This is a genomic window from Microbacterium hominis NBRC 15708 (assembly GCF_001592125.1).
Taxonomy (GTDB): domain Bacteria; phylum Actinomycetota; class Actinomycetes; order Actinomycetales; family Microbacteriaceae; genus Microbacterium; species Microbacterium hominis.
Genome location: NZ_BCWI01000001.1, coordinates 510,388 through 622,390 on the forward strand (window position 1 = coordinate 510,388; position 112,003 = coordinate 622,390).

Genomic DNA, 112,003 nt, shown 5'->3' on the forward strand with positions numbered 1-112,003 from the left:
GGCCTTCTTGGCGGCCGGCTTGCGGGCCGGGGCCTTCTTGGCGGGCTTCGCCTCGGCGTCGGCGGCCTCGTCGGCGATCTCCTGCGCCTCGGCGACGACCTCTTCCTCGGCCTCCGCCTCGTCCTCGACGATGAAGCCGGTCAGGTTGACCGTCTTGCCGTTGGTGTCGACGACCGACACCTTGCCGAGCGCGATCGCGAGGGCCTTGTTACGGGCGACCTCGCCGACCATCGCCGGGAGCTGGTTGCCCTGCTGGAGCGCGTCGACGAACTCCTGGGGCGCCATGCCGTACTGTGCGGCGGACTGGATGAGGTACTGGGTCAGCTCCTCCTGCGAGACCTGCACGTCGTGCGCCTCGGCGAGCTTGTCGAGGATCATCTGGGTGCGGAACTGCTTCTCGCTGGCCTCGGTGACCTCGGCGCGGTGCTCGTCGTCCTCGAGGCGTCCCTCGCCCTCGAGGTGGGCGTGAACCTCGTCCTCGACGAGCTGCGCGGGAACGGGGATCTCGACCTTGGCGAGGAGGGCCTCGATGAGCTTGTCGCGCGCCGCGGCGCCCTGGACGTACACCGACTGCTCGGAGACGCGCTCGACGAGGCTGTCGCGCAGCTCGGCGATGGTGTCGAACTCGCTGGCCATCTGGGCGAAGTCGTCGTCGGCCTCGGGAAGCTCGCGCTCCTTCACGGCGGTGACGGTGACGGACACCTCGGCCTCGTCGCCGGCGTGGTCGCCGCCGACGAGCTTGCTGCGGAACGTCGTGTCCTCACCGGCGGTGAGCGACTCGACGGCCTCGTCGATGCCCTCGAGCAGCTCGCCCGAGCCGACCTCGTACGAGACGCCCTCGGCGCGGTCGATCTCGGCACCGTCGATGGTGGCGACTAGGTTGAGCTCGACGAAGTCGCCCTTCGCCGCGGGACGGTCGACGGTCACGAGGGTGCCGAAGCGGCCGCGGAGGCGGTCGAGCTCGGCGTCGACGGCGGCGTCGTCGGTCTCGACGGCATCCACCTCGACCGTGACGTCGTCGAGGGCGGGCAGGTCGAACTCGGGGCGGACGTCCACCTCGACCTCGACCTTGAGGTCACCCGAGAAGTCCTTGTCGCTGGGCCACTCGATGACCTCGGCGGACGGACGGCCGACGATGCGGATCTCGTTGGCGGTGACGGCTTCGCGGTAGAAGTTGTCGAGGCCTTCGCTCACGGCGTGCTCGATCACGGCGCCGCGCCCGACGCGCTGATCGATGATCGGCGCGGGGACCTTGCCCTTGCGGAAACCGGGGATCTGGATGTCCTGGGCGATGTGCTCGTACGCGTGCGAGATGCTCGGCTTGAGCTCGTCCGGGGTGACCGTGATGTGCAGCTTGACCCGCGTCGGGCTGAGCTTCTCGACGGTGCTGGTGACCATGCCTGTTGTTCTCCTCGTGTCCGGACGCGCACGTGCACGTCCGTGGTTTCTTAGGTCTTGGGGTCGTTCTGTCGGGGCGACAGGATTTGAACCTGCGGCCTCCCGCTCCCAAAGCGGGCGCTCTACCAAGCTGAGCTACGCCCCGGGCGCGCACTCACCGTTGCAGGTCGCGTGCGCCGTCTAACGGCCGTTGGTCAGTCTAGCCGACAAGACCTTGTAGACTCTTCGGGATGCCGCTTCCGCGCGGCCTCGGGGATGTAGCTCAATGGTAGAGCCTCAGTCTTCCAAACTGATGGTGCGGGTTCGATTCCCGTCATCCCCTCCACAGCTTCACTTCGCGACCTGCGCTCACCGCGCGTCCGACGCCGCGGCGTGGGATGCCGAATGCGCCCGGTAGATCTGGGCGTTGCGGAGGATCCCGGCCTTCTCCTCGTCGGTCAGCTCTCGGCGGACCTTGGCCGGGACGCCGGCGATGAGCGATCCGTCGGGGATGACGGCGCCTTCGAGGACGACCGCTCCCCCGGCGATCAGACACCCCGAGCCGATGACCGCGCCCGACAGGATCAGGCTGCCCATCCCGATGAGCGAGCCGTCGCCGATCCGGCAGCCGTGCACGACCGCGTTGTGACCCACCGAGACGTCGCGTCCGATGACCACGGGGTGGCCGGCATCCACGTGGACCGAGACGTTGTCCTGCAGGTTGCTTCCGGCTCCCACCGTGATGGCGGCGCTGTCGCCGCGGACGACGGCGTTGTACCAGACGCTCGCACCCTCTTCGAGGGTCACGGCGCCGACCAGGCGCGCGCCGGCCGCGACGAACGCGCTCTCGTGTACCCGCGGCGTACCGGCGGGAATCGACAGGATCGAGGCTTCTACGGCGATCGTCATGACGCCGACGATAGTCGCCCTACCAAATTCACGGCTCGTGCGTAAGCCCAGCCTTCTCTTCCTTGCGGAATGAACGGGGCTGAGTAGCGTTGACAGCAACGGGGGACAACCCCGACGAACGGAGACGAGAACATGACCAAGACGCAGAACATTTCCATGACCGCTGCCGGCCCCGAGGCGGCCGCCGGCACCGCCCAGTTCCTGACGCCCGTCGTGCTCGGCCTGCAGGCTCTCGCCGTCAACGGCAAACAGGCGCACTGGAACGTGCGCGGAGCGAACTTCATCGCGATCCACGAACTGCTCGACCAGGTCGTCAGCAACGCTCAGGGCTTCGCCGACCTCGCCGCCGAGCGGATCGTCGCCCTCGGCCTGCCGCTCGACGCCCGCGTGTCGACGGTGGCCGAGAAGACCGGCACCACCGCCGTCCCCGCCGGCTTCGCGCAGTGGCAGGACGAGATCGTCGCCGTCGTCGCCGACATGGATGCCGTCATCGCCGACGTCCAGGCCGCGATCGACGGGCTCGACGAGACCGACCTCACCAGCCAGGATGTCGCCATCGCGATCAAGGCCGGCCTCGAGAAGGACCGTTGGTTCCTCTCGGCTCACCTCGCCGCGTAACCGCGTCTTCGACGCAGAACGGAAGCCCCGGGCCTGTCGCCCGGGGCTTCCGTCGTTGCACGGCGCCTCACGCGACGTGGGTGAGCCGGCCTTCGATCATCGTGGCGCGCGCCGCCGTCGCCCTCAGCTCGGTCTCCGACGCGCCGAGGGGGTCGCGGTCGACGACCACGAGATCCGCCCGGTCGCCCGGGAAGAGCGCCGAGCCCGAGAGCGATCCGCCCCACGTCGATGCGGCCAGCGCGGTCGCGGCATCCACACCTTCCTCGGGGTGCCAGGCGGGCCGGCCATCGCGGGTCCGGAAGACCGCGGCGGCCATCGCGGCCCACGGATCGAGCGGCGCGACGGGCGCGTCCGAGCCGAACAGCAGGTTCGTGCCGGCGGCGGCGAGCGAGCGCAGCCCGTACGGCAGACCCGTCTGCGTCGCCCAGACCGTGTCGGTGATGTCGCGGTCGTCGATGGCATGCTCAGGCTGAACGCTCGCGCCCACCCCCAGGCGCGCGAAGCGCGGAACATCGGCGTGGGCCACGAGTTGCGCATGCTCGATCGTCCCGGTGGCGCCGCTGGCGGCGAACGCGTCGAGCGCGTGGGAGTTCGCGACGTCGCCGATCGCATGGACGGCGCATTCCAGACCGCCGCCGGTCGCGCGCACCATCAGCTCGACCAGGGCATCGGGCGGCACGGTGAGCACGCCGTGGTTGTGCGGGTCACCCGGGTACGCGTGCGAGCATGCGGCGGTGCGGGTGCCGAGTGAGCCGTCGGTGATGACCTTCAGCGGGCCGACGCACACGAGTCCGGCGGGGTCCAGCGCGTCGCCGGAGGCCAGGCCCTCGGCGAGCGCGCGCTCCAGCTGCCCGGGATAGATCCCGAAACGGATGCGGGTCGTGTCGAAACCGGCATCCAGCCGGCGGGCCCACGCCTCGGCGTTCCAGGCCATGTCGAGGTCGACGACGCCGACGATGCCGCGCGCCGCCGCCGTCTGCAGCGCCGACCGGACGAGGCGGTCGCCGATCGCGGGGTCGGCGGCGTTGAGGCGCCGCGAGATCTCGAAGGCGGGCTCCTCGCGGAGCACACCCGTGTCGTCGACGGGGAAGCCCTCACGCTGGAGGGCGGCGGTGTTGAGCCAGACGCTGTGCACGTCGGCGTTGATGAGGTAGGTGGGCACCGTCCCGGTCGCCGCGTCGAGGGCCGCGAGGGTCATCTCGTCGGCCCAGAGCGCGTCGCGGAAGCCGCTTCCGACCCGGCGACCATCGGCGAGCACGGCCGCCCGGCCCATCCGTGAGGCTGCGTCGGCGGCCGACGTCGCGTCGCCGAGAGGCTCGCGCTGCGCCACGAGCGCCCACTGGACGGTGTGGACGTGGTGGTCCCAGAGGCCGGGGATCACCCAGCCGCCGTCGGCGTCGAGGACTGTCCCCTGCCGCGGCAGGGCACGGGCGGGGGCGATGTCGACGATGCGGCCGTGGGACAGGTGGATGTCCACCGCATCCGCTCCGAACGGGTCGAGCCGGTCGCCGCCGGTGAGGCGCACGTCGGCGATGACGTCGACCGACTCGCCGCGCGAGGGCATCCCGCTCACAACTCCTCCTCACCGGCGCTGCGGGGTGTAGCCGCGGCGTCTGCCGCCGTGTTCTGGCGGAGTTGCGCCGCTCGGCCGGCGCGGATCGCCGCGTGGGCACGGCGCATCTCGCCCGCCAGTCGCTGATCGGCGTACGGGCTGTTGCCGGCCTCCAGCTGCACCACGATCTCGTCCACGGTCTCGTCCGGCCGGTTCTGACTGAGCTTGCGTTTGGCCACCACGCGCGTCGGCGTGAGACGGAAGCCGACGGTACCCCGCTCCAGCCGCCGCACGTACTCCTCGTCGTTGGGCGGCTGCCACATCAGTCGCGGCTGCGGGAGTCCGCTCTCGAACCGCGCGACGAGGCGGTCGAGCACGCGCAGGTTCTCGTCCGGCGTGAGGATTTCGGGGATGCCGGACAGGTGCACCGCCACGTAGTTCCAGGTCGGCACGTTGGGCCCCGGCGGGTACCAGCCGGGCGAGATGTAGCCGTGCGGGCCCTGGGCGACGATGAGCAGTTCGCGCTCCCCCAGCCCGTGCACCGCATCATCGGGCTTGCCGACGTGTCCGACGACCGTGAGGTCGTCGCGCTCCTCGTCCAGCAGGACGGCGTAGTGGGAGGCGACGAGCCCTCCGTCGGAGGCGCTGACCAGCGTCATCCAGGGATTCAGCTCGAGGATGCGGCGAAGCTCCCCGACATCCGTCATCGCGAAGCTGGGGTTCTGTCTCATCCGCTCTCCTCCACCCCGGCGGCCTGGGCCGCCGTCGTCACTTCTGGCAGCTCGGGCACCAGTACAGCTTGCGTGCGCCCATCTCCTCCAGCACGATCTCCGTGCCGCACACCCGGCAGGGCAGGCCGGCCCGGTGATACACCCAGTGCCGGTCGTCTCGGCTCGCCATGGCCCGGCGGTACGCCTCCGGGTCGAGGTCGTCCATCGTCATCATCTGGCCGGTCTCGACGCCGATCACGAGCAGGCGGGCCCAATCCCGCCACAGTTCCCGGACGACCTCCTCGGGCACGAGCTTGCCCGGCGTGTGCGGGTCGAGCAGCGCCCGGTAGAGGAGTTCGGCGCGGTAGACGTTGCCGATGCCGCTGACGACCGACTGATCCATCAGCAGCAGCCCGATGGGGGTGGGCTTGCGGCGCACGGTCGTCACGAAACGCTCTTCGCCCTCGCCGAGGTCGTCGACCAGCGGATCGGGTCCGAGCTTGGCGATCGTCGCCTGCACCTCGTCCGGCGTCTGCAGCTCGCACGCCGTCGGTCCGCGCAGATCGGCCGAGGTCACGGCGGTGAGCAGACGCAGCCGCACCTGCCCGACCACCGGCGGCGGCCACTGGTCGTCGTCGGCGCTCTCGAGCCCGCGCGTCTGCTCGCTCATCCGCACGTGCACACGGGTGCGACGCGGCGCTCCGATCGAGCTCAGCGAGTTCTCGCCGGCGTCGTCGAAGACGGCGTCGAGATCGGTGCCGCGCTGGTTGGTCTGACCCATCCGGCCGTTGGCGGACGCGATCGTCGGATCGACCTCGATCTCGCCGGCGAAGTCCCACGCGCCGTACATGCCGAGGTGCACCCGCAGCCAGACGTCGCCGTCGAAGGCGAGGAACATCTGCTTGCCGACGGCGCGCACCTCGACGGCTTCGCGTCCGTCGATGACGGCGGCCCCCTCGGCGAAGCGGCCCTGCGGGCTGGATGCCGCGACCTCGCGGCCGACGATGTTGCGCTCGAACTGCCGCGCGATGCGGTGGACGGAGTGACCCTCGGGCATCAGCCGGCTTCGGGGTCCAACGCGTCGGCCGACTCCCCACCGACCGGGACGCCGGCCGTCGCGCGGGGGTCGGGGAGCAGGGAGCCGTCGTTCTCGAACGCCGCGAGCTGGGCGATGCGGCGCGCGTGCCGTTCCTCCCCCGAGAACGGCGTGGCGATGAAGCGGTCGATGAACGCGATGGCCTCGGTGACCGTGTGCTGGCGCGCACCGATCGAGATCACGTTGGCGTCGTTGTGCTCGCGGGCGAGTTCGGCGGTCGCGAGGTTCCAGACGAGGGCGGCGCGGATGCCGCGCACCTTGTTCGCGGCGATCTGCTCGCCGTTGCCGGAGCCGCCGAAGACGACGCCGAGCGTCTCGATGCCCGCGGCCTGGTCGCGCACGACGGCTTCGGCCGCGCGGATGCAGAACGCCGGGTAGTCGTCGAGGGGGTCGTACTCGATGGGGCCGTGGTCCACGACGTCGTGGCCCTGTTCGGCGAGGTGGTGCTGCAGCTGCGTCGAGAACTCGAGCCCCGCGTGATCGGTGGCGATGTGGATGCGCATGGTCACCATCCTAGGGACGGCCGCGACCGCGCGGCGGCGGCGATATGATGAATCCATCATGCCATTCACCCAGACGCAACGACCGTTGTACGAGGTCAAGGCCAACCTGTTCAAAGGACTCGCCCACCCGTTCCGGATCCGGCTGCTCGAACTGCTCGCGGGGGCGCCGGAGGTCAGCGTCGCCGACCTGCAGCGCCAGACGGGCCTGGAGGCCTCGCATCTGTCGCAGCATCTCTCGGTGCTCCGCCGGCACCGGCTGGTCGAGTCGGAGCGCCGTGCGAGTCATGTGTATTACCGGCTGTCCGACCCCAAGGTCGCCGATCTGCTCTCGGCGGCGCGCGAACTGCTTCTCGGCATCCTGAGCGCCGACGGCGACCTCCTCCTCGACGCGCAGGCGCTGCCGGCGCTGCCCGTGCCGGGTGCCCGCTCATGAGCGCGGGCGTGCGCACGCTGCTGCCCTCCCGCGACGACTACGCACAGGTCGGGCGGACGTGGCGCGGCGACCTGCTCGCCGGGCTCACGGTCGGGATCGTCGCCCTCCCCCTCGCGCTCGGCTTCGGAGTCAGCTCCGGCCTCAGCGCCGAGGCGGGCCTGATCACCGCCGTGATCGCCGGAGTGATCGCGGCCGTCTTCGGCGGCTCGAACGTGCAGGTCTCCGGGCCCACGGGGGCCATGGTCGTCGTGCTCGTCCCCATCGTCGCCACCCACGGCGTCGGTGCGGTGGCCGTCGTCAGCCTCATGGCCGGCGTCCTCGTCATCGCGGCGGGAGCCCTGCGTCTCGGTCGCGCCGTCTCCTTCATCCCCTGGCCCGTCATCGAGGGATTCACGCTCGGCATCGGCGTCATCATCTTCGCCCAGCAGATCCCCTCCCTCGTCTCGGCCCACACGGCGGGCGCCGGTGAGCACAGCTCCAACGCCCTCGTGGCGGCCGTGCAGTCGTTCGCCCGGCTCGACCCCGGCTACGCGCTGTGGGCGCTGGGCGCGGTCGTCGTCGTCGCGGTCTGCATGCTCGGCGCACCGCGGCTGCACCGGGCGATTCCCGGCTCCCTCGTCGGCATCGTGGTCGTCTCCGTGGTGTGCCTGCTCGTGGGCAGCCCTCTGGCGCGCATCGGCGCCCTGCCCGCCTCGCTCCCGGTCCCGGCTCTGCCCGCGGTGGATGCCGCGACCCTCGGCTCGCTCGTCGTGCCCGCCGTGACGGTCGCCGCCCTCGCGGCGATCGAGTCGCTCCTGTCGGCCCGGGTCGCGGCGAGCCTCGCCGACACGGGGCCCTACGATCCCGACCGTGAGCTCGTGGGTCAGGGGCTCGCCTCCATCGGCTCGTCGCTGTTCGGCGGCATGCCGGCCACCGGCGCCATCGCGCGCACCGCGGTGAACGTCCGCTCCGGAGGGCGCAGTCGCCTGGCCGCCGTCACGCATGCCGCCGTGCTGCTCGTCGTCGTCCTCGTGGCCGCCGGCCCGGTCGGCCAGATCCCGATGGCGGCCCTGGCGGGCGTACTCATGGTCACCGCCGTGCGGATGGTGCACGCCGACACGGTGCGGGCGATCCTCCGGTCGACGCGCGCGGACGCGGTCGCGTTCCTCGCCACCGCGGTGATCACCGTCTCGTTCGACCTGATCGTGGCCGTGCTCATCGGGGTCGCCTTCGCGGGCTTCTTCGCGCTGCGCGGGATGTCGCGCGCGTCGCGGGTGCGCCGGGAGGACCTCCGCGGCGACGCGCAACCGGGCGACGAGCGCATCGCGATCCTGCGCTTCGACGGCCCGCTGTCGTTCACCTCGTCCGACCGCATCTTCGCCGAGGTCGACGCCGTGCGGGGCGTCTCCGTCGTCATCATGCGGATGAGCCAGCTCGAACTCGTGGATGCGACCGGCGCGCACATGCTGGGCGAGGTCGTGCAGTCGCTCGAACGCCGCGGCATAACCGTCCTCATCAAGGGGGTGCAGCCGCGTCATGAAGACCTGTTCCGCACGGTCGGCGTCCTGGCTGCGCTGCGTCATCACAATCACCTGTTCACCGAGCTGCCGGCCGCCATCACGCACGCCCGCAGCCACGTGCGCCGCGAAACCGCGAGCGCGTAGGCTGGGTGGGTTGCCGTCGGCGCCAGCAGTGCCGGACGGTTCAGACCACGCCCCTCACCCACGGGAGTACCGCAGTGCCTGGAGAGAACCTCACCCGCATCGAAGCGCAGGAGCGCCGCGCGATCGTCGAGACCCACTCGTACGACATCGCCCTCGATCTCACCCGGGGACCGGAGGTGTTCGGCTCGCGCACGGTGGTGCGTTTCGCCGCGACCGAGGGCGCCTCGACGTTCATGGATCTGATCGCGCGCGATGTCCGCGAGATCACGTTGAACGGCGTCGCGGTCGACGCGGCGGCGTTCGCCGACTCGCGGATCGCCCTGGACGGGCTCCGCGCGCAGAACGAGCTGATCGTCGACGCCGACTGCCTCTACACGAACACGGGCGAAGGCCTGCACCGGTTTGTCGACCCGGTCGACGGCGAGGTGTACCTGTACTCGCAGTTCGAGGTGCCCGACTCGCGTCGTGTGTTCGCGGTCTTCGAGCAGCCCGACCTCAAGGCCACCTTCCGCTTCACCGTGACGGCGCCGTCCGCATGGAAGGTCGTCTCCAACTCCCCCACTCCCGAGCCCGTGCCCGCCGACGAGGGGTCCGCGATCTGGGCCTTCGAGCCGACGCCGCGGATCTCGTCGTACATCACGGCGATCGTCGCCGGTCCCTACGAGGCCACCTTCAGCGAGCTCACCAGCGCCTCCGGCACCGTCATCCCGCTCGGCGTGTACGGACGCAAGAGCCTCTGGCAGCACCTCGACGCGGACTACATCTTCGACAAGACGCGCGAGGGCTTCGCCTACTACGAGCAGAAGTTCGGGGTCCCGTACCCGTTCGCCAAGTACGACCAGCTCTTCGTCCCGGAGTTCAACGCGGGCGCGATGGAGAACGCGGGCGCGGTGACCTTCACCGAGACCTACGTCTTCCGCAGCAAGGTGACGGATGCCGTGAAGGAGCGCCGGGTCGTCACGATCCTGCACGAGCTCGCGCACATGTGGTTCGGCGACCTGGTCACCATGAAGTGGTGGAACGACCTGTGGCTCAACGAGTCGTTCGCCGAGTGGGCGTCGACGATCGCGACGGCCGAGGCCACCGAGTGGACCGAGGCGTGGACGACGTTCAACGCCATGGAGAAGACCTGGGCCTACCGTCAGGACCAGCTGCCCTCGACCCACCCCGTCGTCGCGACCATCAACGACCTGGAGGACGTGCAGGTCAACTTCGACGGCATCACCTACGCGAAGGGCGGCTCCGTCCTCAAGCAGCTCGCGGCGTGGGTCGGTATCGACGCCTTCTTCGCGGGCGTCGGCCAGTACTTCCAGAAGCACGCCTTCGGCAACACTGAGCTGTCCGACCTGCTCGTCGAGCTGGAGGCCACCAGCGGTCGCGATCTGTCCGGGTGGTCGAAGAAGTGGCTCGAGACGGCGGGCGTCAACACGCTCGCACCCGAGCTGCGCGTCGGCGACGACGGCGTGATCGCGCGGTTCGCGATCGTGCAGACCGCTCCGGCGGACTACCCGACGATCCGTCCGCACCGCCTCGGCGTCGGCTTCTACGCGCTGGAGGGCGACGCGCTGGTGCGCACGCGCCACGTCGAGCTCGACGTCGACGGCGATCTCACCGAGGTGCCCGAGCTGGTGGGCGAGCGTCAGCCCGATCTGATCCTGCTCAACGACGAGGACCTCGCGTACGCGAAGATCCGTCTCGACCCGCGATCGCTCACCACGGCCATCGACCACCTGGCCCGCATCAGCGATCCGCTGGCGCGGTCGCTCGTCTGGGGTGCGGCCTGGGATCAGACGCGGGATGCCGAGGCCTCGGCATCCGACTACATCGATCTGGTGCTGCGCAACATCGGCTCCGAGACCGAGTCGACGACGGTGCGCACGACCCTCGCTCAGCTGCAGCTCGCCGCGAACGCCTACGTCGCGCCCGAGAAGCGCGAGGCCGCGCGCGTGCGGGTGGCCGAGGGTCTCTGGGAGCTCGCGCAGGGCGCCGAGGGCGGCAGTGACAGCCAGCTCCAGTTCGTGACCGCCTTCGCATCGGCGGCGGCGACCGACGCCCAGTGGGAGACCGTGCGCGCCCTGCGGGACGGTGACGTGACGCTTCGGGGTCTCGACATCGACGCCGACCTGTCCTGGGCGCTGCTGGTGTCGCTCGCGGCCGGCGGTGTGGTCACCGCGGAGCAGATCGACGCCGCGCTGGCCGCGGACAACACGGCGAAGGGCGGCGAGTTCGCCGCGCAGGCCAAGGCCGCGCTGCCGACGGTCGACGCCAAGCGTGCGGCCTGGGCCTCGCTCGTCGACAGCGCCGACCTGCCGAACACCGTCGTGCGCTCCGCCGCACTCGGGTTCGTGCACCCGGCCGGCGTCCAGGCGCTGGCATCGTTCGTGGACGCCTACTTCGACATGCTGTTGCCGGTCTGGGAATCGCGCACCTACCAGATCGCGAACTACCTGATCACGGGGCTCTACCCGGCTCCCCTGGCGTCCGTGGCGCTGCGGGACGCGACGCGGCGGTGGCTCGCGAACCACGCGGATGCGCCGGCGGCGCTGCGTCGCCTCGTGAACGAGAACCTCGCGGGAGTCGAGCGCGCCCTCGCGGTTCAGGAGCGCGACGCGGACAGCTGAGGTCGGCCACGCGGTCGGGTCGTGCGCGCGCGGCGGCGCGCGACCCGATGCGCGGGGACGACGCCGCCGGCGATCGCGCCCGGGCGCGATCGGGGTCGTTCCGGGGAACGACTTCCGGTCAGCGCGATCTCATCCTCTCGCAGGATGCGGCCCCGACCGCAGGCCCCGTAGCGTCGAAGCATGATCGTTGCTGAGAACCTCACGAAGAGATACGGAAGCACCACCGCCGTCGACGACGTCTCGTTCGCCGTGCAGCCCGGGCAGGTCACCGGGTTCCTCGGCCCCAACGGAGCCGGCAAGTCGACCACCATGCGCATGATCGTGGGCCTCGACGCGCCCTCCTCGGGGCGTGTGACGGTCGGCGGGCACCTCTACACCCACAGCCGCTCTCCGCTCACCGAGGTCGGGGTGCTGCTCGACGCGAAGGCCGTGCACACGGGTCGATCGGCGCGCGGGCACCTGCGGGCGATGGCGGCGACGCACGGCATCCCCACCTCCCGCGTCGACGAGGTCATCGCGCTGACAGGGCTCGAGGCCGTCGCGAACAAGCGCGCCGGCAAGTTCTCGCTCGGCATGGGGCAGCGCCTCGGCATCGCCGCCGCGCTGCTCGGAGACCCGCAGACGCTCATCCTCGACGAGCCCGTCAACGGCCTCGATCCCGAGGGCGTGCGCTGGGTGCGCCAGTTCGTGCGCCACCTCGCCGGTGAGGGACGGACGGTCCTGCTGTCCAGCCACCTCATGAGCGAGATGTCGCAGACCGCCGACCACGTGATCGTGCTCGGACGCGGACGCGTGCTCGCCGACGCGCCGCTGGCCGAGCTCGTCAGCGCGTGGACGCGCAACGAGGTGCTCGTGCGCACCCCGCGTGCCGCCGACCTCGCCGCCGCGCTCGGCTCGCCCGACGTCACCGTGACCGACACCGGCGAGGGCAGGCTCGTCGTCGCCGGCATCGCGGCGAGCGCCATCGGCGACATCGCCGCGCAGCGCGGCATCCCGCTGCACGAGCTGACCCCGCGCAGCGGCTCGCTGGAAGAGGCCTACATGGCGCTCACCGAAGGCGCCGTCCAGTACAAGACCAAGGAGATCGCATGACCACCGCGACCGTCCCCGCCGCTGCCGCGGGCTCCGTCTCGGCCCGCCCCGGGTCGCCCTACCACCTGTCGTTCGTCCGCGTCGTGCGCAGCGAGTGGATCAAGCTCCTGTCGCTGCGCTCGACGTGGTGGTCGCTCGCCATCACGGTCGTGCTGTCGGTGGGCATCTCCCTCATGATGGCCGCCGCCCTGCGCGACTTCGACTCGGGCTTTGCGCCCGTCATGGTGGTCGTCATGCCGATGCAGTTCACGATGCTCGTCGCGGGCATCCTCGGCGCGATCGCGATCACGGGCGAGTATTCGACGGGCATGATCCGCTCGACGCTGACGGCCGAGCCGCGTCGCGGCGCGGTCCTGCTGGCCAAGGCGCTCGTCGTGACGGTGCTCCTGGCCCTCGCCACCGCAGCCACCTATGCGATCTCCGTGCTGGCGACGGCGCCGATCCTCACGACGGCGATCGACTGGGCCGACCCGGCGCAGTCGTGGTCGCCGCTGCTGGCGGGCGTCTTCGCGATGGCGACGTTCGCGCTCATCGGACTCGGCTTCGGCTTCATCGTCCGCAACGGCGCCGGTGCGATCGCCGCGACCGTCGGTGTGCTGTTCGTGCTGCCCATCGTCCTGTCGATGTTCTCCTTCGCCGGGGAGGGCTGGAAGTGGATCGTCGATGCGAGTCAGTACCTGCCGATGTCCGGAGCCCAGTCCGCGACGACGGCCGGCGGAGACGAGGTCGTCCGTGGCCTGCTGACGCTCGCCGCCTGGCCTGCGGCACTGCTGCTCGGCGCGTGGGCGGCACTGCGCGGTCGCGACGCCTGACACCGCCATGGTGTCTGCCGGAAGCCGTGGCTCTCCCGACCCCGCGTCGAGCGAGCTGCGGCTTCCGCGTCCGCCGGGAGTCATCCGGCGCTTCTGGGCGCGGCACCGGCGCACCGCCGACGTTCTGATCGCGCTCGCGACGGCGATTCTCACCTTCTCCGCACCGGGACGCACGGAGGCGCGAGACGTGGGCGTGCTCTGGGAGAGCGCGCGACCGTTCGCGGTCGTCCTGCTGGCCGTCGCCTGCGTCGCCCTCCTCTGGCGGCGGCGGAGGCCGATGGTCACGTTCGCCTTCGCGACGGCGGGTGCCGTGCTCGCCGTCTCGTCCGGCGCCGGCGTGGGAGGCGCGGCGGTCGCCGTCGCAGTCTTCGCGGTCGCCGTGTACACGGGGTCGGCCGCGGCGTGGCGTGCCGGGGCCGTCGCCGTCGGAGCGGCGCTGGCGTGCGCGGGGGTGATGGTGCTGAGCGGCGTCACCGACCTCGTCGCCGCACTCAACGGCTGTGCGGCACTCATCGTGAGTCTTCTGCTCGGCACGCTCATCGGCGTCAACGTCGGCAACCGCGCCCGCTACCTCGCCGCGCTGATGGACACGTCGCGCCAGCTCTGGGCCGAGCGGGAACGGCACGCGCGGCTCGCGGCGAGCGCGGAGCGCACCCGCATCGCGCGAGAGATGCACGACGTGGTCTCCCACTCGCTGACGGTCGTCGTCGCGCTGGCCGAGGGGGCGAGCGCGACCTCCGACGCGGAGCGCGGTCGGGCCGCGACGGCGCAGATCGCCGTCACGGCGCGCAGTGCGCTCGACGAGATGCGCGCGATGCTGGGGCTGCTCCGCGACGGGGATGCCGAGGACGACGCACCGCTCGTCCCCCTCGACGGCGACACCGTGCGTGCCGCGGTCGAGGCGGCCCGCAGCGCCGGGCTTCCCGTCACCGTGGAGACCTCGGGTCCCCCCATCGATGACCGCCACCTCAGACTGGCCGTTGCGCGCGTCGTACAGGAGGGACTGACGAACGTGATGCGACACGCCCCGTCGGCGACCCGCGTGGCGGTGACCATCTCGACCGACCGCGGCGGAGTGGAGGTCGAGGTCGTCAACGACGGCGTGGTCGCAGGGGCTTCCCCCGCCACCGGTGGCTACGGCATCCGTGGACTGCACGAGCGCGCCGCACGCGTAGGCGGCGCAGCCGAGGCCGGACCCATCGGAGGCGGCCGGTGGCGCGTGCGCCTGACGGTGCCGCAGGACGCGGCGGTGGCGAGATGACGACCGCGGCGGAGCCGATCCGTGTCGTCGTCGCCGACGACCAGCAACTGATCCGACTGGGATTCGGACTCGTGCTGGGCGCCGAGGACGACATCGTCGTCGTGGGCGAGGCCTCCGACGGCGAGGAAGCGGTCGAGCTCTGCGTCGCGCTCGATCCCGACGTCGTGTTGATGGACGTGCGGATGCCGAGGCTCGACGGTGTCGCCGCCACCGCGCGGATCGTCGGCACCGTCCCGCGCACGCGCGTGCTGGTGCTGACCACCTTCGATCTCGACGAGTACGCCTTCGGTGCGCTGGATGCCGGAGCCAGCGGCTTCCTGCTCAAGGACGTCGATCGCGCGGCGTTGGTCGGCGCCGTCCGTGCCGTCGCCGCCGGCGACGCCGTGCTCTCTCCCCGCGTCACCCGTGAGGTTCTCCGGCGCCGCAATGCGGCGAACGCCCACGCGACGGATGCGGACGGCGCCGCATCGGAGCTCGCGGCGCGGCTCACCGAGCTCACGCCCCGCGAACGCGAGGTGTTCCATGCGATCGCGCGCGGCCTCACCAATGCCGAGGTCGCCGCCGAGCTCTACCTCGGCGAGACGACCGTGAAGACGCACGTCGGCCGCATCCTGGCGAAGCTCGGCGCGCGCGACCGCATCCAGGCGGTGATCCTCGCCCACCGGGGAGAGGCGCTCCTCGATCGTCTCCCGGCACCGCGCGACCCGGATGCGCACGCTCCTCACGATCACTCCCCAGGGCGTGCTCGTTAGGATCGGAACGATGCTGTACTTCCAAGACACCGGTGGGGATCCCGCCGCCCCCGTCATCGATCCGAAGCTGTGGGAGAACGTGCTGGTCTTCCTCGGCCAGGCGGGCATGAACGTGCTCGCGAGCATCGGCATCGCCGTCGGCGCCTTCTTCGCCTCCTGGATCCTTCGCCTCGTCATCCGCCGCATCGTCAACCGCATCGTGTCCGGGGCGAAGAGCAAGGCGAACGTCGACGACACGCAGGCCCTCGAGCGCTCGCCCCTCGCCGCGATGCGTCTGGTCCAACGCACCCGCACACTGGGTTCGATCCTCCAGAACATCGTCAACGTCGCCATCGTGATCATCGCGATCCTGTTGATCTTCGGAACGGTCGCCCCCGACGCGCTCGGCTCGTTCGCGCTGCTGTCCGCCGCGATCGGCGCCGGCCTCGGCTTCGGTGCCCAGAACATCGTCAAGGACGTGCTCAACGGCATCTTCATCGTCGCGGAGGACCAGGTGGGGATCGGCGACGTCGTCGACCTCGGCTTGGCGACGGGCATCGTCGAGTACGTCAGCGTGCGGATCACGCACGTCCGCGACGTCAACGGCACGCTCTGGTACGTGCGCAACGGGGAGATCACGCGCATCGGAAACATGTCGCAGGGCTGGTCGCGCGTCATCATCGACCTCGCGCTGCCGGTCGACGTCGACATAGATCAGGTCGAGAAGTCGATGCTCGCCACAGCGAAGTCTCTCGCGAAGGATCCGAAGTGGCGCACGCGCGTGATCGAGCAGCCCGAGGTGTGGGGACTCGAGTCGATCACCGGCGATGCCCTCGTGATCCGTCTCGTGATGAAGACGCGGGCCAATGCGAAGGACGACGTCGCGCGCGAGCTGCGCATGCGGCTCAAGCGCGCGATGGACGACCTCGGTGTGACGCTGCCGTCGATGAACACCGTCATGCTCGCCGGGCTCGAGGGAGCCCAGCGCGTGCGGGGCGCGAACCCGCCGCGCACCCGGCCGACCCCGGTGGCGACCGCCGACGGCAAGGGCATCTGGAAGCCCAAGCGCGGAGGCGCCGCCTCGAAGCGGACCGGCGCGGAGGAGAACTCGTCGGCGACGACGGACGGCGCTCCGGCTCCGCAGACGAAGGGCCAGGACTCATGAGCGCGCAGAGCGGGAGCTTCTACGACGAGATCGGCGGGCATGAGACGTTCGTCCGACTGGTCGACGCCTTCTACCGGGGCGTGGCCGACGACGAGGTGTTGCGGCCGATGTACCCCGAGGCCGACCTCGGCCCGGCGGCGGAGCGGCTGACGCTGTTCCTGGAGCAGTACTGGGGCGGGCCGACCACCTACAGCGAGCGCCGCGGGCACCCCCGGCTGCGCATGCGGCACATCCCCTTCCACGTCAATCCCGACGCCCGCGACCGCTGGCTCGCGCACATGCGCACCGCCGTCGACGAGCTCGACCTCTCACCGCTGCACGAAGCGACGCTTTGGGACTACCTGCAGCGGGCCGCGCATGCCATGGTGAACACGTTCGAGCCCAGCGGCATCGGTCCCGATCGTCCGTCCAGCGCCGCGCACCTGCCGGTGCACCCGCGCCCGACGGAGGATGTCGCGGCATCCCCCGAGCGCTGACGGTCCGAATCTCAGCGACGAGACGACGAAGGAGTCGACGATGAGCACCACCACGACACGCGAGGTCGACGTCCTCGTCATCGGATGGGGCCTCGCCGGTCTCGTCGCGGCGACGGAAGCGGCCGCCGCCGGAAAGACCGTCGCCCTCCTCGACCAGGAGCCGCGCCCCAATCTGGGTGGGCAGGCGTTCTGGTCGTTCGGCGGCCTGTTCTTCGTCGATTCCCCCGAACAGCGACGGATGGGGATCGCGGACTCCCTCGAGCTCGCTCGGCAGGACTGGTTCGCCACCGCCGGGTTCGACCGCGACGAGGATCTCTGGCCGCGCCGGTGGGCGGAGGCCTACCTGCAGTTCGCCAGCGGCGAGAAGCGCGCCTGGCTCCGCGAGAAGGGCGTGGGTTTCTTCCCCGTGGTCGGCTGGGCCGAGCGCGGAGGCTACAACGCCACCGGACCGGGAAACTCCGTCCCGCGCTTCCACATCACCTGGGGTACCGGCCCCGGGCTCGTCGCCCCTTTCCAGGCGGCCGTCGAGCAGGCGGAGGCGACGGGGCGCCTCACGGTGCTCCCCCGGCACCGCGTGACGGCCCTGAGCACCGGCGGGGCCGGCGTCACCGGCGCACGCGGTGACATCCTCGCCCCCTCCGGCGCACCACGGGGCGCCGTCAGCTCGCGCGAGATCGTGGGAGCCTTCGAGGTCACGGCGGGCGCCACGATCGTCGCGTCGGGCGGGATCGGCGGCAACCACGACCTCGTGCGCGCCCAGTGGCCCGCCCGCCTCGGGACCGCCCCCGACACGATGATCACCGGGGTTCCCGCCTACGTCGACGGATCGATGCAGCCGGTATCCGCCGCCGCCGGCGCCCACCTCATCAACGGCGACCGCATGTGGCACTACGTCGAGGGGATCCAGAACTGGAATCCGATCTGGCCGAACCACGGCATCCGGATCCTGCCCGGGCCGTCGTCGGTGTGGCTGGACGCCACCGGCGCGCGGCTTCCCGTTCCGCTCTACCCCGGCTTCGACACCCTGGGAACCCTCGCGCACCTGCGCGCCACCGGCCACGACCATTCGTGGTTCGTCCTCTCGCAGAAGATCATCGAGAAGGAGTTCACCCTCTCGGGAAGCGAGCAGAACCCGGACCTCACCGGCAAGGACGTGCCCCTGCTGGTGCGCTCGCGGCTCGGTGCGGGGGCCGCCGGGCCCGTGCAGGACTTCCTCGACCACGGTGCGGACTTCGTGGTGCGCCGGACGCTGGACGAGCTGATCGACGGCATGCGCGCGCTGCCGGGCGGTGAAGCACTGGACGCGTCCACCGTGCGACGTGAACTCGAAGCGCGCGACCGCGAGATCGAGAACGACTTCACGAAGGATGCGCAGATCGCGATGCTGCGCGCAGCCCGTGCCTACCGGGGCGACCGGCTCATCCGCACCGCGAAGCCGCATCGCATCCTCGATCCGCAGAACGGGCCCCTCATCGCCGTGAAGCTCCACGTGCTCACCCGCAAGTCGCTCGGCGGGATCGAGACCGACCTGTCGGGTCGTGCCCTCGGCACCGACGGGGCTCCGGTCGGCGGGCTGTACGCGGCCGGCGAGGCTGCAGGCTTCGGCGGCGGCGGCGTGCACGGCTACCGCGCGCTGGAGGGCACCTTCGTCGGTGGATGCCTGTTCTCGGGCAGGATCGCCGGACGGGCGGCCGCCGCCGCACTCTGAGCGCGACCACCGCGTCGACGGGGCCGACCTGGGTCAGGCGGCGCCCGTCGCCCGGACCTCGGTGAGCCCCGAGTGCACCCGGGTGCGCGTGAGGACGTGTCCCCGGCGCAGGCTCACGCGGGTCCACGGTCCGCTGCGATGGACGGTCGCCGTCTCCTCGCCCCCGATGAAGCCGAGGGCGAAGGCGGCGAACGCCACGCCGCGCGGCAGGTCCACGACCTCGCCGTCCGGCTCGCCCCACACCTGCGCCCGCACCAGTCGTACGACGTCTTCGCCCGCCGCGTCCGGGACGGCCTCCGCGACGGCGGCGATGCCCCACTGCGCACGAGCGGCGAGGGTCGCCGCATCGAGGGAGGCGGCGCGCTCCCACCCGGAGCGCGGCGGGGAGACCCCGGCCCAGGGCGCCGTCACCGCGGAGTCCGGCAGGGCGATCGCGTTCGGGGCGTCGCCGGGTGCCAGCGCGGCGGCATCCACGACGAGGTCGCACTCCAGCTCGGGATCCACGCGCACGAAACGCATGCCGAGGACGGTCGGCGTCGCCTCCAAGAGCGTCTGCGGAGCCAGCGGCGCCGAGGTCACGGCGAGGGTGCCTCCCGATGCGCGCAGACGCACCGTCCCATCGCCGAGGCGGGCGGCGCGCTGGGCGAAGACGAGCACGTCGGCGGCGCTCGGGGCGTCGGCGAACAGGAGGTGGGCGGACATCCCACCTAAACTATCAAGCGGCAGCGGAGACGGACGGAGAGCACGTGGAGACGGCAGGGTGAGCGGCGAGGATCCCGTCGCGGAGATGCTGGATGTGCTCGACCTCTCCTCGGGAGACGCGCGCACGACCGAGGACATCTTCACCGGAGCCTCGCATCCGATGCCGACCGGACGGATCTTCGGCGGGCAGGTGCTCGCGCAGGCGATCATCGCGGCCGACCGGACGACCGACGACGACCGCGTCCCGCACTCGATGCACGGGTATTTCCTCCGTCCCGGCGACGCGGGGCGCGGCGTGACGCTCTCGGTGGATCGCATCCACGACGGACGCTCGTTCTCGACGCGCCGCACGCAGGTCTTCCAGGACGGCGTGCCCATCTTCTCCATGATCGCCTCGTTCGAGCGCGAGGACCCGGGCCTGGATCATCAGAGCGGGATGCCGGAGGGGATCCTCACACCCGAAGAGGCGATCCGGCAGTGGCCGGCCGCCGGACGGCATCCGCTGTCGCAACGCCTCCTCGCCAGCAGCCCCATCGAGGTCGTCCACGCCGAGGGAGCGATCTACGACGCCGTGGCCCCGCAGCGCAGCGCGCAGCAGAACGTGTGGATGCGCGCGAAGCGGCCCATCGGCGACGATCCCGCCCTGCACCGCGCCGTCCTGGCCTATATGAGCGATCTGACCATCCAGGAGTCCGTGCTGCGCGCGCACGGCATCGCGTGGTCGCAACCGGGGCTCAAAGTCGCCAGCCTGGACCACGCGATGTGGTGGCACCGCCCGGCACGGGTCGACGAGTGGCTCCTGTACGCGCAGAACTCCCCCAGTGCGCGCGCCGGGAGAGGACTGTCCTCCGGACGCATCTTCACCCGCGATGGCGATCTGGTCGCGTCGGTCGGTCAGGAGATCATGGTGCGGGTACCGGATCGCACCTGACCGCGCCGCAGTCGTCGCGGTCAGTGCCGCCGGAACGCGACCGGCTCCCCCACGTAGGGGCTCCAGGCGTCGCGCATCGTGTCGCTCAGCCGCACGGGGCGGAAGGTCTGCGCGTCGACGAGGACGACCGACGAGGAGGCGCGCGCGTACAGCGTCTGGTCGCCGTCGCTGCGCGGGCTGTACACCTCGTAGCAGACCTCGATGCTCGAGCCGCCGAGCTTGCCGAACCACATCTGGATGTCGAGGGGCTCGCGGCGGTACGGGACCGGCGCGAGGTACTCGATCTCCTGACGCGCGATGAGCGTCAGCACCCCGGCATCCACACCCGCGTCGATGACGGCGGTGTCGGGCGCCGAGTCACCGAACACCGGTGTCCAGAACACCCGCACGCGCGCCTCTTCGAGCAGCTTCAACATCGTCGCGTTGTTCACGTGGTTGAACGCGTCGAGGTCACCCCATCTCAGATGGATGGGAACGTGGAGGCGCTCAGTCACGGGTGAGCTTGCGGTGCGTGGAGCGGTGCGGGTTCGCGGCGTCCGGGCCGAGGCGCTCGATCTTGTTCGCCTCGTACGCCTCGAAGTTGCCCTCGAACCAGTACCACTTGTCCGGCTGCTCGTCGGTGCCCTCGTAGGCGAGGATGTGCGTCGCGATGCGGTCGAGGAACCACCGGTCGTGCGTGATGACCACCGCGCAGCCGGGGAACTCGAGCAGGGCGTTCTCCAGCGAGCTCAGCGTCTCGACGTCGAGGTCGTTCGTGGGCTCGTCGAGGAGGAGCAGGTTGCCGCCCTCCTTCAGCGTGAGAGCGAGGTTCAGCCGGTTGCGCTCACCGCCCGAGAGCACACCCGCCTTCTTCTGCTGGTCGGGTCCCTTGAAGCCGAACTTGGAGACGTAGGCCCGCGAAGGGATCTCCGTCTTGCCGACGGTGATGATGTCGAGCCCGTCGGACACGACCTCCCACAGCGTCTTGTTCGGGTCGATGTTGGCGCGGCTCTGGTCGACGTAGCTGATCTTGACCGTCTCACCGATCTTCAGGTCGCCGCCGTCGAGCGGCTCGAGGCCGACGATCGTCTTGAACAGCGTCGTCTTTCCGACGCCGTTGGGTCCGATGACACCCACGATGCCGTTGGGCGGCAGGCTGAAGCTGAGACCGTCGATGAGCGAGCGGTCGCCGAACCCCTTCTGCAGCTTCTTCGCCTCGATCACGACGGTGCCGAGGCGCGGGCCGGCGGGGATCTGGATCTCCTCGAAGTCGAGCTTGCGGGTGCGCTCCGCCTCGGCCGCCATCTCTTCGTAGCGGGCCAGACGAGCCTTCGACTTCGTCTGACGGCCCTTGGCCGACGAACGGACCCAGTCGAGCTCGTCCTTCAGACGCTTGGCGAGCTTGGCGTCCTTCTTGCCCTGGATGTCGAGGCGCTCGGCCTTCTTCTCCAGGTAGGTGGAGTAGTTGCCCTCGTAGCCGATGAGCCGGCCGCGGTCGACCTCGGCGATCCACTCCGCGACGTTGTCGAGGAAGTACCGGTCGTGGGTGATGGCGATGACGGCACCCTTGTACGACTGGAGGTGCTGCTCGAGCCACAGCACGCTCTCCGCGTCGAGGTGGTTGGTGGGCTCGTCCAGCAGGAGCAGGTCAGGCTTCTGCAGCAGGAGCTTGGCGAGGGCGACGCGGCGCCGCTCACCACCGGAGAGCTTGGTGACCGGCTCGTCGGCGGGCGGGGTGCGGAGGGCGTCCATCGCCTGCTCGAGCTGCGAGTCGAGGTCCCAGCCGTCCGCGGCGTCGATCTCCTCCTGGAGCACGCCCATCTCGGCCAGCAGCGAATCGAAGTCCGCGTCGGGATCGGCCATGAGAGCGGAGATCTCGTTGAAGCGGTCGAGCTTCGCCTTGATCGCCACGCCGTCCTGGATGTTCTCGAGCACGGTCTTGGTGTCGTCGAGCTCGGGCTCCTGCATGAGGATGCCGACGCTGAAGCCGGGGGTGAGCTTGGCCTCGCCGTTGGACGGCGCGTCGAGTCCCGCCATGATCTTCAGGATCGTCGACTTACCGGCGCCGTTGGGGCCGACCATGCCGATCTTGGCGCCGGGGAGGAACGCCATCGTGACGTCATCGAGGATCAGCTTCTCGCCCACCGCTTTGCGGGCACGGACCATGGAGTAGATGTATTCGGCCATAACGGCCCAAGTCTACGCGGACGGGGTCGTGCGCTCGGCCCGCTCGCGCGGGGACGGCGACAGCCGAGGGACTGACGGCGGCGTGCGGCGTGGCCGCGGCCGGGTCACCAGTCGATCGGACGCGTCTGTCCCACGAGGCAGGTGCCGCCGGGCACCTCCGGAAGCACCCGGGTCTGCGGGCCGGAGACGGAGGGGCCGACCTGTCCCACGAGGCACTCCCCCTGCCATCGCACCGAGAACTGGATGGAGTCGGCCTGGTTGCCGACCGTCGTCAGATCCTGCGTGACCTCCATCGCCGACTTGTCGAAGCCGGCCGCGACGAGGGCATCGATGTAGGCCCGGCCCTGCAGGGCGGCGGGGCCGGCGGCGACGGCGTCGACGATCGAGCTGAAGAAGGGCAGGTTCTGCGTCGCCGTGCCACCCGGCTCGAGCACCGGTCCCGTGGGCGTGGGCGTGGCCGTGGCCGACGGTGTCGCGGTGACGGACGGGGACGGCGCGGGAGTCGGCGACGGCGCGCATCCGGCGAGAGCCAGCGTCACCGCGAGGCCGACGGCGAGCAGGCCGGGGGCCGCGCGATGGACGTCTCTTCTCACGCCTCGAGTCTAGGCGGCGTCGCTGGACGCCCACTCCACACCGGCCCCGGCACGACCGCGCCCTTGCCAGGCCCGGCGGATGCGGGTCGTGATCAGAACGGTGTCTCGTCGTCGCGCGCCGGCGACCACGCGCCCGCACCGACGAGTTGCGCAGACTCCCCCGACGCGTCGGCGGCCGCGACCGGCTGCTCCGCGCCGATCGCACGCGGGTCGTGCGCGACACCGCCGGGAACCGACCACCCGGTCGCGTCGGCGGCGGGTGCAGGTAGCTGCGCGGGCGACGCGGACGGCTTGTGGAAGGTCGTCGTGCCGAACAGCAGGTCGTGGCCGAGCCCGTCGGCGTCGATCTCGGCCGACGAGCCGCTCTTTCCTCCCGACTCCCACTGCTTGATGCGGAACCGCCCCGTCACGATGACGCGTTGCCCCTTCTCGAGCGAGGCGAGGGCGTGCTCAGCGAGCCGCCGGTAGGCCGAGACCCAGTACCAGTTCGTGTGCGCATCGACCCACTGCCCGTTCTCGTGTCGTCGCTCGCTGCTCGCGAGACGGAAGCTGATGGCGGGGATCCCCCCGGGCAGCTCCCGCCGTTCCGGGGTCGAGGCCACGTTTCCGACGACGGTGATGCGATCGCTCATGGTTCCCACTCCTCTCATCGCCCCGGACTCTCCGGGGCCGCTGCGGCACCCGGGTGCCCGCCGGGCGCCGCAGCACGAACAGCGTCCCTCCGCACACCGACGCGATCGCCGTCTCGCGCGCCATCCGTGGAGAGTTCCGCAGGGCCGCGACCTGTGCAGGAGGCTCGGACGACGCGCGTCGTTCGATGTCCGACGTCGAAGCTATGTTCGATCACGACAGAGTCAGGAGTTCCGATGACACGTACGCTCGCTCCCGTCCCCGCGGCCGTTCGCGGCTGCTCGTTCCACCCGGTCTCCCCGCAGCGCTGGCGCGTCCTCGATCGCTCCGGACGCGTCATCGGCCATGTGCGCTGGGAGGAGGGCGCCGACGGCGTGCGCTATCACGCCGAGCGGTTCGATCTGGCGCGTGCGCGACTGCGTCCGCTCGGCGCCTTCTGGACGGCGCGGGAGGCCGTCGACTGCCTGATCTACCTCCGCTGAGGCCCTGATCCCCCTCCGATGAGACTCAGACGACGGCGTCGACCAACTCGCCGCCGTGTACCGGAGCAGCAGCCCGCACCGTCGGCCACGCCCGCGCGAGCACGTCGACGGCGCGCCGGAGCTCTTCGGGAGGTGCGGTGAAGGGAATGCGCAGATGCCGATCGTGCGGGCCGTCCACGCCGAAGCGCGATCCGGCGGACAGATACACCCCGTGGGCACGAGCAGCCAGCACCAGACCGGTGCTGAGGGGCGCGTCGAGCTCCACCCAGAGCGCGACGCCACCGTCGACGACAGGCACGTGCCACGTCGGCAGTGCGGCGCCGAGCGCCTCGACGACGGTGTCACGACCCGCACGCAGAAGCTCGGCCCGCTGCGCGAGGATCTCGGGCATCCGTGCGATCAGTCGCGTCGTGACCACCTGCTCGAACTCGGGCGTTCCGAGCTCGCGCGGCGGACGCGCCGCCACGATGCGCTGCACGAGCTCCTCCTCGGCTCGGATCCACCCCACGCGCAGTCCGCCCCAGACCGACTTGCCCACCGATCCGACGCGGATGACGCGCTCCGAGGCGAAAGCGGGCGGCGTCGCCGGGCCGTCGATCACGAGCTCCGCCGTGGTCTCGTCGACGATCAGGGTGGTGCCGGCATCGCGTGCCGACCGGGAGAAGAGGGCTTCTTCCGACGCGCTCATCGAGCGACCGGTCGGGTTCTGGAAGCGCGGCATCAGGTACGCCAGCCGGGGCCGCGTGCGCGCGAACACCTGGGCGGCTCTGTCCAGGTCCCATCCGCCGGCCGTCGTCACGGGCACGGCGCTGAGCCGCGCTCCGGCCGAACGGAGGGCCTCCGCGGCATGCGGATAGGTGGGGGTCTCGATCACCGCGCGATCTCCGCGACCGATCAGCACGGTCGCCAGGAGGTGGATGGCCGACTGCGCTCCCGTCGTGACGACGATCTGCTCCGCCGACGTCGGGATGCCGAGGCGGCGGTATCGGCCCGCGATCGCCTCCCGCAGCGCGAGGGAGCCGCGCACGTCGTACCCGGCGCGCGACACGATGCTGGCCGCATCGGCCGCCGCCTCGCTGATGACGCCGGCCAGCCCGGGCCATGCCGCCGGACTGGCCTGTTGCAGGTCGATCGCCCCCTCGTCCGCGGCGACGCGACCCACGTCGCGTCGGGGGCGCGGGCGGGTCACGCTTCCGGAGCCGCGGAGGCTCTCGATGTGGCCGCTGTCGCGCAGGCTGCGGTACGCCGCGGCCACCGTCGTTCGACTCACCCGCAGGGTCGCCGCCAGATCGCGCTCCGCCGGCAACGCCGTGTGCGCGGCGATGCGGTTGTCGAGGCACAGGAGCCGGATACCGTCGGCGAGTGCCTCGTACGCGGGCTCACGCGTCCGCCATCCGCCGAGTGCGGAGGAGAGGGCGCGCGCCGTGATCCTGGAGTCCATGACGTCCACCGTATCGCGATTGGACTGGTCTGAGAGGTCCAATACTGCGATTGGATGTCGTCATGTCGATTCGCGTCATCCGTCTCCTCGTCGGCCTCGCCCTGTACGGCGCGGGGTGCGGCGTCATGGTTCGCGCCGGCATCGGGCTGGACCCGTGGACCGTGTTCGCCCAGGGACTGTCGGTGCAGACCGGGGTCGGCATCGGCTGGATCACGAACATCGTCGGACTGCTGGTCCTGCTGCTGTGGATCCCCCTGCGACAGAAGCCGGGTATCGGGACCGTCGCGAACATCCTGATCGTCGGGACGAGCATGCAGGTGACGGTCAGCACCGTTCCCGCGGTCTCGGGCTTCGGAGCGCAGCTGGCCGTGTTCGTCCTCGGCATGGTCCTGGTCGCGGTGGCATCCGGCATCTACATCGGCGCCCACTTCGGCGCCGGTCCACGCGACGGGCTGATGACGGGGATGCACACGCGCCTCGGCTGGCCGATCTGGGCCTGTCGCCTCCTCGTCGAGGCCTCCGTGCTGCTGGCGGGCTGGCTCCTCGGAGGCACGGTGGGACTGGGCACGCTGCTGTTCGCGGCGGGCATCGGACCGCTCGTCCACGTGGCGCTCCCGCTGCTGGACCCCGACGCGCGCAGCGCGCACGGCAGGGCGGCCGCGGGACGCCGGACGGGAGCGATCGTGGCCGAGCCGTCGCGGTGAGCGAGGCGTCGCGCGGGTGTCAGTGCTCGCGGAACCGCGGCCAGTCGGATCCGTGGGGAAGATGGCCGTGCAGCGCGTTCTTGGCGATGTCCATGGTGGGGTACGTGCCGATACTGGCGGAGGCCCCCGCGATCGTGGAGGTGTAGCCCTCCGGCGACTTGCGGACCGTGCCGACGACGTTGCCTTCGGCGCCGTACGCGACCCAGAGCGTGGACGATGTGGTGCTCATGCTGACTCCTCTCGTCGGATCCGACGCTACGCCCCCGGGCGCGTCCGCGCGAGAGGGCGGCGGCCGTCTCTCGCACGGCTCGCGCGCGAAGCGCGGCGCACCCGGTACGGTGGAGATGTCGTCCCACCCCTCCATAGCTCAGTGGATAGAGCGAGCGGTTTCTACCCGCCAGGTCGGGGGTTCGAATCCTCCTGGAGGGACGTCTTCGCAGCGTCGCGTCGCGCCTCTGCGCCGTGCGCGACGCGGCGCGACGTCGGCGGCGCTCAGTAGGATGAACGCATGGTGAATGCCGCGGAGAACGACCGCCTCGTCTGGATCGACTGCGAGATGACCGGGCTCGATCTGGAGGTCGACGAGCTGGTCGAGATCGCGATCATCGTCACCGACTTCGAGCTGAACGCGCTCGATCCCGGCTTCCAGATCGTCATTCGGCCCGACGCCTCCGCGCTCGAGAACATGAACGACTTCGTCACGCGGATGCACGAGACGTCCGGTCTGCTGGCGGAGATCCCCCACGGCGTGAGCCTGGCGGAGGCCGAGTTCGAGGCCCTGGAGTACATCCAGCGGTTCGCCCCCGAGGGCAAGGCCCCGCTGGCGGGGAACACCATCGGCACCGATCGGATGTTCCTGGCCAAGTACATGCCGCGCGTGGACCGGTGGCTGCACTATCGCAGCGTCGACGTGTCCAGCATCAAGGAGCTCTCTCGGCGCTGGTACCCGCGCGCGTACTTCAACGCGCCGGCGAAGGACGGCGGGCATCGGGCGCTGGCCGACATCCAGGAGTCGATCCGCGAGCTCGCCTACTACCGTCAGGCGGTCTTCGTGCCCGAGCCGGGACCGACGAGCGATCAGGCCAGAGAGGCTGCTGCGGCCGCCGTGTCGTCATTCGCGCCAGGTGTGTAATAGAATCGTCTGGTTGCCTGGAAGCAGGCACATGGTGGCTATAGCTCAGTTGGTAGAGCACCGCGTTGTGGTCGCGGGGGTCGCGGGTTCAAGCCCCGTTAGCCACCCCACTCACTTCCCTGTCGGGAGTCCCTCATGATCGATCTGGATGCCGACGGCTTCGAGGACCTCGTGTCCGACGAGATCGACCTGTTGCCGGATGACATGCTGGTCGGTCTCGACAACGTGGTCTTCGTCGTGGAGGATCGCCCGGAGGACGGCTCGCTGGACCTTCTCGGGCTCTATGACGGCCTCGCCCTGACCGAGCGCGACCGCTACGGCTCCGGCGAGCTCCCGGACCGCATCATCGTCTACCGGGAGCCCCATCTGCACGCCTGCGAGAGCATCGAAGAGTTGCGCGACGAGGTGCACACGACCCTCGTCCACGAGATCGCGCACTTCTACGGCATCGACGACGCCCGCCTGCACGAGCTGGGGTGGGCGTGACGATCCCTCTGGAGGACCTCCGCCTCGACATCCGCTCGGAGACCGCGGGGCCGTGGCAGGCGGTCGTGTGGAACGACCCGGTGAACTTGATGAGCTACGTCGTCCACGTCTTTCGAACCTACTTCGGCTACTCCCGGGAGCGTGCGGAGCAGCTGATGCTCCTCGTCCACCACGAGGGGCACGCCGTCGTGGCGGAAGGCGCCCGCGAGCAGATGGAGCTCCACGTGCAGGCCATGCACGACTTCGGCCTGTGGGCCACCGTCCGACAGGCCGACTCGTGACGACGGCGGTGCGGATGGAGCTCTCGGCGCTCGAGGCCGCCCACCTCACCGACCTGATCGCGCAGTTCGCCCAGCTCCTGGCCGATGCGCTCGACGACGCGGACGATCCGGCGATCGCGCGGCTCGTGCCGGATGCGTACCGCGACGACGCGCAGGCGGCCGCGGAGTTCCGTCGCTTCACGCAGGACGACCTGCTCGACCGCCGCCGCGACGACGCGCAGACGGTGCTGACCTCGCTGCAGCGCGAGGGAACCGTCCTGCGCGCCGCCGACCTCGATCGCGTCGAGGCGGAGACCTCGTTCGTCGTCGAGCTGGATGCCGCCGCCGTCACCGCCTGGCTGCGCACGCTCACCGCGGTGCGCCTGGTCATGGCGACGCGCCTGGGGATCGTCGCGGATGACGATCAGGACGACGACGACCCCCGTTTCGGGGTCTACAACTGGCTGGGTTTCCGTCTCGAAGGTCTGCTGCAGGCGCTGGAGGACTGACGGCGGCGCCGGCCGCTACGGCACGTCGACGCGGATGGTGGCCAGGTCGCGCGGATGGTGCGCGCTCAGATGGGCGTCCTCCTGGCGGGCCCACCGCTGCCAGTGCGGCCGATAGGTGTCGCCGTCGCGAGCGAGCGCGCGATCGCGGCGGCCCGGCTCCGCCGACTCCAGCCAGAGCCGGACCGGCGCGAGAGGTGCGGAGGCGGGGGTCAGCACGCCCGACCCCTCCAGGATCAGCGGCACGAAGGCCGGGGTCACGACGCCGTCTCCGGGGGCGTCTCGCACCCAGTCCCAGCGGTTCCAGTGCGCGGCGCGCCCGGAGGCGAGGGGTTCCAGGATGCGGGTGCGCGCGATCTCGGCGCCCTCCGCCAGCCCGTCCCACCCCGGGTAGAGCTCGTCGAGCCCGATCATCGTGACCGGGCCCGCCCAGCGGGCGCGCACGCGCGCGGCGACCGTCGACTTCCCCGCGCCGGAGCGCCCGTCGATCAGCACGATGGGAAGGACGCCCGGAGGCAGCGCGACCACGGCCCGTTCGACGAGAGTCACCGCGTCGTCGAGGGCGGCGTCGACCTCGTCGCTGTGCGCGTGCTCAGCGCTTGAGTGCACGGATGATGCGGCTGAGCGTCCGCCCCGCGACCCACACGAAGGGGATCGCCACGGCCACCAACGACACCAGGTTCGGCTCGAAACGGAGGTCGTCGCCCTTGCGGATATAGGCGCCGAGAGGAACGGCGAAACCTCCGCCTCCCCCGCCGTTGTTCCCGCTCTCGTCCTCGCCGGCGCCGAAGCCCGACCACGACAGAGCGACCGGGATGAGCCGGATGCCGTCGACGTCCTGCTGTTCGCCGTAGACGCTGTTCACGCCGAGCGCTGCGGACTGCTTGCCGAGTTCGAGTGCGAGATTGGGCATGGCTCCACCGTAGCCCGGAACGTCAGTCGGTGCGAGGCAGTCGCGGATTCGTCGGCAGCGCATTCACGTCGCGGCGCGGGCCGAGCACGCTGGCACGGGTGACGGCTCCCCCGCCGAAGCGCTGGCGCGCATCGTCGAGCGCTGCGTCGACGCGGCGCCACTCCGCGTCGTCGTCCCACAGGGGCAGCGCGCCGCCGTCGCCGCCGCGGAGCTTCTCGGCGCGCACGCCGATCAGCCGCACGGGCTGCGCCAGCTCGACCGCGTCGAAGAGGCCGATCGCGACGTCGCCGATGCGCTGGCCGACGTCCGACGGCTCCGTGAGCGTCTGTGAGCGCGAGAGCGTCGTGAAATCGGCGTAGCGCAGCTTCAGCGCGACGGTGCCCGCTCGCCATCCGCCGGCGCGAAGCCGGGAGGCGACGCGGTCGGACAGGCGCCGCAGTTCGCTGCGCAGGACGGCGGAGTCGGCCACGTCGTGCAGGAACGTCTCCTCGTGGCCGATGCTCTTCTCGACACGCTGGGTCTCGACGGCGCGGGGATCGATGCCGTGAGCCAGCTGCCAGATCCGCTCGCCGCCGGCAGCGCCCAGGGCGCGATCGAGCACGCCGCGCGGCGCCGCGAGGATGTCGGACACCGTGCGCAGGCCCCGGCTCTCCAGGGCTTCCGCGGCCTTCGGGCCGACGCCCCACAGCGCGGACACGGGGAGTCCGGCGAGGAAGGCGGCCGTGTCCGGCTCGCTGACGATCAGCAGGCCGTCGGGTTTGGAACGCGTGGAGGCGATCTTCGCGACATGCTTGGTGGCCGCGACCCCCACGCTGCACACGAGACCGGTCTCGCTGCGCACCCGCGCCCTCAGCATCCGTGCGATCTCGCCGGGCGAGCCCCAGAGCCGCCGGGCGCCCGACACGTCGAGGAACGCCTCGTCGATGGACAGCGGCTCGACCAGCGGCGTGATGTCGTGGAAGATCGACATCACCTGGCGCGACAGGGTGGCGTACCTCTCGAAGTGCGGCGGGACGACGACCGCCTGCGGACACAGACGCAATGCCTGGGCGACCCCCATCGCCGAGCGCACGCCGAACCGTCGTGCCTCGTAGGAGGCGCTGGACACCACGCCGCGCCCCTCCATTCCGCCGACGATCAGCGGCTTTCCCGCGAGCGACGGATCGTCGAGCACCTCGACGGAGGCGTAGAAGGCATCCATGTCGACGTGGAGGATGCGGGTGCCGGTGTCATCCGCGCCGTCGGCGGAGACGATCCGTCCCGATCCGTCGCCACGTCCCATGAGTCCATTGTCGGTGACACCGCCGACACGGCGGCGTCACCGACACGAGGACGGCCCGGCTACTTCGCGGCGCGCTCGAGTACGAGCTCGCGGACGCGGGCTGCGTCCGCCTGACCCTTCATCGCCTTCATGACGGCGCCGATGACGGCGCCGGCGGCCTGGACCTTGCCGTCGCGGATCTTCTCGAGCACATCGGGCTGCGCCGTGAGCGCCTCATCGATCGCGGCGATCAGCGCGCCGTCGTCGGAGACGACGGCGAGGCCGCGGGCGTCGACGACCTCCTGCGGGGTCCCCTCCCCGGCGATGACGCCCTCGAGCACCTGGCGGGCGAGCTTGTCGGTGAGGGTCCCGGCGTCCACGAGCTGCTGCAGCGCGGCGACCGAGGCCGGCTCGACGAGCGAGGACGGCTCGACGCCCGACGCGTTCGCGAGGCGCGAGATCTCGCTCATCCACCACTTCCGCGCCGCGGCGGGAGACGCACCGGCGGCGACGGTCGCGTCGACCTCGGTGAGGAGCCCCGCATTCACGATCCCCTGGAAGTCGATGTCGGCGAAGCCCCAGTCCGCCTTCAGCCGGCGGCGGCGTGCGGCGGGCGGCTCCGGGAGGTCGGCGCGCAGCGACTCGATGAGCTCCGTGGACGGCGCCACCGGCAGCAGGTCGGGCTCCGGGAAGTAGCGGTAGTCGTCGGCATCCGACTTCGGCCGCCCCGGGGAGGTGGTGCCGGTGTCCTCGTGCCAGTGACGCGTCTCCTGCGTGATGCTGCCACCCGCGGCCAGGATCGCGGCCTGGCGCTGGATCTCGTAGCGGACCGCGCGCTCGACGGAGCGCATGGAGTTGACGTTCTTCGTCTCCGTGCGGGTGCCGAGCTTCTCCTGGCCGCGCGGGCGCAGGGAGACGTTCGCGTCGCAGCGCAGGTTGCCGCGTTCCATGCGCGCTTCGGAGATGCCGAGCGACAGCACGATGTCGCGGATCGCCCGCACATAGGCGGCGGCGAGTTCCGGTGCGCGGTGCTCGGCGCCGAAGATCGGCTTGGTGACGATCTCCACGAGCGGCACGCCGGCGCGGTTGTAGTCCACGAGCGAGTACTCGGCTCCCTGGATGCGCCCGGTGGAGCCACCGACGTGCGTGAGCTTGCCGGCATCCTCCTCCATGTGGGCGCGCTCGATGGGCACCTCGAAGACGGTGCCGTCGGTGAGCTCGACCTCGACCTGCCCCTCGAAGGCGATCGGCTCGTCGTACTGCGAGATCTGATAGTTCTTGCCCAGGTCGGGGTAGAAGTAGTTCTTGCGCGCGAAGCGGCTCGACGGCGCGATCTGGCAGCCGAGCGCGAGACCCAGGCTGATCGAGAACCGCACGGCCGTCTCGTTGACGACCGGGAGCGATCCGGGCAGGCCCATGTCGACGGGTGCGACGAGCGTGTTCGGGGCGGCGTCGTGGTTCGACGCGTGAGCGGGGTTTCCCGCCGGCGAGAACATCTTGGTCTCGGTGTTGAGCTCGACGTGCACCTCGAAGCCGAGCACCGGCTCGTACAGCGTCAGGGCCTCGTCGAAGTCCATGAGTGCGGCCTTGGCCATCAGCGGTTCCCTCCCAGCAGCGGCGCGCGGTCCAGCAGCGGGCCGCCCCACGAATCGACGAGCAGCGCCTCGGCGGCAGCGCCCACACGGTACAGTCGGGCGTCCTCGCGTGCCGGCGCGATGAACTGGATGCCGACGGGAAGCCCGTCCTCCTCCGCCAGACCCGACGGGATGGAGATGCCCGGGACCCCGGCCAGGTTGACCGGGATCGTGGTGACGTCGTTGAGGTACATCTGCAACGGGTCGTCGATCTTCTCGCCGAGCTTGAACGCGGTCGTCGGAGCCGACGGCGTCGCGATCACGTCGACCTGCGCGAACGCCGCGTCGAAGTCGCGTTGGATCAGCGTGCGGACCTTCTGCGCACTGCCGTAGTAGGCGTCGTAGTAGCCCGCCGAGAGGGCGTAGGTGCCGAGGATGATGCGGCGCTTGACCTCGTCGCCGAATCCGGCGTCACGGGTCGCCGCCATGACGTCCTCGACGGTACCGCCGGGCACGTCCACGCGGAGGCCGAAGCGCACGGAGTCGAACTTCGCGAGGTTGCTCGACGCCTCCGCCGGCAGGATGAGGTAATACGCCGCCACGCCGTACTCGAAGTGGGGCGCGCTGATCTCCACGATCTCCGCACCCTGCCCCTCGAGGAGGGCGAGCGCGCTGCGGAACGACGCCGACACACCGGCCTGGAAGCCGCTGTCGGGCAGTTCGCGGATGACACCGATCTTGAGGCCCCGGAGCCCGGCGCCGGACGCGCCCTCGCGCGCCGCGGCGGCGAAGGACGGCCAGCTGTCGGTGAGCGACGTCGCGTCATGCGGGTCGTGGCCGCCGATGACGTCGTGCAGCAGTGCGGAGTCGAGCACCGTACGCGACACGGGGCCCACCTGGTCGAGGGACGAGGCGAGCGCGATCGCACCGAACCGGCTGACGCCGCCGTACGTCGGCTTCATCCCGACCGTTCCGGTGACGTGCGCGGGCTGGCGGATCGAGCCGCCGGTGTCGGACCCGAGCGCGATCGGCGCTTCGAACGCCGCCACGGCGGCGGCGGAGCCACCGCCCGATCCGCCCGGGATGCGCTCGAGGTCCCACGGGTTGTGGGTCGGGCCGTACGCCGAGTGCTCGGTGGAGGAGCCCATGGCGAACTCGTCCATGTTCGTCTTGCCGAGCGGAACCAGCCCGGCGGCACGCGAACGGGCGACCACGGTCGCGTCGTACGGCGACAGGAAGCCCTCGAGGATCTTGGACCCGCTGGTGGAGGGCATGTCCGTCGTGACGAGCACGTCCTTGATGGCCAACGGCACCCCGGCCAGCTCGCCGAGCGTCTCCCCCGCCGCCCGGCGACGGTCGATGTCGGCGGCGACGTCGAGCGCGTGGTCGCTCACGTGCAGGAACGCGTGCACGTCGCCGTCGACGGCGGCGATGCGGTCGAGGTGGGCGCGCGTGGCCTCCACGCTCGACACCTCGCCGGCGGCGAGCCGCGACGCGAGATCCGCGGCGGTCAGACGCGTCAGGTCGCTCACTGCTCCTCCCCCAGGATCGCCGTCACCCGGAAGCGCCCGTCGGCGGCATCCGGCGCGTTCTGCAAGACCTGGTCGACCGTGAGCATCTCTCCGACCACGTCGGCGCGGAACACGTTCTCGAGCGGGATCGGGTGGCTGGTCGCGGGCACATCGGGGGTGGCCACTTCGGAGACCTTGGCGATGTTGTCGACGATGACGGAGAGCTGGCCCGTCAGGCGCTCCACCTCATGCTCGTCGAGCTGAATCCGGGCCAGAACGCCGAGATGGCGAACGAGTTCAGGGGTGATTTCAGACACCCGTCGATTCTAGTCGGCCCCTCTTCACCCCCTTCGACCGGGTTCTCACGGCCGCTAGGCTGACCGGCGTGAGCAGTGCGACCTCCTTCGACCCGCCCCGCCCCTGGATCGCGAGCTACGCCGCGGGGGTGCCCGACGATCTCGAGCCGGTCTCGGGCACGCTGCTCGACATCGTCGAGGCCTCGGCGCGCGACTACCCCGACGCACCCGCACTGCAGTTCTTCGGACGCACCACCTCCTACCGCGAGCTCGTCGACGCCGTCGACCGCGTCGCCGCGGGGCTGCGCGAACGCGGCGTCGGCAAGGGTGACACCGTCGCCATCGTGCTGCCGAACTGCCCGCAGCACATCATCGCGTTCTACGCGATCCTGCGACTGGGCGCCATCGCCGTCGAGCACAACCCGCTGTACACCCCGCGTGAGCTGCGCAAGCAGTTCGAAGACCACGGGGCCACGACGGCGATCGTCTGGAGCAAGGTCGTCAAGACCGTGCAGGAGTTCCCCGCCGACCTCGCGGTGTCCACCCTCATCAGCGTCGACATCACGACCGCCATGCCCGTCTCGCTCCGCCTCGCCCTGCATCTTCCGGTGGCCAAGGCTCGCCAGTCGAGGGCCGCGCTCACGGTGCGCACCACGGGAGCCACGCCGTGGGAGCAGCTGACGCGCTCGGCGCCCGTGCCGGCATCCTTCCCGAAGCCCGCCACCGACGACGTCGCGATCATCCAGTACACGAGCGGTACGACCGGCACACCCAAGGGCGCGGTCCTCACGCACCGCAACCTGCTCTCCAACGCGCGCCAGGCCCAGGCCTGGGTGCCGCAGATCACGCGCGGCAACGGATGCGTCGTCTACGCCGTGCTGCCGATGTTCCACGCCTACGGCCTCACGCTCTGCCTCACCTTCGCGATGTCGATGGGGGCCCGCCTCGTGCTGTTCCCCCGCTTCGAGCCGGCGATGGTCCTGGCGGTCACCAAGAAGCACCCGGCGACCTTCCTCCCGCTGGTTCCCCCGATCGCTGACCGCCTGCTCACGGCGGCGCGGGCGGAGGGCATCTCCCTGGCGGGCACCGAGGTCGCGATCTCGGGCGCGATGGCGCTTCCCCATGACCTCGTCGTGCCCTTCGAGGAGGCGACCGGCGGCTACCTCGTCGAAGGCTACGGACTGTCGGAGTGCTCGCCGGTGCTGATGGCGAACCCCGTCGCGGCCAACCGCAAGGCGGGCACCGTCGGACTCCCGCTTCCGGGCACCGAGTGCCGCGTGGTCGATCCCGACGAGCCGACGCGGGACGTCCCCGCGGGTGAGCGCGGAGAGCTGCTCGTCCGCGGCCCCCAGGTCTTCCAGGGCTACTACGGCAAGCCGGAGGCGACGGAGGCCGTGTTCGTGGACGGCTGGTTCCGCACCGGCGACATCGTCCAGATCGACGAGGACGGCTTCGTGCGCATCGTCGACCGGATCAAGGAGCTGATCATCACGGGCGGCTTCAACGTCGCGCCGACCGAGGTCGAGAACGCCCTCCGCCAGCATCCGCAGGTGGTCGATGCCGCCGTGGTGGGGCTGCCCAGCGCGCACTCCGGCGAGGAGGTCGTCGCCGCGGTCGTCCTGGATCCCGCCGCGACGGATGCCGACACGGAGGCGATCCGCACGTTCGTGCGCGGCATCCTCACGCCCTACAAGGTCCCGCGTCGCCTCTTCGTCGTCGACGAGCTTCCCACCTCGCTGATCGGCAAGGTCCTGCGACGCCAGGTACGGGAGTCGCTGCTGGCCCTCACCCAGCCCGCGGAGGACTGAGCGTCGTCACCCGGCATCCGGGTCGAGGGCGTCCAGCGCGGCCGGGCCCTGTTCGACGAGGATGCGGAACTGCGCGGCGTCGATGATCCGCACGCCGAGCTCCTCGGCCTTGCCGAGCTTGGAGCCGGCGCCGGGGCCCGCCGCGACGAAGTCCGTTTTCTTCGACACGGATGACGCGGCCTTGCCGCCCGCCGCGATGATCGCCTCCTGAGCGCCCTCGCGCGTGTAGCCCTCGAGGGAGCCGGTGGCGACGACGGTGAGACCGTCGAGCACGCCGCCTGCGGCGGCCGCCGCACCCGGTCCGGGGTGCCCGGGGATCTCGAGCCGCGCTCCGGCGGCCTGCCAGCGGTCGACGATCTCGCGGTGCCAGTTGACCGCGAACCATTCGATGAGCGAGTCCGCGATGATGCCGCCGACGCCGTCGACCGCCGCGAGGTCATCGCGCGACGCCGCGCGGATGGCCGAGAGCGACCCGAACCACTGCGCCAGCGCGCGCGCCGCGACGGGGCCGACATGGCGGATGCTGAGGGCCACCAGGAAGCGCCACAGGTCCTTCGTCTTGGCCTTCTCCAGCTCTTCCAGCAACGTCAGCGCCTGGGCGGAGGGCTGCGGTCCGGTGAGGCCCTGCTTCTTCTCCGCCGCGGACGGCTGGCGTCGGAACGGGGACCGCGTCACGGGCGCGCCCGTCTCGTCGTCGAGCTTCGGCTCGCCGGTCTCGCTGTCGCGCACCACGACCTCGATCGGCACGAGCTGCGCGAGGGTCAGCTCGAACAGGCCGGCCTCGGTGGCGAGGGGCGGATCGGCCGGCACCGACGGCTGCGTGAGCGCGGCCGCGGTCACCTCGCCGAGCGCCTCGATGTCCAGCGCGCCGCGCGAGCCGATGTGCTCCACGCGCCCGCGCACCTGCGCGGGACAGGTGCGGGTGTTCGGGCAGCGCAGGTCGATGTCGCCCTCTTTCGCCGGGGCCAGCGTCGCTCCGCACTCGGGGCACTGCGTCGGCATCACGAAGGCGCGCTCACTGCCGTCGCGGAGCTCGACGACGGGGCCGAGCACCTCCGGGATGACGTCGCCGGCTTTGCGCAGGACGACGGTGTCGCCGATCAGGACGCCTTTCGCGACGACGACCTCCTGGTTGTGCAGGGTGGCCTGACGGACGACGGAGCCGGCGACGCGCGCGGGCGCCATGACGGCGAACGGTGTCGCGCGACCGGTGCGGCCCACCGACACCACGATGTCGAGGAGCTTCGTGTTGACCTGCTCGGGAGGGTACTTGTAGGCGATGGCCCAGCGCGGGGCCCGGCTGGTCGCTCCGAGCTCGTCGTGCAGCGCCAGTTCGTCGACCTTGACGACGACGCCGTCGATCTCGTGCTCGACGTCGTGGCGATGCTCGCCGTAGTGCGCGACGAAGTCCACGACGCCGTCGATGTCGTCGGCGGTCCGGAAGTACGGGCTGGTCGGCAGCCCCCAGGCCGACAGCAGCGCATAGACCTCGCTCTGGGATGCGACCGGCGGGGCGGGCCAGGCGCCGATGCCGTGGACGAAGAGCCGGAGCGAGCTCAGTCGCGCATGCCCCGCCTCCCGCTCCATGCCGTTCTTCTTGTCGAGCTGCTGACGCAGTCCGCCGCTGGCCGCGTTGCGGGGGTTCGCGAAGGCCGGGAAGCGACGGGCTGCGCTGCGGGTGAGCTTCTCCTCGTCGCCGCCGCGCTCGCGGCCCTCCTCGATGACCCGCTCACGCAGACGCGCCTGCAGGGCGTTGAGCTCGTCGAACGCCGCGACGGGGATGTACACCTCGCCGCGGACCTCGACGAGGGGCGGGTGGCCCGTCCCCTCCAAACGAGCCGGGATGCCCGCGACCTGGAGCGCATTGACGGTGACGTCTTCGCCGACCCGACCGTCGCCGCGGGTCGCCGCCGACACGAGCACGCCGTGCTCGTACCGCAGATTGATGGCGAGACCGTCGATCTTCAGCTCCAGCAGCCAGCGCACGGGGCGCCCGGCCGCGGCCTGCGTCTTGGCGCACCACTCGCGCAGCTCCTCGGTGCTGAAGACGTTGTCGAGGCTCAGCATCCGCTCGGCATGCTCCACGGGCGCGAACATGGTGCTCTCCGCCGCCCCGACCGACAGCGTCGGCGAGTCCTGACCCTGCACCTCGGGGAACGCGCGCTCGACGGCCTCCAGTCGCTGCATCCACCCGTCGTACGTCGCGTCGTCGACGATCTCCGCGTCGCGGCCGTAGTAGGCATCCCGCGCTCCGACGATCAGGTCGGTGAGGCGCTGCGCCTCGCGATGCGCATCATCGAGACTCGTCGGAAGGGGTGCTGCGGTGTCCGTCACCCCGCCAGTGTAGGCGGCACCTCCGACATCCCCCGGACCGCGAGGGCGCCGGCGCTCGAGGCGACTTTCGGACGCCTCGAGCGACCGAAACCCGCCCCGGCGCATGATCTGGCGCGCGAAGCGACCGAATCGCGACGGGATGCCGCGAGAGAGCGCTAGACGGGGACGGCGGAGACGGTGCGGTCGATCGTGAACTGCCCGATCACGCGGGTGCCGTCGTAGAGCACCGCGGTCTGGCCGGGCGCGACGCCGTCGAACGGCACCTCGGGCGTCACCGCCAGCATCCCGCCCTCGATCACGGCGCGGGCGGCCACGGGCTCGGCGTGGGCGCGGATCTGCACGTGGCACGCGAACGTCGTGGATGCCGGCGCGCGTCCCGTCCAGGTGACGCGCTCGCCCGAGATCTCCGCGGTCGCCAGCGCCTCCTTCGGGCCGACGACGACGGTGTTGCTGACCGGACGGACCTCCAGCACGAACCGCGGCTTGCCGTCCGCGGCGGGCGTGCCCAGCTGCAGACCGCGCCGCTGGCCGACGGTGTAGGCGTGGGCGCCCTCGTGGCTGCCGACGACGGCGCCGGTGCGATCGACGATGTCGCCCTGAGCGGTCCCCACCCGCTCGGCGAGCCACCCGCGGGTGTCGCCGTCGGGGATGAAGCAGATGTCGTGGCTGTCGGGCTTCTGCGCGACCGTCAGTCCGCGTGCCGCCGCCTCCGCCCGCACGACCGCCTTCGACGGCGTCGACCCGAGCGGGAAGTAGGTGTGCGCCAGCTGCTCGGCCGTCAGCACGCCGAGGACATAGGACTGGTCCTTGGCCTCGTCGCTCGCGCGGTGCAGCTCGCGTCCGCCGGGCCCGTCGACGAGCGTGGCGTAGTGCCCGGTGCAGACGGCGTCGAACCCGAGTTCCAGCGCCCGCTCGAGCAGCGCGGCGAACTTGATCTTCTCGTTGCAGCGCATGCAGGGGTTCGGGGTGCGGCCCGCGCGGTACTCGGCGACGAAGTCGTCGATCACGTCGTCGCGGAAGCGTTCGGAGAAGTCCCAGACGTAGAACGGGATGCCGAGGAGGTCGGCCGCGCGGCGGGCATCCATCGCGTCCTCGATCGTGCAGCACCCGCGGCTGCCCGTGCGCAGCGTGCCGCCGGCGCGCGACAGGGCCAGGTGCACGCCGACGACATCGTGTCCCGCATCGACCGCGCGCGCCGCCGCGACGGCGGAGTCGACGCCGCCGCTCATCGCCGCAAGGATCCGCATCGTTCCAGTCTACGAGCGCCCCGGGACGGCGGCACCGGCGGTGCGCAGGCGTCCCGCTCCCGTCGCCCGGGCATAGGCCCCGGGGAGGGCCGAGAGGAGGGCATCGACGTCCGCCTCCGTGGAGGTGCGCCCCAGGGTGAGCCGCAGCACGGAACGCGCGACCCGCTCGTCGCGACCGAGGGCGAGCACGACGTGCGACGGTTCTGCGACGCCGGCCTGGCAGGCCGAGCCGGTCGAGACCGAGATGCCGGCCTGATCGAGCAGGAATAGCATCGACTCCCCCGCCGCGCCCGGCAGGTGCACGTGCACGTTCCCCGCGATGCGGCGGTCGGCGTCGCCCAGGAGCTCCGCCTCCGGCACGGCCGCGCGGATGCCGGCGACCAGACGGTCGCCGAGCCGGCGCAGCCGGGCGGTCTCCTCGACGCGTTCCGACTCCGCCTCCTCCAGCGCGACCGCCAGCGCGGATGCTCCGGCGACGTCCGGCGTGCCGGAGCGCAGACCGCGCTGCTGGCCGCCGCCGTGCACGAGCGGCGAGAGCCGGGCGTGGCGGGAGACGACCAAGGCTCCCGTGCCGACGGGCGCGCCCACCTTGTGTCCAGAGATGCTGAGGGCGACCAGGCCGCCGGCACCGGACGCGTCGGCCCGCCACGCCGAGAACGACACCGGTACGTGGCCCAGGGCGCCGACCGCGTCGAGGTGCAGTGCGACGCCCGCGGCGGCGGCGGCACCGGCGAGGGCGGCGGCATCCTGGACGGTGCCGACCTCGTTGTTCGCGACGAGCGCGGTGGCGACGGCGGCGGGCTCGGGCGCCCTCAGAGCGTCGCGGAGGTCCTCCTGCCGGATGCGGCCGACGTCGTCGAGGCCGACGGGGCGCACCGCGGCCCCCTGCGATCGCAGCCAGCCGACCGCGTCCAGCGTCGCGTGGTGCTCGCCGTCGGGCAGGACGATCGCCCCCGTATCGGCCGGCCGCGCCCACCAGAGTCCCTTGAGCGCGAGGTTCACCGATTCGGTGCCGCCCGAGGTCAGCACGACCTCGATCGGGTCGCAGTCGAGCACCGCCGCGATCCTCTCGCGTGACCCCTCCAGCAGCCGACGGGCCGCCTGACCGGCACCGTGGACCGACGAGGCATTGCCGACGAGAGCGGATGCCGAGATCCACGCGTCGCGCGCCGAATCGCGCAGCGGCGCCGACGCCGCATGGTCGAAGTAGATCGACATGACGCTCCCGCACTCGTGACGACGCGGTCTCACCGCGTCACTACTCTAGAGCGCATGGCCAGCCCGAAGCCGTCCGAGACCGCACCCCCCGCCGCCTTCCTCGGTGCGCCGTACGACCGCCTGGGGGTGACGCTCGGCCCGGACGGCGGAACCCTCCGCGTCTGGGCGGAGGACGCGACCGCGATCGAGCTCGTCCTGTTCGACGGCGAGGACCTCGACTGGATCACCGCGAGCCTGCCCCTCGCGCCGACGGCCGGCGACGTGTGGGAGGTCACGACACCGGAACTGCGCGTCGGGGCCTGCTACGCGCTGCGCGTGAGCGGGCCCGCCGGCCCCGGCCAGACGTTCAACCCGGAGAGCCTGCTGATCGATCCGTACGCGCGGGGGCTCGTCCCGGTCCGCATCGGCCAGTGGCGTTCGGCCGTCGTCGACCGGGACTTCGACTGGCAGGGCGTCGGGCGACCCGCGGTCCCGCTGGATCGGACCGTGATCTACGAGGCCCACGTGAAGGGCCTCACCAAGCGGCATCCGGACATCCCGCCGGCGCTGCACGGCACGTACGCCGGTCTCGGTCACCCCGCGATGATCGCCCACCTGACCGCGCTCGGCGTGACCGCCGTCGAGCTGCTGCCGATCCACGCCTTCGAGACCGAGCCGCGCCTGCTCAACCAGGGGCTGACGAACTACTGGGGCTACAACACGCTCAATTTCTTCACCCCCCACGCCGCGTACGCGACGGCGGAGGCGATCGCCGCCGGCCCGGACGCCGTGCTCCGCGAGGTGAAGACGATGGTGCGCGATCTGCACGCCGCGGGCATCGAGGTGATCCTCGACGTCGTCTACAACCACACCTCCGAACTGGGGCTCGGCGGACCGCGCTCGAGCCTGCGCGGCATCGACAACCGCGGCTACTACCGCCAGCAGGAGGACGGCGCCTACATCGACGTCACCGGCTGCGGCAACGCGGTGAACACCGCGACGGATGCCGCCGCCCGCCTCGTCCTGGACTCGTTGCGGTACTGGGCGCAAGAAGTGCAGATCGACGGGTTCCGCTTCGACCTCGCGGTCACGCTGGGGCGCGACGCACAGAACACGTTCGATCCTCGGCATCCGCTGCTGCGCGCGATCGTGGAAGACCCCGCCCTGGCGGGCCTGAAGATGATCGCCGAGCCCTGGGACGTGGGCATGGGCGGCTGGCAGACCGGCAACTTCGGCGCCGGCTGGTCGGAGTGGAACGACCGCTACCGCGACCGGGTGCGCAACTTCTGGCTCAGCGACGTCGACTACGCGCGCCGGGCCGCGATCTCGCCGGTCGGCGTGGGAGGGTTCGCGACGCGGCTGGCGGGATCGTCCAACACCTTCAGCGCGGAGCGCGGGCCGCTGGCGAGCGTGAACTTCGTGACCGCCCACGACGGATTCACCCTCCGCGATCTCGTCTCGTACGACGTCAAGCACAATCTCGGCAACGGCGAGCAGAACCGCGACGGCGCCGACACCAACCGGTCCTTCAACCACGGTGCGGAGGGACCGACCGATGACGAGGCCATCCTCGCGACGCGCCGGAAGGCGATGCGCAACCTGATCGGGACGCTCCTGCTGTCGGCCGGCGTGCCCATGATCACCGCCGGCGACGAGTTCGGGCGCTCCCAGCGCGGCAACAACAACGCCTACTGCCACGACTCGCCCCTGACTTGGCTGAACTGGGAGCACGCCGCGTGGCAGGAGGATCTCCTCGCCCATGTACGACGACTGGTGCACCTGCGACGGGAGAACCCGGCCCTGCGTCCGCGCCGCTTCGCGCGCGACGCGCACGTGGTGCCCAGCGCATCGGTCATCGACTGGTACGACGAGAACGGCGAGACCATGTCGATCGAGCGGTGGACCGACCCGGCGCACCGCACCCTGCAGTACGACGCCGCCTCCACGCCGGAGGAGGAGGCGCCCAACCGCATCCTGCTCGTCGTGCACGGCACCGAACGCCCCATCGACGTCACCCTGCCCCGCATCGACGGGATCACGGGGTACGTGTCGCTGTGGTCGAGCGTGCCCGACCGTCCCGACACGACGGAGCCGGTGTTCGCGCCCGGCGACGTCGTGACGCTGCCCGGCACGGCACTGCACCTGTTCCGCGCACGATGAGGCGGACCCGCGGGCAGATGGTGTCCGCCGCTGCGCTTCGGCGGTAGGTTCGAGACGTGGCATCGACGACGCGCTCCGTTCCTTCCGACCTCCCCCGCGCGACGACGCCGCCCCCGCGCACGGCGCCCCTGCGCAGCGCGGCGCCCCTGCCGGTCCGCCCGGCCGTGCCGTGGCGCGCCGTCGCCGACACGCGCACCGGACGCATCCCGATGGCCGGCGCGCACCCGTCCGTCCCCGACGGTCTCTTCCGGCCGTCCGCCTTCGCGGGCGAGGCGGTGCCGTTCGTGGTCACCGCCTTCCGCGAGGGGCACGATCTCATCGGCGTCCACGTGCGGCTCTTCTCCCCCGCGGGCGACGAGTCGCTGCACCGGCTGGAGCCCGTGGGCGACGGCTTCGACCGCTGGAGCGTGCAGCTCGCGCCCGTCGAGGAGGGGGTGTGGCGGTTCCGGTTCGAAGCGTTCGCGGACGACTTCGCGACGTGGGAGCACGCCGCCGCCCTGAAGATCGCCGCGGGTGTCGATGCCCCGCTCATGCGCGAGGCGGGCGCGCGTCTGCTCACCTCCGCCGCCGCGGAGAAGGACCGTCCGGCGGCGGAGCGGCGCGCGCTGACGGCGGCGGCCGCGGCGCTGCGCGACGGGGACGTCACGGACGAGTCGGCTCTCGTCGTGGTGCGCGATCCGGCGCTCGCGTCCTTCTTCCGCGCACGACCCGTGCAGTCCCTCCTCACGGTGGGGGCCGAGCAGGAGCTCCTCGTGGAGCGGGAGCGCGCCGGTGTGGGCGCCTGGTACGAGTTCTTCCCGCGCTCGGAGGGCGCCAAGCGGCTCAAGGACGGCACGATCCGCAGCGGCACCTTCCGCACGGCCGCCAAGCGGCTCCCCGCGGTCTCCGCGATGGGCTTCGACGTGCTCTACCTCCCCCCGATCCACCCGATCGGCGAGAGGAACCGCAAGGGCCCCAACAACACGCTCACGGCCGGCCCGGGAGACCCCGGCTCGCCCTGGGCGATCGGATCCGCGGCGGGCGGGCACGACACCGTGCACCCCGATCTCGGCACCCTCGCCGATTTCCGCGCCTTCGTCCGTGCCGCGCGTGCGGAGGGCCTGGAGATCGCCCTCGACCTCGCGCTGCAGGCCGCTCCCGACCACCCGTGGGTGGCCGCTCACCCCGAGTGGTTCACGACCCTGCCCGACGGCTCGATCGCGTACGCCGAGAACCCGCCGAAGAAGTATCAGGACATCTACCCGATCAACTTCGACAACGACCCCGAGGGCATTCGCGCCGAGGTGCTGCGCATCGTCCGGCACTGGATCGCGCAGGGCGTGAAGATCTTCCGCGTCGACAACCCCCACACCAAGCCGTTGCAGTTCTGGGAATGGCTCATCGCGACGGTCAACGCGGAGCACCCCGACGTCGTCTTCCTCGCCGAGGCGTTCACCCGGCCGGCCCCGCTGCAGGCCCTCGCGCAGGCGGGTTTCCAGCAGAGCTACTCCTACTTCACGTGGCGCAACACCAAGGCCGAGCTCGAGGAGTTCTTCCGCTGGATCTCGCAGGACACGGCGGACTTCATGCGTCCCAACCTGTTCGTCAACACGCCCGACATCCTCACCGAGTACCTCCAGTACGGCGGCCGGCCGGCGTACAAGATCCGTGCGGCCCTGGCCGCCACCGCCGGCGCCTCGTACGGGGTGTACACCGGCTACGAGCTCATCGAGAACGTCGCGCGGCCGGGGTCCGAGGAGAACATCGACAACGAGAAGTACGAGTACAAGCTGCGCGACTGGGATGCCGCGGCATCCGCCGGGGTCTCGATCGCTCCCTACCTCACGCGGCTCAACGAGATCCGCAGGGCGCACCCGTCGCTTCGTCAGCTGCGCGACCTCAGCATCCACTGGAGCGACGACGACGCCATCCTGGTGTACGTCAAGCACCTGCCCGCCGCCCTGAGCGAGACCGGACGGGCCGACACGATCATCGTCGTGGCCAACGTCGATCCGCACTCCACGCGGCAGACGACCGTCCACATCGACAGTTCCGTTTTCGGGGTGACGCCCGGCAGCGACTACGTCGTGGAGGACCTCATCACGGGCGCCACCTGGACGTGGAACCGCGACAACTTCGTCCGACTGGACGCGTTCGACGAACCCGTCCACATCCTGCACGTGAAGGAGTCCCGATGAGCGACGTATCCGACGAGGTGCTCGACACCGTCGCCACCGGCTCCTACCACGCACCGCACGACGTCCTGGGCCCGCACCGGCGCGCCGACGGCACCTGGGTGATCCGTGCCCGACGCCCGATGGCGTCGTCGGTCACGGCGGTCACCGACGAGGGCGTCCGCATCCCCCTGGACCATGTGCGCTCCGGCATCTGGGAAGGCTCCGCCGCGGAGCAGCCGCGCGCCTACGAGATCGTCGCCGCGTACGACGGTGCGCCGGACTTCCGCGCCGACGACCCCTATCGCCACCTCCCCACCCTCGGCGACGTCGACCGCCACCTCATCGCGGAAGGCCGGCACGAACAGCTCTGGCACGCGCTCGGCGCCCACGTCCGCCACTACGACGGCGTCGCCGGCGTGTCCTTCGCCGTCTGGGCGCCCAACGCGCGCGCGGTCCGCGTCGTCGGAGACTTCAACGCGTGGGACGGTCAGGGCCACGCACTGCGCAGCCTGGGATCGAGCGGTGTCTGGGAGCTGTTCGTGCCGGGGCTCGGCGCCGGCACGGTGTACAAGTACGAGATCCTGACGCGGCACGGCGGCTGGATCCTGAAGGCCGACCCGATGGCCCAACGCGCGGAGGTCCCGCCGGCGACGGGGTCGATCGTCACCGAGAGCGCGCACACGTGGGGCGACGGCGCATGGATGAGCGCCCGCGCCGAGCGCGACGTCCTCGCGCAGCCGATGTCCACCTACGAGCTGCACCTCGGCTCGTGGCGGCCCGGTCTCGGCTACCGCGACGCGGCGGAGCCCCTGATCGACTACCTTACGGAGGTCGGCTACACGCACGTCGAGTTCCTGCCGCTGGCGGAGCACCCGTTCGGCGGGTCCTGGGGCTACCAGGTGAGCGGCTACTACGCGCCGACCAGCCGCTTCGGAAGCCCCGACGACCTCCGCTACCTGATCGACCGTCTGCACCAGGCCGGCTTCGGCGTGATCATGGACTGGGTGCCGGGACACTTCCCCAAGGACGCCTTCGCCCTCGCCCGCTTCGACGGCGACCCCCTCTACGAGCACCCGGACCCGCGGCGTGGCGAGCACAAAGACTGGGGCACGCTGATCTTCGACTACGGCCGCAACGAGGTGCGCAACTTCCTCGTCGCGAACGCGCTGTACTGGTTGGAGGAGTTCCACGTCGACGGTCTCCGCGTGGATGCCGTGGCCTCCATGCTCTACCTCGACTACTCGCGCGAGGAAGGCCAGTGGGAGCCGAACATCTACGGCGGCCGGGAGAACCTGGAGGCCATCCGGTTCCTGCAAGAGGTGAACGCGACGGCCTACAAGCGCTACCCGGGCATCGCGATGATCGCGGAGGAGTCGACGAGCTACCCGGGCGTGACGGCCCCGACCAGCGCCGGAGGGCTCGGTTTCGGCTTCAAGTGGAACATGGGCTGGATGAACGACTCCCTGGAGTACATCAAGCGCGACCCCATGTACCGCGCGCATCACGAGGGCGAGCTGTCGTTCTCGTTCGTCTACGCGTTCAGCGAGCACTTCATCCTCCCCATCAGCCACGACGAGGTCGTGCACGGCAAGGGCACGCTGTTCACCCGGATGCCGGGCGATCACTGGCAGAAGCTGGCGAACACCCGCGCCTTCCTCGCCTACATGTGGGGGCACCCGGGTAAGCAGCTGCTGTTCATGGGCCAGGATTTCGGCCAGCTCTCCGAGTGGTCGGAGGGACGCGGCCTCGACTGGTGGATGCTCGATCAGCCGCCGCACCGCCGGCTGCTCGACTTCGTCGGCGCGCTGAACCGCGTCTACCGGGAGAATCCCCCCCTGTGGGCCCGCGACAGCGACGGCTCGGCGTTCTCGCGCATCGGCGCCCCGACCTGGAACCCGAACGTGATCGCCTTCACGCGCTACGACCACGAGGGCAACGCCGTCGCCGTGGTGTGCAACTTCTCCGGCGTGCCGCTGCACGACTACGCGCTGGATCTTCCTGCCGGCGGCGAGTGGACCGAGCTGCTCAACTCGGATGCAGAGGCGTACGGCGGCTCCGGCGTCGGCAACCTCGGAACGGTGCACGCCGACGGCAACGGGCGCGCGACCCTCGTGCTGCCGCCGCTGGGCGTGCTCTGGCTCGGCCGATCCGCCTAGAGCGGCGGTATGGCGGGGCCGGCGCCGGGACGCGGGGTCAGAACAGCAGTGAGGTCAGCCGTCCGCGGGCGCGGATGACGCGCGCGTCGCCGTCGCCGACGAGCGCGAACAGCTCGACGAGCCGCTCCCGCACCGGCGCCCGTTCGTCCGACGGCAGCGCGGCGAAGAGGTCGAGCAGGCGGCCGAAGGCGTCGTCGACGTGCCCGCCGGCGATGTCGAGGTCGGCGACGGCGAACTGCGCCTCGATGTCGCGGGGAGCCTCCGCCGCGGCGGCGCGGGCCTGGGCGAGATCGAGGCTCTGGACGCGCTGAAGCAGTCGCACCTGACCGAGACCGGCGCGCGCCTGCTCGTCGCGGGGGTTCTCGGACAGGGCGGCCTCGTAAGCGGAGACCGCACGCCCGTAGTCGCCGGCCTCGATCGCGTCGAAGGCCTCCTGATGGAGGGGCGGAAGAGCGGGCTCGGCATCATCGGCGGCATCCGCGCCGGCGCCGTCCACGGGCACGGTGCCGGTCACGCCGTTCTGGGCCGCGAGCTGCAGGAGCTGGGCGAACACCTCGCGCACCTGCTGTTCGGGGACGGCGCCGGTGAACAGCGGCACCGGCTGCCCCGCGACGAGCGCCACGACCATCGGGATGGACTGCGCGCGGAACCCCTGGGCGAGCTGGGGGTTCGCGTCGACGTCGACCTTGGCGAGCACGAGGCGTCCGCCGAGCTCGACGACGACCTTCTCCAGGATCGGGCTGAGCTGCGTGCAGGGGCCGCACCATTCGGCCCAGAGGTCCACCACGACCGGCACGGATCGCGAGAGTTCGAGGACCTCGCCGAAGGTCGCGTCGGTCGCGTCGAAGACGAGCGGGGTGGCGGTCGGCGCGCCCGCGGCGGGAGCCGTACCGGCCGGCGCGGCGGCACGCGATCGGAGAGAGGACAGGTCGACGGCACCGCGCAGCACGGCGCCCGAGGTGGGATCGCTCACTTATGAGACCACTTTCGCGTCGAGGATGGAGGTGGAATAGCCCAGCAGCTGGATGCGCTTGTTCGAGCTCTGCGACGGCACGAAGAAGAACAGCTGATCGACGAAGGTCGTCGTGAAGCCGCTGGAGGACTGGTTCACGCCGGTGAGCGTCTGCACGATCGGGTTGTTGTCGAGCTTGATGACGGCGTCGGTGTTCGTGGGCTTCACCGTGTCGCTCTCGTGCACCGTGACCGCGACGATCGCCCCCGAGTCGAGTGTCGCGAGGGAGATCGGCTCGTCGGGCCCCGCCGAGGCGGCGAAGCTGAGCGTGCCCGTCTGGGCGCCGGTCTGGTTGAACGACTCCAGCCGTGCGGCGCGGTTGTCGGCGACGAGCTTGCGGAACGGGTCGTTCGTGGCGTCGAACTGTCCCGCGAACGGGCTGCTGTCGCCGTTGGTCAGGATGTCCGCGTAGGCGGCGGCGACCTTGTTCGGAGCGAGCGCGAGGAACGGCGAGTCGGGGTCGATCGCGATGGCGCCCACGTACGCGGGAGCGAGGTTGAGGCTCGCCTGCGACACCAGCTCGGCCTGGTTGGTCACCTTGTAGGGCGACCACGGGTCTTCCTGGGTCACGCTGAGGATGACGTCGCCGGTCTCGATGACGGCGAAGAACGTCCGCGGCCACCCGTCGTAGGCCTCCGGCAGGATGACCTTGACCGGCTTGTCGGGCAGGGCACCCAGTGCCGTGTGCCCGGCGACGTCGCGCAGGCGGTAGTCGGTCTCGCGTGCGGCCAGTGCCGAGTCGGTGAGCCGCTCGGCGGCGGCGGCGGGATCCTTCGCGGCATCCGCCTTCGCCACCTGCTCGGAGATCCGGGTGAGGATGCGCTCGGCCTGGGCCTGCGTGACGGCGGGGCTGCCCTGGTCCTGCGGCACGACGACGCTCTCCGATGCCGTGGGGGTCGGGGTGCCGGCCAGCTGAGGCCACGCATCGGCGGTGCAGCCGGTGAACAGGAGGGCGGACAGGCCCACGGCGGGTGCGGCCAGCAGGACGCGCTTTCCCCGGCTGAGCTGACGACGTGTCGGCGTGGCGCTGATCACTCCCTTGTCGGCGCCCTCCACCGCGACATCGATCGGCTCGGTGACGGGCATGGGCAGCCCCTTGCGACGGGGCCCCCGCGACCGGCGGGCATGGCGGACGCCCAGGACGTACAGCACGAGACCGATGAGGAGCAGGATGCTGCCGCCGACGATGAGCGGACCGGCCCAGGGGGTCGTCGCGCCGGTCGGCCACGTGACGGTCATGCTCGACGGTGCCGGCTTGATGCCGTCGGTCGCCACGAGCAGGCTCATGTCCGCCGGCAGCTGAAGGGGGGTGACCAGCAGATCGTCCTGCTGGAACTCGTCGAGCCAGAGGTCCGAGCCGACGGGAGTGATCGCGGCGCTCCCCTCCGCGGGCGGGGTCTTCGCGGCGACGGCGGTGGTGGCGAGCTCGTCGCCGTCCAGGGTGACGTGGGTGTACGACGACGGCGTGAGCCAGGCCTCGAGATCGGCGGTGCGGCCGTAGGAGGCGAAGATCGTGCCGGATTCCTTCACGCGCAGGGTCTGCGAGCCGGTGTGGCTGTTGAGGACGCTGCCGTCGATCAACACGTAGGGGGCATCCCCGGACACCGAGATGGTCTGGCTCTCCGTGCGCGGCCCTTGTAGGACCGTCCGCTGAGCGATCCCCGCCCCGATCATGAGGGCAGCCAGCACGAAGGCCGTTACAGCCCAGACGAAACGCACGAAAGACACCTCCCTGCGCACCGAAGACGGGATGACGGCGCGCAATAGACATTCCAGACTAGCGACATCCGGCTGTGCGTCGCCCGGGAGGGTCGAACGCGCTTCGGCCGTGTCGACACGGGAACGCCGACGCGGTGCGTATTCTGACAACACCATGAAGCTCCAGCATCCGTTCCGCACGGCCCTCGTCGCCACCCTCGGCGTCGGCGTCGGCATCCTGCTCATCACCAGCGTGCAGACCCTGTCGACGATCCTTCTCTACGTGGGCACCGCGCTGTTCCTCGCGCTCGGCCTCGACCCGCTGGTCAGCTGGCTGGAGCGGCGGAAGCTGCCGCGCTGGGCGGCGCTGCTGATCACCTTCGCCGCCGTGCTCGCGGTGTTCACGGGCATCGTCCTGATCGTGATCCCCGTCCTGGTCGGACAGATCGCGCAGCTGGTGACGCAGATCCAGCAGCTCGTCCAGAGCGCCGTGGACGGCGCCTGGAACCCCGTCGACGACCTGTCGGCGTGGCTGCACAGCAACTTCCCGGCGCTCGACGTCGACAAGGCGTTCGCGTACGTGTCGGACTGGTTCAACACGCTCGACTTCGGTCAGATCGGCACCTCCGCCGGCAACGTGATCCTCGGCATCGGCGCGGGGATCATCTCCGGAGTCACCGGGGCCATCATCATCCTGATCCTCACGATCTACTTCACGGCCTCCACGCCGTCGCTGAAGGCGTCGGTCGCCCAGCTCGTGCCGGCCTCGAAGCGCGCGCGGTTCGTCGACCTGTCGGAGCAGATCACGGCATCCGTGGGCCACTACGTCATGGGGCAGGTCACGCTCGGCGCGATCAACGGTGTGCTCAGCGCCGTGTTCCTGTCGATCATCGGCGCACCGTTTCCCGCCGTGCTGGCCGTGGTCGCCTTCTTCTTCTCGCTCATCCCGCTCGTCGGTACGCTCACCGGCTCGGCGATCATCGTGCTGACCTGCCTGATCCCCGGGCTCAGCTCGCCCCTGACGGCGATCGTCGCGCTCATCTGGTACGCGATCTACATGCAGGTGGAGGCCTACGTCCTGTCGCCGCGCATCATGAACCGCGCCGTCTCCGTGCCCGGCGCCGTCGTGGTGATCGCCGCCCTGGCCGGCGGATCGCTCCTCGGCCTGCTCGGCGCGCTCATCGCCATCCCGGTCGCGGCGAGCGTGCTGATCATCTACCGCCAGGTGATCATTCCGCGGCAGAACGAGCGCTGAGCGGCGGGGACGCGCTGCGCGGCGGATGCCGTCAGTCGCCGTCCCACTGCGTGGGCAGCGGCAGCGCGTCGGGATTGACCGCGGCCACGATCTCGCTGAGCACACGGCGGGTCTGGTTCTCCCCCACCCACAGGTGCTTGCCGCCCTCGACGGCGATCAGCTCGGCGTGCGCGATCGGCGCGAACCGCTCGCGCGCCTCGTCCGGTCGCAGGTAGTCATCGAACTCCGGCACGAGCACGATCACCGCACGGGGATCGCCCCGCCAGGCCGCGATCTCGTCGGCCCCGGCACGGTGCAGCGGCGGCGAGAGCAGGATCACGCCGTCGACGGCGTGGTCGCGGCCGTACTTGAGGGCGAGCTCCGTGCCGAACGACCAGCCGACCAACCAGGGGTGCGGGAGGCCTCGAGCGGTGACGAAGTCCATCGCCGCCGCGACGTCGAACGCCTCCGCGCGTCCGCCGTCGAAGGCGCCCTCACTGGTCCCGCGGGGCGAGCTCGTGCCCCGCGTGTTGAAGCGGAGCACGGCGAGATCGGCCAGCGCGGGCAGCCGCCCCGCGGCCTTCCGGAGGATGTGCGAGTCCATGAAGCCGCCCGCGGTCGGAAGCGGATGCAGCGTCACCAGGGTCGCGACCGGCTCCCGATGCTCGGGCAGCGCCAACTCCCCGACCAGCGTGAGTCCGTCGAGTGTCGTGAGCTCGATCTCCTCGCGCCGCGCGGGAAGCTGGACGGGTCCGCGAATCTCCATGTCAGGCAATCCTCCAACAGGCCGTGTGCCAATGTCTGCGAGCCGCGAGGTCCGCCGCGTCGCCCAGGACGCCGTCCGCGCGCCAGACCACGAGGTGCGCGGTGCCGGGCGTGATCGCACGAGAGCACCCCGGACAGGTGTAGCTCTTCTGCGCCTGCGCGGCGCTGACCGGCTGCACCGTCCACTCCGAGCCGCGTCGGTGCTCGGAGCGCTTCCATCCGCTCAGGAGCCGATCGAACGAATCGTCGGCGGGTTGCGGCTGCCGTCGGTTCGCGCGCGGCATCGGATCAGTACCACCCCGTGGACTGCGAGTGCGACCAGGCACCGCACGGCGTGCTGTAGCGGCCGCCGATGTAGCCGAGCCCCCAGGCGATCTGCGTCGCCGGGTTGGTCTCCCAGTCGGCACCGGCGGAGGCCATCTTGCTTCCGGGGAGCGCCTGCGGGATGCCGTACGCGCCGCTGCCGGCGTTGTAGGCGCCGACGCGCCAGCCCGACTCCTTGTTCCACAGCGCGACGAGACAGGCGAACTCGTCGTCGCCCCATCCGCGCTGCTGCACCATCGAGTAGGCGATCGCCTGCGCGGTACCGGGATCCGGGGCCACGAAGGGCGGCGACCACGCGGCAGACGACGACGAGGTGCCGGTCGCCGTCGGCGTGGGCGTGGGCTTCGGCGTGACGTAGACGCTGTAGACGACGCCGTCGCGGCCGAGCCCGGTGGTCTGATCGGATGCGGCGAGGTACGCCTGCGCGTCGGCGATGGTCGAGGCGTAGAGAGAGATGGGGGCGACTTCCGCGGCGTGCGCCTCGGGGGTCGAGGCCGTCAACGGCGCGATGTACACCACGCCGAAGCCGAGCACCGCGACGACCGCGAACACGCTCATCGCCCCGCGACGCCGCGTCCACTTGGCGGGGGCGGCCTTCGCCGGGCGTCGCCCCGCTCCGGATCTCGCGGCCGCACGCCCATCGACCCGGGTCGCCGGTGCGGCGGCGGGAGCGGCGGTGAGCTCGGCGTCAGAAGTCACAGTGCTCCGATTCTAGCCTCGCGACGGCGACGCCCACACGAGCGGCGGTCACACGACCGCCAGCATCACCTCGACGGTCGCATCGAGCACCGCGTCCACCTGCGCCTCGCTGTAACCGCGACGCTGCATGCGGAAGGCGACCGACCGCACCTGATCCACCGTGACGGGCTCGCCGCTCTCGAGGAACCGCGCGATCTTGTCGGCGACGAGGTCGACCTCGTCGACGCGGTAGCCGAAGCGGAGGGCGCCGACCCGGCGGAACCGGTGGCCCCGCGGACGGGTGAGGCGGTCCAGCACCTCCTGGGCGAGCTGGCGTGACTGCCCGACCCAGGCGCGCGCACCCCGTCGCGACAGCGCCTGCTCGCGCTCGCGGGCGGCGAAGGCATCCTCGATCCGGCTCAACGCCGCATCCACGGCCGACACCTGATAGCCGTGCCGCACGAGCGGGAAGGCGGCCGTGCGGACGACGGTCGAGTCGATGTCGGTCGCCTCACCGTCCTCGAAGGCTGTGCGCGCCCGCGCGAGGAACGCGTCGACCGCGTCGGGCCGGTAGCCGCGCGTGCGGCCCGTCGTGTGGGGGAACGCCGGGGCGTGGGTCTCGGAAACGTCGCTCATAGGGTCACCAGGGGGAAGAAGAGGAAGTAGAGGGCGAGGGCGGCAGCCGCGGACGGCAGGATCGAATCCAGCCGGTCCAGCACACCGCCGTGACCCGGCAGCCAGGAGCTCATGTCCTTGATGCCGAGGTCGCGCTTGATCATCGACTCGCCGAGGTCGCCCACCGTGGCGCAGCCCAGGATCAGGAGGCCGAACACCGCTCCGGCCCACCACGGCACGTGGAGGGCGAAGATGCCCCACAGCACGGCCGCGATCACTGTGGCCACGGCGCCGCCCGCGAAGCCCTCCCAGGTCTTCTTCGGACTGATCCGCGGCGCCATCGGGTGCGCGCCGAACGCGAGGCCGGAGGCGTACGCGCCGGTGTCGGCGGCGACGACGGCGATGAGCATGCCGAGCACCCAGTACTCGCCCTGCTCCTGACGCAGCAGCACGAGCGCCAGGCTGGCGAGGAAGGGCACGTAGAGGGGCAGGAAGCCGGCGATCAGGACGTCGCCGAGCACGTCTCCGTAGCGGCGGCCGTCACTGGCGATCATCTGGGCGAGCAGCCGCCACACGATGACGGCGGCGACGGCGCCGAAGGTGAGCGCCCAATGCGTGAGGTGTCCCGCGAAGAAGGCGGACAGCATGATCACGGCACCGGCCACGACCTGCGGCCAGACGTCGACGCGCCGACCGGCGGTCTGGAGGGCACGGCTGAACTCGAAGACCCCCAGCAGGCACACCGGGATCGCGAAGACCAGGAACAGCCACTTGATGAACAGCAGCGACCCCAGCACGACGGCGCCCACGGCGAGCCCGATGAGGGTCGCCATCAGCAGGTTGCGCCCCGTCCGCGCGTTGATGCGGTCGTTGACCTCTTCGAAATCGGCGCGCGCGCGATCGATCTGATGCTCGAACTCGCTGCGTGCCGCACGCACGTGGGCCTGGAAACCGGCCGAGGTCCCGGGGCGGGCGCGCTCGCCCTCCCGCCCCGGAACGCCTCCGGGCCCGGGATCCCCCGGGGAGTCGGTGGTCGGCACGTCCTCAGACCTCGAGAAGCTCGGCCTCTTTGCGCTTGAGGGCCTCGTCGATGTCGTCGACATGGCTGCGCGTGACGGCGTCGAGTTCCTTCTCAGCGCGCACGAGATCGTCTTCGCCGACCTCGCTCTTGAGCGCATCCAGCTCGTCCTTCGCCTTCCGACGGATGCCGCGCAGGTGCACCTTCGCGTCCTCGCCCTTGGTGCGCACGAGCTTGACGTACTCCTTGCGGCGCTCCGCGGTGAGCTCGGGCATCGAGACGCGCACGATGTTGCCGTCGTTCGACGGGTTGGCGCCGAGGTTCGGCATGTCGCGGATCGCCTGCTCGATGGCCTTCAGCGCCGACTTGTCGTACGGCGTCACGACGAGCGTGCGGGCCTCGGGCGTGTTCAGCGACGCGAGCTGCGCGAGCGGCGTCGGGGAGCCGTAGTAGTCGACCAGGATCTTCTGGAAGAGCTGGGGGTTCGCGCGGCCCGTGCGCACGGTCGCGAAGTCGTCCTTCGCGGCCTCGACGGCGCGGTCCATGCGGGCGGACGTGTCGGCCAGGATCTCGGCGATCACGGTCACTCCATTCATTCGGTACGTCAGGGAAAGTCTAGTGCGGGGCGTCGTCCGACTCAGACGGTGACGAGCGTGCCGATCGATTCGCCCAGCAGCGCGCGCGTGACGTTGCCGGCCGGCTCCATGCCGAACACGCGCATGTCGATGCCGTTGTCCATGCAGAGGCTGAACGCCGTGGAGTCGACGACCTTGAGCCCGCGCTGGAGCGCGTCGCGGTACGTGATCGTGTCGATGCGCTCGGCATCCGGGTTCGTCTTGGGGTCGGCCGTGTAGACGCCGTCGACGCCGTTCTTGGCGACGAGCACCTCATCGGCGCCGATCTCCAGCGCGCGCTGGGCGGCGACCGTGTCGGTCGAGAAGTAGGGCAGGCCGGCGCCGGCACCGAAGATGACGACGCGGCCCTTCTCCATGTGGCGCTCGGCGCGACGCGGGATGTAGGGCTCGGCGACCTGGGTCATGGAGATGGCCGACTGGACGCGCGTGGCGGCCCCCGCCTGCTCGAGGAAGTCCTGCAGCGCCAGGGCGTTCATGACCGTTCCCAGCATGCCCATGTAGTCCGCGCGGCCGCGGTCCATCCCCCGCTGGCTGAGCTCGGCTCCGCGGAAGAAGTTGCCACCGCCCACGACGATGGAGATCTCGACACGATCCACGGCGGCGGCGATCTCACGCGCGATCTGACCGACCACGTCGGGGTTGACGCCGAGCTGGCCCCCTCCGAACGCTTCGCCGGACAGCTTCAGGAGGACGCGGCGGCGTCCGGTGTTCTCATCGATCACAGGGGGTTCCTCTCGTCGAGTTGCAGACTATCGAAGGCAGGGCATGGAAAAGGGGTCCGCATTCGATGAATGCGGACCCCTTCGAACGACTTACGCGCCGACCTTGAAGCGGGCGAAGTCGGTGATCGTGATCCCGGCGTCGCCGGCGACCTTGGCGACGGACAGCTTGTTGTCCTTCGCGTAGTCCTGGTCGAGCAGGGCGACCTGCTTGAAGAACGCGTTCACGCGGCCCTCGACGATCTTCGGAAGGGCCGCCTCCGGCTTGCCCTCGTTGCGGGAGATCTCCGTGACGATCTCGCGCTCCTTCTCGACCTCGTCGGCGGGGACGTCGTCGCGCGTGAGGTAGGTCGGGTTGGCGAACGAGATGTGCTGCGCGATGGAGCGCGCGGTCTCCGCGTCTTCACCGCTGTAGGCGAGCACCACGCCGACCTGCGGGGGGAGGTCCTTGCTCGTCTTGTGCAGGTAGATCTCGAACTTGTCGCCAGAGAGCGTGCGCACACGGCGCAGTTCGACCTTCTCGCCGATGATCGCGGCCTCGTCGGAGATGAGGTCGGCGACGGACGTGCCGTCGGCATCCGCGGCCAGCGCGGCCTCGACGGAGTCGGCGCCGACGGCGGCGGCCGCGGCGAGCACCTTGTCGGCGAGGGCGATGAAGCGCTCGTTCTTGGCGACGAAGTCGGTCTCGGTGTTCAGCTCGATGATGGTGACCTTGCCGTCGTTCAGCGCGGCGGTGACGAGGCCCTCGCTGGTGGAGCGGTCGGCACGCTTCGCGTTGCCCTTCGCGCCCTTGAGGCGGAGGATCTCGACGGCCTTCTCGAGGTCGCCGTCGGCCTCCTCGAGCGCCTTCTTGGTGTCGACCATGCCCGTGCCGAGCTGCTCGCGCAGGGCCTTGATGTCGGCGATGGTGAAGTTTGCCATGGGTGGTGGCTCCTTGCGTGTCGTGAGTTCTCGTGGGATGCCGGTGCGAAGCCGTCCCTCAGGAGCGGCTTCGCACCGGCGCGAAAGTGGTCTTACTCGGCAGCGGTCGCCGCGGCGTCGCCCTCGGCCTTGGCCTCGGCGCCCTCGACGTCGGCGGCCGACTCGGTGGCGATGGTCTCGACCTCGGCCACGTCGGTGACGACGGGCGTCTCGAGCAGCTCGCGCTCCCAGTCGGCGAGGGGCTCGGCGTCGGCGGACTCGTCGGTCGGCTGGTGACGCTGGATGAGGCCCTCGGCGGCGGCGTCGGCGATGATGCGGGTGAGCAGGCCCACCGAGCGGATCGCGTCGTCGTTGCCCGGGATCGGGAACTGGAACTCGTCGGGGTCGGCGTTCGTGTCGAGGATGCCGATCACGGGGATGCCGAGCTTCTTGGCCTCGTCGATCGCGAGGTGCTCGCGCTTGGCGTCGACGACCCAGATGGCCGACGGCGTCTTCTGCAGGTTGCGGATACCGCCGAGCGACTTGTGCAGCTTGTCGAGCTCGCGCTTCTTGAGCAGGAGCTCCTTCTTGGTGAAGCCGCTGTCGGCGGGGTTGTCGAAGTCGAGCTCCTCGAGCTCCTTCATGCGGGCGAGGCGCTTGCTGACGGTCGAGAAGTTCGTCAGGAGGCCACCGAGCCAACGCTGGTTGACGTAGGGCTGACCGACGCGGGTCGCCTGCTCGGCGATGACTTCCTGGGCCTGCTTCTTGGTGCCGACGAACAGCACGGTGCCGCCGTGGGCGACCGTCTCGCGGACGTACTCGTACGCCTTGTCGATGTACGACAGCGACTGCTGCAGGTCGATGATGTGGATGCCGGAGCGCTCGGTGAGGATGAAGCGCTTGACCTTCGGGTTCCACCGGCGGGTCTGGTGTCCGAAGTGCACGCCGCTGTCGAGCAGCTGGCGGATGGTGACGACGGCCATGGCCGTTCTCCTTTTCGTTGGGTTGATCGCGGGGACCGGTCGGTCCCGTGCGCCTGGCGCCCGGCGCACACCCGCTCGCCGTTCTCACGGTGAGACCTCGGGGTGTGGATGCCGCGGAATCCGTCTCAGGACGGTCCCGCTGTGGGCACGCGGAGTCACCCCGACGCGCGGGGTGCAGGCAACAGTGTATCAGTCGCACCGCCTCCTCCCCCGCCGCCGTGACGCGGGTTCGCGTCCACGGATCGGGCGGTCGGCCGGCGCGGACCGCATCTGTCGACCACGGTGGAGGGATGCGTGCACGCGGCCCCGCCGGGGCGATCATCGTCCTCTCGGCGGTCGCGTTCGTGCTGCCGCCCGGGGCGTCGACGGCCGCTGCGCGCCCGCCGACGGTGCATGCCTCCGGGAACCCGCTCGAAGGTGCCCCCGCGGACGTCTCCGCGGCGGCGGACGGGGACACCGAGCATCCGCCGCGATGGGCCTGGCCGGTGCGCCCGCCGCGGATCAGCGAGCCGTATCGGGCACCTGCTCACGCGTACGGCGAGGGGCATCGCGGCATCGACCTGGCAGCGGCCGTCGGCAGCCCGGTGACCTCACCGGACGACGGGATGGTCGCGTTCGCGGGCACCGTCGTCGACCGCGGCATCCTGACGATCGATCACGGCGGCGGCCTCGTCAGCACGCTGGAGCCGGTCGAGCCCCTGGTCGCCGCGGGAGCCGTCGTGCGCGCCGGCGACGTCGTGGCGACGGTCGGCACCGGCGGACACACGAGAACCGGTGAGCTCCACCTCGGCGCGCGCGAGGACGGCGCGTACATCACCCCGCTGCGCCTTCTCTCCGAGGTGCCGCGCGCGATCCTCCTGCCGTGCTGCGACGCGCCTCACGACCCGGGGTAGGTGTTGCCGTCTCCGCTGACGGTGGAGGTGCCGATGCCGGGGGCGGCGATCGTGTTGGCACTGCCCGCGATGTCAAGCGTCGCAATCCGGTCGGCGCTCGTGAGGCTGTTTCGTTGCCCGCGGATCGTCACGTCGTCCGCGCGACCGGTCGCGACGACGTTGTCCTGTCCCTCGAGGGTGACCGTCCCCGCGACACCGCTGCCGCTGATCGTGTTGCCGTCGCCCTGGACGAGGAGGGTGTCGATGGCGACGCCTCCCGTCTCGAGGATGATGGCGTTTCCGGCCACGGCGACGCGGGCACAGGGCTCGGTCAGCACGTAGCTGCCGGAGCCCGCCGACACGCTGGCGCTTCCACCCGGACAGGCGACCTCGATCGCGCCGGCCGGTGCGGACGGCTCGCCCGTCGGGGACAGCGGGGTGGCGGGAGGCGTCGTCGGCGTGGTTGCCGAAGCGGATGCCGACGAGGTGATGCCCGGCGTCGGCAGCACGGTGCGGCGCGGGGCCGCCTCGGCGGCGCACGAGGTCAGAGCGAGAACGGCCGCGACGGTGACGGCGATGACGACGGAGCGTGTTCCCATGAGTGCAGGCTAGTGCCGCGGCCCTCACGCCCGCGGATGAGCCAGACGATAGGCCGCGGCGAGGCGTTCCGCAGAGACGTGGGTGTAGATCTGCGTGGTGCCGAGACTCGCATGGCCCAGCAGCTCCTGCACGGTGCGCAGGTCGGCGCCGCCGTCGAGCAGATGGGTCGCCGCAGAGTGGCGCAGGGTGTGGGGCCCGGCCGCCGCGCCGACGGCCGGGCCGACCGCACGCGAGACCACGTCGTACGCGGTGCGTGCGCCCAGCCGCGCTCCGCGCGCTCCGAGGAACAGCGCCGGCGTCGCCGCGCCGATACTCGCGAGCTGCGGACGGCCGCGCACGAGGTAGGCGTCCAGGGCGTGCGCCGCCGGCGCGCCGTACGGCACGACCCGCTCCTTTCGCCCCTTCCCCATCACGCGCACGGTCCGGCGCGCGGCGTCGACGTCGTCGACATCGACGCCGCACAGCTCCGAGACGCGCAGAGCGGAGGCGTAGAGCAGTTCCAGGACGGCCGCGTCGCGCAGCGCGATCGGATCGGTCGCGTCCGCATCGGCGCGGGCGCCGGCATCGGCGAGCACGCTCTCCATGGCTCCTGTCGTGGCCACTTTGGGAAGCGGCCTCCCCCGTCGCGGCGCGGTGAGGCGCAGCGACGGGTCGGTGCCGACGTGTCCGTTCTCGACGGCCCACGCGAAGAAGCCGCGCGCCGCCGCGGTGCGACGGGCCAGGGTGGAGCGGGCGTCGCCGCGACGCGTCGCCGCCCACAGCCATTCGCGCAGCGCTTCGAGGTCGATCTCGCGCACGTCGATGTCGCCGACAGCCGCGGTCAGGTCGCGAAGATCCCCGCCGTACGCGCGGACCGTCGCCGGAGACAGACGCCGCACGTCCGCGAGCTCCCGCGTGTACGTCGTCACCGCCTCCGATAGCCGCATGCTCCCAGCATCGCGCGCACCGGCGCACCGGCGGCGCCGACGCACCGATCGCCGTCATCCTGCGCGTGCTCAGCGGATCAGCGGCCCAGCGGCTCAGTGGCGCGGCGCCGAGGACGCCCGGCGCGCCCATCCTCCCCCGCGGCGCTCCACGGCCCCGTCGAGCTCGAGCAGGCCGAGCAGCGCGGCGACCTCCTCCGGCGCCATCCCGCATCGACGGGCGATGTCGGCGAGGAGCCGAGGGGTGCGCGAGCTGAGCGCATCGAGCACGCGCGTCCGGTCGTCCGTGCGGTCGGGATCGACCTCGAGCGTCGCGTCGCCGCCGCGGCCCAGCAGCTCGAGCACGTCGGCGACACCGGTGACGCAGACGGCGTCGGCCTCCCGCAGCAGACGATGGCAGCCGGCGGAGGCGGCGCTGGTCACCGGTCCCGGGACGGCGCCCAGCGGCCGACCGAGCGCGGCGGCGTGATGGGCCGTGTTCAGCGCGCCGCTGCGGTGAGCGGCCTCGACCACGACCGTCGCGTCGGTCATGGCGGCGATCAGACGGTTGCGCGCGAGGAACCTCCACTTCGTCGGCGCGCTCCCGCAGGGCACTTCGGCCACGACCGCGCCCCGGACGGCGATCTGAGAGATGAGATCCTCGTGCCCCGCCGGATAGGGACGGTCCACGCCGCCCGCGAGCACCGCGACCGTCGCGCCGCCCGCGCGCAGTGCGGCCCGGTGCGCGGCCGCGTCGATGCCGTAGGCCGCTCCGGAGACGACCGTGATGCCGTCGCTCGCGCAGTCGGCGGACAGCCCAGACGTCACGTGCACGCCGTACGCCGTCGCCGCGCGCGCACCCACCACGGCGACCGCGCCCTCGGCGTCCGCCACCGCGAGCTCGCCGCGCACCCAGAGGCAGAGCGGCGCGTGCACTCCGAGGTCATCGAGCCGGTGCGGCCACGAGCTGTCGCGGGGCGTGAGGAGTGTCACGCGAGCGCGCCGCGCCGCGCTCAGTGCGCCTTCGACCGCGTCTTGTCGGAGTTGCCAGCGGCGGCGCGCCGCATGCACGTCGTCGTGATCGATCCCGGCCGCGGTCGCCGCCGCGCCGGCGGATGCCGTCGACAGCGCGGTCTCGAGCGCGTCGACGGCGCCGAGCGCGCGGATGAGCGCACCGGCGACGCCGTCGCCCGGCTCGACGAGTGTCGACCAGACCGCCGTCGCGTAGATGCGGCGCACGTCGTCGTCACCGAGTCCGTCGTCGACCAGACCCGCCAGCGCACGTCGAGCGGATGCGGCATCGGGCACGGCGCTCATCCCGCGAAGCCTTGCTTGAGGTACAGCGCCCGTCCCACGTCCGAGGATTGCAGCCGGTCATGGCCCGCCAGATCGGCGACCGACCACGCCACGCGCAGCACACGGTCGTAGCCGCGCAGGGTCAGGGTGCCGCGGTGCAGCGCCGTGTCGAGCGGACGTCGGATCTGCGCGTCCGGCGCGAGCGGACCGTTGCGCAGCCACGATCCGGAGACCTCGGCGTTCGTCCGCCAGGTCGTGGCGCGCAGTCGGGACCGGGCACGGTCGCGCGCCGCGACGACGCGCTCGCGGACGGTCACCGAGGAGCTGCGGAGACCGTCATCGGCGGCGCGCGTCGTCGCGACCCGCTGCAGGGACAGCGCGATGTCGATGCGATCGCGCAGCGGACCCGAGAGCTTTCCCAGATAGCGTCGGATCGCGATCGACGGGCAGGTGCACTCCGCTCCCGGCACGCCGTAGTTCCCGCACGGACAGGGGTTGGTGGCGAGGTTGTGGCTGGGGTTTGCGGCGTGTCCGGTGTTTGCTTTCGAAGACGCAAGTACGGTCGCTGTTGTGTCTAACTCGCGGTCTGGTGTTCTTGGGCGGTCTGTGTGGCGGTTGCATCGGGCGCAGGACGGCTTTCGCGCGACTGGATTGCGGGGCGTCGGCGCGGCGGATGTGTTGGATGGCTGGGGTGCGTGGCGCACGGGTGTGGGGATCCCGTTGGGCACGCCGTTTCTGATCGCGCCGACGTTCGAGTACGACGTGCGGTTGAACGCGTTCTTCTATTCCGCGGATATGCTCACGGCCCGGATGTCGACGAGGGTCGGGTATGCGCGGGATCTGAAGGGGTTCCTTGATTTCCTTCATCTGGGCCGTGGCGGTGTTGGCTGGTCGGATGCGACGGAGGACGATCATCGGGCGTATCTGATCTGGCGGCGGGAGGATCCTGCCGGGCCTCGGGTGAGTCCTGCGACGTGGGATCGTGAGGTGAGCGGGGTCGATCGGTTCTATCGCTGGCAGGTCTCCCGGGGGCAGCTCGTGGAGAGCCCGATTCCCCAGCGATCGCGTCGGGTCGCGAGCGGATACGGCGCCGATGGGGGGCGGGGTCTGACGGCGGCGACGTACTCGCATGCGTCGCGGCGCGATCAGATCCGCTGGCTCCCGTCGCGCTCGTACCGGCAGTGGCGGGACGTGGGCCTGCGTGGGTATGGTGCAGACGGGTTGCCGGATCCGGTGTTCCGGGGTCGTTGGGCGGATCGGAACGCGGCGTTCGCCGATCTGATGGTGCGTACCGGTCTGCGGTTGACGGAGCAGGCATCGTTGACGGTCACCGAGATCCCCGAGGTACGGACGCAGGGCGGTTATCACCGGTTCTGGCTGCCGGGCGCGATCGCGAAGGCGGGATCGGCGAGGTGGGTGTATGTGCCGTCGATGATCCTGCGGGAGCTGTGGGCGTATATCGACGTCGACCGGCGTGTGGCGATCGCCCGGGCTCAAGCCCGCGGCTTGTATGACGATCCGGGCGGGGGCTTTCTGCTTCTGGATGATCGTCTCCTGGCGCGCCCGGTCTCCGAGGACTCGGGGGCGGTGAAGCTGTCGCTGCTGACCCCGGAGGAGCGGCGGCTGCTGCTGGTGCGGGGCCGGGATGGGTGGGAGCCGGCGGCGCTGTGGTTGAACGAGGACGGCGCTCCGATGTCGACGGCGAGCTGGAAGGACATCTTCCGTCAGGCGAACGCCCGGTGCCACAAGCACGGGCTGTCCGTCCGCGCGCACGCGCACATGCTGCGTCACACGTTCGCGGTGCTGACGTTGGAGCAGCTGCAGCGCGGGCACATCGCCGCGCTGGCCGGAATGAGCCCCGACCAGCGGCAGCATTACACGCGGATCTTCGGCGATCCGCTCGATTGGGTGCGGCGGCGGCTGGGACACAAGAGCGTGACCACGACGCAGGTGTACTTGCATGCGTTGGAGGAGCTGGAGATGCAGACGCGGATGACGCTGGTGTCCGATCCGTGGGAAGACTCCCGCGACGCGCGGCTGGTCGTGAACCTGGATAGGCGGGACCGGTCATGAGCGGGCGCGGCAGCACCAGGACGGGGAGGCCGACCCTGGCGCCGACAGGTCACTACACGCCCCGGCCGGTGGCGGCGGGGCTGGTCATCGAGTTCCACGGTGAGGACGACCGGTCCTTCACCTTCGATGTCGGCGCGCTGCCGTTGCCGGGATGGCATCAGAGCCTCGCGGCGAGCTGGGCGGCCAGGACCGGTCCTGCCGGTTCGTTGCGCACCCGCGCGTCGGCGCAGACGGCGTGGGGCATGCTGACACGGATGATCCGGTTCTACGGACAGCAGCTGCGCCCGCCCCAGCACCCGAGCGAGCTGCGTGTCGAGCATGTCGACGCATACCGCCGATTCCGCGCCGACGCGGTCGGCGAGCGGGCCGCACGGCTCGAGCTGAGGTCAGCGGCGCGGACGTTCGAGACTCAGCCGCTGGCCGGCCTGGTGCCCGCGGAGGTCCGCGACAGGATGCGTCCGCATCAGACGAATCGGAACTCACCGGTATCGGGATACTCCGATGGCGAGCTGAGCCGGCTGGTGGCCGCAGCCCGCACAGACGTCGCCGCGCTGCGGGACCGGCTGACCGTGCCCGCGGAGCGCACCGCATCGGAGCAGCAGCGCATCGAGGTCGCACGATCCACCGGGCACGTGCCACTGCGAGGCGTGCCCGCGACCCATGCCGCGGCGGCGCGGCGGCGGGTCGCGGAGCAGCTGTTCGTCACCCGCAACGACCTGACCCCGATGCTGGTGCTGCTGGTTGCGACGACCGGATGGAACGTCGAGGTCGTCAAGGAACTGCGCGCCGAGCACCGGGTCATCGAGGACCTCGCCGTGGAAGTCGAAGTCATCAAGCGGCGCCGGGGCCCAGGCCGCTGGCATCGGACGGTGACCTGGGAGATCGGGCCGCCCGGGAACGAGCTGATCACCCCGGGCGGGGTGTATCTGCTGCTGCACGAGCTGATGTCCGCGGGCCGCCAGCTGCTGGACGCGCCGGCGTTCTGGGCGGTGTATCACCACACCGGGCGGCGCAGTGGCGCGGACGGATGCCGCGATCCGTTCGCCGCCGCCCTGGACGCGAGCCTGCGCCACCAGAACTGGGTGCGAGCCCGCGGGATCGTCGCCGACGAACCCGATGAGAACGGCGACCCGGTGCTGCTGCGGCTGAACTTCAACCGGCTCAAGACAAGCGTCGACGTGCGCCGCACCCGCCAGATGGGCGGGCACCTTCCCACCGCGGCACGCAGCAACACCACCGCGGTGCTGTTCCGCAACTACCTCTCCGGGGACCACGCCACGATCGACTGGGCGCACCGGCTGATCGCCGACACGGTCGCCGAGGTCGAGCAGGCCGCGTGGGCCGCGCACCGACGCGCACTGGCCACCCAGGGACGGACCGCGTTGGAGATCCGTCCCGCGGCGGGAACCGAACACGACCGGGGCGAGGGCACCGAGACCGCGTGGGCGAGATGCGCCGACCACGACCACCATCCGCTGACGGGACGACGATGCGCGGCGAGCTTCCTGGACTGCTTCCATTGCGGCAACTGCATGATCACCGGCGACCACCTGCCGCGGCTGCTCAGCCTGCTGGACGCGCTCGAGGCGCGCCGAACCCAGCTGGGCGAGAGCGCTTGGTGGACACGATACGGGCCCGCGTGGGCGGCGATCCGCTACGAAGTGCTGCCCAAGTTCAGCGAAGCGGAGGTGAGCAGCGCCGAGCAGGTCAAGCCCGACGACAGCCTCCTCGACCTCGTCGAACCCTCCTGGGAGCAGCCATGAGCACGCTCCCCCGCCCCGACGCCACCGTTCCCGGGCCGCTGCCGGGTACGTTCGTGCTGCACGGCCGTGCGCTGCGGCCCGGGGTCGGCATCGCCGACACGGCCCGGTTCGGGGACGACGAGTGGCCGGTGGCGCCCGCCGCGCTACAAGGGCAGGAACGCGGGCTCACCCTCCGGTTCCGGATCGTGCCACCCGGCTACCGGCACACCCTCAAGTCGCTGGCCTACCTCGCCCTGTCCGGGCCGCTGCCGCCCGACGAGCCGCGGCCGACGATCAGCACCGTCGTGTCCATGTTCTACAACATCGGCGTGTTCCTGCGCTGGCTGGACGGGCACCACGGCGGCCGCCCCGTCTCGCTGGCCACCACTGACACGCTGCTGCAGTTCCAGCGGTTCCTGATCACCGAGTACCGCACCGCGACCCGTCGGCACGCACTGCGCGCCGCGACGGTGTTCCTGTGGCGGTACCGGCAGGGCCTCGGCGGCGAAGCGCTCCGCGTGGACCCGCGCACCATCCCCGGCTGGAAGGAGCAGCACAGCCCCCGCACCGAGAACACCACCGCGAGGATCCCCGAGGATGTCCACAGCCGGCTGCTGGTGTGGGCGATGCGGTTCGTCAACGACTTCGCCGATGACATCCTGGACGCCGTCACCCGGTGGGCGCAGTTGCGAGTCAGCCGCCCCCGCCGCCACTCTCCCCGCGGCTCGAACCTGATCAGCATCACCCGGTACCTGGAGGACGCCCACCAGGAGGGGCGCCCGCTGCCGGGCTTCAACGGACAGGTCAATCACGCCGCGATCGCCCGCACGATCGGCTGCGACCGCCGCGCCCTCGACGACCACCACGCTGCCATCGCCGACGCCGTCGCCACGCTCGGCGTGTCCGACTTCGCCTACCTGGGCGTGCCGATCCGGGGGCGCATCGACGGCGCCCCGTGGCTCAAGGGCGTCTCCCTGGACCCGATCCGCGACGACTCGCTCACCGTCCTCACCCAGATGCTGCAAGCAGCCTGCTACATCCTCGTCGCCTTCCTGTCCGGGATGCGGGACAGCGAGGTCAAGCACCTGCGCCGCGGCTGCTGCACCGCCGAGAAAGATGGCAACGGGCACCCGTACCGGTGGCGGGTGACCAGCGTCGCGTTCAAAGGCGAAGGCACCCCCACCGGGGTTCCCGCGACCTGGGTGGTCGGCGAGTCCGCCGCGACCGCGATCGACGTGCTGGAGCGGATCCACCGCGACCGGGCCCGGGACCGCACCGACTGGCTGTTCGCGCCGATCAAGTCCGGCCCCGGCGCCGGGTCGGCCGGGCGCGGCGGGAACGTCGCGATGACCGTCGCGGGAACCAACCGGCAGCTGAACCGGTTCGTGAGCTGGGTCAACGACTACTGCCGCGCCCGCGGCCGCGACGACTCCATCCCCGACGTCGACGGGCGCCCGTGGCGGGTCAGCACCCGCCAGTTCCGCCGCACCCTGGCCTGGTACATCGCCCGCCGTCCCGGCGGCTCGATCGCCGGCGCGATCGCCTACCGGCACCACAGCGTGCAGATGTTCGAGGGCTATGCCGGCACCAGCGACTCCGGGTTCCGCGCCGAGGTCGAAGCCGAAGAGGCGCTCTCCCGCGGCGAGCACTTGCTGGCCATGATCGACCACAACGAGCACACCCGCCTCACCGGGCCCGCCGGCGGCGAAGCCGAACGGCGGATGGAGCAGATGAGCCAGCGGTCCGCGTTCGCCGGCACCGTGACCACCGACCGGCGCCGGTTCCTGCGGCTGATCACCTTGCACGGGCCTGCCGTGTACCCGGGGAAGTACGTCACCTGCGTGTACACGCACGACAAAGCACTGTGCCGGCCCCGCACCGGCCAAGCCGCCGCGCCCGATCTGTCCAACTGCAAGCCGCTCACTTGCCGCAACGTCGCCCTCACCGACGCGAACGTGCACGCCTGGCGGGACGAGCTGGACACGCTGGACCGAGACCTCGCCGCCGACCCGCCGTTGCCGCCTGCGCTGAAGTCGCGCCTTCAGCAGCGGCGAGAGCAGATCGTCGGCTTCCTCAACCGGCACCAGGAGCAGCCATGACCCGCCGTGTTCCCCTTCCCACCAACGCCGAAGTCCTCCACGCCCTCGCGGAACTGCGCAAAGACAGCACCCGACCGGTGACGGTGCGGGGTCTGGCCGAGCATCTGGGACTGACGAACTCGACATTCTGGCGCTGGTTCCCGGCCATCGCCCAGGACATCGCCGACCAGCGACGCACAATAGCCCGCGCCAAGCGCGCCGAGCCCTCGGAGACCGCGCGGCGGGCCGACAGCGAACGAGCGCTGCGGGCGGAGAACGCGACGCTGCGTGACCAGATCGACCTGGCCGTCGCGCACATCCAACGCCTCACCCTCGAAAACCACACCCTCCGCGCGCAGATGGAAGACCGCGCCCAGATCGCCCGCCTCCCTCCCCGCCCGTGAACGACACCCCGGCCGGAACAGGACAAGGGGGCAGCGGCCTCACCGATCTCCCGGGGAGTCGATGTCCGCCAGCCGCCGCCGGACCTCTGCGATCCAGGCCGGCTCCTGCAGGCCGATCTCGGCGTCCGGCCGGGCGTCCCCGGCGGGGGTGAAGCAGCGCTGGACGCGGTCGGCGAGGATCAGGAACGCCCCCTTCAAGCTGACTGAGGTGACCTCGAGCCGCCAATCCGCGTGGTGGTCCCCGTGCCGGGTGGCCCGGTGGCGGTCCTCCGGGACATGCGCACCGGGCCTCCAGCGTGACACGGACGGGCCGTGCCGGAGCGTCGAGCTCCTCGTCCTCGCGCCACACGTACTGCCGGATTCTGCTGCAATACCCGTCCTGCTCCCAATGCCAGGGCCGCACCTGAAGGTCCGGGGCCGTCCAGAACGCCGGATGGCGATCAACGATCCCGCAGCGACGCGAAACGCTCCACGGCGCCGTCCGGGAACCGCAGCTCCAGCCCCACGCGGTCGGGCGCCAGCGCCAGCACTGCCGGTGCGCGGTGCGGCGGCAGCAGCGCCTCCAGCCACGCGGGCAGCACGGGCAGCGTCTTCGCGGCCCGCCCGGATGCGACCCGTTCCATCGTCGTCGGACATGAGCCACCTTTCGGGTCCGCGAAGCGAGCCAGACTACACCCGCCGACCGAGAGGTTCTACGGCCCAGACACGATCACCCGGCTCGCAGCGCCTTATGGCGGGTTCTGGCGCCCCGCCCGGTCATCGTCGCCTGCAGGGTCCCCCGGATCCTCGTCGATCGAAACACCCAGCGCGCCGAGAAGCTCCTCGATCGCCGGCCGCAGCTCGTTTTCTCTGCACGGGGAAGCTTGGTTCTCGGCGGTCGTTGCTTCGCCGCACTGTCACATGTCCGGGGGGCAACCGGACGCGAGGTCGAAAGCCCTCGAGACCCGTCCTTTGACGGCTCGTCTCAAGAGGGAGCCGGGTATGACTTCGTCTTGACCGATGTCGTCCCATTCCTGGCGTCCCGCGGCGTGAGCCGCGAGGACATCGAGACGATCACGGTGAAGAACCCAGCGCGACTGTTCGGGTTCGTTCGATCGGAGTGACCGGACACTGCCGCGAACGCCTCGCGTCCCAAGACAATGGCGTCACACGCCGCGCACCCACGGTGTGTCGGCCGCTGCCGCGCCGCGAACGCCTCGCGTCCCAAGACAATGGCGTCACCCCATCGGTCGACGACTGTCGCGCTGCGCCGTGTACACGGACAGGCTGGTGTGAGCCAGTGCCAGGAGGGGGGTCGGCACGCGGTGTCTGGCTCCTTCGTCGACGAGGGCGCCGAGGATGTGGTCACCCTCGACGGGCCTGCTTGCGATGAGGTCGCGGTACATCGACGAGGTCAGAGCCGAACGGGGTTCTGTCACGGTTCGCCGAATGTCGCTCAGGAAGGGCTCGCGGGGGGCGAAGCCTGCGGCTGCCGCGACATCGGCAGCCTCCCCGAGGATGTCGAGCGCGAAGTCGCGGCCGCGAGGGGCGGCATTGACGTCACCGATCGTGCCGCGCATGAGACAGGTGATCGCGCCGAGGGAGGCCAGGAAGACCCACTTCTCCCACATGTCGTGGAGGATCGTGGTCGACGGTTCAGCGTCGAAGCCGGCCCAGGTGAGGAGGGCGGACACGTCGTCGAGCCGGTCGGCGGATCGGCCGTCGAGCGGACCCCAGCTCAGCTTCTGCAGCTGGTTGAGCTGGACGATGTCGCCCTGCGCGTCGAGGGCGGTCGCGACGATGCACACCCCGCCATAGACATGGTCCGCGCCGAATTGGTCGGCAAGTGCAGCGATGTGGGTGATGCCGTTGAGGACGGGCACGATGATCGTGGCCGGCCCGATCGCCGGAGTGATGTCCCGGATGGCGGCGTCGAGCGCGTAGCCCTTGACCGCGAGGAGAACGAGGTCGTAGGCGGCGTCGACAGCATCGGCGGTGACGGTTTTCGCATCGATACGTTCTATGGTGCCGTCCGGCGTGTGGATGCGCAGACCGTGCTCGCGCAGTATCGCGGCCCGCGGGTGCCGCACCAAGAATGTGACGTCACGACCCGCCTGGGCGAGGCGGGCGCCGAAGTAGCCGCCGACAGCCCCGGCTCCGACTATGAGGATGCGGCTCATGGGGGTCCTTCGATCTCTCATGGTGTCCGGCTCGGCCAGTGTGCGTCGCCGGTGTCCGGAGCGTGCTTCGCGGAGCGCATGGTCACACCAGTCAGGGTTGCGAGCAGGCCGGCCGCGCCCATCACGATCCACGCGATCGTGTAGTCCTCGGCGTCGGTTCCGGTCTGGGTGAGGGCGATGAGGAGGGCGACGCCGATGGCTCCGCCGATCTGTCTGGACGTGTTGACGATCCCGGTTCCGGTCGCGTGAGCGGTGTCGGGGATGTCGGCGGTTGCCGCGGTAAGGAACCCGGTCTGGGCGAAGCCGGCACCTGCTCCGGTCAGGATCATTCCGGGCAGGAACACGGCCGCGTAGGCCTCGGCGTCCGTCAGGAGGAGAGCCCAGAGCACGCAGGTCGCGATGTAGAGGAACCCGCCGACGCTCACGAGAGTCCGAGGGACGAGGGGGAGCTTGCCGGCGAGGAGGGATGCGATGATCGCGGTGGCGGGTCCGGCGGCGAGGGCCAGGCCCGCAGCCGCGGGTGTCCACTGCCAGACATCCTGGAGGAAGATACTGCTGCCCAGGAGCATGATCGCGAAGGCGATGTAGAAGCTTGCCATCCCGATGGTCGCCATGCGGAGGCTGGCGAATCGGAAGATGCCGAGGTCCACCGCCGGTGCCGCGCGGGTCAGGCAGCGGCGCGCGAACCATGCCAGCGCACAGGCGCTCAGGAGGATGAGGCCCCAGAACCAGGGGCTGGCCGGCCCCCAGTCCGTCACGTACGAGATCGCGGTCACCAGCGCTCCCACCCCGAGTGCGAGCAGAGCCGATCCGAACAGGTCGGGGTAAGGGGTCTTGCTTCTCGGTGTCTCGGTGAGCCTCGCGGCGAGGATCAGGGCGGGGATCGCGATGGGGAGATTGATGAGGAAGATCAGCCGCCAGTCGAGCTGAGTCAGCAGTCCGCCGAGCACGGGCCCGGCGGTCGCCGCGACCGAGCCGGTCGCGGCCCAGATGCTGACCATCTGCTTGTGCCGGGACTTCGGGAACGCCGCGAGCAGGAGAGCGAGGCTCGTGGGCACCATCAGCGCCGCGCCAGCGCCCTGGACTCCGCGGGCGACGATCAGCGTCACAACCTCGGGCGCTGCCGCGGACCCGGCCGAACCGATGGCGAAGGCGAGCATTCCCACGCGGAAGAGGCGCTTGCGCCCAAGACGGTCCGCGAGGCGGCCCGAGGGGATCAGGAGCGCGGCGAAGGCGACGGCGTATGCGTTGAGGACCCAGGACAGCGCCTGCGGCGTCGCGCCGGGGAAGCTCGCGCTGATCGACGAGAACGACAGGTTCACGATGAACAGGTCCAGAGATGCGAGCACGCTCGCCGCCACCACCACGGTCACCGTCCGGACCCGAGCCGGGGCCGGGACCACGACGGTCAGACTTTCCCCAAGAGAGTTGGACACGGGGGCTACACTAGAGGACACGGCTTGCTTGAAACAAGTATGGAGGTCTCGGAGTGGCGCTGAGGTCTGACTGGTCCGGGCAGAGTTGCCCGATCGCGCGCGGGATCGACGTGCTAGGCGACCCATGGACGCTCCTGATCCTGCGTGAATCGCTGGGGGGCGCACGCCGCTTCGATGAGTTCAAGGATGTGTTGGGTCCGGCGGACAACATCCTCGCGAACCGCCTGAAGCGGATGGTCGAGGCCGGACTGCTCGAGAAGCGGCCCTACACGGAAGGCGCTCGTCCGCGCCACGACTACCTCCCCACCCAAGCCGCCGCTGACGCGCTCCCGATCCTGCATGCTCTTGCGAAATGGGGCGAACGGCACACAGAGGCCGGCGCCGGTGGAGGCATTGAGATCATCTGCCGGTCGTGCGGGGAACAGAGCACCACGGGCGAGAGATGCAGCTCGTGCGGGGCGCCCTTGGTCACGTCGAACGTCACGTGGGTCAGATCGGGCCGTGGCCCGGTCGATCTTGTCGACATGGCGTAGTCTCGCGGCCGTTGGCGGGCAGCCCAGGGCAGTTCCGCGCGGGTCGTGGAACGGCTGCTCCAGTCGGTGCGGAACCCTCCGGACCACGGCCTCGGTAACGGTGCTGGGTGGCGAGATGCTGCTATTCGTGCCGGGCGTCATAGTCGGCGCTCGCGTGTTTCGGTTATGCGCGGAACATCTGTGAGGCGCTCGGTCATCGGCCGGGCCCCCGTCGTTGGTTGCGTCGACTCACTGCTAGACGAAACCCATCGTCAAAGCAACTCCGCGCCTCTGCGGCCGTCCATACCCTGAGCCGGGCGACAGAGATGCTCTGCGGCCCAATCCGCAAGGGCGGTCGCATGCGGGATGATGGCGGCCCCGCAGTCCGTCAGCCGGTATTCCCAGCGGCTGGGTGCGAGTTGATACGGCGCTCGTCGGATCAGTCCGCGGTGCTCGAGGTGCCTAAGGTGCGAGGTCAGACTTGCGCGTGGCGCGGCGGTGGTGATCTGGAGTTCGGTGAAGCGGGTGGCGCCTGCGGCGATCGCGTGGAGGATGGCGAGACTCCAGCGATCGCCGACAGTCTCGAGTGCGGCCGCCAGCGGGGCGGTGTCAAGCGGGCGGGTGGTCGTAATCGACATGTCTCTATCCCCATCGCCATTGAAGTGGGCGTGAATACAGAACTGAGAGTCAGTTGCGTAATACTACGCACTCTGCACCAGATTGCTCCATTTTGCAACTGAGTTGCTAGTCTGGACGCATGCGACGCAACTTGTCAGCCTGGCCGTGTTCAGTGGCGCGCGCTGCAGACGTGCTCGGTGACGCCTGGACACTGGTGATCCTTCGCGACAGCTTTCACGGGGTGACGAAGTTTGACGACTTCCACAAGTCACTCGGGATTGCGCGGAATACGCTGTCCGACCGGTTGACGAATCTCGTTGAGGCGGGGGTCTTGACGAAGGAGTTCTACCAGGACAATCCGCCGCGGTACGAGTACCTCTTGACGGATATGGGTCATGACCTGTTCCCGGCGATTGCGGCGCTGCTGGCGTGGGGTGACCGCTGGCTCGGGAATGGCGATGGTCCGCCGGTCGGTCTGTATCACCGGCCTTGCGGTCATGACGCGCAAGTCGATGTGGTCTGCGGGCACTGCCGTCAGAGTCTTGCGGATGACGACGTCCAGTTCGTCAAGGGGAGCGGCTATCCGGATGTCGTGACCGAGGGCGGTGACTTCCGCGATCGCCTGGCTTTGGTCCCCGGCGGCGAGGGTGGCGAGCCTCAGGGCCGGCGGAAGGCATTCTGACTCGAGATTTCACCTAGTGAGTTCAGAAACCAGACTCACTCTCGAAATGCAACGCAGTCTGTGGTCAACTGTGGATGCGCCTCGCTGCTCGATCACAAGAGACCTGGCGCCCTGGCTCCGCGATGACGCGGGTCACGGTCAACCGCAACGAGAGGGGCCCGGCAATGCCGCTGTGGCAGATACATCACCCGGAGAACGCCTGGAATGAGTCGGAGAAGCAGGAGTTCGTCAACGCGATCACGGCCATCTACACGGACATCGTCGGCATTCCCGCCTTCTATGTCGTCGTGATCTTCAAGGAGGTCGAGTCTGGTGACCTGTGGGTCAGCGGCCGGCCGCACGACAAGTTCGTGCGTCTCAACATCGACCAGATGGCCCGCACCCTTCCCGGTCGTGTCCTGCGCGAGTGGTGGGTGCACCATCTCGACGAGGTCATCAAGCCCTGGGTGGCCGACAAGGGCTTCGACTGGGAGTTCACCATCACCGAACCGCCGGCGGACCTGTGGTCGCTGCAGGGATTCGTGCCGCCGCCCTTCGAGTCCGTCGGCGAGGCCCGCTGGGTCAAGGAGAACAAGGCCTCCGAGTACTCGCAGGCCGAGCAGCTGCCCATCAACGTCCGGCTCACGGCCGGCACCCGGGAAAGCTTCTGATCATGACGCTCACAACCATCAACCGGGCGTTCACGACCATCAACCCGGCGACCGGGGAGCAGCTGGCAACATTCGAGACGATCTCCGACGCCGAGCTCGAGGTTGCGCTTGCGACCGCGGACCGGGCGTACGCGGACTGGCGTGAGCGTCCGGCCGCGGAGCGCGCCGCGATCATCAAGAAGGCGGCGGCGTACCTCCGCGACAACCAAGCGGAGTATTCAGGCCTCATCACGCTGGAGATGGGCAAGCTCGCCTGGGAGTCCGACGCGGAGGTGGGCCTGGCGGCGTCGATCCTTGACTATTACGCGGACCGGGTGGAGCAGTTCCTGGAGCCCGAGCCGCTCCCGGAGTCGCCCGGGGCGTATCTCGAGACGGCGCCCATCGGCGCGATCTTCGCGATCGAGCCATGGAACTTCCCCTACTACCAGCTCGCCCGAGTCGCCGGCCCGCAGCTCGCCGCCGGGAACGTCGTCCTGCTCAAGCACGCCCAGAGCGTCCCGCAGTGCGCACTGGCCTTCGCCCGCGCGTTCGAGCAGGCCGGGGCGCCCGAGGGGGTCTACACGAACCTGTTCGTCACCCACGAGCAGGCGGCGACGATCATCGCGGACCCGAGGGTCGCCGGCGTCACCATCACGGGCAGCCCCCGAGCTGCCGCCACCGTGGCCGCACAGGCCGGGCAGAACCTGAAGAAGGTCGTAGCGGAGTCGGGCGGCAGCGACCCGCTGATCGTTCTCGATGACGCAGACATCCCGGGTGCGGTGTTCGGGGCCGTCTTCGGCCGGATGTTCAACAACGGGCAGTGCTGCGTCGGCTCGAAGCGGCTCATCGTCGTCGGCAAGGACCGCGCCGAACAGGTCATCGCCGGGGTCGTGGAGGCACTCGCCGCCCTCAAGCCGGCAGACCCGGCGGAGCCGGCCGGACCGTTGACCAACCTCGGCCCGCTCTCCTCCGAGCGCGCACTTGACCTGCTCCTGGAGCAGATCGAGACCGCGAAGCAGAACGGCGCCCAGGTACGGACCGGTGGCAAGCGCATCGACCGGCCGGGCTTCTACCTCGAACCCACCGTCCTCACGGGCATCACCAAGAGCAACCCGGCCTATACCGAGGAGTTCTTCGGCCCGGTGCTCGCCGCCTATGTCGTCGACACCGAAGAGGAGGCCATCGCTCTCGCGAACGACACCCCCTGGGGTCTCGGGGCCTCGGTGTTCACCGGGGATACCAAGCACGGCAGGGCGGTCGCGTCGCACATCGACAGCGGCATGGTGTTTATCAACCAGCCCGCCTGGACCGCCGCGGAAGTCCCCTTCGGCGGCACCAAGAGCTCCGGCTTCGGGCGGGAGCTTGGCGAGCTCGGCTTCGGGGAGTTCGTGAATCGCAAGCTGGTGAACGTGGCCAAGGTCGGCTCCGGCCCGTGGGGGCCGTCGCCCGAGTGATCGCCGAAGTCGGGTGGCCAGGCCTACACCGGTCCGGCCATCCGACTCCGCGCACACTCTCAAGACGAGGAGATCGAACATGACCGTCGTACTCACTGTGGCCCCTACCGGGCCGATCGCGACCACGCAGGACAATCCGACCCTGCCCACCCAGCCGGAAGAGATCGCCGACGCCGTCCTGGATGCTTATCGCCTGGGCGCGTCCGTCGCGCACCTGCACTTCCGAGATGCCGACGGCCGGCCGACTGCTGACCTCGACATCGCCAGACGCACCGTCGACCTCATCGCAGAGCGCTGCCCCATACACATCCAGCTCTCGACCGGGGTCGGCCTGTCCGTGCCGTTCGAAGAACGCGAGGCTCTTGTCGAACTGCGCCCGCGCATGGCGACCCTCAACCCGTGCTCCATGAGCTTCGGCGCCTTCGAGTTCCGCAACCCGCCGGCCGACGTGGCTCGCCTCGCCGCCCGGATGCATGAACTCGGCGTCAAGCCGGAGCTCGAGATCTATGACACCGGTCACCTCGAGGCCTGCCTGCGGCTGCGCGACAAGGGGCTGCTCGACGACGAGCCGATGCAGTTCTCGATCGTTCTCGGGGTGCAAGGCGGCATGGCCGCAACCGCGGACAACCTTCTGACCATGGTCCGGCGCCTGCCCGAGGGCGCCGTGTGGCAGGTCATCGCCATCGGGCGCGCCAGTCAAGAGCTCACTGGCATCGCCCTCGGGCTCGGCGGGAATGTCCGCGCCGGACTGGAGGACACGCTCTATCTGCGCAAGGGCGAACTGAGCCAAGGCAACGACCCACTGGTTGAGCGTGCGGCGCGAATGGCGGCCGCATTCGATCACGAGCTCGCGTCGGTCGCAGAAACGGAATCCCTGCTCAACCTGCCACCGCGCTGACCGCCCGACCGACAAACATCGCGCGAACGACACAATCAAGGACCACATGCACATGGGAACCACACCAGCCTCCACCCTGACCATCGGCAGGGCCCTCGACGGCGCCGTTGCGATCCTGACGATGGAGCACCGGCCGTACAACCTGCTCGACAAGGCGTTCGTTCTCGCCCTGATCGATGCACTTCGCTGGACAGAGGAACAGCAGGCGCGAGCGGTGATCCTCCGCAGCGGGCTTCGGCACTTCTCGGCCGGAGCAGAGCTCGACTCGATGCTTGCGGAGACCAGGGACAGTGATGTCCTCGATTGGCACCTCGTCGATCTTCTCGACGCCTTCGACGCGCATCCGGCGCCTATCGTCGCGGCCGTGCACGGCACCTGCGTCGGCGGTGGCTTCGAGCTCGCCCTCGCCTGCGACCTGGTCGTGGCGGCCGCGTCCACCAAGTTCGGATCCGTCGAGGTGACCGTCGGCCTGCAGCCGCTGATGGGCGGCGTGCAACGGATAGCTCAGCGGGCCGGGGCGGCCAGAGCCAAGGAGATCGCGCTCCTCGGGCGACGCTACGACGCCGCGACGCTGGAGCGGTGGAACATCATCAACCGGGTCGTCCCCGACGAAGACCTCGACACCGCGACGATGGTGCTCGCCCAGGAGCTCGCCCACGGGCCGACGCTTGCGAACATCGCGACGAAGCAACTCGTCTCCGTCGCCGTGAACCGCGGAACCGCCGCCGCCGACGAGGCGATGGCCGAATTGCAGCGCCCAGTCTTCCGGTCCGAGGACTTTGTGACAGGGGTCACGTCATACCGGGACAACGGCATCGGCCAGGCGTTCTTCGAGGGGCGATGAGCACGATGACCGACGCCCTGCCGCTGGAAGGATTCCGCGTCGTCGACTTCTCGCGGGTGCTCGCCGGCCCCCATTGCGCGAAGACCCTCCTCGATCTGGGTGCCGATGTCATCAAGATCGAACCGCCCAGCGGCGACCTCTCGCGGCGCGCCTTTCCCGGCAACGGGGAGATGTCCGGCTACTACGCCCAGCAGAATGCCGGTAAACGTAACGTCAGCATCGACCTGAACGTCCCCGGTGCCCGAGAAGTCGTGGCGCGCCTCTGCGACAAAGCGGATGTGATCGTCGAGAACTTCCGCCCCGGCGCCCTCGCCGCGTTCGACCTCGACTACGACACCATCGCGAGGACGAATCCCGCCGTCGTCTACGCCTCGATCAGCGGCTACGGCCAGCACGGGGCCTGGCGGAGTCGGTCGGCCTACGCGCCGACCGTCCAGGCCGAGACCGGCATCACGGCGAACACCCTCGCGCACTTCGACCGCGATGAACGGCCGAGGAGCGATTCCTTGTCCCACGCCGATGTGTACGCCGGGCTGCACGCGACGATCGCGATCCTCGCGGCACTCGCGGACCGGGAGCGGACCGGTCGCGGTCGCTACATCGACGTCGCGATGGCCGCGGTCATGCTGTCGATGAACGAGCGCGTCCACGTCGACCTCTCCGGCATCGACCTCGGCGCCGAGCGGCCCGTGCTCGGCGCCACCGACGGTCCGTTCTTCACCGGCCCTGGCGGCGAGCGGTTCGCGAGCCCGATGAGCCTCGTCGGAAGCCTGACCTTCCCGTTCTACGTCGCCGCGATGCGCCGACCGGATCTCGCCGAAGACCCGAGATTCCTCACCCCCGAGCTCCGCGAACAGCACCTCCCGGAGCTGCACCGGATCGTGCAGGACTGGATCACCACCTTCGCCGACATGGAGTCCCTCGACGTGCAATTCGACGAAGCACGGATCGCCATCGGCCGGGTACGCACGATCCAGGAGTTCGTCGAGACGGAATGGGCTCAGTCCTGGCCGGCAACGCGGAACGCCGTCGACCGGGACGGCGAGGCATACGCGATCCCCGGACGCCCGTGGCGATTCGACGACCACATCGTCCTCGATGACGCGGGCCTCGCCGCCTATCGCGGCGAACACAACGCCGAGGTCCTCGCCGAACTCGGTCTGAGCGCAGACGAGATCGCCGAGCTCACCCGCACCGGGATCCTCGTCTCCGTAGAGCCCGTCTACCAGGAGGGGTGAGTCCGATTCCCGTCGTCGACATCACGCTGCTTCGCGGGCGAAGCCGGGAGTCGCTCCGTACGATCGCGGACGCCGTGCACGACGCCCTCGTGGCCGAGTTCGGTATCCCTGTCGATGACCGGTTCCAGGTCATCCATCAGCGCGAGCCGGACGAGCTGATCTTCGACACCGGCTTCCTCGGCGGCCCCCGTACCGCCGATTTCGTCCTTGTCCGGATCGTCGTCGGCAGGGAGCGCCCGGTCGAGACCAAGCAGGCCCTCTACCGGAAACTCGTCGCAGAGATCGCGGCGCGGGCGCGAATCGACCCGGAGAACGTGTTCGTCGTACTCGAGACCGTCAAGCTCTCCGACTTCTCGGTCGCCGGCGGGCGCCCCTTCCTGCCGGCGCACCTCACCCCGGAACCCGGACACGAGCCGCAATGAGCGACAAGTGATGGAACGGAACCGTCGAGATGCTCCTCCGCGAGATCGCCCCCGGCATCACCCTCGAGGAACTCCGGGCGATCCCCGGCGCCTCCCCTAAAGAAAGGTTCAGATGAACGCCCTCATCGTCGGCTACGCCCGAACTCCATTCGTGAAATTCAACGGTCAGTTCGCCGCGATCCCCGCCACACGGCTCGGCGCACATGCGATCAAGGCCGCGCTGCATCGAGCCGGTGTCGCGCCCGACGCGGTACAACGTGTGGTCGGCGGCCAGGTGTTGCAGGCCGGGGCAGGGCAGAACCCGGCACGCCAGGCTGCGGTGGGCGCCGGGATCCCGCTCACAGTGCCGTCGGTGACGATCAACGCGGTATGCCTCTCCGGCGCAGAGGCGGTCGCCACCGCAGCGGCCGCGATCGAAGCAGGACGGATCGACGTCGCGGTCGCCTTCGGCATGGAGTCGATGTCGCTCGCACCGCACGCCCTCCCTGCGAGAGCCGGAACGAAGTACGGATCGATCGAACTGCTCGACCTCCTCGAGCACGACGCCCTCGTCGATGCCTTCGAACAACGCTCGATGGGCTTGTCCACTGAGGAGGGCAACGAGGACTACGCCATCCTCCGGACTGCGCAGGACGAGGTCGCAGCGCGCTCCCACATCCATGCCGCCGCGTCGGCCGACTGGCTCGCCGCAGAGATCGAACCCGTCCTCGTCCCCTCGAAGCGAGGAGACATCGCCGTGACGGCCGATGACGGGGTTCGCGCCAACACGACCGTCGAGGTGCTCGCCGGCCTCCGCCCAGCCTTCTCACCCGGAGGCACCATCACCGCCGGCAACTCCTCGTCGATCAACGACGGCGCGGCCGCGCTCGTGCTCGTCTCGGCCGCATACGCTGAACAGCACGGACTGTCGGCGATCGCGACGGTCGAAGCCACGGCGTTCGTCGCCGGCCCGGACGTGCGCCTGCACGCGCGGCCAGCGGACGCCATCCGCGCCGCCCTCGCCCACATCGACGCGACCCCGGATGACCTCGTCAGGATCGAGATCAACGAGGCCTTCGCCTCCGTGATCGTCCACTCCGCCCAGCTGCTCGGCATCGGACCTGAGCGCGTGAATCGGCACGGCGGTGCGATCGCGATCGGCCACCCGGTCGGCGCGTCTGGTGCTCGCATCGTCGGGACCCTCGCCCGACAGCTCGCCGAACAAGGAGCCGGACTGCTCGGGGCCGCAGCCATCTGCGGCGGCGGCGGTCAAGGATCAGCCGTTCTCCTTCGAAGCATCTGACGGCAGAGACGCCGCGCACGACGCCGTAGCCGCCCAGTGCACCTCGACGGATGCCCCCCTCATCACATCCACCAACGTCACGGAGACCGAACACAATGACTGAGCAGCAGATCGCAGAGATCATTGTTGTCGTGGGGCATCCCGACCTGAGCGAGTCACGGATCAACGCCGCCCTCGTCCACGAACTCGAAGGGCTTCCCGCGGTGCAGGTGCGCACCCTGCACGAGCTGTACCCGGATGGGCAGATCGACTTCGATGCCGAGCGCACCGCGCTGGAGAGCGCGCAGAACATCGTGCTGCAGTACCCGCTGTACTGGTACTCGACACCGGGCCTGCTCAAGCAGTGGCTGGACGAGATCATGACGCGCGGCTGGGCCTACGGCACGGGCAAGCCCGGCGTGCTGAAAGGCAAGACCCTGCGGGTCGCGATTTCCAACGGCGGCGTCCAGGACGCCTACCAGCCCGAGGGATTCCACGGTTGGCCGATCCGGCAGGTGCTGATCCCGATGGAGGCCCTCGCCAAGCGCCTCGGCGTTATCTGGCTCGAGCCGCAGATCATCCACGGCACCTGGGACCTCACCGACGAGCAGCTCGCCGCCCGGGCCGCCCGCTACCGCGAACTGCTGACCCTCAGGGACCTGGCCGCGTGAGCGCCTCGGCGAGTCCCGCACTATCCCGGGCCGGCACGACCCGGGCCGAGCCGGACGCGCCGTGGCTGCCGTTGAACCTGTTCGCGATCCCGCTCGGTCTGGCCGGTCTCGGCGGCGCCTGGTCGGCGGCATCGACACAGCTGGGCGCGAGTCCGATCCCGGCCGAGGTCTCCTTCGCCATCGCCACGTTGATCTGGGCTGGTTTCACCGTCGTCTACCTCACCGGCGGGCTGCGTCGTATCGCGTCCTTCACCGCCGACCTGCGGCATCCGCTGACGGGCCCGTTCACGGCCTATATCCCCGTCGTCGCGATCCTGTTGATCGCCCACTACGCGCCCTACCTCGGGGACGCGGCCGTGTGGCTGATCCTGGCGGCGACAACAGTCCTGGCCGTGATCGCCGCGCAACTGGTCGCCCATTGGCTCACAGCGTCGATCGAACGCGACGCACTCCATCCAGGCTATTTCCTGCCGGTTGTCGCCGGGTCCTTTATCGCCAGCATCGGCTTCACGAGCGTCGCCCAGCACGAAGCGGCCATCGCCGCGATCGGCATCGGGGTGTTCTTCTGGCTCGTGATCGGCACCATCGTGATGGCCCGCCTCGTTACCGGGGCACCGCTGCCGCCCGCGTCGCGACCCGCCCTGGCGATCCTGGTCACCCCACCGGGGACAGCGAGCGTGGCGTGGTTCGCCGCCACCGGCGGGAGCGTCGACGTGATCCAGGAGATCCTGGGCGGGATCGTGCTGTTCATGTTCCTCGTTCAGCTCGCTCTCCTGCCCGGGTATCTGCGGGCACCGTTCACGATGCAGTACTGGGTGTTCACGTTCCCCGCCGCCGTCCTTGCCAACGACGGCATCCGCTGGGCGTTCGCTCTGCAATTCCCCGGCTGGCAGACCGCGGGCTGGATCGTGCTCGGCGTCTTCACCACAGTGATCCTCGCGATCATCGCGGCCAGCATCTGGAAGTTCACCCCTAGGCCCCGACCGCACCTCGAGAGGGCAGGCCGATAGATGACTGCTCACGAGGCTCCCGTCGCGGAGCTGCTTCCGATCGCGCGGCTCGAACAGATGGGGCAGCGCGGCAGCGCGAAGCGGGGCCGCGGCGAAGTCAACGATCCGACGACGTGCGGACTCCTCGAACTGCTCGTCGGCGCGCTCACCCCCGAACAGTGGCGAGGGTCGCGCGGTCTCGGCGTCGTCTACCGTGTCGCCGCGTCCCGTAGACCGATCGGCGAGGTCCTTCGCTGAGCTCTGCGGCACCTCGGTTCCTGCTGGACATGGCGAAGATCCCCGCGATTCCAGGGTGGTTGGCGGTGGTTTCACTCTCAGGATTCCACACGGCCGCGCAGCGTTCTGTGGCGACTGTCACCTGCACACCCCACTCCGACATGATCGGAGCAGGCTGGTGGTGGAGGTGGCTCGACGCGCTCTATGCCGTGACCGAAGAACTCTTCGTTTGCGAGCGGTCGCGGGCACGGTTGCGTTCAAATCCGCTGATCGTCCCACGCACTTGCGAACCGACGCAGAAACGACGTGTCTGGACCTGGCGGCACAGCGTGCCGCCAAAAAGCACGCGTCGTTGCTACTCCGCCTGGAGCCCTACGGGGGGTCGAGAGGGCCGACAGGACGTGACAGGCGTCCGGTCGATCGCAGGTAGTCCGCCTCCACGTGCGCCATCCACGCCGCCGCACGCCGCCGACCCGGATCGTTCGGATACCGAGAGCGGAGGTGGTACTCCAGGTCGAGGTCGGGATGCGCGCGAAGGAGCTTCTCGAGTCTCGTGAGCCGGCGGTGGTGATGCGCGAGCGCTGCCGAGGCGTGTGCCCCGACATCGGGGATGAAGTCCCCATGCCCGGGCAGGCCGGGCAGGCCCCGGAGGGAGGAAATCGTCGCGAGGGAGGAGAGCAGCGCATCGAGGTCGCCGGAGCGACGTGACACGAACGTGGCGTGGCGTCCGCCGAGCAGAGTGTCGCCCGTGATCACACACGACGCGCCCTCCGAGTCGACGCGGAAGCACACCGAGTCGTCCGTGTGTCCCGGCGTGGACAGCACCTCGATCCGGACGGGTGAGAACGCGAGCATCGCCCCCCTGCGGAGCGGCGCGCTCGATCGCGCGAGGGCGGGGTCCGCGGCGTGGACAGGCGTGCCGCTCGGCAGCATGTCCAGAGCAGCCGAGTGGTCGGGGTGTCGGTGCGTCAGAAGCACGCTTGCCACTACGGACGCGCCGATCGCCTCGTCGAGGTGCGCGCGATCCGCGGGGCCGGGGTCGACGATGAGCACTCCGGCCCCCACGTCGATCACCCATGTGTTCGTGCCGTCGAGCGTCATCGGCCCCGGGTTCGGGGCCAGGACGCGCCGGATTCCCGTCAGCGCTCCAGAGGACCGGCGGCGCCGACCATGTCGAGGGCTATGTCGGTGATCATGTCCTCCTGACCGCCGATGAGCTTGCGTCGGCCGACCTCGACCAGGATGTCGCGGGCATCCAGCTGATACACGGCGGCCGCCTGCTCGGCATGCCGCAGAAAGCTCGAGTACGCACCCGCGTAACCGACGGACAGCGTCTCGCGGTCGACCTGGACGGGGCGGTCGTGGAGCGGCCGCACGAGGTCGTCTGCGGCATCCTGCAAAGCGAAGACATCGGCGCCCACCTCCCAGCCGAGCAACTTCGCAACCGCCACGAAAGGCTCGATGGGTGTGTTGCCGGCGCCTGCGCCGTGTCCCGCGAGCGAGGCGTCCACGCGGTACGCACCCTCCTCCACGGCGGCGATGGAATTCGCGACCGCGAGCGAGAGGTTCTGGTGGGCGTGGATCCCGATCTGTGTGGCCGGGTCGAGCACGTCGCGATACGCACGGATCCGCTCCCGCACGCCGTCCATCGTCAGGCGTCCGGCGGAGTCCGTGACGTAAACGCAGTTCGCGCCGTACGACTCCATGAGCTTCGCCTGCTGCGCGAGGGATGTCGGATCGTTGAGATGCGACATCATGAGGAAGCCCGACACGTCCATCCCCCACTCGCGGGCGGCGCTGATGTGCTGGGCCGAGACGTCGGCCTCCGTGCAGTGCGTCGCGATCCTCACGGAGCGCACGCCGAGGTCGAACGCCTGTCGCAGCTCGTGAAGCGTGCCGATGCCGGGGAGCAGCAGCGTCGTTAGCACAGCGTTCTTCGTTGCACCCGCCACGGCTTCGATCCACTCCCAGTCGGAGTTCGAGCCCGGCCCGTAGATCAGCGAGCTGCCGGCGAGACCGTCACCGTGAGAGACCTCGATGGCATCCACTCCCGCCGCGTCGAGCGCCGCAGCGATCTCCGCGGCCTTCGCGGGGGCGATCCGGTGGCGGACCGCGTGCATGCCGTCGCGGAGCGTGACATCCTGCAGATAGATCCTCGTCATGCGACGGCCTCCTTCTCCCGGGCCGCGACGACGAGTCGTTCGGCTGCGCGCAGTGCTGCGCTGGTCATGATGTCGAGATTTCCGGCATAGCTCGGCAAGTACATCGCCGCGCCCTCAACCTCCAGGAAGACCGTCACTCGCGTGTATCCGTCCTCCTGCACGCGGTCGGCGGGTACAAGAGTGTCGAACTCGGGTCCCTGGTCCAGGAACTGGACCTGTTGCTTGAGGCGGTAGCCGGGCACGTACTCCGCGACCGCTGCCACCTGGTCGGCGACGGCATGGGCGACCGCCCCTCGCGTGGCCTCGTCGAGACGGCTCGTGAGCACCTGAACGGTGTCGCGCATGATCATGGGAGGCTCGGCCGGGTTGAGGATGATGATCGCCTTGCCTCGAGCCGCACCGCCGACCGCCTCGATCGCCGACGAGGTCGTCTCGGTGAACTCATCGATGTTCGCGCGCGTACCGGGCCCGGCCGACTTCGAGGCGATGGATGCGACGATCTCGCCGTAGTGCACGGGAGTGATCGAGCTGATCGCCGCGACGATCGGGATCGTGGCCTGGCCACCGCACGTCACCATGTTGATGTCCTGTGCGTCGAAGTGGTCGCCGAGGTTCACGGCCGGAACCACGTACGGCCCGATCGCGGCAGGGGTGAGGTCGACGAGCTTCTTGCCCAACGGCAGCAGCTTCTCGGCGTTCTTCTTGTGCGCCGACGCGCTGGTGGCGTCGAAGATCACCTCAATCTCGTCGAACTGCGGACTGGCGATGAGTCCGTCGACGCCCTCATGTGTCGTCTCGAAACCCAGTCGCGCGGCGCGGGCGAGTCCGTCTGAGCCGGGATCGATCCCGACCATCACTCCCATCTCGAGCGTGTCGGAGAGACGGATGACCTTGAACATGAGGTCAGTGCCGATGTTTCCTGAGCCGATGATGGCGATCTTCGTCTTGCCCATGACTACTCCTTCAGGGGAATGTCTTCGAGGATGTGGGGCTGCGCCAGCACCCAATCGGGTTCGGTCACGAGCAGCGAGAAGCTGCCGCTGAGCGTTTCGACATCGACCACGAATCGGTATCCAGCGTCTTCCGCCCAGGCGATGGCAGTGAGGTCTTGTTCGGGTACTGCCAGGATGACTCGGCGAGAGCGGGGACTCGCCTTGAGCACCTCGTGGGTGACGCGCTGCACGTCTGCGGCCGACACGAGTCCGTGCGTCGCGAGCTCGAGGTCGTGGGTACCGGCGGGGTACGCGTCGACCAGATGGCCGGAACGGACCGATCGGATGCCGATGAGCGCGGGGGCGTCGTCGACGCCGTCGACCGCGAAGAAGCGCTCGAAACCCGGCGGGAGCGCAGAGCCCAGCGAAACGTTCGTCATAGGTGATCTCCTCCTGCGGCCGTCGCAAACCCTCGGACACCGACCCCGCCGTCGGCGTTGATGATCGCGCCCGTTACGACGCTCGCGTTGCGGCGCGACGCCAGCAGGACGTATGGACCGGTCGAGTCGACGGGGTCGGTGCTGGCGTCGTGCAGCGGAACCCACATGTTGGGGCCGGGGGCGTCGTCGCGCTTGGCGAAGGACTGCTCGATGGATCGCGCGTCCATCCCCACGGCGGCCGGCCCGCGCAGATCGGTGCGAAGTCCGCCGATGGCGACGCCGTTCACTCGGACGTGAGGGGCGAGCTCATAGGCGAGCTGGGTAACGAGGCCTCTCGCGGCGAACTTCGCTGCGGTGTAGACGGGACCGCCTCCGGCCGCGTAGAACGCGGCGTTGGAGAGCGTCATGACGACGTTCCCCTTCGTCTTGACGAGTTCCGGCCAGGTCGCCGAGACCGTCAGCAGGTAGCCCTTGACGTTGATGTCGAACAGCTCGTCATAGATGCCCTCGATCTCTTCAGGCGTGGTCTTCGTGATCGATCGGTTGAAGTCCCAGATTCCAGCGTTCGGCACGACGACATCGATCTTGCCGAACGCGTCGACCGTAGCCGAGACGGCCGCCTTCAGATCCGATGTCGAACGGACATCTCCGACGACGGGCAGCACACGATCGGCCTCCGCACCCGCGGCATCGATCGTGGACTGCAGTCTCTCCGCGTCGCGACCGACCACGGCGACGCCCGCCGCACCCTCCTCGAGGAATCTCAGCGCGACGGCCCTGCCGATGCCGGATCCGGCGCCGGTGATGAACGCGACGTCACCCTCGAGCCATCCGGTCATGTGCCCGGCCCCAGGAATCCGACGACGAGTCGCTCGAAGTCCGCCTTCTTCTCGACCTGCACCCAGTGGCCGCAGCCGCCGAACACGTGCAGCTGCACCTTCCGGATATTCTTGAGCATGATCCAGGCTCCGTCGAGCGTGATCGTGCGGTCGTCGCGGCCCCACAGCAGGAGCGTGTCGGCGAGGATCTTCTCGAGATCCTTCCAAAGCGGATCCATGCCGCCCCGGCGAGCGAACGCGGTGTTGTAGCGGTGGTAGAACTCGATGTGGCTCGCGTCAAGCGAGGCCTCGTAGCGGGCCTGGATGCTGGCGTCGTCGAAGAGCTTCGGGTTGGCGACCATGACGCGGACGAAGTTCTTCATCTTGCTGAAGGTCGGGCCCTCGCCGTTGTAGTAGCGGAACATCTCCTTCTGGCCCTCTGTCGGCGTCGGGGCCGTCGGCAGCCAGCCACCTCCCGGGGCCATGAGGACGAGCTTCGTGACGCGCACCGGCTGGGCGATCGCCATGGCCAGCGCCGCAGCGCCTCCGAGCGAATTGCCCAGCAGGAAGAACGTGTCCACCCCCAGCGCGTCGAGCATCTGGTACATCGCATCGACCGTGATCTCGGTGATCGAGCGTTCAGCGAGATCCTCCTCGGTGGGGCGGTAACTGCCGCCGAACCCCGGCTGGTCGGGAAGGATGACCCGAAAACCTTCGAGAGCTCCCAGGTTGTCCCGGTAGTTCGCCAGCGCGCTCGCGCCCGGCCCGCCGCCGTGCATGAGGACGAGGGGCTCGCCCTCGCCGACGACCGTGACCGCGATCGGGCCGAGGGTCGTGTCGACGGTGCTCGTCTCGAGAGCAGTGGCGGTCATGGAGAATGCCTTTCGGTGGTGCGTGCGGAGGGGATGTGCGGATCAGAAGAACGTGCTGATGTTCTTCATCAGCAGGACGTTCTGCTCGAAGAGGATCGTGCGCTTGACGATCTCGAAGCCGTGCGCGCCCGTGCGCCGCAGGACGTCGTTGCGACCGCCGGCATAGAGATCGACTTCGGTCTGCAGCCGGTTCCGGTACACGATGAACGCACTGCGGGACTGGAGCAGCCCGTCGCTGCGCTCGCGGACCGACACGTTCGAGATGAGGTGGCGCGTGCGCGACGGCGGGTCCTCCGCCCAGGCCATGCCCGAGTCGTATCGGCGGATGCGCCACGCGAGCGAGTCCTTGGTCTCGTCGTAGAACGCCGCTTCGCCGGGCGCCGAGACGGCGAGGGCCTGCTGCCGGCGCAGGCGATTCGTGCGCGTCGGGGCCCAGTAGTGCAGGTCTTCCGCGAGCATCTCCAGCCAGTCCGCGAAGCGACCGTCATCGAGGAACTCCGCCTCGAGGAAGTAGAACTGGTTGACCTCGAAATGCGTGTCAGCGTCTGCCAGGCGCATCCCGTCGATCTCATCGTCCAGGATTCCAGCGCCGACCGACGTCGCCCCGTTCAGGGTCGCCGGGTTCAGGTGGCTGTCGGACATGGTCTCATCTCACTTCGTCTGCGGAACCGCTTCAACCGGCCGTGCCGGTCGCCGGAACACGGTCATCTGCGTGCCTTGAGGAGGGAGCGAAGGGGCACCGACGGATCGGAGAGCTCGCCGCGACTGACCGGGATGCGCTGATCGATCAGGCGACGTGCGGCGCGCACCGTCATGGCGTCGTCGATCGCAGCCGCTCCCGCGAGCAGCCCTTCATCGAGAAGGAACACGGCAGGATGATCGCCGCCTTCTCTCACGACCACGTCGCCGGGACCGGAGAGCCGGCCGACGGCCTCGAGGTGGATGCCGTGGCGATCGGTCCAGAACCATGGCGCGCCCCGCGACGGCGGCTCTAGCCCGAGCATCCCGTAGGCGGCATGCTGACCGCTCAGCTGGGCTGCCTCCCAGTGTTCCTCGCGGCGCAGCAGCGCACCGTCCTCGCCGCGAAGGCGTATGACGTCGCCGGCGGCGAAGACGTCCGGCGCGCTTGTGCGGTAGTCCGCCGAGACGAGCAAGCCTCCGTCGACCTCGATACCCGCGGACTCGGCCAGCTCGACGTTCGGGATGATGCCTATGCCGACGACGACCAGGTCGGCGGCGCATCGCGTGCCGTCGTCGAGGACGACCTCGAGTCCGTCCGGCACGGGTTCGATCGCAGATGCGACTCCCACCCGCACGTCGATGCCGCGCTCCGCGTGCATCCCGTGGAGATGGGTTGCAAGCAGCTCGCCGACAGCGGGTGTGAGCGGCACATCGACCGGATCGATCAGCGTGACGTCGGCGCCCACCGCAAGAGCCGACGAGGCGAGCTCCGCGCCGATGAGACCGGCTCCGATGATCACGACGCGGCAGCCGTGCGTGACACGCGCGCGCAATGCCGACGCATCGGCGAACGTGCGCAGAACATGCACGCCGGGAAGATCGGCTCCGGGGATGGGCAAGGTGCGGGCGCGCCCGCCGGTGGCGATCAGGATGGTGTCCGCCGCGATCACTTCGCCGTCGTGAAGCGTGACGGCGAGTGCCGCCGGGTCGATCGCCGCGGCTCCGGAGCCGAACTTCGTCTGGATGCGCTTCTCCGCCAGCTTCTGCGCGCTGGCGAACGCGAGCTTGTCGAGGCTGAAGTCAGGGGCGAAGAGCTCCTTGCTCAGCGGTGGCCGATCGTATGGCGCAGGCTCGCCATCCACGATCACGATGTCGCCCTCATGGCCAAGAGATCTGAGCTGCTCGGCGGCGCTGTAGCCGGCCAGCCCGGCACCGATGATCACGACGCGACCGGCGTCGCGCGGCGTACCTGTGGTCATGCGAGCCTCGCGGGATTGGGCACGACGCGCAGCTGCGATCCATCGATGATTACCCGGTGGCACGCGACGTCCTCGGTCGCGGGCATAGACATCACGGCGCCGTCCTTGAGACAGAACTTGCCCGCGTGGAGAGGGCATTCGACGACGCCGTTCTCGAGCCATCCCTCCGACAAGGAGGCCTTCTCGTGTGAGCACGTGTCGTCGAGGGCGAAGAACTCGCCGTCGTCGTTGAACACGGCGATGTCGTCGACGGTGCCGGTCACGGCAGCGTCGATCTTGATCCCCTCCCCCTCAGGGACGTCATCGATGTCGGCGACGACGATTCCCTCAGCCATCAGTAGCCTCCTCGTGCCACGCCGGCGTGTTCATGAGCTCCGCCCATCGCGCGTAGAACCGCCTTCCCGCGGCATCGCTGTACAGTGCGCTCGTCGAGCCCGGATGCACACCGTCGTCCTGTTCGGTGCCGATGCCCATCTGATAGTTCAAGGGCAGGGTGTTCGTTCGCCAACCATGGGAGATCGCCTGGATCTCGCTCCAGTTCTCGCCGTCGTCCTGCTCGAAGATCCCCGAGGGGCCGAAGGTGCGGAGGTTGTAGAGGCGCTGCGCCGTGCGGACCTCCTCTGGCATTGACTTGTCGAGCACGGTCCACGCCCAGACCTCCATCTCGTCGGGCCCCTTCGGGTGCCAGACGCGGATGCTGCCGTTGACGGGAAGGTATGCGAAGTTGGGGAAGACCGTCGCGTGCCCCGTGGTGAGAGGCCCTTCCACCCGGGCCGAACCCAGTCGCTCCCGCAGTGCCGCGTAGTCGTAGTACTCGTGGACGGGCTGTGCGTCGAAGCGGCTCTTGGGGTGGGTCGGGAAGCCCGTGCCGTTGCCACGGTTGTCGGAGTACTGGCGGCCGGGAGTGTTCACGATGTCAGCCTTCGGTCCCTTGCCAGTGGGCGAGAGGACCATGAGCGCCGAGGCATGGGACATGTTGACGTGGTACCAGTCGGTTCCGAACTGCTCGGCGGCGAGCTTCCAGTTCCCCTTCAGCACCCACTTCGTGATGCCGCCGACGATCGTGGTGCCTTCCGAGTCACGATCGAGGAAAGCCTCCATGTACCACTTCATGTCTCCGAGCTGGTTGAGCAGCGGCGGCGCGCTCGGGTTCCAGGTCGCGAAGATCAAGTCCAGCACCGTGTCCAGCTGAGCGACCTCGAGAAGTCCCCAGTCCTCGCGATCCCACGTCTCGGCTTGATAGCCCCCTTCGTTCGGCACGCTGATGAGCTTGCCCTCGAGGTCGTATGACCACCCGTGGTAGGTGCAGGTGAAGGCACGTGTCGTGCCATAGTCCGCGCGGAGCACGCGGGCCCCGCGATGACGGCACGAGTTGAGGAACGCTCGGATGCGGCCGCTCTTGTCCTTCGTGACGATGACGGGGTCCTCGCCCATGAAGGTCGTGAAGAAGTCGCCCGCCTTCTGCAGCTGCTCGACGTGTCCGAGGAACAGCCAGCTCGTCGCGAAGACGCGTGCCTGCTCCTGCGCATACAGTCGCCGATCGGTGAAGACGGAACGATCGATGAGCCCGTTGTCGCTGTCGACGAGACCGGAGACATCGATGTTCGGTGCAAATCCGGACGGGCGACGGATCTCGCCGGTCGGGAACATCGGGCGTTCGCCCTCGTGGGTGCTGGGCAACTGCGTGATGGTCATGGTCTGCTCACTTGCCTTGGGACGTCGAGACGTGCGCTGTCGAACTCAGCGAAACTGGGCGGAACCCTTCGGCGGTGGCCTCCCATGTCGAGCCCGGGGTCAGAGGGACAGCCGCGGCCACTGCGCCAGCGAGCACCACGTCCCCCGCACGGAATCGGTCGCCGTACTCGCCGATGGCGGACGCGAGCCAGTGCAGCGAAGTCAGGGGGTCGCCGAGCACCGCCGAGCCGGGACCGCTCGCGACGTCCTGTCCGTCCTGCACGAGCGTGATCACCGTGGACGGCAGCGCTGCGATCGTCGCCTCGCTCGCCGGCTCGAAGTCGCCATAGACGATCCTCGCGCTCGACGCGTTGTCTGCGACTGTGTCCACGAGCGTGATCCTCCAATCGGCCACTCGCGAGTCGATGATCTCGATCGCGACGGCGACGCCGCCTAGGCCCGCCGTGAGCTCGTCGAGCGTCGGAGTCGCAGGGAGATCGCTGGCGAAGCGAAAGGCGAACTCCGCCTCAAGGCGCGGGGCGATCAGGTCTTCGACGTCGATGGAGCCGCCGTTGGGAATCACCATCCGGTCGGTGATCACGCCGAAGTCGGGCTGGTCGACGCCCAGCTGTCGCTGCATTGCGAGCGATGTGAGCCCGACCTTGTGACCCACGAGCACTTCACCCCTCTGTGCACGACGGTGGATGTTCAGCCGTTGGACTCGGTACGCCTCGTCCAGACTCAGCCCCGCCTGCAGGCTCGACGGCGGCGGCACGGCGGACCGTGTCGCCTCGGCATCGCGGAGCGCATCCGCGAGAGCGATCAGCTCCGCGGGGACGACATCGAGATCGGTGGTCATGGCACCATCGTCAGCTATCGCGCCGGGCGGATCGAGTCTGCGTGCCGCGCTCCGGAACACCGGGTGCAGTCCGCCCACCTCGGCCGGGCAGGATCGTAACGGACTAGAGGAGGAAGCAGTGCGCGCTGCCGTCGCCGTCTCGCAGGACCCGAACGATCCGCTCGCCGGGCTGGAACTGACTACTCGTCCTGACCCGCAGGCGAGACCGGGTTGGACACGAGTGAGAGTGAGGGCGGCCTCGCTCAATCCGCACGACACGTGGACTCTCCGTGGAATCGGGCACCCTCCGGAGAGGATCCCTATCATTCTCGGCTGCGACGCAGCTGGGGTCACCGACGATGGGCGAGAGGTCGTCGTCTATCCGGTGATGGGCGACGCGGCGCGAGGAGGTGGGGACTCCACGCTCGATCCGCAGCGCTCATTGCTCTCGGAGACCATTGACGGCACGCTCGCGGACTATATCCTGCTTCCGGAGTCGATGATCGTGGCCAAGCCCGCCTCGCTCTTCTTCACGGAAGCGGCGTGCCTCGGAGTCGCATGGGGTACTGCCTACCGGATGCTCTTCACCCGCGCCGCTGTCAAGGCCGGCGACCGAGTGCTCGTTCAGGGAGCGAGCGGCGGAGTGGCAAGCGCCGCGATCGCTCTCGCGCGGGCTGCGGGAGCTCGGGTGTATGCAACGGCACGCAGCGAGCAGAAGCGCGAGTTCGCGCTCCGATGCGGTGCGGTCGAGGCGTTCGAGCCTGGGGCAAGGCTGCCTGAGCGCGTCGATGTCGTGATCGAGACGGTCGGCGAGGCGACCTGGGCGCACTCTCTGCGTGCTTTGCGACCGGGCGGAGCGATCGTCATCGCAGGGGCGACGAGCGGCGCGATGCCCCCCGCCGACCTTCAACGTGTCTTCTATCAGCAGTTGCGCATCATCGGATCGACCGGATGCACCCGACCCGAGTTCGAAGCCCTGCTGCGCCTCCTCGACACGACGGGTGTTCGTCCGCACCTCGAGACGATCGCGTTCGACGAGATCTCGACGGGCTTCCAGCGGCTTCTGGATGGAGACGTGCTCGGCAAGCTCGTCGTCGACTTCGACCGCTAGAACTGGCGCTCGCGACCGGACATCGATAGCTGGGGTGCGGTCGTGCAGACGAACACCGATGCCACAGGAGTCACCGCCTCGAAGAGGTGCTCACTGTCCGCAGGGAACCTGATGAAGTCGCCCGCCTTCGCGCTGGTCGGTGAAAGGACTGGCCCGAGTCGGACCCGACCCTCCAGCACGTAGCAGTGCCGCAGTGCGCCTCGGCTGCCTGATGAATGCCGAGATGCTCCGCGGTTGGCCTCGAGTTGGAGCACGGTGTTGGTGACGTATCCGGAGCCGAAGACCTGATCGAGGTGCCTGATTCGGAGGGCGCCCTGAGGTTGCCACTGAATCGCGTCACCCCGCTGCAGGAGGGTCTCGGAGCCCATCTCGGTGAGCAACGCTCGGATGCTGACACCGAGTGTCGCGGCGAGACTGTCAAGAGTCTCCACGGTGGGATTGCCCTTGCCTGACTCGATCGCGGCAATGGTCTGCTTTGCCAGTCCGGCGTCCCGTCCGAGGGCGGCGATAGAAAGGTTGCGCTCCTCACGGAACCGCCGAACGTTTCGCGCTACGACGTCGGCGATGGCCATCGGTCGACTCCAATCGTGGGTGGTAACGTCCATTTTAATGGACCAGTCGTCCGTTGTGACATGTGCTGAAGGGCCTGACAATGGAGGAAGAGACCACGACGCTGCATCAGTGAGGATGGAGTCGAACCATGACGAAGACGACGACCGACGAGGCGCGGGAAGAGCGGACTGCTGTGGACAAGGCGATCAGCGTACTGACGGCCTTCGGAAACGACGCCCAGCTCGGACTAGGCGTGAGCGAGCTTGCGCGGCGGGCGGGGCTGAGCAAGTCGACGACATTCCGACTGCTCGGAATGCTCGAGCGCAACGGCGTCCTCGAGCGGGCAGGCACGGCCTACCGTCTCGGACGCGTGATCCACGAGCTTGGAGCCCAGGCGAGCACGCCAGGACAGGACCGCGTTCGGGATCTTCTCACGCCCTTCCTCGCCGACCTCTACGAGGCGACCCACATGACAGTCCAGCTTGCGATGCTGAGCGGATCGCATGTCGTGTACCTCAACAAGCTGGAGGGGCATCAGCGACTGCGCACGCCGAGCAGGATCGGCGCGCGCATGCCCGCCTACTGCACCGCAGTCGGAAAGATGCTGCTCGCCCACAACCCGCGGGCGCTCGAGGAGACTCTGCGCGGCCCGCGTCACGCATGGACCGCCAACACGATCGTCGAGGAGTCGGCGCTGCGCGAGGAGCTGTGGAAGGTCAGGCAGTCAGGGGTGGCGATCGACCGGGGAGAGTCTCTCCACACGCTTGCCTGCGTGGCCGCGCCCGTGATCATCCCAGGTGGCGGCCCGATCGCCGCGCTGTCGGTTTCGGGAGACGCCGCATCCTTCGCACCCGGCGACTTCGAGGGCATCCTTCGACGCGTGAGCTATGGGGCGTCGAGGGCAGCTGCCATCCTGCGTTCTGCGAACGCGGCCTAGCCGCAGCTTCTAGCCTCGTCTCCATAGCGGCACCCGCTTCTCCGAGAACGCGTGAAGCCCTTCGCGCGCGTCGATGGAAGCAAGGACAAGCCGACCTTCGGCGTTCGATAGGCGCCAAGCACCTTCCTCATCGCGTGCATGTGCGTCTTCGATGCCGCGCGCGATGCGCTTGGTGGCCTGAACAGCCAGCGGTGCGTTCGAAGCGACCTTCTCGGCCAACGACAACGCCTCGGGCAGCAGATCGTGTGCCGCGACCAGCTTGTTGACGAGACCCCATTGGAGGGCCTCCGCCGCGGAGAAGGGACGTCCCGTCAGAAGGAGCTCCATCGCGACCTTCGGCGGGATCTGCCGAGGAAGGCGAATCGCTCCACCGCCCCCGGCATAGATGCCATGAGCGACCTCGGGGAGCCCGAAGGTCGCGTGCTCCGCCGCGATCGCGAGGTCGCTCGCGAGCACGATCTCGGTTCCACCCCCCAGCGCGAGTCCGTTCACAGCAGCGATCGTGGGCTTCGAGATGAGATGGTTCGTGTAGCCTGCGAACCCCCACGGATGAGTGGTCGAGTCCAGTAGCCCATCGAGCGAAGTGATGGCCTCTTTCAGGTCAGCCCCAGCGCAGAAGGCCTTCTCGCCGGCTCCCGTGACGACCACTGCGCGGATCTCGGTATCCCGCTCCGCCGCTTCCAACGCCTCACCCAGCGCCCGCGACACCGCGCCGTTGACGGCGTTGTGCGCTTCGGGCCGGTTGAGCGTGACCAGCAGGATGTGTCCTCTTCGCTCCTCGATGACGACGTCTGACATGCTCACTCCATCCGATCTCCGGTCAGGTCGCTACCATCGCTCCGTCGATCGAGTGCGCGGTGCCCGTGATGTAACGCGCTGCGTCGCTGAGGAGGAACGCGATGAAGTGGGCGATCTCCGCGGGCGTGCCGTGTCGGCCGAGCGGAACGACGCTCGCGAAAGTGACCCCGCTGTCTCCGAAGATGGCGGACTCCAAAGCCGTGATCATCCGTCCTTCGATCGGGCCGGGACAGACCGCGTTCACCCGGACGCCGCGGGCGGCGCCTTCGAGAGCGGCCACCTTGGTGAGGCCGATGACGGCATGCTTGCTCGTCACGTAGGCGGCCAAACCCGGGGCGCCCACCAGCCCCAGCGCGCTCGATGTGTTCACCACGGCTCCGCCGTCCTCGATCAGGGGCATGAGGTGTTTCAGCCCGAGGAACGGCCCGCGCACGTTCACGCGCATCACTCGGTCGAAGTTCGCCGCGTCCGTGTCGGCGATCGGTGCGACCACACCCTCGATGCCAGCGTTGTTCGCCAGCATCGCCAACGTCCCGAACTCCTCGGCGACCCGTGCGGAGACGGCCTTCACGGAGTCCTCATCGCCGACATCCGCCTGCTGCGTGAGCACGGCGTCATTGCCGGCGTAGAGCACGTCGAGCGCCTGCGCATCGAGGTCGACGGCGAGCACTCGCACACCGGACTCCACGAGTTCGGCGACGATCGCCGCGCCGATCTGACCAGCTGCTCCTGTCACCACCGCGGTCTGGTTCTGATAGGCCATGTGTTCTGTTCCTCTCGTTCGTGTCGGTGTGTCGGTCGATGCCGCTCGAGCGATGACGCGTCAGCGCGCCGCGAGCCGGAGAGCCCCGTCGAGGCGGATCACTTCGCCGTTGAGCATCGGGTTGCGGACGATCTCGAGCACCAGGGAGGCATACTCGTCTGGCCGCCCCAGCCTCGAAGGGAACGGCACCGAAGCCGCAACGCCCGCGCGCGCCTCTTCCGACAAGAGGTCCATGAACGGGGTGTCGAAGACTCCCGGGACCACCGCCATGACGCGTATCCCGGAACGTGCGAGGTCCCGCGCAGCAGGGAGCACCATGCTGACGATCCCGCCTTTCGCGGCCGCGTACGCCACCTGACCCATTTGCCCCTCGAATGCGGCGACGCTCGATGTGAGCACGATCACGCCGCGCTGCCCCTCCTCGTCGGGGTCGTTGCCGGCCATCGCGGACGCGGCCAGACGAAGAAGCTGGAACGCCCCGACGAGATTGACATCCAGCATCCGCTGGAAGGACTCGATCGGGTGCGGACCATCCCGGCCGACTGTCTTCTGCACGATCGCGGACCCCGCCGCCGCGACGGCGACACGCAGGCCCCGCGGGGCCGCCTCCGCGGCCTGCTGGACTGCAGCCCCCAGTGAGTCGCTGTCTGTGACGTCCGCGCGAACGAATCGGCCCGCGCCCGGGTGAGCGCTCTCAAAGGCGCGACCGGCGTCGGCGTTGCGGCCCACGATGACGGCCGTCCCACCCGCGTCGACCACGGCAGCGGCGACCGCGGCCCCGAGGCCCGAGGTGCCGCCGGTGACGATCGCGGAGGCTCCGCCAAGGCCGCTCACGCCGCGACCTCGGCGGGGTGCGGAGCGAGAGTGACCTTCACCGCGCCGTGTTCAGCCGCGTGCGCGAAGGTGTCGTAGGCACGCTTGCCGTCCGCGAGGGAGAACGCGTGCGTCGCGAGCGGAGTGACATCCAGCCGACCGTCCGCGGCCAGGGCCAGGAGGGTGGGGAGCTCACGGATGTCGACCAGGCCGGTGGTGATCGTGAGATTCCGGATCCAGTGTCGCTCGAGGGCGAGTTCGACGGGGACGCCGTGGATGCCTATGTTGGCCAGTCGTCCGCCGGGCGCGAGCGACTCGATACAGGTCTCGAACGTCGCGGGGGCACCGACGCATTCCAACGACACGTCCACGCCCCTGCCGCCCGTGTAGGCACGGATCTCGTCCAGGACGTCGGCATCCCGCGGGTTGAGCGTCAGGTCGGCACCGAAGCGGCGTGCCGCTTCGAGTCTGTTGTCGTCGGTGTCGACGACGATCACCTTCCCGACGCCGAACAGCGGTGCCAGCAGGACGGCGCTCAGTCCGATCGCCCCCGCTCCGACGATGGCGATCGACTCGCCGGGCTTCACGCCCGCGCGCTGCAATCCCAGTTCGTAGGCGGTGACCACAGGGTCGTCCAGGAACAGCACCTGCTCGTCCCGCAGTCGCTCGGGCACCCGATACAGGCTCCTGTCGGCGAACGGGACGCGCAGGAGCTCCGCCTGTGTGCCGTGGATCGTATTTCCCATGATCCAGCCGCCACGTTCACACTGGCTGTACATGCGGATCCGGCAGTACCGGCAGCTGCCGCACCCGGTGATCCCCGAGATGAGCACCCGATCTCCCGGCGACACGCCCACGACCGCCGAACCGGCCTCGATCACGGTGCCGACGCCCTCGTGCCCGAGCACCCGACCCGCTGTGACCGTGGGGACGTGGCCGCCGAGGATGTGCAGGTCCGACCCGCAGATCGTCGTCAGATCGATGCGAACGATCGCGTCCGTGGGCGCTGCCAGGACGGGATCGTCCACCGTCTCCACCGTGACGGCGCCGTCGCCGTCGTAGACCATCGCCTTCATGATTTTCCTCTCGGAGTCGAGCTGGATGCTGTCGGTGAGACGGGCGGACGCGGGTCAGCCGATCATGACGTGACGTCGTAGACCCAGTCGGCCAGTTCGCTGATGTCGATACCGCGGCCGAGCTCACCCGGCGTCACGGTGAGCCCGCTGCCGGGGGTGCGATCGCCCAGCGGGACGATCGAGCTGCCGAGCACACCGCCCCACGCCTCGCCTATCACGACGACGTACGCCTGGTGGAACCGGGCGATGTTGTCGAGGGTCGCGAGACTCGCGCCGTCGATGGGTTCGGGTTCGTCGATCAGCACGACGTGCGCGCCGGCGTGCAGGGCTACCCGGCCCGCCTCGGTGACCTCCGTGACCGCTTGCTCCGGAGTGCGCTCTCCCGTCGCGACGAGCACCGATGGGCCGGGGATACAGACGCCCACCGCCGCGCGGTGCGTGAGGGACTCTGTGAGTCGGCCGACCGCTTCCAGCGCCGCCGCATAGTGCGGCGCCGCGGTGACTGGGCCGTCCGCCGCCTCCTCCGCGAGCACCATGGGCGACGTCACGATGATGACGTCCGGGGCGATCGCGTCCACGAGATCTCGGCATCCATTCGCCAGCTGCGTGGGGCTGCGCAGGAACTCCTCCCAGTCGCGCTCCTGGATTCGCGCTGCGGCGCGAAGGGCGAGCGGTGCGGCGACGCCGGAGCCGCCCGGTACCGCCAGGGCCGCCAGGGATGGGTGGGTCATGGACGCATCACCGGCGTCACTACCGCCCCGTCGGGCCAGGAACCGAACAGCTGCATGATCTCGTCCTTGGGCTTGCGGGACAGCCATGCGGTCTCGAACTCGTCGTAGGGAACGCCGCGCGTCAGTCGCTCGCGGACGATCTCGGCGCGGCGGGCGACCGTGCCGTCTCGGTCCACACGACCGTGCCGGTCTAGTGCGGCGCCGTAGACGTTCTCTGCGGCCTCGGGCGAGACGAGCCGCTTGACGAGGTCGCGATCGATCTCATCGACGTCGCGGTCGATGGGGTCGCCGTAGCCAGTGCCGCCCGTGGACAGCCCGATGATGATCGTGTCGCCGCCGTTTACAGGGTGGATCGCGCTGCCGTACGTGCCCGATCGCACCGTGCCGCCGAATTCTCCCGCCAGGAGCGCCTCGAGCGTCAGCGAACCCGACGCGGCCGTGGCGAGCGCTTCGACGACGTTGACCCCGTCGAGCACGACGCCCGGCACGGTGGGCTGGCTGTACCCACCGAACAGCGGCTGGGGCGTCTGGATGATCGAGTTGTCGGCGATCGCCATGGCGAACACGAACGGGGCATGGTGTGCCACCCACAGCTGTGCCGTCCCGACCCCGCCTCGATGCTTGCCCGCGCCGCCGGAGTCCTTCCAGTGCGAGGACATCGGGATGATCATGGGGAACTCGTTCTCCATGGACTCCACGTCGGGGGCTCGTCCGAACGCGCACCACGGGAAGCCGTATGCGTCCATTCCGTCGGAGGTCGCGTGCGCGCCCTGGCCTTCGGTGTTGATCGGATAGGCGATCATGTCGGCGAAGAACGCACCCCACTGCGAGACCCCGGCAAGCACGGAGGCGTTGCCGCCGTTGCCCTGGCTCGCAGTGACCTGGCGCCAGTCTGTGGATCCGAACCGGGCGCGGCTGATGCAGTTCGCGATCGCGCTCATCGCCCCCGTCGCCGCCATCACGGCGTTCGATGTGGCGGCTCGCACATCGGGTGACAGCATCGAGTTCTCGGGGAAGATGAAGTCGATCGGCGCGAAGGTCGCGGAGCTGATCGGCAGGTCGTGGAAGACGTACTCGTAGATGTAGTTCGCGAGGTGCCCGACGACGGCCTGCGGGTGGGCGTTGTAGCTGGACGGGTTCTCCGGGCTGGTGCCGGTGAAGTCGATCGTGAGCTGCTCGCCCTTCTTGACCATCTCCATCGAGCAGTTGCGCATCAGCCCCGAGCTCAAGCCCGCGGCGTCGCTGAACGTGACGCAACGGTAGGTGCCGTCCGCCCAGCTCGCGATGCGCGCCCGCGCACCGGCCTCTGCGTCGTCGAGCATCCGGCGGAAGAGCCCGGACATGAAGTCCTTGCCCTCCCGCTCGAACATCTCCAACAGCCGCACCCGCACGCGATCAGCCGTCGTTGCGCGCGCCCGCATGTCGACCGTGACGTTCGCCTCGGCCCTGATGCCGAACGCGGCGAACATCTCGAGCACGTCCTCGCTGATCCGGAAGCCCTGGCCTACCCGCATCGGCGGAAGGTTCATCCCCTCCTCGAACCGGCTCGTGGCCGAGAGCGGCATTCCCCCGGGCTCGATCGCACCGGTCTCGGTGGTGTGCGAGAGGGCGGCCGTCCAGGCCACCAGCTCTCCGTCGAAGAACACCGGCATGATGGCGACCTGGTCGGGATTGTGGATGCCGCCGTACAGCGCATCGTTCGTGTACCAGATGTCGCCGTCATTGACACCGGGGTTCTCGCCGTGGCGATCGAGGATGTACTTGATCACGATCGGCGGGATCACGGCGTGCAGGTAGGTGCCCGCGGAGGCGTTCACGAGGTCGCCTGCGGCCGTGAACATCGCGACGATCGAGTCTCCAGCCACACCCATCGACGAGCGGGACGAGCGCATGAAGACCTCGTACCCCTCGTCGAGAACGTCGGCGGTGCGCTGCACAGCGATCTCGTAGTCACCGGCGGGGAGTTTCGCGACGCACTGGCGCTCATACTCCGTCGCGGGCACCACCTTGAGGGCGCTCATCTTCTCTTCGAGCGTGGGGTACGTCATGCGCTGACCTCTTCCAGGATGTCGCGAGAGTCGGCGTCGACGCCCGCGGTGTCGGATTCGAGAATGCCCAGGCCGTGCTCGTCGATGCGCAGCCGCTGCACCGGCGGCACCACGATCGTGGAGAAGTCCATTTCCACGATCGCAGGACCGACGACGACGTTGCCGGCCGTGAGCGCATCAAACGAGTAGACCGGTGTGGCCGTCCGGCTGCCGAGCTCCGGCCAGTACGCCTCCCGCGTCGCGGTCTGCGCGGCGGCGGGCGACTCGTCGCCGACCGGAAGCACCGGCAGGGTCAGCTTCTCCGTGACGACTGTCGCCTTGACCACGATCCCGTCGAGATAGACCCCGCCGGGCTTGTTCACCACGTAGGGGCTGAACGCCTCGGAGAACTCCTTCTCGAAGGCATCGTAGATCGCCTGCGCATCGTCGTCGGTCTCGATCCGCAACAGCGGCGACGATACGCGCTTGACCTGCACCTGTCCGCCGTAGAGCATGTCGAGTTCGACCGAGAAGATCACCTCCCGCTCGGCGAGGCCCTCCGCCTCGAGATCGAGCAAGGCGCGGTCGATCATCTTCTGGACGGCGGAGTTGAACTGCTCCTTGTCGATGTTGATCTCACCGGTGAGCGGCTTCATGAACTGCATCCGGCCGCTCTGCTCGTACACGTGCATAATGTCCATCACGGAGCTGCCCAGCGCCGAGAACACCGGCGCCTGCGGGAAGATCACGACCGTGCCGACATCCGCCTTGTACCCGGCGACATGCGTAGGTCCGCCGCCACCGAACGCGAACAGCGCGAAGTCGCTGGGGTGGTAGCCGCGCAGATGCACTTCGCGCTTGATCGCGGATGCCATGTTCTGCTCGACGATGCGGCGCACGAGCGCGGCGGCCTCGTCCACCGACACGCCGAGCGGCTCGGCCACCCTCGTGCGGATCGCCTCGACCGCCTTGTCGCGGTTCAACGGCATCTTCCCACCGAAGTATCCGTCGGGAGCGATGTAACCGAGCACGACGTCCGCGTCGGTCACCGTGGGTTCGATGCCGCCGAGGTCGTAGCAGGCGGGACCCGGATAGGACCCCGCGCTGCGCGGCCCGACCTCGAGGCGGTTGCCGAGCAGTTCGTTGACCCACGCGATCGATCCGCCGCCCGCACCCATCGTGGTGGTCTGCAGCATCGAGATGCCGACCATCCAGCGATCGATGATGGGACGAAACTCGTACGAGCGCACCGAGGCGTCCACCACCATGCCGACGTCGAAGCTCGTGCCCCCGACATCCGACGCGATCACATTGCGGTAGCCGAGCTCCTTGCCGATGTGGAAGCTGCCGATGAGGCCCGAGACCGGGCCGCCGTTGAACGTGCGGCTCGCCGTGGTCTTGAAGATCTCCGCGCTGCCGCCGGTGTTGTGGGTGAGCAAGAACGTGCCTCGATAGCCGTTCGAACGCAGCTGATCCCAGGTGGTCTCGAGCTCGAACTTGATGCTCGTCTGAAGGTAGGCATCCAGAATCGCGGTCATCGTGCGCTCGTACTCGCCAACCTTGCCGACGACCTCGTGCGACAGTACGACCGGAAGGTAGCCGACGTGGAAGCCCTTGTACTCCTCGCGGATGATCCGCCGCACGGCACGCTCGTGCTCCGGGTTCTGGAACGACCAGAGCAGCGAGACGGCGATCGCGCGGGCGCCGTTGTCGACCAGGTGACGCAGCTTGACACGCACGTCGTCCTCGTCGAGAGGTCGGATGACGGCACCCGTGGAGTCCACGCGCTCGCCGATGCCGACGATCATGTCGCGATTGATCAGCGGTTCGGGTTTGCTCTGCACGGCCAGGTTCCGGCGCTCGCCGATGCGGGTGCCGTCGGTCCACTGCGCGCCGCGGCCGATGAGGATGGCATCCTCGTGCCCTTCGGTCGTGATCAGGCCGAGCTTGGGTCCCTTCCGCTCGATGAGCCGGTTCATCGCCACGGTCGTCGAGTACCGCACGATCTCGATCTGCGGGAGGATCTCCTGGAGCGCCCCCTCATCGAGGAGCCGTGCGCCCTCGTTGAGCACGTTCAGGAACCCCACCGACAGGTCGTAGGGCGTCGTCGGCGACTTCGCCACGATACGCCGATCGTCCCATGTCAGCACGAGGTCGGTGAACGTCCCGCCGACATCGATGTCGATCGCCTTCACAGCGCCACCTCCAGCTTTCCTTCGTCGTTGATCCGTGCCTCGCCGGACGCGAGACGGGCTTTGATGGAGTCGATATCGATCTCCGTGTCATGAGTGAGAGGGTGGCCAGCCGGCAGGTACTCGGTCTCGATCTGCCGACCGCATCCGGGGCAGTAGAACTCGAGCAGCCGCACCCAGTCGCCGTTCGGCGAGAACGTGTATTCGCCCTCGATCACGGTGGGGTGGACTTCGTTCGGCTCGCGCTCGCCGACAAGCAGGCCCCGCTTGTAGTTGTCGCGTGCGGAGCCGAGGTCGCGACCGCAGTCGTGGCAGTGCCACCGCTCGGCGTTCACGTCGATGTCGAGGTACTCGGCGACATGGAGCTTCGTCACGTCAGGCCTCCTTTCTCGTCAGGGCGGCATCGCCCGTGGCATCGGTGGAGATGTCCCAGCCCGCCGTCACGAGCCAGGTGGTCGAGTCGCCGTCCACGAGGACGGGCCCGGAGATCGTCGCTCCGGGGATCGCAGCAGCGGCGTAGGTGGGAAGCTCGCCGTCGGCTCCGTAGGCGGACTGCCGGGCGCCCTCGGGGTCGGGGCGTCCCGCGGTCGGCGCGTCGGCGAGCGTGATCCGCGGCAGCGGGGAGTGGGCGCGGAGCCGCAGGAGCGACACCTGCCCCGGCGATCGTGCCGCGATGGCCGACGCGTCGCCCACCAGGTCGGCATCGGCTGTCAGCTCATCGCCGACGAGTGTGCCGTCCGCGATGCGCGCCTCCCAGCGATAGCGCGCGTGAGCCGGGTCAAGGCCCTCGCCGCGGAAGTCTCGCGCCGCCTCGTCGACGTGCTGCGCGGCGCGGAGGGCCACGTCGGCGTCGGACTGGATGGCCGCCTCGTAGACATGGACCACGTCGGAGATCGCCGAGCCGTACGCGGAGTAGACGTTGCCGTACCGGAAGAACCGGGCGGCGCGCGCTCCGAGTCGCTCGGCGACGGCGGTGACGAACAGCGGCCCGTTGCCTCCGTAGGCATAGACCGTGGTCTCGGCCGGATCCCAGCCCGCTTCCTCGGCCGTCTCTCGCGCGAGCGTGGCCACATCGTCCCACGCCTGCTCGACGATCGCGCGCGCGGCGCTTACGGTGTCGACGCCGAGTGGTGTGCCGATCTGCCGGTCGATCGCCGCCTTGGCGCGCTCGACGTCGAGGGTCCGCGCACCGTTGAGGAAAGCCGTGGGCGAGATGAAGCCGCTGACCACGAATGCATCGGTGATCGTCGCGTTCCGTCCGCCGAGACCGTATGCCGCCGGGCCGGGCGCTGCACCCATGCTGTCGGGGCCGAGCTTCACGGCGCCGTCGACGACGCGCGCCACGCTGCCGCCGCCGAGCGCGATCGATCGCAGCAGCGGGAACTCCAGTTCGAGGGGAATGTCGAAGAAGTCGCCGCTGTCCTTCGTGATAACCCGCCCGCCTCCGACGGCGCTGGCCTTCGCGGTGGTGCCGCCGACATCGATCGCGATGACCTTCTCGTCGCCGAACCGCTCCGATGTCGCGGCGCATGCGTAGGTGCCAAACAGCGGCCCGGACTCGATCGTGTCGAAGGCCTTCGTCTTCCCGATCCGGGCGACGCCGCCGTTGATGTGGCCGATGAGCACGTTGCCGGGCCAGCCGTGCTGCTCCCGGAGGATCTCTTCCGCCCGGTACAGCGTCGTGGCAAGTGAGGGATGCACGTAGGCGTTGATCAGCGACGCCACGGTACGGGTCGCGTCGTCGGGCCGGAGCGTCACATCGCTCCCGGCCAGCGCCGGGATCGACCCAAGGAAGTGGTCGGGGTAGTCCTCGGAGATCATCTCGACGATCCGCCGCTCGGCGGCTCCGTCGGGGAAGGCTCCCTCCAGGCTCACGTTGATGCGGCGGATCCCTTTGTCGAGGAGAGACTTGATGGCTCCGCGGACGACGGTCTCGTCGGCATCCGCCGGGATGCCGGCGATGTCGTCGGCATCCACGATCGACCCCACCACCGCGTGGGCCGTCCGCGGGTCATAGAGGTCGGCCTCGTGGCCGGCCGAGACCAGCAGGCCGATCTTCGGGCCCACTCGCTGAGCGAGCACGTTGGAGGTGATCGTGGAAGACCAGCGGATCACTTCGACCTCGGAGAGGAACGAACGAAGATCCGAGAAGTCGAGGGCCTTCTGGGCAGCGGTCAGCAGGTCGATGAACGAGATGGTCACGTCGTGTGGCGTGGTTTCCACTTTGAGCGAGATGATCGTTCCGTTCCCGCTGACGAGTCCGTCGGTCATGGTGCCGCCGGTGTCGATGTCCACGTTGTACATGCGAGCAGTTCCAATCGCCGGTGCGCCACGTCGTCGTGGCGTGCGATCAGTGTCGGCGAGCCGGCGTCCACTGCGACCGGATCAGCGCTGTGTGCAAAACGGCGTGCACGCAGTGTCGTATCGCGTGCGTCACGCCGTGGCGCGAAACTCGCTCGGCGTCACGCCGTAGGCGTTGCGGAACGCACGCGAGAAGCTCGCCAGTGACGGAAGACCGTGCGAGGCGGCGATCCGCCCGATCGTCTGATGGTCGAAGCGGGAGTCGCACAGGTCGCTGCGAATCGCGTCGAGTCGCGCTCGGCGCACCTCGTCCATGACGCTGCGCTCCGTGCCCTCGAAGGCGGCGTGCAGGCGGCGGAGTGAGACGTTGTGAGCGAGCGCGATCATCCCCGGACCGAGGCGGGGATCGCTGTGATGGATCTGGATGAAGGCGGACACTCTCTCGCGCAAGACCCCATCCGTATCCCGCACGTCCCACTCCTTGCCGAACGTGGAACGGATCAGGGTGCCGGCCAGGTCCGCCGCATGTTTGCCGAGCATGATCGCCTCGGGGTCGACCTCGAGTCGCGCACCGTCCCTCGCGACACCGCGCAAGAACCTCTGCACGACCCCGGCGAGGCCGGTGTCGCCGCGCATGCGGATCGCGGTGATGTCCCGGAGCTCGCGGGTGGGTCGACGCAACAGGGACTTCGGGAAGAGGAAGACCTGCCAGTGGAACCTCTCCTGCATCGCGAGCGTGAACGGGCGCGAGCTGTCGTAGAGCACCATGTCGCCGGCCGAGAGGACCGCCTCGCGGCCGTCCTGCACGAGGATCGAAGAGCCGCCGAGCGGAAGGCCAATCTGGAGCGTGTCCGGGTCGCCGGCCCGGAGCTCAGCGCTCGAGCGGCTGTAGACGTGGTCGCCTCCCACGACCGTGCGGATCGCCATGTCGCCGATAGCAAGACACGACATCGCCGCGGCCGGCGCCGCATCGTGCCGCGGATCGATTTGCACAGGCAGGATCTGCGAGCACACGGTGTTCAACCAGAACTCCATGCGCTCGTGTGTGGGTGCCTTGCGTGCGTCAAACAAAGTGGCCACGTCGCCTCCTCGGATACCATCGCCGTCGATCGCCACCGGGTCATCTCTCGCCGACGAGAGACGGCCATCTTCGTCCTATTCGCGTCGCTCCGGGGAGAACCGTTCCACGGTGCGAAACGCCTGGCCCAGACCGTATCAGGCGGGGACGGGGCCAGGAGGAGCTAGAGTCCGGCCGACGGAGTGGTCTCCAGGCTCCGGGCGTCGCCCTTGTAGACGAACGGGTCGCCGTACCACGTAAGGCCGTCGGGGAACTGCTCGCGCTCCCACTTGATCGGCTCCCAGTCCGGATCGAAGATCAGATAGCCGCCGGCATAGATCTCCACGCGATGCCCCGATCCCGGATCGAGGACATAGAGGTACATGGCCTGCCCGATGCCGTGCTTGCCGGGGCCGAGGTCGAACGTTACGTCGTAGTCGCGGAGCACGTCCGCCGCCGTCAGCACGTCCGACAGGTTCTCGAGATTGAACGCGACGTGGTGGAGCTGACCGGTCTTGCCGTACGAGTTCGCGACCATCGCCAGGTCGTGCACCTGCGGAGTGACCGACATCCACGACGCCAGGACGGTCGTGTCGTCGCGGTGAAGCGCGTACTCTCTGCGGTTGAACCCGAGGTTGTCGCGCACCCACTGCTCGGCCTGGTTGATTGTCTCGCGCGATGTCTGCACGTTGAAGTGGTCGATCCGGCGGACCCCGAGGCCACGGCGCTTGGAGCTGTTGCTCGGCAGCTTGGACCGCAACTCTTCGGGAGCCTGAGGTTTGTCGATGTCGTAGTAGAGCTCGAACGGGTGCCCGCTGCCCGGCACGAGGAAGCGCACCGCGGTGCCGCGTCCCTTCTCGGCGCCTGCGGCAACCTCGACGACCTCGATCTCCTGCTTGTCGAACTCGTTGGCGAACAGCTCGACGTCCTGAGGACGCTTCACACGGAAGCTGTAGGAGTTCACGATGCTCTCCTCTTGCTGAGTCAGCACGAGTGAGTGATGCGTGAGTTCCTGGAAGCCTCTCAGATACGCGGTGTCGCCGTCGCGCTGCACGATCTCCATGCCCAGGAGATCGCCGAAGAAGTGCAGCGACTTCTCCAGGTCCTTCGTGCCGAGGTTGATGGCGCCGCACTGAGCGACCTGCGGGCCCGGATCGTAGTTGTCAGAGAGCTTGCCCATGAGCGTGGAGGGTTCCTTTCAGCGCTTCTTCGACGGCACCCGCACCGCTTCAGTGAAGGGTGCAGTGTCGACGGTGGATGATGTCGCGCCGTCGAGCTCGCTCACGAGCAGACGGATCGCGGGTTTGTCGAGCTTTCCTGCGCCGTTGCGGGGAACCACGTCGAGCTCCACGAGCCGTCGCGGAAGCTTGTACCGAGCAACCGACTTCGTCAGGAAGTCGCGAATGTCGTCGAGCGAGAGAGCTTCGTCACGAAAGCTCACGACGGCGCACACCGTCTCGCCCCACTGCGGATCGGGAACGCCGATGACGGCCACGTCCTCGACCTCCGGGTGGGCGGCGAGCACGTTCTCGATCTCGGCGGGGTAGACGTTCTCGCCGCCCGTTATGATCATGTCCTTGAGGCGATCCACGATGAACAGATAGCCGTCCTCGTCTGCGTAGCCTATGTCGCCCGTGCGGAACCAGCCATCGGGCGTGAAGACCGCCGCGGTCGCTTCCGGGTTGTTCCAGTAGCCACGCGAGACGTTCGGCCCGCGAACCCAGAACTCGCCCGTCCGCCCGGCCACCGCGACGTCGCCCATCGTCGTGGGATCGACGACCTTGACCTCGGTGTACGGCATCGCCACACCGCACGACCCCAGCTTCTCCGACGTCATCGACGACTCGAGATAGGTCGCGAACGGCGCAGTCTCGGTGAGCCCCCAGGCCTGCTGCAGGAGGACCCCCTTCTCCGCATACGTCGCGATCAGCGCCGGTGGCACGGGTGCACCCGCAGCGATCGTCGAGCGGAGATTGCTCAGGTCGGCGTCGTCGAACCCGGGCTCACGCTGGATGCCGGCAAGCATCGCGGGCACGAGGAACATGCTGTTCACACGGAAGTTCACGAGGTCTTGCAGAGCCTGGGCCGGGACGAACGACCGCCGCACCACGAGCGTCCCGCCCCGGGTGATTGTCCGCAGTGCCAGGGCGTTGAAGCCGCCGATGTGGAACAGCGGCGCGACGGCGAGGCTCACGTCGCCGAAGCGCGTGTCGACAACCGAGTCAACGTTCACCCAGTTCCACCACAGGTTTCCGTGCGTGAGCATGACACCCTTAGCCTTGCCGGTCGAACCGGAGGTGTACAGCAGCGCTGCAAGGTCGTCGTCCGACTGACGCACGTGCGGCGGGATCTCTTCGTGCGCCGTCCGGAACGCCAGGAAGGACTGCCAGCGAGCCGACAGATCCGCGGCGGGCTCGAGAGCGGGGTCGTCGTCGACGACGAGGGCATGCCGGATCGTCAGCTCGGTCACGAAGTCGTCGATCGCAGTGGCCTGAACGGGCTCTGCGACGAGTACGTCCGGTCGCGCGTCCTCAAGCACGGCACGCACTTCGCGGGGCGCGAGCCGGAAGTTCAGCGGGACGAAAGCCGCTCCGACCCAGGTGGCGGCGAAGTAGGTGACGAGAAACGTCAGGCTGTTCAGCCCCGCGTAGGCGACCCTGTCGCCCGGCCCCACGCCGTCTGCGCGCAGCGCAGCGGCGAGGCGTCCCACGATCTGATGGAACTCGACGTACGTCACCTCTCGGCTCTCATAGTTGATCGCGACCATCTCGCTGTGGATGGCGCGGTGCCGCGCGATCAGGGGCACGGCACTGATATCGACTTCGCTCACGAAGAATCTCCCCTCGCTGGACGACAACGTCCGCTGTCAAGGATGCCGCTGCCGCTGCCTGCCCGTCAGTGTGCCGTGCCACGTCACGGCACACTGACGGACAAGGGTGACCGGGCTCCGCCGGGGCCAGGCATCCGACCCCGTTCCTCACGTCAGAGGTAGATGGACTGCGCGGTCTGATACGACGCGAGGCCCTCGGGACCGAGTTCACGTCCTATCCCGCTCGCCTTCACACCGCCGAACGGCGCCGTGGGATCGGGAAGGTATCCGTTCACCCCGATCGTGCCGGTGTGGATACGGCGAGCCACGTCGACCCCGCGGCCGTGGTCAGCCGTCCACACGCTGCCGCCGAGCCCGTAGGGGGAGTCGTTCGCGATGCGTACGGCGTGCTCGATGTCGTCGTAGGGGATCACGACGAGCACGGGCCCGAAAATCTCGTCCTGAGACACCGTCGCCGAGTTGTCGAGTCCGGTCAGCAGAGTGGGCTCGACGAACCAGCCACGGCCGAGCTCCTGCGGTCGTCCTCCACCGACGGCGACTCGGCCGCCTTCGGATCTGCCTCGGGCGATGAAGCTCTCGACGCGATCGCGCTGAGCGGAGGTCGCCATCGGCCCGACGAGTGTGGCCTCGTCGAGCGAGTCGCCGATCGGCAGAGACTGCAGCAGTCCCGCAAAGGCCTCGACGACCTCGTCGTAGCGGGATCGCGGCGCCAAGATGCGTGTGCCCGCGAAGCACGTCTGCCCGTTGTTCAGCAGTGTCGCACCATACAGGCCCTGCATGGATGCGGCGAGGTCGACATCGTCGAGGAGCACTGCGGCGGACTTGCCGCCCAGCTCGAGGGTGACCGGCCGCAGCAGCCTCCCGCAGGTCGCCGCGATCTCACGCCCCGCGGCGGTCGACCCGGTGAAGGCGATCTTGTCGATCCCCGGGTGCTCGACCAGCGCTCGGCCGGCTTCGCGTCCTCCCGGGACAATGTTGATCACGCCGGGAGGCAACTGCGCGGCCTCAACCGCTTGCGCGAACACATAGTCATCGAGCACGGTCTCGGGCGACGGCTTGACCACGATGGTGCAGCCCGACGCGAGGGCGGGGGCTATCTTGAACGACGCGAGCGTCTGCGGGTAGTTCCACGGAACGATCGCGCCGACGACACCGATGGGTATGCGCCGGACGAGCGTCGTACCCCCCAACAGACCCGGTCTCTCCTCCTCGACGGGCTGATCGCGCACGAGACCTGCATAGTACCGGTAGACCGCGGAGGGGAACACCGCCTCCAGACCGAGGGACGTGCTGATGGGCATGCCGTTCTGGCTGCTCACCAGGCGGGCGATCTCGTCCTTGCGCGCGTCAATCTCGTCGGCGAGCCGCTCGATGGCATCGGCACGCTGCCGCGGGGTCCACTGGGACCAGCCCTGCGGGTCGTCGAAGGCCCGCCGCGCCGCAGCGACAGCGGTGTCGATGTCGGCCGTGCCCGCCTCAGGGACGTCCCCGATGATCTCGCCGGTGTTCGGCGAGACCACTTCGATCCGGCTGGCCCCCGCGGGGACGACCCATCCGCCATCGATGAAGAATTGATCGTGTCGCACGATCGTGCCCTTAGTGCTCATGGCGTGCTCCTCTCTGAGTCCGTTGAGGCGAGTCTGCGCGCGAGTCAGCGACGGCGGGTGTACAAGTTCTTTACGACCTCCGTACGCCGAGGCTCGCGAGGACCCCTAGCGCGCGATGCCCAATGCGCGGATACGGCTGTACAGGGTCGGCCGGCTGATCGCGAGCAGGCGTGCGGCCTGGGCAATGTTGCCATCGACCTCGGCGAGCGTTGTAACGATCGTCTCGCGCTCGGCCTTCTCCAGCCGGCTCAGGCGCCGCGCACGATCGGTTCTGCGGTAGGCCGGAGGTAAGTCCTGAACGCTCAGCTGCCGAGTACGCCCTTCGCTCCCTGCCACATCGACGAATTTGCGGAGCTCGTGAAGATTGCCCGGCCAGTCGTGCGCACGAAGCGCCTCCAAGGCGCTGGGGGCGAGTACGAGCGGGGACCCCTCCGCCGTGAGCCCGCGGATGAGTTCAGGCAGCTCGTCCAGGCGGTCCCGCAGCGGTGGCAGGATCGTGCGATCTGTTGCGTTGGCCAGAAGAGCCGCGTGCGCGGGACTCGACGGGAGTCGGGTTCCGCAGATCAGCACGACGGCGTCGGCGGCGTCGGCAAGCAGGCGTCCCAGCGCGCTTGCGAGTGCAGGTGAGAGGGCATCCACGTCGTCGAAGACGCACGGACCGGCTTGGAGGCCGAGCGCGGCGCCCCGGAGCCATGTCGCTTCTCCGTCCAGCGACGCGGACTCCGCAGTATGGTGAGACGCCTTAGGGCCGGCAAGACGAAGCGCCTCCGTCGTCCGACCGACACCCGGTTCTCCGACGACCAACGTCAGCTCCGGGGTACGCGAGTGCTGAGGGGCACCCTCCGTGCGGGCGTGGGATGCGGCGACGCCAGACCCTGGCCGGACGTGAGGATCGATCTCCAGCAGGACGCAGTCTCCGCGCGCTCCGACGCTCTCGACCCGCACACGCGCATCCGCGCCGCTGACGAGGCGAACGAACTGCACCGGTCGGGCTTCGGCATCCGTGCTGCTGAGCGAGCGCAGCAGCGGATAGTCAGCGGGATCGACGGCATCCGTTGCGGCGGTGTTCGCCAGCACGAAGCTCGGACCCAGAGCCAGCACCGGCCTGCTCCGATGCGCCGTGCGCTCCTGATAGCGACGGAACAGCTCCAGCTCGGAGGCTTGAGACAGGTCGAGAAGACGTGCCTCGATGTCCTTCGCCGCGCGACCAAGCAGCGGTCCGAGGATCGGGGCCGCACCCTTCGCGAACCCGCTCACGTCGATAAGGCCGACGAACCTCTTCGTGATTGGATGCAGGATCGGCGTTCCATAGCAACTGAAGTCCTTCAGCGACTCCAGGTAGTGCTCCTCGCCATGAACGGCAAGGGGCCTGCGCAGCTCTCGCACAGTCCCGATGGAGTTCGTTCCCGTCAGCTCCTCGTCGAAAACCCGCCCCGGCACGCCTCCGCTTCGTTCGATCTGCCGCGCGATCGTTCGCTCGCCGAACCGTGCGCCGATGATGCACGCACGCTCGTCGGCGAGCATGACTGCGAAGGGGTAATCGACCATCGACTCGGCGATCTCCTCGATCACCGGCGCCGC

111 protein-coding genes and 4 tRNA genes (2 of these 115 running past the window's edge) are annotated in these 112,003 nt (G+C 69.6%); 46 read left to right on the forward strand and 69 right to left on the reverse strand.

Annotation, left to right across the window (positions count from 1 at the left end):
- On the reverse strand, positions 1–1,398 hold the 5' portion of the coding sequence (gene tig / locus MHO01S_RS02450; protein ID WP_061781787.1) for a trigger factor. Its footprint begins 81 nt before the window's first position; the window shows 1,398 of its 1,479 coding nt (coding positions 1–1,398); its start codon is at positions 1,396–1,398; its stop codon lies beyond the left edge, outside the window.
- Positions 1,399–1,469: 71 nt separating this feature from the next.
- Positions 1,470–1,543 (reverse strand) — tRNA-Pro (locus tag MHO01S_RS02455).
- A 106-nt stretch (positions 1,544–1,649) separates the two neighbouring features.
- Between MHO01S_RS02455 and MHO01S_RS02460 the strand changes: the two genes are divergently transcribed.
- A tRNA-Gly gene (locus MHO01S_RS02460) sits at positions 1,650–1,723 on the forward strand.
- Positions 1,724–1,746: 23 nt separating this feature from the next.
- On the opposite strand, the gene MHO01S_RS02465 is transcribed toward MHO01S_RS02460, so the two are convergent.
- Positions 1,747–2,286, reverse strand: a complete 540-nt coding sequence (locus MHO01S_RS02465) for a gamma carbonic anhydrase family protein (RefSeq protein ID WP_060958537.1) — start codon at positions 2,284–2,286, stop codon at positions 1,747–1,749.
- Between the two features lie 132 nt (positions 2,287–2,418).
- Here MHO01S_RS02465 and MHO01S_RS02470 point away from each other — a divergent pair, with 132 nt between their 5' ends.
- Positions 2,419–2,904: a Dps family protein gene (locus MHO01S_RS02470; protein ID WP_060958536.1), complete on the forward strand. Its 486-nt coding sequence runs from the start codon at positions 2,419–2,421 to the stop codon at positions 2,902–2,904.
- Between the two features lie 67 nt (positions 2,905–2,971).
- Here the strand turns inward: MHO01S_RS02470 and MHO01S_RS02475 are convergent, their stop codons facing one another.
- From MHO01S_RS02475 to MHO01S_RS02490, 4 genes are read right to left on the reverse strand one after another with little or no spacing between them, the layout of a single operon-like run.
- On the reverse strand, positions 2,972–4,468 hold the full coding sequence (locus MHO01S_RS02475) for an amidohydrolase (protein WP_060958535.1): 1,497 nt from the start codon (positions 4,466–4,468) through the stop codon (positions 2,972–2,974).
- A gap of 5 nt (positions 4,469–4,473) precedes the next feature.
- Complete coding sequence (locus tag MHO01S_RS02480) at positions 4,474–5,187, reverse strand: FMN-binding negative transcriptional regulator (RefSeq protein WP_060958534.1); 714 nt, start codon at positions 5,185–5,187, stop codon at positions 4,474–4,476.
- Positions 5,188–5,224: 37 nt separating this feature from the next.
- Positions 5,225–6,223, reverse strand: a complete 999-nt coding sequence (locus tag MHO01S_RS02485) for an Fpg/Nei family DNA glycosylase (RefSeq protein ID WP_060958533.1) — start codon at positions 6,221–6,223, stop codon at positions 5,225–5,227.
- On the reverse strand, positions 6,223–6,765 hold the full coding sequence (locus tag MHO01S_RS02490) for a ribose-5-phosphate isomerase (RefSeq protein ID WP_060958532.1): 543 nt from the start codon (positions 6,763–6,765) through the stop codon (positions 6,223–6,225). Before MHO01S_RS02490 ends, MHO01S_RS02485 begins: the two co-directional genes overlap by 1 nt.
- A gap of 58 nt (positions 6,766–6,823) precedes the next feature.
- On the opposite strand from MHO01S_RS02490, the gene MHO01S_RS02495 reads away from it, so the two are divergent.
- From MHO01S_RS02495 to MHO01S_RS02540, 10 genes are all read left to right on the forward strand, one after another.
- Entirely contained in the window at positions 6,824–7,198 is a 375-nt protein-coding gene (locus MHO01S_RS02495; RefSeq protein ID WP_060958531.1) for an ArsR/SmtB family transcription factor, read from the forward strand.
- Entirely contained in the window at positions 7,195–8,841 is a 1,647-nt protein-coding gene (locus MHO01S_RS02500) for a SulP family inorganic anion transporter (RefSeq protein ID WP_061781788.1), read from the forward strand. Before MHO01S_RS02495 ends, MHO01S_RS02500 begins: the two co-directional genes overlap by 4 nt.
- A gap of 74 nt (positions 8,842–8,915) precedes the next feature.
- On the forward strand, positions 8,916–11,462 hold the full coding sequence (gene pepN, locus MHO01S_RS02505; protein ID WP_060958529.1) for an aminopeptidase N: 2,547 nt from the start codon (positions 8,916–8,918) through the stop codon (positions 11,460–11,462).
- A 180-nt stretch (positions 11,463–11,642) separates the two neighbouring features.
- Positions 11,643–12,554 carry an ABC transporter ATP-binding protein gene (locus tag MHO01S_RS02510; protein WP_061781789.1) on the forward strand — a complete coding sequence of 304 codons (912 nt, stop codon included), beginning with the start codon at positions 11,643–11,645 and terminating at the stop codon, positions 12,552–12,554.
- A complete protein-coding gene (locus MHO01S_RS02515) occupies positions 12,551–13,366 on the forward strand; it encodes an ABC transporter permease (RefSeq protein ID WP_060958527.1) in 816 nt (271 codons plus the stop codon). Before MHO01S_RS02510 ends, MHO01S_RS02515 begins: the two co-directional genes overlap by 4 nt.
- Positions 13,367–13,373: 7 nt before the next feature.
- Positions 13,374–14,627 carry a sensor histidine kinase gene (locus MHO01S_RS02520; protein ID WP_061781790.1) on the forward strand — a complete coding sequence of 418 codons (1,254 nt, stop codon included), beginning with the start codon at positions 13,374–13,376 and terminating at the stop codon, positions 14,625–14,627.
- Positions 14,624–15,379, forward strand: a complete 756-nt coding sequence (locus MHO01S_RS02525) for a response regulator (RefSeq protein WP_060958525.1) — start codon at positions 14,624–14,626, stop codon at positions 15,377–15,379. The genes MHO01S_RS02520 and MHO01S_RS02525 overlap by 4 nt, the downstream gene beginning before the upstream one ends.
- A 10-nt stretch (positions 15,380–15,389) precedes the next feature.
- Positions 15,390–16,523, forward strand: coding sequence for a mechanosensitive ion channel family protein (locus MHO01S_RS02530; RefSeq protein ID WP_060958524.1), 1,134 nt, complete (start codon positions 15,390–15,392; stop codon positions 16,521–16,523).
- The gene (locus MHO01S_RS02535; RefSeq protein WP_060958523.1) at positions 16,520–16,999 is read left to right on the forward strand and encodes a globin; all 480 of its coding nucleotides are present in this window, start codon (positions 16,520–16,522) and stop codon (positions 16,997–16,999) included. Before MHO01S_RS02530 ends, MHO01S_RS02535 begins: the two co-directional genes overlap by 4 nt.
- A gap of 40 nt (positions 17,000–17,039) precedes the next feature.
- Complete coding sequence (locus MHO01S_RS02540; protein ID WP_060958587.1) at positions 17,040–18,707, forward strand: FAD-binding dehydrogenase; 1,668 nt, start codon at positions 17,040–17,042, stop codon at positions 18,705–18,707.
- Positions 18,708–18,740: 33 nt separating this feature from the next.
- On the opposite strand, the gene MHO01S_RS02545 is transcribed toward MHO01S_RS02540, so the two are convergent.
- Positions 18,741–19,409 (reverse strand): DUF8185 domain-containing protein, encoded by a 669-nt coding sequence (locus tag MHO01S_RS02545; protein WP_060958522.1) that lies wholly within the window; start codon positions 19,407–19,409, stop codon positions 18,741–18,743.
- A gap of 58 nt (positions 19,410–19,467) precedes the next feature.
- Here MHO01S_RS02545 and MHO01S_RS02550 point away from each other — a divergent pair, with 58 nt between their 5' ends.
- Entirely contained in the window at positions 19,468–20,340 is an 873-nt protein-coding gene (locus MHO01S_RS02550; protein ID WP_371836315.1) for an acyl-CoA thioesterase, read from the forward strand.
- A 20-nt stretch (positions 20,341–20,360) separates the two neighbouring features.
- On the opposite strand, the gene MHO01S_RS02555 is transcribed toward MHO01S_RS02550, so the two are convergent.
- The 4 genes from MHO01S_RS02555 to MHO01S_RS02570 all read right to left on the reverse strand — a co-directional run bounded on the left by MHO01S_RS02555 (position 20,361) and on the right by MHO01S_RS02570 (position 23,731).
- On the reverse strand, positions 20,361–20,834 hold the full coding sequence (locus MHO01S_RS02555) for an acyl-CoA thioesterase (RefSeq protein WP_060958521.1): 474 nt from the start codon (positions 20,832–20,834) through the stop codon (positions 20,361–20,363).
- Complete coding sequence (gene ettA / locus MHO01S_RS02560; protein ID WP_060958520.1) at positions 20,827–22,506, reverse strand: energy-dependent translational throttle protein EttA; 1,680 nt, start codon at positions 22,504–22,506, stop codon at positions 20,827–20,829. The genes MHO01S_RS02555 and ettA overlap by 8 nt, the downstream gene beginning before the upstream one ends.
- A gap of 104 nt (positions 22,507–22,610) precedes the next feature.
- Positions 22,611–23,099 (reverse strand): DUF6993 domain-containing protein, encoded by a 489-nt coding sequence (locus tag MHO01S_RS02565; RefSeq protein WP_060958519.1) that lies wholly within the window; start codon positions 23,097–23,099, stop codon positions 22,611–22,613.
- Positions 23,100–23,191: 92 nt separating this feature from the next.
- The gene (locus MHO01S_RS02570) at positions 23,192–23,731 is read right to left on the reverse strand and encodes a single-stranded DNA-binding protein (RefSeq protein WP_061781791.1); all 540 of its coding nucleotides are present in this window, start codon (positions 23,729–23,731) and stop codon (positions 23,192–23,194) included.
- A gap of 234 nt (positions 23,732–23,965) precedes the next feature.
- On the opposite strand from MHO01S_RS02570, the gene MHO01S_RS02575 reads away from it, so the two are divergent.
- Complete coding sequence (locus MHO01S_RS02575; protein WP_060958517.1) at positions 23,966–24,211, forward strand: hypothetical protein; 246 nt, start codon at positions 23,966–23,968, stop codon at positions 24,209–24,211.
- 25 nt (positions 24,212–24,236) lie between these two features.
- On the opposite strand, the gene yczR is transcribed toward MHO01S_RS02575, so the two are convergent.
- Positions 24,237–25,652 carry a MocR-like transcription factor YczR gene (gene yczR, locus MHO01S_RS02580; protein WP_060958516.1) on the reverse strand — a complete coding sequence of 472 codons (1,416 nt, stop codon included), beginning with the start codon at positions 25,650–25,652 and terminating at the stop codon, positions 24,237–24,239.
- A gap of 62 nt (positions 25,653–25,714) precedes the next feature.
- Here yczR and yczE point away from each other — a divergent pair, with 62 nt between their 5' ends.
- Positions 25,715–26,356 carry a membrane protein YczE gene (gene yczE, locus MHO01S_RS02585; RefSeq protein ID WP_223848921.1) on the forward strand — a complete coding sequence of 214 codons (642 nt, stop codon included), beginning with the start codon at positions 25,715–25,717 and terminating at the stop codon, positions 26,354–26,356.
- A 19-nt stretch (positions 26,357–26,375) separates the two neighbouring features.
- Here the strand turns inward: yczE and MHO01S_RS02590 are convergent, their stop codons facing one another.
- The gene (locus tag MHO01S_RS02590; RefSeq protein ID WP_060958515.1) at positions 26,376–26,585 is read right to left on the reverse strand and encodes a hypothetical protein; all 210 of its coding nucleotides are present in this window, start codon (positions 26,583–26,585) and stop codon (positions 26,376–26,378) included.
- Positions 26,586–26,712: 127 nt separating this feature from the next.
- Here MHO01S_RS02590 and MHO01S_RS02595 point away from each other — a divergent pair.
- The 6 genes from MHO01S_RS02595 (at position 26,713) to MHO01S_RS02620 (ending at position 28,743) form a co-directional block, all read left to right on the forward strand.
- Positions 26,713–26,785: transfer RNA gene (locus MHO01S_RS02595), tRNA-Arg, on the forward strand.
- Positions 26,786–26,864: 79 nt separating this feature from the next.
- Entirely contained in the window at positions 26,865–27,488 is a 624-nt protein-coding gene (orn, locus tag MHO01S_RS02600) for an oligoribonuclease (RefSeq protein ID WP_060958514.1), read from the forward strand.
- 34 nt (positions 27,489–27,522) lie between these two features.
- Positions 27,523–27,598 (forward strand) — tRNA-His (locus MHO01S_RS02605).
- 25 nt (positions 27,599–27,623) lie between these two features.
- Complete coding sequence (locus MHO01S_RS02610) at positions 27,624–27,974, forward strand: metallopeptidase family protein (protein ID WP_060958513.1); 351 nt, start codon at positions 27,624–27,626, stop codon at positions 27,972–27,974.
- Complete coding sequence (clpS, locus tag MHO01S_RS02615) at positions 27,971–28,255, forward strand: ATP-dependent Clp protease adapter ClpS (protein ID WP_060958584.1); 285 nt, start codon at positions 27,971–27,973, stop codon at positions 28,253–28,255. Before MHO01S_RS02610 ends, clpS begins: the two co-directional genes overlap by 4 nt.
- Positions 28,252–28,743, forward strand: coding sequence for a DUF2017 family protein (locus tag MHO01S_RS02620; RefSeq protein ID WP_231734855.1), 492 nt, complete (start codon positions 28,252–28,254; stop codon positions 28,741–28,743). The genes clpS and MHO01S_RS02620 overlap by 4 nt, the downstream gene beginning before the upstream one ends.
- A gap of 15 nt (positions 28,744–28,758) precedes the next feature.
- Here MHO01S_RS02620 and MHO01S_RS02625 read toward each other — a convergent pair whose 3' ends face one another.
- The 6 genes from MHO01S_RS02625 to gatC are packed head-to-tail and all read right to left on the reverse strand — an operon-like array spanning position 28,759 to position 34,316.
- A complete protein-coding gene (locus MHO01S_RS02625; RefSeq protein WP_060958512.1) occupies positions 28,759–29,349 on the reverse strand; it encodes a nucleoside/nucleotide kinase family protein in 591 nt (196 codons plus the stop codon).
- Entirely contained in the window at positions 29,333–29,653 is a 321-nt protein-coding gene (locus tag MHO01S_RS02630) for a hypothetical protein (protein ID WP_060958511.1), read from the reverse strand. The genes MHO01S_RS02625 and MHO01S_RS02630 overlap by 17 nt, the downstream gene beginning before the upstream one ends.
- 22 nt (positions 29,654–29,675) lie before the next feature.
- Complete coding sequence (locus tag MHO01S_RS02635) at positions 29,676–30,935, reverse strand: DNA polymerase IV (protein WP_060958510.1); 1,260 nt, start codon at positions 30,933–30,935, stop codon at positions 29,676–29,678.
- Positions 30,936–30,994: 59 nt separating this feature from the next.
- The gene (gatB, locus tag MHO01S_RS02640; protein WP_061781792.1) at positions 30,995–32,509 is read right to left on the reverse strand and encodes an Asp-tRNA(Asn)/Glu-tRNA(Gln) amidotransferase subunit GatB; all 1,515 of its coding nucleotides are present in this window, start codon (positions 32,507–32,509) and stop codon (positions 30,995–30,997) included.
- Entirely contained in the window at positions 32,509–34,020 is a 1,512-nt protein-coding gene (gene gatA, locus MHO01S_RS02645; RefSeq protein WP_060958508.1) for an Asp-tRNA(Asn)/Glu-tRNA(Gln) amidotransferase subunit GatA, read from the reverse strand. The genes gatB and gatA overlap by 1 nt, the downstream gene beginning before the upstream one ends.
- Positions 34,017–34,316 carry an Asp-tRNA(Asn)/Glu-tRNA(Gln) amidotransferase subunit GatC gene (gatC, locus tag MHO01S_RS02650; protein WP_060958507.1) on the reverse strand — a complete coding sequence of 100 codons (300 nt, stop codon included), beginning with the start codon at positions 34,314–34,316 and terminating at the stop codon, positions 34,017–34,019. Before gatC ends, gatA begins: the two co-directional genes overlap by 4 nt.
- Before the next feature lie 68 nt (positions 34,317–34,384).
- On the opposite strand from gatC, the gene MHO01S_RS02655 reads away from it, so the two are divergent.
- Positions 34,385–36,103 carry a long-chain-fatty-acid--CoA ligase gene (locus MHO01S_RS02655; RefSeq protein ID WP_060958506.1) on the forward strand — a complete coding sequence of 573 codons (1,719 nt, stop codon included), beginning with the start codon at positions 34,385–34,387 and terminating at the stop codon, positions 36,101–36,103.
- A 6-nt stretch (positions 36,104–36,109) separates the two neighbouring features.
- Here MHO01S_RS02655 and ligA read toward each other — a convergent pair whose 3' ends face one another.
- The 3 genes from ligA to MHO01S_RS02670 all read right to left on the reverse strand — a co-directional run bounded on the left by ligA (position 36,110) and on the right by MHO01S_RS02670 (position 40,902).
- Complete coding sequence (gene ligA, locus MHO01S_RS02660) at positions 36,110–38,437, reverse strand: NAD-dependent DNA ligase LigA (protein WP_061781793.1); 2,328 nt, start codon at positions 38,435–38,437, stop codon at positions 36,110–36,112.
- Positions 38,438–38,592: 155 nt separating this feature from the next.
- The gene (gene mnmA / locus MHO01S_RS02665) at positions 38,593–39,684 is read right to left on the reverse strand and encodes a tRNA 2-thiouridine(34) synthase MnmA (RefSeq protein WP_082734057.1); all 1,092 of its coding nucleotides are present in this window, start codon (positions 39,682–39,684) and stop codon (positions 38,593–38,595) included.
- A 9-nt stretch (positions 39,685–39,693) separates the two neighbouring features.
- On the reverse strand, positions 39,694–40,902 hold the full coding sequence (locus MHO01S_RS02670) for a cysteine desulfurase family protein (protein ID WP_061781794.1): 1,209 nt from the start codon (positions 40,900–40,902) through the stop codon (positions 39,694–39,696).
- A gap of 54 nt (positions 40,903–40,956) precedes the next feature.
- On the opposite strand from MHO01S_RS02670, the gene glgX reads away from it, so the two are divergent.
- The 3 genes from glgX (at position 40,957) to glgB (ending at position 47,353) form a co-directional block, all read left to right on the forward strand.
- Positions 40,957–43,041: a glycogen debranching protein GlgX gene (gene glgX / locus MHO01S_RS02675; RefSeq protein WP_061781795.1), complete on the forward strand. Its 2,085-nt coding sequence runs from the start codon at positions 40,957–40,959 to the stop codon at positions 43,039–43,041.
- A 209-nt stretch (positions 43,042–43,250) separates the two neighbouring features.
- A complete protein-coding gene (locus MHO01S_RS02680; RefSeq protein WP_061781831.1) occupies positions 43,251–45,218 on the forward strand; it encodes an alpha-1,4-glucan--maltose-1-phosphate maltosyltransferase in 1,968 nt (655 codons plus the stop codon).
- Positions 45,215–47,353 carry a 1,4-alpha-glucan branching protein GlgB gene (glgB, locus tag MHO01S_RS02685; RefSeq protein WP_060958502.1) on the forward strand — a complete coding sequence of 713 codons (2,139 nt, stop codon included), beginning with the start codon at positions 45,215–45,217 and terminating at the stop codon, positions 47,351–47,353. The genes MHO01S_RS02680 and glgB overlap by 4 nt, the downstream gene beginning before the upstream one ends.
- 37 nt (positions 47,354–47,390) lie before the next feature.
- On the opposite strand, the gene MHO01S_RS02690 is transcribed toward glgB, so the two are convergent.
- Together MHO01S_RS02690 and MHO01S_RS02695 are read right to left on the reverse strand one after the other, a co-directional pair.
- Positions 47,391–48,326, reverse strand: a complete 936-nt coding sequence (locus MHO01S_RS02690) for a tetratricopeptide repeat protein (protein WP_061781796.1) — start codon at positions 48,324–48,326, stop codon at positions 47,391–47,393.
- Entirely contained in the window at positions 48,327–50,084 is a 1,758-nt protein-coding gene (locus MHO01S_RS02695; RefSeq protein ID WP_060958582.1) for a DUF8094 domain-containing protein, read from the reverse strand.
- Positions 50,085–50,238: 154 nt separating this feature from the next.
- Between MHO01S_RS02695 and MHO01S_RS02700 the strand changes: the two genes are divergently transcribed.
- Positions 50,239–51,318, forward strand: coding sequence for an AI-2E family transporter (locus MHO01S_RS02700; protein ID WP_060958500.1), 1,080 nt, complete (start codon positions 50,239–50,241; stop codon positions 51,316–51,318).
- Positions 51,319–51,349: 31 nt separating this feature from the next.
- Here the strand turns inward: MHO01S_RS02700 and MHO01S_RS02705 are convergent, their stop codons facing one another.
- The 9 genes from MHO01S_RS02705 to rpsB form a co-directional block, all read right to left on the reverse strand.
- On the reverse strand, positions 51,350–52,063 hold the full coding sequence (locus tag MHO01S_RS02705) for an alpha/beta hydrolase (RefSeq protein ID WP_060958499.1): 714 nt from the start codon (positions 52,061–52,063) through the stop codon (positions 51,350–51,352).
- A 1-nt stretch (position 52,064) separates the two neighbouring features.
- Positions 52,065–52,346 carry an Rv1322 family protein gene (locus MHO01S_RS16845; protein ID WP_060958498.1) on the reverse strand — a complete coding sequence of 94 codons (282 nt, stop codon included), beginning with the start codon at positions 52,344–52,346 and terminating at the stop codon, positions 52,065–52,067.
- A 4-nt stretch (positions 52,347–52,350) separates the two neighbouring features.
- Positions 52,351–53,085 carry an aggregation-promoting factor C-terminal-like domain-containing protein gene (locus MHO01S_RS02715; RefSeq protein WP_232783897.1) on the reverse strand — a complete coding sequence of 245 codons (735 nt, stop codon included), beginning with the start codon at positions 53,083–53,085 and terminating at the stop codon, positions 52,351–52,353.
- A 48-nt stretch (positions 53,086–53,133) separates the two neighbouring features.
- Positions 53,134–53,700 (reverse strand): DivIVA domain-containing protein, encoded by a 567-nt coding sequence (locus tag MHO01S_RS02720; RefSeq protein WP_060958496.1) that lies wholly within the window; start codon positions 53,698–53,700, stop codon positions 53,134–53,136.
- Entirely contained in the window at positions 53,697–54,719 is a 1,023-nt protein-coding gene (locus MHO01S_RS02725) for a phosphatidate cytidylyltransferase (protein WP_060958495.1), read from the reverse strand. Before MHO01S_RS02725 ends, MHO01S_RS02720 begins: the two co-directional genes overlap by 4 nt.
- Positions 54,720–54,723: 4 nt before the next feature.
- Positions 54,724–55,278 carry a ribosome recycling factor gene (frr, locus tag MHO01S_RS02730; RefSeq protein WP_060958581.1) on the reverse strand — a complete coding sequence of 185 codons (555 nt, stop codon included), beginning with the start codon at positions 55,276–55,278 and terminating at the stop codon, positions 54,724–54,726.
- Positions 55,279–55,334: 56 nt separating this feature from the next.
- The gene (pyrH, locus tag MHO01S_RS02735; protein WP_060958494.1) at positions 55,335–56,054 is read right to left on the reverse strand and encodes a UMP kinase; all 720 of its coding nucleotides are present in this window, start codon (positions 56,052–56,054) and stop codon (positions 55,335–55,337) included.
- Positions 56,055–56,144: 90 nt separating this feature from the next.
- On the reverse strand, positions 56,145–56,972 hold the full coding sequence (tsf, locus tag MHO01S_RS02740; protein ID WP_060958493.1) for a translation elongation factor Ts: 828 nt from the start codon (positions 56,970–56,972) through the stop codon (positions 56,145–56,147).
- 92 nt (positions 56,973–57,064) lie between these two features.
- Positions 57,065–57,934 (reverse strand): 30S ribosomal protein S2, encoded by an 870-nt coding sequence (rpsB, locus tag MHO01S_RS02745; RefSeq protein ID WP_060958492.1) that lies wholly within the window; start codon positions 57,932–57,934, stop codon positions 57,065–57,067.
- Between the two features lie 290 nt (positions 57,935–58,224).
- Between rpsB and MHO01S_RS02750 the strand changes: the two genes are divergently transcribed.
- Positions 58,225–58,827 (forward strand): murein hydrolase activator EnvC family protein, encoded by a 603-nt coding sequence (locus tag MHO01S_RS02750; RefSeq protein WP_082734055.1) that lies wholly within the window; start codon positions 58,225–58,227, stop codon positions 58,825–58,827.
- Here the strand turns inward: MHO01S_RS02750 and MHO01S_RS02755 are convergent.
- The 4 genes from MHO01S_RS02755 to MHO01S_RS16205 form a co-directional block, all read right to left on the reverse strand.
- On the reverse strand, positions 58,812–59,405 hold the full coding sequence (locus MHO01S_RS02755) for a DUF3060 domain-containing protein (protein ID WP_060958491.1): 594 nt from the start codon (positions 59,403–59,405) through the stop codon (positions 58,812–58,814). The genes MHO01S_RS02750 and MHO01S_RS02755 overlap by 16 nt on opposite strands.
- A 24-nt stretch (positions 59,406–59,429) precedes the next feature.
- Complete coding sequence (locus MHO01S_RS02760) at positions 59,430–60,332, reverse strand: tyrosine recombinase XerC (RefSeq protein WP_061781797.1); 903 nt, start codon at positions 60,330–60,332, stop codon at positions 59,430–59,432.
- Between the two features lie 93 nt (positions 60,333–60,425).
- On the reverse strand, positions 60,426–61,625 hold the full coding sequence (gene dprA / locus MHO01S_RS02765; RefSeq protein ID WP_061781798.1) for a DNA-processing protein DprA: 1,200 nt from the start codon (positions 61,623–61,625) through the stop codon (positions 60,426–60,428).
- Positions 61,622–62,332 carry a magnesium chelatase subunit ChlI family protein gene (locus MHO01S_RS16205; protein ID WP_307130610.1) on the reverse strand — a complete coding sequence of 237 codons (711 nt, stop codon included), beginning with the start codon at positions 62,330–62,332 and terminating at the stop codon, positions 61,622–61,624. Before MHO01S_RS16205 ends, dprA begins: the two co-directional genes overlap by 4 nt.
- On the opposite strand from MHO01S_RS16205, the gene MHO01S_RS02775 reads away from it, so the two are divergent.
- Genes MHO01S_RS02775 through MHO01S_RS02790 form a run of 4 tightly spaced genes read left to right on the forward strand, consistent with a single transcriptional unit; the run spans position 62,313 to position 67,901 of the window.
- Positions 62,313–63,677, forward strand: coding sequence for a tyrosine-type recombinase/integrase (locus MHO01S_RS02775; RefSeq protein ID WP_056208514.1), 1,365 nt, complete (start codon positions 62,313–62,315; stop codon positions 63,675–63,677). The genes MHO01S_RS16205 and MHO01S_RS02775 overlap by 20 nt on opposite strands.
- Entirely contained in the window at positions 63,674–65,440 is a 1,767-nt protein-coding gene (locus MHO01S_RS02780; protein ID WP_156454697.1) for a hypothetical protein, read from the forward strand. Before MHO01S_RS02775 ends, MHO01S_RS02780 begins: the two co-directional genes overlap by 4 nt.
- A complete protein-coding gene (locus tag MHO01S_RS02785; protein WP_056208511.1) occupies positions 65,437–67,518 on the forward strand; it encodes a hypothetical protein in 2,082 nt (693 codons plus the stop codon). The genes MHO01S_RS02780 and MHO01S_RS02785 overlap by 4 nt, the downstream gene beginning before the upstream one ends.
- Complete coding sequence (locus MHO01S_RS02790; RefSeq protein ID WP_056208510.1) at positions 67,515–67,901, forward strand: hypothetical protein; 387 nt, start codon at positions 67,515–67,517, stop codon at positions 67,899–67,901. The genes MHO01S_RS02785 and MHO01S_RS02790 overlap by 4 nt, the downstream gene beginning before the upstream one ends.
- Positions 67,902–67,940: 39 nt before the next feature.
- Here the strand turns inward: MHO01S_RS02790 and MHO01S_RS16425 are convergent, their stop codons facing one another.
- Positions 67,941–68,099 (reverse strand): hypothetical protein, encoded by a 159-nt coding sequence (locus MHO01S_RS16425; protein WP_156456237.1) that lies wholly within the window; start codon positions 68,097–68,099, stop codon positions 67,941–67,943.
- 242 nt (positions 68,100–68,341) lie between these two features.
- On the reverse strand, positions 68,342–68,524 hold the full coding sequence (locus MHO01S_RS02800) for a hypothetical protein (RefSeq protein ID WP_056518606.1): 183 nt from the start codon (positions 68,522–68,524) through the stop codon (positions 68,342–68,344).
- Between the two features lie 240 nt (positions 68,525–68,764).
- On the opposite strand from MHO01S_RS02800, the gene MHO01S_RS17010 reads away from it, so the two are divergent.
- Positions 68,765–69,004 (forward strand): phosphotriesterase family protein, encoded by a 240-nt coding sequence (locus MHO01S_RS17010; protein WP_273205937.1) that lies wholly within the window; start codon positions 68,765–68,767, stop codon positions 69,002–69,004.
- 114 nt (positions 69,005–69,118) lie between these two features.
- Here MHO01S_RS17010 and MHO01S_RS02805 read toward each other — a convergent pair whose 3' ends face one another.
- Together MHO01S_RS02805 and MHO01S_RS02810 are read right to left on the reverse strand one after the other, a co-directional pair.
- The gene (locus tag MHO01S_RS02805) at positions 69,119–70,060 is read right to left on the reverse strand and encodes a ketopantoate reductase family protein (RefSeq protein WP_056208504.1); all 942 of its coding nucleotides are present in this window, start codon (positions 70,058–70,060) and stop codon (positions 69,119–69,121) included.
- A 17-nt stretch (positions 70,061–70,077) separates the two neighbouring features.
- On the reverse strand, positions 70,078–71,433 hold the full coding sequence (locus MHO01S_RS02810; protein WP_056208501.1) for an MFS transporter: 1,356 nt from the start codon (positions 71,431–71,433) through the stop codon (positions 70,078–70,080).
- 116 nt (positions 71,434–71,549) lie between these two features.
- On the opposite strand from MHO01S_RS02810, the gene MHO01S_RS02815 reads away from it, so the two are divergent.
- Positions 71,550–72,029 (forward strand): winged helix-turn-helix transcriptional regulator, encoded by a 480-nt coding sequence (locus tag MHO01S_RS02815; protein WP_056208498.1) that lies wholly within the window; start codon positions 71,550–71,552, stop codon positions 72,027–72,029.
- Positions 72,030–72,280: 251 nt separating this feature from the next.
- On the opposite strand, the gene MHO01S_RS02820 is transcribed toward MHO01S_RS02815, so the two are convergent.
- Positions 72,281–72,646, reverse strand: coding sequence for a winged helix-turn-helix transcriptional regulator (locus MHO01S_RS02820; protein WP_056208495.1), 366 nt, complete (start codon positions 72,644–72,646; stop codon positions 72,281–72,283).
- Between the two features lie 119 nt (positions 72,647–72,765).
- On the opposite strand from MHO01S_RS02820, the gene MHO01S_RS02825 reads away from it, so the two are divergent.
- The 11 genes from MHO01S_RS02825 (at position 72,766) to MHO01S_RS02875 (ending at position 81,972) form a co-directional block, all read left to right on the forward strand.
- Entirely contained in the window at positions 72,766–73,308 is a 543-nt protein-coding gene (locus tag MHO01S_RS02825) for a winged helix-turn-helix transcriptional regulator (protein WP_056208492.1), read from the forward strand.
- A gap of 164 nt (positions 73,309–73,472) precedes the next feature.
- A complete protein-coding gene (locus MHO01S_RS02830; protein ID WP_056208489.1) occupies positions 73,473–73,958 on the forward strand; it encodes a tautomerase family protein in 486 nt (161 codons plus the stop codon).
- A gap of 2 nt (positions 73,959–73,960) precedes the next feature.
- Positions 73,961–75,391, forward strand: a complete 1,431-nt coding sequence (locus tag MHO01S_RS02835) for an aldehyde dehydrogenase family protein (protein WP_056208485.1) — start codon at positions 73,961–73,963, stop codon at positions 75,389–75,391.
- 79 nt (positions 75,392–75,470) lie between these two features.
- Positions 75,471–76,289 carry a beta-keto acid cleavage family enzyme gene (locus MHO01S_RS02840; RefSeq protein ID WP_056208482.1) on the forward strand — a complete coding sequence of 273 codons (819 nt, stop codon included), beginning with the start codon at positions 75,471–75,473 and terminating at the stop codon, positions 76,287–76,289.
- 46 nt (positions 76,290–76,335) lie between these two features.
- A complete protein-coding gene (locus tag MHO01S_RS02845) occupies positions 76,336–77,133 on the forward strand; it encodes an enoyl-CoA hydratase/isomerase family protein (protein ID WP_197425740.1) in 798 nt (265 codons plus the stop codon).
- A complete protein-coding gene (locus MHO01S_RS02850; protein WP_197425739.1) occupies positions 77,130–78,371 on the forward strand; it encodes a CaiB/BaiF CoA transferase family protein in 1,242 nt (413 codons plus the stop codon). The genes MHO01S_RS02845 and MHO01S_RS02850 overlap by 4 nt, the downstream gene beginning before the upstream one ends.
- Entirely contained in the window at positions 78,368–78,793 is a 426-nt protein-coding gene (locus tag MHO01S_RS02855) for a tautomerase family protein (RefSeq protein ID WP_197425738.1), read from the forward strand. Before MHO01S_RS02850 ends, MHO01S_RS02855 begins: the two co-directional genes overlap by 4 nt.
- Positions 78,794–78,905: 112 nt before the next feature.
- A complete protein-coding gene (locus MHO01S_RS02860) occupies positions 78,906–80,075 on the forward strand; it encodes an acetyl-CoA C-acyltransferase (RefSeq protein WP_056208475.1) in 1,170 nt (389 codons plus the stop codon).
- 95 nt (positions 80,076–80,170) lie between these two features.
- Positions 80,171–80,725, forward strand: coding sequence for an NAD(P)H-dependent oxidoreductase (locus tag MHO01S_RS02865; RefSeq protein WP_056208472.1), 555 nt, complete (start codon positions 80,171–80,173; stop codon positions 80,723–80,725).
- Complete coding sequence (locus tag MHO01S_RS02870; protein ID WP_167626500.1) at positions 80,722–81,735, forward strand: SLAC1 family transporter; 1,014 nt, start codon at positions 80,722–80,724, stop codon at positions 81,733–81,735. Before MHO01S_RS02865 ends, MHO01S_RS02870 begins: the two co-directional genes overlap by 4 nt.
- Positions 81,736–81,972 carry a hypothetical protein gene (locus MHO01S_RS02875; protein ID WP_056206861.1) on the forward strand — a complete coding sequence of 79 codons (237 nt, stop codon included), beginning with the start codon at positions 81,736–81,738 and terminating at the stop codon, positions 81,970–81,972.
- Positions 81,973–82,323: 351 nt separating this feature from the next.
- Here the strand turns inward: MHO01S_RS02875 and MHO01S_RS02880 are convergent, their stop codons facing one another.
- From MHO01S_RS02880 to MHO01S_RS02930, 11 genes are all read right to left on the reverse strand, one after another.
- Positions 82,324–83,052 (reverse strand): MBL fold metallo-hydrolase, encoded by a 729-nt coding sequence (locus tag MHO01S_RS02880; protein WP_056206864.1) that lies wholly within the window; start codon positions 83,050–83,052, stop codon positions 82,324–82,326.
- Between the two features lie 38 nt (positions 83,053–83,090).
- The gene (gene dmpG, locus MHO01S_RS02885) at positions 83,091–84,113 is read right to left on the reverse strand and encodes a 4-hydroxy-2-oxovalerate aldolase (protein WP_056206867.1); all 1,023 of its coding nucleotides are present in this window, start codon (positions 84,111–84,113) and stop codon (positions 83,091–83,093) included.
- Complete coding sequence (locus tag MHO01S_RS02890; RefSeq protein WP_056206870.1) at positions 84,110–85,066, reverse strand: acetaldehyde dehydrogenase (acetylating); 957 nt, start codon at positions 85,064–85,066, stop codon at positions 84,110–84,112. Before MHO01S_RS02890 ends, dmpG begins: the two co-directional genes overlap by 4 nt.
- A 2-nt stretch (positions 85,067–85,068) precedes the next feature.
- Entirely contained in the window at positions 85,069–85,485 is a 417-nt protein-coding gene (locus MHO01S_RS02895; RefSeq protein WP_056206873.1) for a hypothetical protein, read from the reverse strand.
- Positions 85,482–86,324, reverse strand: a complete 843-nt coding sequence (locus MHO01S_RS02900) for an SDR family NAD(P)-dependent oxidoreductase (RefSeq protein ID WP_056206877.1) — start codon at positions 86,322–86,324, stop codon at positions 85,482–85,484. The genes MHO01S_RS02895 and MHO01S_RS02900 overlap by 4 nt, the downstream gene beginning before the upstream one ends.
- Entirely contained in the window at positions 86,321–87,175 is an 855-nt protein-coding gene (locus MHO01S_RS02905; protein WP_056206880.1) for an alpha/beta fold hydrolase, read from the reverse strand. The genes MHO01S_RS02900 and MHO01S_RS02905 overlap by 4 nt, the downstream gene beginning before the upstream one ends.
- A 42-nt stretch (positions 87,176–87,217) precedes the next feature.
- Complete coding sequence (locus MHO01S_RS02910; protein WP_082483029.1) at positions 87,218–87,817, reverse strand: aromatic-ring-hydroxylating dioxygenase subunit beta; 600 nt, start codon at positions 87,815–87,817, stop codon at positions 87,218–87,220.
- Positions 87,818–87,879: 62 nt separating this feature from the next.
- Positions 87,880–89,079 (reverse strand): NAD(P)/FAD-dependent oxidoreductase, encoded by a 1,200-nt coding sequence (locus tag MHO01S_RS02915; protein WP_231734846.1) that lies wholly within the window; start codon positions 89,077–89,079, stop codon positions 87,880–87,882.
- Positions 89,080–89,111: 32 nt separating this feature from the next.
- Entirely contained in the window at positions 89,112–89,450 is a 339-nt protein-coding gene (locus tag MHO01S_RS02920; protein WP_056206887.1) for a bifunctional 3-phenylpropionate/cinnamic acid dioxygenase ferredoxin subunit, read from the reverse strand.
- Positions 89,443–90,810 carry an aromatic ring-hydroxylating oxygenase subunit alpha gene (locus tag MHO01S_RS02925; protein ID WP_082486412.1) on the reverse strand — a complete coding sequence of 456 codons (1,368 nt, stop codon included), beginning with the start codon at positions 90,808–90,810 and terminating at the stop codon, positions 89,443–89,445. Before MHO01S_RS02925 ends, MHO01S_RS02920 begins: the two co-directional genes overlap by 8 nt.
- Positions 90,811–90,817: 7 nt before the next feature.
- Positions 90,818–91,648: a 2-keto-4-pentenoate hydratase gene (locus MHO01S_RS02930; protein ID WP_056206889.1), complete on the reverse strand. Its 831-nt coding sequence runs from the start codon at positions 91,646–91,648 to the stop codon at positions 90,818–90,820.
- A gap of 118 nt (positions 91,649–91,766) precedes the next feature.
- Between MHO01S_RS02930 and MHO01S_RS02935 the strand changes: the two genes are divergently transcribed.
- Positions 91,767–92,738: a zinc-binding dehydrogenase gene (locus MHO01S_RS02935; RefSeq protein ID WP_056206892.1), complete on the forward strand. Its 972-nt coding sequence runs from the start codon at positions 91,767–91,769 to the stop codon at positions 92,736–92,738.
- Here MHO01S_RS02935 and MHO01S_RS02940 read toward each other — a convergent pair.
- Entirely contained in the window at positions 92,735–93,310 is a 576-nt protein-coding gene (locus MHO01S_RS02940) for a helix-turn-helix domain-containing protein (protein WP_056206894.1), read from the reverse strand. The genes MHO01S_RS02935 and MHO01S_RS02940 overlap by 4 nt on opposite strands.
- A gap of 128 nt (positions 93,311–93,438) precedes the next feature.
- On the opposite strand from MHO01S_RS02940, the gene MHO01S_RS02945 reads away from it, so the two are divergent.
- Entirely contained in the window at positions 93,439–94,227 is a 789-nt protein-coding gene (locus tag MHO01S_RS02945; protein WP_056206896.1) for an IclR family transcriptional regulator, read from the forward strand.
- Positions 94,228–94,236: 9 nt separating this feature from the next.
- Here MHO01S_RS02945 and MHO01S_RS02950 read toward each other — a convergent pair whose 3' ends face one another.
- The 14 genes from MHO01S_RS02950 to MHO01S_RS03015 form a co-directional block, all read right to left on the reverse strand.
- A complete protein-coding gene (locus MHO01S_RS02950; RefSeq protein WP_056206898.1) occupies positions 94,237–95,025 on the reverse strand; it encodes an enoyl-CoA hydratase/isomerase family protein in 789 nt (262 codons plus the stop codon).
- A gap of 22 nt (positions 95,026–95,047) precedes the next feature.
- Entirely contained in the window at positions 95,048–95,788 is a 741-nt protein-coding gene (locus tag MHO01S_RS02955; RefSeq protein WP_056206900.1) for an SDR family NAD(P)-dependent oxidoreductase, read from the reverse strand.
- 60 nt (positions 95,789–95,848) lie between these two features.
- The gene (locus MHO01S_RS02960; protein ID WP_056206902.1) at positions 95,849–96,622 is read right to left on the reverse strand and encodes an SDR family NAD(P)-dependent oxidoreductase; all 774 of its coding nucleotides are present in this window, start codon (positions 96,620–96,622) and stop codon (positions 95,849–95,851) included.
- Positions 96,619–97,677 carry a zinc-binding dehydrogenase gene (locus MHO01S_RS02965; RefSeq protein WP_056206903.1) on the reverse strand — a complete coding sequence of 353 codons (1,059 nt, stop codon included), beginning with the start codon at positions 97,675–97,677 and terminating at the stop codon, positions 96,619–96,621. Before MHO01S_RS02965 ends, MHO01S_RS02960 begins: the two co-directional genes overlap by 4 nt.
- A gap of 62 nt (positions 97,678–97,739) precedes the next feature.
- A complete protein-coding gene (locus MHO01S_RS02970; protein ID WP_156454812.1) occupies positions 97,740–98,408 on the reverse strand; it encodes a hypothetical protein in 669 nt (222 codons plus the stop codon).
- Positions 98,405–100,456 carry a hydantoinase B/oxoprolinase family protein gene (locus tag MHO01S_RS02975; protein ID WP_056519847.1) on the reverse strand — a complete coding sequence of 684 codons (2,052 nt, stop codon included), beginning with the start codon at positions 100,454–100,456 and terminating at the stop codon, positions 98,405–98,407. Before MHO01S_RS02975 ends, MHO01S_RS02970 begins: the two co-directional genes overlap by 4 nt.
- Positions 100,453–102,630, reverse strand: a complete 2,178-nt coding sequence (locus MHO01S_RS02980) for a hydantoinase/oxoprolinase family protein (RefSeq protein WP_056206906.1) — start codon at positions 102,628–102,630, stop codon at positions 100,453–100,455. Before MHO01S_RS02980 ends, MHO01S_RS02975 begins: the two co-directional genes overlap by 4 nt.
- On the reverse strand, positions 102,627–103,001 hold the full coding sequence (locus tag MHO01S_RS02985) for an acetone carboxylase subunit gamma (protein ID WP_056206908.1): 375 nt from the start codon (positions 102,999–103,001) through the stop codon (positions 102,627–102,629). Before MHO01S_RS02985 ends, MHO01S_RS02980 begins: the two co-directional genes overlap by 4 nt.
- Position 103,002: 1 nt before the next feature.
- Entirely contained in the window at positions 103,003–104,922 is a 1,920-nt protein-coding gene (locus tag MHO01S_RS02990; RefSeq protein WP_162237867.1) for a hydantoinase/oxoprolinase family protein, read from the reverse strand.
- 138 nt (positions 104,923–105,060) lie between these two features.
- Entirely contained in the window at positions 105,061–106,044 is a 984-nt protein-coding gene (locus MHO01S_RS02995) for an AraC-like ligand-binding domain-containing protein (RefSeq protein WP_157553719.1), read from the reverse strand.
- Between the two features lie 125 nt (positions 106,045–106,169).
- On the reverse strand, positions 106,170–107,165 hold the full coding sequence (locus tag MHO01S_RS03000; protein WP_056206914.1) for a VOC family protein: 996 nt from the start codon (positions 107,163–107,165) through the stop codon (positions 106,170–106,172).
- An 18-nt stretch (positions 107,166–107,183) separates the two neighbouring features.
- Complete coding sequence (locus MHO01S_RS03005; protein WP_056519850.1) at positions 107,184–108,815, reverse strand: AMP-binding protein; 1,632 nt, start codon at positions 108,813–108,815, stop codon at positions 107,184–107,186.
- Positions 108,816–108,967: 152 nt separating this feature from the next.
- Positions 108,968–110,422 (reverse strand): aldehyde dehydrogenase, encoded by a 1,455-nt coding sequence (locus MHO01S_RS03010; RefSeq protein ID WP_056206916.1) that lies wholly within the window; start codon positions 110,420–110,422, stop codon positions 108,968–108,970.
- 105 nt (positions 110,423–110,527) lie between these two features.
- Positions 110,528–112,003, reverse strand: the 3' portion of a protein-coding gene (locus MHO01S_RS03015) for a sigma-54-dependent Fis family transcriptional regulator (protein ID WP_503826000.1). The gene runs 294 nt beyond the window's last position; the window shows 1,476 of its 1,770 coding nt (coding positions 295–1,770); its start codon lies off the right edge, out of view; the stop codon is at positions 110,528–110,530.

Excerpts from the sequence above, each read along its gene's own strand:
- MHO01S_RS02465 (WP_060958537.1), bottom strand. The coding sequence starts at position 2,286 with ATGACGATCGCCGTAGAAGCCTCGATCCTGTCGATTCCCGCCGGTACG.
- MHO01S_RS02470 (WP_060958536.1), top strand. The coding sequence starts at position 2,419 with ATGACCAAGACGCAGAACATTTCCATGACCGCTGCCGGCCCCGAGGCG.
- MHO01S_RS02475 (WP_060958535.1), bottom strand. The coding sequence starts at position 4,468 with ATGCCCTCGCGCGGCGAGTCGGTCGACGTCATCGCCGACGTGCGCCTC.
- MHO01S_RS02480 (WP_060958534.1), bottom strand. The coding sequence starts at position 5,187 with ATGAGACAGAACCCCAGCTTCGCGATGACGGATGTCGGGGAGCTTCGC.
- MHO01S_RS02485 (WP_060958533.1), bottom strand. The coding sequence starts at position 6,223 with ATGCCCGAGGGTCACTCCGTCCACCGCATCGCGCGGCAGTTCGAGCGC.
- MHO01S_RS02490 (WP_060958532.1), bottom strand. The coding sequence starts at position 6,765 with ATGCGCATCCACATCGCCACCGATCACGCGGGGCTCGAGTTCTCGACG.
- MHO01S_RS02495 (WP_060958531.1), top strand. The coding sequence starts at position 6,824 with ATGCCATTCACCCAGACGCAACGACCGTTGTACGAGGTCAAGGCCAAC.
- MHO01S_RS02500 (WP_061781788.1), top strand. The coding sequence starts at position 7,195 with ATGAGCGCGGGCGTGCGCACGCTGCTGCCCTCCCGCGACGACTACGCA.
- MHO01S_RS02510 (WP_061781789.1), top strand. The coding sequence starts at position 11,643 with ATGATCGTTGCTGAGAACCTCACGAAGAGATACGGAAGCACCACCGCC.
- MHO01S_RS02515 (WP_060958527.1), top strand. The coding sequence starts at position 12,551 with ATGACCACCGCGACCGTCCCCGCCGCTGCCGCGGGCTCCGTCTCGGCC.
- MHO01S_RS02520 (WP_061781790.1), top strand. The coding sequence starts at position 13,374 with ATGGTGTCTGCCGGAAGCCGTGGCTCTCCCGACCCCGCGTCGAGCGAG.
- MHO01S_RS02525 (WP_060958525.1), top strand. The coding sequence starts at position 14,624 with ATGACGACCGCGGCGGAGCCGATCCGTGTCGTCGTCGCCGACGACCAG.
- MHO01S_RS02530 (WP_060958524.1), top strand. The coding sequence starts at position 15,390 with ATGCTGTACTTCCAAGACACCGGTGGGGATCCCGCCGCCCCCGTCATC.
- MHO01S_RS02535 (WP_060958523.1), top strand. The coding sequence starts at position 16,520 with ATGAGCGCGCAGAGCGGGAGCTTCTACGACGAGATCGGCGGGCATGAG.
- MHO01S_RS02540 (WP_060958587.1), top strand. The coding sequence starts at position 17,040 with ATGAGCACCACCACGACACGCGAGGTCGACGTCCTCGTCATCGGATGG.
- MHO01S_RS02545 (WP_060958522.1), bottom strand. The coding sequence starts at position 19,409 with ATGTCCGCCCACCTCCTGTTCGCCGACGCCCCGAGCGCCGCCGACGTG.
- ettA (WP_060958520.1), bottom strand. The coding sequence starts at position 22,506 with ATGGCCGAATACATCTACTCCATGGTCCGTGCCCGCAAAGCGGTGGGC.
- MHO01S_RS02570 (WP_061781791.1), bottom strand. The coding sequence starts at position 23,731 with ATGAGCGATCGCATCACCGTCGTCGGAAACGTGGCCTCGACCCCGGAA.
- MHO01S_RS02575 (WP_060958517.1), top strand. The coding sequence starts at position 23,966 with ATGACACGTACGCTCGCTCCCGTCCCCGCGGCCGTTCGCGGCTGCTCG.
- yczR (WP_060958516.1), bottom strand. The coding sequence starts at position 25,652 with ATGGACTCCAGGATCACGGCGCGCGCCCTCTCCTCCGCACTCGGCGGA.
- yczE (WP_223848921.1), top strand. The coding sequence starts at position 25,715 with ATGTCGATTCGCGTCATCCGTCTCCTCGTCGGCCTCGCCCTGTACGGC.
- MHO01S_RS02590 (WP_060958515.1), bottom strand. The coding sequence starts at position 26,585 with ATGAGCACCACATCGTCCACGCTCTGGGTCGCGTACGGCGCCGAAGGC.
- orn (WP_060958514.1), top strand. The coding sequence starts at position 26,865 with ATGGTGAATGCCGCGGAGAACGACCGCCTCGTCTGGATCGACTGCGAG.
- MHO01S_RS02610 (WP_060958513.1), top strand. The coding sequence starts at position 27,624 with ATGATCGATCTGGATGCCGACGGCTTCGAGGACCTCGTGTCCGACGAG.
- MHO01S_RS02630 (WP_060958511.1), bottom strand. The coding sequence starts at position 29,653 with ATGCCCAATCTCGCACTCGAACTCGGCAAGCAGTCCGCAGCGCTCGGC.
- MHO01S_RS02635 (WP_060958510.1), bottom strand. The coding sequence starts at position 30,935 with ATGGGACGTGGCGACGGATCGGGACGGATCGTCTCCGCCGACGGCGCG.
- gatB (WP_061781792.1), bottom strand. The coding sequence starts at position 32,509 with ATGGCCAAGGCCGCACTCATGGACTTCGACGAGGCCCTGACGCTGTAC.
- mnmA (WP_082734057.1), bottom strand. The coding sequence starts at position 39,684 with ATGCGGATCCTTGCGGCGATGAGCGGCGGCGTCGACTCCGCCGTCGCG.
- MHO01S_RS02670 (WP_061781794.1), bottom strand. The coding sequence starts at position 40,902 with ATGTCGATCTACTTCGACCATGCGGCGTCGGCGCCGCTGCGCGATTCG.
- glgX (WP_061781795.1), top strand. The coding sequence starts at position 40,957 with ATGGCCAGCCCGAAGCCGTCCGAGACCGCACCCCCCGCCGCCTTCCTC.
- MHO01S_RS02680 (WP_061781831.1), top strand. The coding sequence starts at position 43,251 with ATGGCCGGCGCGCACCCGTCCGTCCCCGACGGTCTCTTCCGGCCGTCC.
- glgB (WP_060958502.1), top strand. The coding sequence starts at position 45,215 with ATGAGCGACGTATCCGACGAGGTGCTCGACACCGTCGCCACCGGCTCC.
- MHO01S_RS02700 (WP_060958500.1), top strand. The coding sequence starts at position 50,239 with ATGAAGCTCCAGCATCCGTTCCGCACGGCCCTCGTCGCCACCCTCGGC.
- MHO01S_RS02705 (WP_060958499.1), bottom strand. The coding sequence starts at position 52,063 with ATGGAGATTCGCGGACCCGTCCAGCTTCCCGCGCGGCGCGAGGAGATC.
- MHO01S_RS16845 (WP_060958498.1), bottom strand. The coding sequence starts at position 52,346 with ATGCCGCGCGCGAACCGACGGCAGCCGCAACCCGCCGACGATTCGTTC.
- MHO01S_RS02720 (WP_060958496.1), bottom strand. The coding sequence starts at position 53,700 with ATGAGCGACGTTTCCGAGACCCACGCCCCGGCGTTCCCCCACACGACG.
- tsf (WP_060958493.1), bottom strand. The coding sequence starts at position 56,972 with ATGGCAAACTTCACCATCGCCGACATCAAGGCCCTGCGCGAGCAGCTC.
- rpsB (WP_060958492.1), bottom strand. The coding sequence starts at position 57,934 with ATGGCCGTCGTCACCATCCGCCAGCTGCTCGACAGCGGCGTGCACTTC.
- MHO01S_RS02750 (WP_082734055.1), top strand. The coding sequence starts at position 58,225 with ATGCGTGCACGCGGCCCCGCCGGGGCGATCATCGTCCTCTCGGCGGTC.
- MHO01S_RS02755 (WP_060958491.1), bottom strand. The coding sequence starts at position 59,405 with ATGGGAACACGCTCCGTCGTCATCGCCGTCACCGTCGCGGCCGTTCTC.
- MHO01S_RS02760 (WP_061781797.1), bottom strand. The coding sequence starts at position 60,332 with ATGCGGCTATCGGAGGCGGTGACGACGTACACGCGGGAGCTCGCGGAC.
- dprA (WP_061781798.1), bottom strand. The coding sequence starts at position 61,625 with ATGAGCGCCGTGCCCGATGCCGCATCCGCTCGACGTGCGCTGGCGGGT.
- MHO01S_RS02780 (WP_156454697.1), top strand. The coding sequence starts at position 63,674 with ATGAGCGGGCGCGGCAGCACCAGGACGGGGAGGCCGACCCTGGCGCCG.
- MHO01S_RS02785 (WP_056208511.1), top strand. The coding sequence starts at position 65,437 with ATGAGCACGCTCCCCCGCCCCGACGCCACCGTTCCCGGGCCGCTGCCG.
- MHO01S_RS02790 (WP_056208510.1), top strand. The coding sequence starts at position 67,515 with ATGACCCGCCGTGTTCCCCTTCCCACCAACGCCGAAGTCCTCCACGCC.
- MHO01S_RS02800 (WP_056518606.1), bottom strand. The coding sequence starts at position 68,524 with ATGGAACGGGTCGCATCCGGGCGGGCCGCGAAGACGCTGCCCGTGCTG.
- MHO01S_RS02805 (WP_056208504.1), bottom strand. The coding sequence starts at position 70,060 with ATGAGCCGCATCCTCATAGTCGGAGCCGGGGCTGTCGGCGGCTACTTC.
- MHO01S_RS02820 (WP_056208495.1), bottom strand. The coding sequence starts at position 72,646 with ATGTCGATTACGACCACCCGCCCGCTTGACACCGCCCCGCTGGCGGCC.
- MHO01S_RS02825 (WP_056208492.1), top strand. The coding sequence starts at position 72,766 with ATGCGACGCAACTTGTCAGCCTGGCCGTGTTCAGTGGCGCGCGCTGCA.
- MHO01S_RS02830 (WP_056208489.1), top strand. The coding sequence starts at position 73,473 with ATGCCGCTGTGGCAGATACATCACCCGGAGAACGCCTGGAATGAGTCG.
- MHO01S_RS02835 (WP_056208485.1), top strand. The coding sequence starts at position 73,961 with ATGACGCTCACAACCATCAACCGGGCGTTCACGACCATCAACCCGGCG.
- MHO01S_RS02840 (WP_056208482.1), top strand. The coding sequence starts at position 75,471 with ATGACCGTCGTACTCACTGTGGCCCCTACCGGGCCGATCGCGACCACG.
- MHO01S_RS02845 (WP_197425740.1), top strand. The coding sequence starts at position 76,336 with ATGCACATGGGAACCACACCAGCCTCCACCCTGACCATCGGCAGGGCC.
- MHO01S_RS02850 (WP_197425739.1), top strand. The coding sequence starts at position 77,130 with ATGAGCACGATGACCGACGCCCTGCCGCTGGAAGGATTCCGCGTCGTC.
- MHO01S_RS02860 (WP_056208475.1), top strand. The coding sequence starts at position 78,906 with ATGAACGCCCTCATCGTCGGCTACGCCCGAACTCCATTCGTGAAATTC.
- MHO01S_RS02865 (WP_056208472.1), top strand. The coding sequence starts at position 80,171 with ATGACTGAGCAGCAGATCGCAGAGATCATTGTTGTCGTGGGGCATCCC.
- MHO01S_RS02875 (WP_056206861.1), top strand. The coding sequence starts at position 81,736 with ATGACTGCTCACGAGGCTCCCGTCGCGGAGCTGCTTCCGATCGCGCGG.
- MHO01S_RS02880 (WP_056206864.1), bottom strand. The coding sequence starts at position 83,052 with ATGACGCTCGACGGCACGAACACATGGGTGATCGACGTGGGGGCCGGA.
- dmpG (WP_056206867.1), bottom strand. The coding sequence starts at position 84,113 with ATGACGAGGATCTATCTGCAGGATGTCACGCTCCGCGACGGCATGCAC.
- MHO01S_RS02890 (WP_056206870.1), bottom strand. The coding sequence starts at position 85,066 with ATGGGCAAGACGAAGATCGCCATCATCGGCTCAGGAAACATCGGCACT.
- MHO01S_RS02895 (WP_056206873.1), bottom strand. The coding sequence starts at position 85,485 with ATGACGAACGTTTCGCTGGGCTCTGCGCTCCCGCCGGGTTTCGAGCGC.
- MHO01S_RS02900 (WP_056206877.1), bottom strand. The coding sequence starts at position 86,324 with ATGACCGGATGGCTCGAGGGTGACGTCGCGTTCATCACCGGCGCCGGA.
- MHO01S_RS02905 (WP_056206880.1), bottom strand. The coding sequence starts at position 87,175 with ATGACCGCCACTGCTCTCGAGACGAGCACCGTCGACACGACCCTCGGC.
- MHO01S_RS02910 (WP_082483029.1), bottom strand. The coding sequence starts at position 87,817 with ATGTCCGACAGCCACCTGAACCCGGCGACCCTGAACGGGGCGACGTCG.
- MHO01S_RS02920 (WP_056206887.1), bottom strand. The coding sequence starts at position 89,450 with ATGGCTGAGGGAATCGTCGTCGCCGACATCGATGACGTCCCTGAGGGG.
- MHO01S_RS02925 (WP_082486412.1), bottom strand. The coding sequence starts at position 90,810 with ATGACCATCACGCAGTTGCCCAGCACCCACGAGGGCGAACGCCCGATG.
- MHO01S_RS02930 (WP_056206889.1), bottom strand. The coding sequence starts at position 91,648 with ATGACCACCGATCTCGATGTCGTCCCCGCGGAGCTGATCGCTCTCGCG.
- MHO01S_RS02940 (WP_056206894.1), bottom strand. The coding sequence starts at position 93,310 with ATGGCCATCGCCGACGTCGTAGCGCGAAACGTTCGGCGGTTCCGTGAG.
- MHO01S_RS02945 (WP_056206896.1), top strand. The coding sequence starts at position 93,439 with ATGACGAAGACGACGACCGACGAGGCGCGGGAAGAGCGGACTGCTGTG.
- MHO01S_RS02950 (WP_056206898.1), bottom strand. The coding sequence starts at position 95,025 with ATGTCAGACGTCGTCATCGAGGAGCGAAGAGGACACATCCTGCTGGTC.
- MHO01S_RS02955 (WP_056206900.1), bottom strand. The coding sequence starts at position 95,788 with ATGGCCTATCAGAACCAGACCGCGGTGGTGACAGGAGCAGCTGGTCAG.
- MHO01S_RS02965 (WP_056206903.1), bottom strand. The coding sequence starts at position 97,677 with ATGAAGGCGATGGTCTACGACGGCGACGGCGCCGTCACGGTGGAGACG.
- MHO01S_RS02970 (WP_156454812.1), bottom strand. The coding sequence starts at position 98,408 with ATGACCCACCCATCCCTGGCGGCCCTGGCGGTACCGGGCGGCTCCGGC.
- MHO01S_RS02975 (WP_056519847.1), bottom strand. The coding sequence starts at position 100,456 with ATGACGTACCCCACGCTCGAAGAGAAGATGAGCGCCCTCAAGGTGGTG.
- MHO01S_RS03000 (WP_056206914.1), bottom strand. The coding sequence starts at position 107,165 with ATGGGCAAGCTCTCTGACAACTACGATCCGGGCCCGCAGGTCGCTCAG.
- MHO01S_RS03010 (WP_056206916.1), bottom strand. The coding sequence starts at position 110,422 with ATGAGCACTAAGGGCACGATCGTGCGACACGATCAATTCTTCATCGAT.